A 115,343-nucleotide genomic window follows, 5' to 3' on the forward strand; every position below is an offset into this window, starting at 1 on the left:
GGGTTCTTAGCTCAGTTGGTTCAGAGCATCTGGTTTACACCCAGAGGGTCGGGGGTTCGAATCCCTCAGGACCCACAAAAATCTCTCTTTTTCAAGGGAGATTTTTTTATTTTATATCAAAGTCCCATAAGTACTTTCCTTTATATTTATTTACCTTTGCGTTCATTTCATTAACCATTTATTGAAGGAACTCCATCTCATATCATTCAACTATCCTTATCCGCCATCTTATGGTGGAATCATTGATGTATACTATAAAATTAAGGCGTTGTCTGATCTGGGAATAAAAATCCATCTTCACTGTTTTACAGATCAGATTCCTGAGATGATTGACAAGGAAATCAAAGAGATTACGGAAAATGTGTTTTTTTACCAAAAGAAAAAGAATCCGCTACTTTATCTTTCAGGAACCCCTTTCGCCGCAGGTATAAGAAATTCTGAACAGCTTCTTAAAAATCTGGAAAAAATTTCTGCTCCCATATTATTTGAAGGATTACAGACAACAGCAGTTATTAAACATCTGGAAAGTTTTCAACAGCCTTTATACCTCCGTTATCACAATAATGAAACTGAATATTACAAAGGACTTTCTTTATCGGAGAAAAATATATTCAAAAAGATCATCTACAGGATTGAGTCTTTAAAATATACCGGATATCAGAAAAAACTTTTAAAACGTTTTAAGTCCGTATTCTGCCTATCCGAAAAGGAATATAATGAAGTACAAACCTACTCGGGAAATGCAAAGCTTATCCATATTTTCCATGGAAATCAAGAGGTAAAACAGTTAAATAAAAAAGGAAAATATTTTCTTTTTCACGGAGACCTCACTACTGCTGATAACAAAAAAGCACTGGATGAGACTATTGAACTTTTTAAAAGTCTTCCGCAATATAAGCTGATTGTTGCTTCCGACCGGGCCAGCGAAGAGATTAAAAGAAAAATAGATGCTGTAGGAAATATCAGTCTCTCTCCTATTCAAACCACAGAAAACCTTCATCGTCTATTGGAGGGCGCTCATGCCAACATTCTGCTTTCTTATCAGAATTCCGGAACCAAGGTGAAGCTATTCAATACGCTTTATAACAGCCGTTTCGTTATTATTAATGAAAACATCACCGATGATCCTGCGCTGATCAGTTTATGTCTGTATGGATCTGATAAGAATCAAATTCGTCAACAGATCATTGCTGCTGCGGAAAAAGACTATGATGCTGCCGAAATCAGAAAAAAAATTTTAGAAGAAAGGCACTCTGATCAGGCCAAAGCTGAAGAAATCGTTTCGGTTATTTTTAACTATTAACCCTATCTACCACTTTCTGGATATCAAATTCTTCAAGGCATGCCCAATCGCCCCTGTAGCATTCTTTATCTCCAAAAACAGAACAGGGTCTGCAGGAAAGATCTTTTACCTGCACCACATCATCTTCACTTTGCCCAAATCCTAAAAATCCGGCATAAGGATGTGTAGCTCCCCATATGGAAATACATCGTGTTCCCATAAGACTGGCCAGGTGCATATTGGCAGAATCCATTGATATCATGAGTTCCAGCTCTGCAATTGTATTGAGCTCTTCGGTAAGATTCAGTTTTCCGGAAAGATTTTTTGTATTGGGTATCTGCTGTTCCCATTGTGCAAGGGTTTCAGTTTCTTTTTTTCCGCCTCCAAAAAAGTATACGGTATGTTTTTTGGCCAGAATTCTTGCCAGTTCATAGGATTTTTCCAGCGGGAGCATTTTACCTTTGTGCTGGGCAAAAGGAGCAAAACCAATCCCGGATTTTTGTTCTGAAACCGGTCTGAGCTTGTTAGAAAGCTCTATTTTGAATCCCATATTCCTGAAAACGTCAGCATAGCGTTCCACTGTTTTTTTCAGCTGCACTTTCTCCAGGTTCCATACATCGGTCAGATGTTCTTTTTCCTCTTTTCCTTTGTCTATTTTAAAAACCTTGAGACCCTTCCTTACATAGATCTTGTCTAATATCTTGGTCCGGATCACATCATGAAGATTAGCAATACAATCCGGATTAAATTCTTTAATCAGCTCATTACTCAGCCTTCTCAGTCCGAAGAATCCTTTATAATCATCCAGGTCAATCCCCTTGAATTTTACATTAGGAATTCCTGCAAACAGGGCTTCAAAGTTTTTCCTGGAAACCATAATGATCTCCACGCCGGGATTCTGCTCCAGAAATTCTCTGAAAACAGGTACTGTCATCGCCACATCTCCGAATGCGGAAAAACGATATGCTAAAATTCTGGTCACTATTATGATTTCAGTTGGTAGGCAACTGCATAAAACTTGATCTGCTTCGTCATTGCCATCAATCCGTTGGCTCTGGACGGCGAAAGAAACTCCTGTAAACCGATTTCTGCAATAAAATCGAAATCAGAATCCAGAATTTCCTGAGTGGAATGTCCACTGTAAATACTTACCAGAAGGGAAACAATTCCTTTTGGTAAAATCCCGTCTGAATCTGCATTAAAGAAAAGCCTGCCATCTTTAAACTCAGCATCGATCCAAACTTTACTCTGACAGCCTTTAATAAGATTTTCATCTGTTTTCCTGTCTTCCGGTAAGCCTTTCAGTTCTTTTCCAAGATCAATGATGTACTCATACTTTTGCTCCCAATCTTCAAGAAATGCAAATTCATCGATTATTTCCTGCTGTTTTTCTTTAATGGTCATTTTTAATCAAATTTCTTTATGCAAAGATAACCAATTTTGTAAAAATTATTTGTGGGATGCTTTTTCAAAAAGTTGCAGGATATTCCTTTCCTCATTTTCCCAGCAGAAGACATCTGCTGCTTTATCCAGTTCGCTGCGATAATATGGCCTTCCTCTTTCCAGAATTAAATTAATTGCTTTTTCAATCGTTTCAGGCTTATGATCGGTCACCATTTCTCCTACATTAAACTGATTTCTGATCCGCTGCATTTCAGGAAAATTAATCATCACAAGCGGTACCCTGGACTGGATATAATCACAAACTTTATTAGGAAGAGAATAATAATAGCTTACCCCGTTGTTCTCCTCAAGACTGAATCCCGCATCCGCTGTTCTGGTAACTTCCCGGAGGTTTTCCGGCTTCAGCTTTCCAAGGAAAATAACCTTATTCTGCAGGTTTTCTTTTATAACAAGCTCTTCATAATCTTTTTTCTTCGGCCCGTCACCTGCAATTTTCAGGACAGCATTGTTAATGTGATGCATGGCCACAATCATTTTTTCAATTCCTCTGGATTGATTAATGGCGCCCTGATACAAAATAATTTTAGGATGATTGTCCGGAAATTCCGGTACATTCAGGATTTTTCTCGGAATATTTCTTACGACAACAGGATTTACCTTATATTTTTCATGAAACCATTCTGCATAGCTTACACTTTCCGTCATCATAAATTCTATCCTGGGCACCAGACTTCCTTCCACCACTCTCCAGAATTTCTGTGAAAACCGGTTTTGTATGGCGGGCATTTCTGTAAAAATTTCATGGCTGTCAAAGACCAACGGAATATTCAGTTTTCTGGAAATGAGATAATTTGGCAGAAGTGCGTCAATATCATTGGCCAAAAGAATGGTGTCTTTGTCTGCTTTTTTCTTCAGAAGCTTATAAAGCTTCCAGTTGAATTCAAAATAAGCTGTTTTTAAACTTTTGGACTTCAGCTCTATTCTTGAGAATGGGTACGGACGTTCCATTTTTTCGTTCCCTCCCCAGTCATTTCCTATCAGATCGATAGAATATCCGTTATCAAACAGGGTCTTGCATACTTTTTCTATTCTCTGATCTGTATACAGGCTGCTAAAGGCTGAAACCAGTACTTTTTTCTTCATGAATCTTTCTTTCCTGCAATTAAATGATACATCTGGATGAAACAAATCAATCCGTTAGGTATGATTACCGGCCACAAAGGTTCACTAAAAAAGAAGCCATAGATGACAAAACAGATACAACCTATCATATTGACTATTCTGATTTTTCTTACATCTTTCAGTATGAAACTCAGTACGATAAAAACTGAGGCAGAATATCCGATATAAGTAGTAATTTCAGGATTCATGAGGAATTTTTAAGGATAACAAACTTAATCATTTTCAATAATATAATAAAATTTTTTGTGACATAAAGTCATTAATTGATTTTTGGTAAAATATTTGTAATTTAGATAATGAATAAAAGGTAATGTTGCCTTTGTTCTAATGAGATATATTATGGATTATAAGTTTTCACAAGGTTTGAGCCAGGTGTTCAAACAAAGCAAAAGCGAAGCTAAGAGGCTGAAAAGTGAATTTCTTAATACAGAACATCTACTTTTAGGTATTATAAAAACGGAAAACTCTGCTAAAGAAATCCTTCAAAACCTCAATGCGGATTTAACACAAATCAGAAGAAAAATTGAAACTTTAAATACAGCAAGTCTAAATCCTATTTCTGAGGAGGTTACCAATATTTCTTTCACGAAGATGGCAGATCATGCCATTAAGCGTGCAGAGTTAGAATGCCGTCAATATAAAAGCAATGAGATTAATACCGTTCACCTGCTTTTAGGTATTCTATATAAATATGAGGACCCTACTTCAAATATTCTGGGAGCTTACGATATCGACTACGAAGGAGTTTCAAGAGAGTACCAGACTATGCTTAAAAATTCCGGTCAGTCACCACAGATGAGTGCTTATGACGATGATGATGAAAGAGAGGAATTTGAGCAAATGAGAAAGCCTACAGGAAATTTAGGCTCTGCAAAAAGTAAAACGCCAACTCTGGACAACTTCGGACGGGACCTTACTTCTTTGGCAAGAGACGGAAAACTGGACCCGGTGATCGGTCGTGAAAAAGAAATTGAGAGAGTTTCTCAGATCTTATCCCGAAGAAAGAAAAACAACCCGCTTCTTATCGGGGAGCCGGGAGTTGGTAAATCTGCGATTGCAGAAGGGCTGGCTTTAAGAATTCAACAGAAAAAAGTGTCCAGGGTTCTTTACGGAAAACGTGTGATCACTTTAGACCTGGCCAGTTTAGTGGCCGGAACTAAGTATCGTGGTCAGTTTGAGGAAAGAATGAAGGCCATCATGACCGAGCTGGAGAAAAACAGGGATGTGATCTTATTTATTGATGAGCTTCACACCATCGTGGGTGCAGGAAGTTCTACAGGAAGTTTAGATGCCTCCAATATGTTTAAACCTGCTTTGGCAAGAGGGGAAATTCAATGCATCGGGGCTACCACACTGGATGAATACCGTCAGTATATTGAGAAAGACGGTGCTTTGGAAAGAAGATTCCAGAAAGTAATGGTAGAACCTACTTCTATTGATGAAACCATTCAGATCCTGAACCAGATCAAAGATAAGTATGAAGAACACCACAATGTAATTTATACTCCGGAAGCCATTGCAGCGTGTGTCAATCTGACATCGAGATATATTACGGACCGTTTCCTACCGGACAAAGCGATTGATGCGATGGACGAGGCTGGTTCAAGGGTATACATCAAGAACATGAAAGTTCCTACCGAGATCATTGATTTTGAAAAGAAAATCGAAGAGATCAAAGAATTGAAGCAAAAAGCAGTAAAGGCTCAGGATTATCTTGAGGCAAGAAAGCTTAAGGATGAAGAGGAACGTCTTCAGATGGAACTGAATGCCGCCCAGGAAAAATGGGATAAGGATGTAAAGGAGAAAAAAGAAACCGTAAGTGAAGAAAATGTAGCGGAAGTGGTTTCTATGATGAGTGGTGTTCCTGTAACGAAAGTTGGTAAGAACGAGCTTGACAAATTAGCTCAGATGGATGAAAAGCTAAACGGAAAAGTTATTGGTCAGGAAGATGCTGTGAAGAAAGTCGTTAAAGCTATTCAGAGAAACAGAGCAGGTCTTAAAGATCCTAACCGCCCTATCGGTACATTTATCTTCCTTGGTACAACAGGGGTTGGTAAAACTGAGCTGGCTAAGGTAATGGCGAGAGAACTTTTTGAATCCGATGAATCTCTTATCCGAATTGATATGAGTGAATACATGGAGAAATTCGCCGTATCAAGGCTGGTAGGTGCGCCTCCGGGATACGTTGGATACGAAGAAGGTGGACAATTGACAGAAGCGGTAAGAAGAAAACCTTATGCTGTAGTTCTTTTGGATGAGATTGAAAAAGCTCACCCGGATGTATTCAATATCCTGTTACAGATTTTGGATGAAGGACACGTTACAGACAGCCTGGGTAGAAAAATCGACTTCAGAAACACGATCATTATTCTTACTTCAAACATCGGAACCAGAGATCTTAAAGACTTTGGAGACGGTGTAGGATTTGGAACCTCAGCTAAAAAAACAACCTCAGATTCCAGAGCAAGAAGCACTATTGAAAATGCACTTAAAAAAGCATTTGCTCCTGAATTCTTAAACAGAATTGATGACATTGTGATCTTCAACTCTCTTGTACAGGATGATATCAAGAAAATCATTGATATTGAACTGAACAAACTGTATGGCAGACTTGAAAAATTAGGCTATAAAGTGGAATTAACCGAAGATGCGAAAAACTTTATTTCAGAAAAAGGATGGGATAAAGACTTTGGTGCAAGACCACTGAAGAGAGCGATACAGAAGTATATTGAGGATTTATTGGCAGAAATGCTGGTAAACAAACAACTGAACGAAGGGGAAACTGTAGTTCTTGACCTTAATGAAGCGAAAGACGGATTGGTTGGAAAAACGCAGAAAGCGAAAAAAACAACTGAAAAGTCACAATCGTAATACAATAATATAATAATAAAAAAAGCATCGGGAGTTTTTCTTCCGGTGCTTTTGTTATTCCGCTTAAAAAGTACTGTAACCCTTATAATTCGGAATCAAATATTCCCGTTCAGATCAGTGGTATACCATGAAAAGTTTATATATTGAGAGGATATTAGCTGTCAGTAAGTAAAGCAGACAAGACTCCTGTAAAGAATTTTAAACTTATCATCAGGAAATAATGAATGCCCCGGAAATTTCCGGGGCATTTTCTATATTGCCAGATTTTTAATGTATTTGTTAACGGCCGGGATTCTTTAAAGCCCAACCACAAACCCTATATTAGGTACTAATCCGCTTGAGAATACACTTGATCTTTCTTTCCAGAGAACATTGTACATCAGCCCCAGCTGTAGAAAAGAATTGTTTCCTATCCTCTGCATATAACCTCCTCCAAGATATAATGCGTTTTCTTCTCTGCTGTCTTTATAATCGTAAAATTTATCTTTATAATTGATAAAATAATGCTGGAAGTTGGCACTTAAAAAAAACGACCTTGCAAAGTAATAGTTGGCAAAAGGGCCTACCCCGAACATGGTGGATGAATGATAGTCAGACGTTTGCCACGTGATACTACCGGCTGCCCCTCCTTCAAGATCATCGGTAATTCTGTAACCCACTCTTGGGGAAGCCTGCAGGCTAAATGAGCTGTTGCTTCCAAATCCGACACCAATTCCGCCACCGAAGGTCCATCGGTTGTTTCCCTGTGAGGGCACCCCTACTGAAACCTGGGAAAATACTGACCCTGAAGCGATCAGCATCATAGAAATAATAAACTTTTTCATATATACTATTTTATTTTGTCTGGCTATATTTTAAAAATCACCTCTATTTTACCTGTTTATTAAATTTTTAAAACATAATTTACAGTGATTGTACAATTAAAATCGTTTTTATCAATGTTTAAAAATATGGTTTTTTTACGAATTTTTTAATTGTATTTTTGCCGCATCAAACTAAGAACTCCCGTTAAGAGTTTCGTAAAATTGAAATACAATGAAAATAGTAGTAGGCCTCTCCGGAGGTGTAGACTCCAGTGTTACAGCATATTTGCTACAACAACAGGGCCATGAAGTGGTGGCTTTGTTTATGAGAAACTGGAATGATGCTTCGGTAACATTAGAAGATGAATGTCCGTGGATTGAGGATAGTAATGATGCCCTTATGGTAGCTCAGAAGCTTGGAATTCCTTTCCAGGTGATTGATATGAGTGACCTTTATAAGGAACGTATCGTTGATTATATGTTTGCCGAGTATGAAAAAGGAAGAACCCCGAATCCGGATGTTTTGTGTAACAGAGAAGTAAAATTTGATGTTTTCATGAAGACAGCTATGTCTTTGGGAGCCGATAAGGTAGCCACAGGGCATTATGCAAGGGTAAACTCAACTTTTGATGAAAACGGTAAAGAAATTTTTCACCTGCTTGCCGGAAAGGATAACAATAAAGACCAGTCTTATTTCCTTTGCCAGCTTAGCCAGGATCAGCTGTCTAAGGCGTTGTTTCCTATCGGAGAGCTTACCAAGCCTCAGGTAAGGGAAATTGCAAAAGAAATCGGTCTGGTAACAGCTGATAAAAAAGATTCTCAGGGATTGTGCTTTATCGGAAAGGTAAGTCTTCCTCAGTTCTTACAGCAGCAATTGAAACCTAATGAGGGGGAAATTGTAGAAATTTTCAAAGATTCGCCTTTGTTTGCCGAAGAACAGCCTGCATTTTCATCCAAAGAAGAAGAACTTGAATTCCTATCAAGGAAAATCAATTATAAAAAAGCCGATGGAAAAGTGATTGGAAAGCATCAGGGCGCCCAGTTTTTCACGATTGGACAAAGTAAAGGTCTTGGAATCGGTGGACACAAAGAAAGCTGTTTTATCATATCCAGAGATATGGAAAACAATATTCTTTTTGTAGGTGAAGGAAACCATTTCCCGGGACTTTTCAAAAAAGCTTTGAAGATTGACAATTCTGAGCTGCACTGGGTACGTGAAGATATGAGACTTCAAAACGGAGAGTCTATGGAAGTAATGGCCAGATTCAGATACAGGCAGCCATTGCAGAAAGCAACCCTTTATCAGTTTGAGAATGCTTTTTATATAGAATTTGATGAACCTCAGTCTGCGATTGCTGAAGGACAGTTTGCATCATGGTATATTGATGAGGAGCTTATCGGAAGCGGCGTAATTTCATAGGATTAAAAGCAGGATATAGGATCTGAAGACCAGCTTAAAAATATTTTTTAAATTTTTCTGTAACGTATTGTAAGTTGTCATACTTACTGAGTAAAGAACAATAAAAATATCATTATGAAAAATTCTGTATCCTCCAGCCGGTATGTTTATATCTACAATCTCCTGATCACTGTAACAGCTGCTCTTTTTGGCTATTATTTTTATCATGTCATTGTACATCCGGATCTTTCCAATATTGCGTTAAGTCTTATTCTGGTTGTTCTGACCTCTGTAATGGTCCGGAAATTCAGTTCTGATAAGATCAAGACCCAACAAAATAATAATCAATTGCAATAGAAAATATAAAGCCCGAAGCAACTTTGTTTCGGGTTTGTTTCTGATATCAATGCTTTATGTTATCCTTTACATCAGATAACTTAAACATCAGCATCACAATACATTCTCCTATGAGGATCATAACTAAAAACCCGACCGGTTTTTCTAACAGTATTCCTCTGATCAGTTTTATGATTCCGAGTAAGAAAATGAACAATGCAAAATAGAAGGTTGTTGTTGAAATACTTTCTTTCAATGATTTTAAAATAAATCCCGAGAGATAAAAGCCAAGTATAAGAATGAGATAAAACTTCAGAAACCCGGGCCCTGTCAGGATGACCGGATTAAAGGTGTGGAATTCTATGAAAAGCCAGATAAAGCTTATTACCACCGGAATAGAATGAATGATTAGTTTTTTCATGATGATTATTTTTAATATTTCGCTTTTTATCCGCCACAGCCGCCGCAACCACCACAGCCACCGCAGCCGCCGCCACAACTACCTCCGCCACTACAACTCGAGCCACCACTACAACTGCTCCCTCCATCATTGTTTTGTTTATCTTTTTTATGCATATCCGAAACCTCATTGTCTCCTAGTATTACTGATATTCCCGTCAGAATAAAAATAGTTGCGAATACAACTGCCGTAGTCAGCAACCCTGTAAAACCCGCTCCTTCCGTACAAGAATGTAGCAGCAGTAAAATAAGAACCGGCAAGACAACAGCTATTCTTTTCAACCAGGATCTTAATTTGTTTTTTTTCGTAAGCTCTTCCCAGATTTCTTCAGGAGCTTTCTGCTGAAACACTTCCCGGTAACTTTCCAATGTATTTTTAAACCAGTTCTGATGTTTATCCTTCTCCATTGTTCCTCCTTTTGAAGGATGGTGATGCAGGGGTCTTTTTAAAATATTAGGGCAGAACTCCTCCCAGTAGCTCTGGGTATAGATCAGGTGCATATGCCATACTTTATCTACTATCTTGCTTGGCGAGGCTCCGTTGGGAAGAATACAGCAGAGGTAAACAAACTTTTTATATTCTTCGATGGCTTTCCGGGTAAAATCAAGGCTCCAGTTTTCTTCTTTTGCCAGCTTTTTCGAAAAAGGAAAATCAGCATCCGGAGCGTCCAGTGAAAATCCCTGAATTCTGTTCCAAAGGGACTCATCTTTTAATAACATTTTTGTTTCCATTGTTCTAACTTTTTTCTACTCAAATATCTATGGATTCTTTAATATAAAAGTCTCTCAAAAATCTTTTTTGGTTTGATAAAAATCTTAAATTAGTCTTACAAAACAGAATCAATGAAAAAAGAAGATATCCTGCATCTTGAGAAGCTGATGAACTTCTTAAGCAGGCAGTTTTTAAAGAAAAACCATTGGGAAGATGTTACCAAAACCGAATGGTCTTATATCTGTGCAGAGCTTAATGAACTTATTATCAATGATCATTCGGATAAAGAAATAAAGAAAGAGCCTGATCTTCTGGGTAACAATTACCTGTATGAACATTTGATTATCAACAAATTAAAAAAGTTTAAGCAAAATGAAAATGCTGTTTTAAGCAGACCTAATCTTGCTAAATTAAGCCTGATTGTCAAAGTGTTGGGATATTCAAATTATATTGATTTCATCAATTCCAATACGGAAGCTTTTAATTTCAATGATCTCAGGATTGATATGAATAATGTAAGCATGAATACTGCCCTTTTGGACCGTTTGATAGGCTGCTGGTATTCTTATAACAGGAATCTCCCGGAAAACCCGACACAGGCCAAAGAAGACCGGATATGGCGCTCTGCGATGGAAATTTATAAGTCTGAAACCACAGGAGAATATTTCATTGAAAGAAGTGGCGGTGATCATCATAAGTATTTCGGGAAAGTAACGGCTTATTCGGATTATGTTTTTATTATCATGAACAGCAATACATTCATCCGCCAAAGACATTTTATATCAAGAATAAAAGATATTAAGGAAAAGCTCAAAAATCCGGATTATAAACTTCACGAGCTTCACTTCATCAGTACGTGCATCAGCTTCAATCAGGAACCTATTGCTTTATTTGAGATCTTCAGAAAAGCAGACCGGAAAACTTTTATTTCCGATTCCATAAGCCTTCCCATAGACAGTGATGAGATTCCTGAATCTATTTTAAAACAACTTGAAGACACTGAATCTAACAGGATTGATTACAGGTAGTTGGCCACAGTTTCATGCACATTTTAATTTATCTTATGCCTGGAATATCTTTAAGCTTTTAAAATCAACACTTTAGTATAATAATTCCCTAACTTGATAGTTCTAATTATGAACCTCAATCATCTTGCTATGGAATATTATGAATTGTATGAAGTTTTGAAGCACCATTTTGATTCCGGAAAAGAGATTGAGGAAATCAAGGATTTGAATGTAACGATTGAGGCCATTCCATTTACCTCTAAGGTTTCAGATTTACTTCAGGGGTCAGAAAATCAGAGTTGCCCCCAACATCATCAGCCCCTGAAAAGCAATGAAAACTCATATCTGCTGTATCATCAGCCTTCTGTAGACATTAAAGATTCTGATATCGCATGCAACAAAAATTTCGAGTATTATATCCTTAAAAGGGCTGACGTAGAAACCGCCAAAGGGTGCATTATCTTTTTCCATGGTTTGAATGAAAAAAAATGGGATAAATATCTTCCTTGGGCTTATGAACTGGCACAGAAGACTCATAAAGCGGTTATCCTGTTTCCCATTGCCTTTCATATGGACCGTGCGGAAGCCATCTGGAGTGACCGTCACCACATGATGGAAATTGTAAAATTCAGAAAAGGAAAATACCCGGAAAATACACATTTTTCTTATGTAAATGCTGCTATAAGCTCCAGACTGGAAGCACATCCACAGAGAATTTTCTGGTCAGGATTTCAAACCTATTCGGATATTATTGAAGTGGTAAAAGAAATTAAAAGCAATGCCATTAAAAGTATTTCTCCGGATGCAAAGCTGGATCTGTTTGGATATTCTATTGGCTCGTTTCTGTCTCTGATTATCAAAATGGCAGATCCTCATCATTTTTTTACTGAATCGAAAGTTTTCTGTTTTTGCGGTGGAATGACGATTGACCGGATGTTTCCCATCTCCAAATACATTATGGATTCTCAGGCCACCATCAAAATGCAGTCTGTTTTCACAGAGTTATTGAGTTCGGATTTTAAATTTGATCAACGACTGAAACATTATCAGGATGATATACTCCATCCGCAGGAAAGCTGGTTCAAAAAGATGCTCCGGTACAATTATTTTCAAAGTGAAAGGGAGGAAAGAATTCAGGAAATCCGGTATCAGATCAAAGCTTATGTATTGGAAAGAGACGAGGTAGCTCCTCCTATAGAAGCTTTAAATACGCTGCAGGGCGGCTACAGGAAGATTGACGTAGAAGTTGAAGTACAGGATTTTCCTTATGACTATTCTCACATGGTTCCCTTTCCCCTGACTCATAAACACAAAACTGCGGTAACACAAGCCTTCCAACAGTTTATAAAATCTGCCTGTGATTTTTACAGCAGCTGATGATCAGGGTTGAAAAATGGAGAGAAAAAGCCTGAGAAGTAATAATAAGAGTTCCATGGTTGTTTTTTGGTAATGTATTTAACTCACGAGCCAGTCTTTAAAATCTTTGACACGGTCTCTGCTTACCGTAATTTCTTCCTGAGGCTGAAAATCAAGTTCTACCTTATAATACGGTGAGGTGTGAATGTTTTTGATATGGTCTGAACTGATGATAAACTGTCTGTTGACTCTGAAAAACTTTTTATCATCCAGCACCTCTTCCAGCTCATCCAGTGTAAAATCTGACGGATAAGCACGATCTTCTGTCTGAAGATAGACAATCTTGTTTTCACTGAAAAAACAGCTTATTTCCGGCGTCTGAATAATTTTCAGATTATATCCTATTTTCACCAGAACTCTGGAAAGAATGGATTTTTCTTTTCTGATCAGCTGTTTGATATCCTGCGATCCAATGTCATGGCCGGAAGGAATAAAAGATTTGAACTTCTCTACTGCTGCTGTCAGATCCTCTTCAAGAATGGGTTTAAGAAGATAATCGATGCTGTTGAGTTTAAAAGCTTTTAAGGTATACTGATCAAATGCAGTCGTATAGATGATAAAGCCTTTGGTAGGGACTTTTTCAAAGATATCGAAAGACAGGCCATCCCCCAGAACAATGTCTGAAAAGATGAGCTGGGGGTGATCGTTTTCAGAAAACCAGGCCACTCCTTCTTCTACTGATTCTATTTTACCAACTACCTCAATATCAGAAAAATTACTCAGCATTCGCTCTAATTTCCTTGAAGCAGGTTTTTCATCTTCAATAATGACAGTTTTGATCATTGAGTCTACAGTTTTAGTTTTAAAATTCCGGAAATAAAATTAGATAAAAACAGGCAGATTTTTAAAAGTCTGTAGTTTTTTTATTGTTTTGAGTTTCATTCTCTATTATTTTTCTTTCCCACTCATTATCAAAGACAAAAAGGGAAAATGCTTTTATCGTAAGAATAATGGCCCAAATACTTAGAAAAAGATGTCCGCCAAACATTTTGTAATGGGTTTCATTATTCAGCCAGTCATTTCCTAAAACAATTGCTGTAATAATTCCGAACCATATCAGATTTTTATAGAATTTCTTAAGTTGCTGAACTCTGTTGTATGCGCTATTATAATCCATGATCTATTGTTTTTTTAAAGTGATTAAAGGGTTTTAGTCTGTTTTCTGTTTTCCTGTTCCATCAGTTCTCTGATCTTCTTCTCTTCCCAGCTTTTTCCAATTCCGAATGTATTGACTGCATGAAAGGCAATTCCTATTCCCCACCCCAACATTGGCCATAAAAACCACCAGTATCCGGGAGCTGTCAATAGATTTAATGCTGCCAGAAAAGGGATAACAAGACAGAAAGAAGTAAGATTTCCGTAGAATTCTTTAAGTTCTTTTACTCTTTTTGCTGCTCTTTGGTAAGAAACACTCTCTTTGTTTGATAAAATTTCCATACTATTTGTTTTAAAGGTTAATTGTTATTTTTCTTGAGTCAAAGGTAGGAAGGATGAGGGCCTTCAATCAACTTTATGTCACCGAACGGTAGATTATGCTTTCTGAATGGTAAAATAGGCAGATACATGGTTTAAAGAACCTGAGGATGGATAAGAGATTAAATAGATTAGAAGCTGGAAGAATGGAGCAGAAGCACCCAATATATTTTTTATGACAAAAGATTGAAAAATTCTCCAATACTATTTTGGTGCTTACCCTTTCTTTGCTGAACGAAGTGCCCTTGCAAACGGAAAATAAACGCAGCACAAATAACCTTGCAAACGTTGCGTTTTATACTATTTGTAAATGTCTTCAGATTTTAAAAGAATCACTCTTATATTTCTCACAGAACACGCAGATTTCGCAGATTTTTTATGGGTATGGCCGTTTTTTAACCCTCCAATATGCGAATGATTTTATATGGCATTGGTGGCTAACATTGTCTATTAATGGTAAACTTTATGCGGAGAGAATTAATAGATAAACGGGATAAGTTTTTTGGTTGTTTTTCTGTAGTCAAGATACTCTTCTCCAAACTGTTCTACCAAAGCCTGCTCCTCAATTTTGATCCTGTAAGCAAAGGCCAGGAATGGCGGAATGAAAGCAAAAGCTAAGGACAGCCAGTTATTCAGATAGAAACCAAGCCCCAATGATGTCAGTAAAGAAAAGGCATACGACGGATGTCTCAGGTATTTGTAAAATCCTTCTTTTTTTATTTTATGATCCTGTTTAATGGTAACATCCACCGTAAAATATTTCCCAAGAGATCTGATAATGATGAACCTGAAGATAATCCCGATAAGAATAAGTGCTTCTCCTGCGTAGAAAATCCAGCTTTTATCCGTGATCGGTAATGTAGAAAGATTAGAAACCGTTACAGCCGCCGCTATGGAAAAAGGAATAGCCAGCCACAGAATATTAAGCGTAGATTTATCCTTATCTTTTTTATCTTCCTTACCGGATTTCAGCATGTTTTTATAAAGAAATTCACTGAGAAACCAGGCAGCCATAGAGATGTAGAACAGAATTTGTAAAATATTCATAATCATAGATTTTGAGTTATCACAGATCAAGCGGTAGTTTAAGAATGTTTTTTATAATTCTTTTCCTTTTCCATCAGTTCCCGGATCTTTTTCTCTTCCCAATTCCTCAGATAATTTGATCTGGATAAAAAAACAGCCGCAGCATGAGCTACAATTCCGATTCCCCAGAATGTGGCGGTAAAGAAATTTTTAAACTGAAAGTAACTTTCTCCTGGTTTCAGGTGACTATAATTATAATAAACAATCATCAGATTCACCAAAATATAGATGAAAAGATGTACATAAAAGCCCCTCAGTCTTTCAACCTGCCTTTTAGCTCTCTGATACCGGATATCGTCTTCGTCAAATGTTTCCATTGTCTTTATTTTTTTCTTTATTCATGATTTCACGGATCTTTTTTTCCTGCCATGATTCCCCGATCCCAAACACCTGAAAAGCGTGTGAAGCCAGCCCGATTCCCCAGCCCAAAGCCGGAAACCAGAACCAATGGCTCCTGCTACCCGTATAGAGATTAATGAAAATTAAAAACGGGATTACAATACAGTAGGAGATCAGGTTTGTGTAAAAATCCTTGATTTCTTTTACTCTTTTCTGCGCTTTTTTATACGTTTTATCATCATCAGGTTTTACACTGACAATATTAGGTTTATTGGCAAGCATCGGAAGTTTTACTTTAAAATAATCTTCAGATTTTTCAATGAAAACATTCCGTTTGGTAAGGAGTGAATACCGCTGTACAATGTTGGCCAGACCTATTCCTGAACTCTCCTTGATCTGCTCTCTTACCTGAAGGTTATTCTCAATACATAGGATATCCCCTTCTGAAAATATTCTGATGACCAAAGGCCTTGATGAAGTGGCAAAATTATGTTTGATACAGTTTTCCAGCAGCAGCTGTAATGATAACGGCACCACATATTTCCGGTAGTCTTCTTTCTGAACATCGAAAACAAAATCTACACTGTCTTCAAATCTCGTTTTTAAAAGGTCACAGTATGTTTTTGCGAATTCTATTTCGTCTTCCACGGTTACCAGTTCCTTATCTTTTTGTTCAAGTACATACCGGTAAATCTTTGACATTGAAGCGGTAAACTTTTGGGCCTGCTGAGGATTTTCATCAATCAGGGAACTCAAAACGTTTAATGAATTGAACAGGAAATGAGGGTCCAGCTGATTTTTTAAACTCTCAAACTGTGCATTCGCTGACTTGGCAATAAGCTTCTGCTCTACCACTTCTTTTCTGGAAACTTTCTTCAGTTCTTCCATGAAGCCTTTTGCATGAAGGAATGCAGAAATAAGCAATGCGACATTGATGGTAAACCAATTCATGTAATTGTATTTTCCGGAAAAAAACTCTTCTGTGGTTGCCCCTTTCTGGATGAGTACAAAATTGATATAATTACAGAAATACACCAGTATAAAATTGACAACAACAATAGAAACAATACTTATAACAGCCCGTTTGGTAGTTGCTTCTGACCATGGAATTTTTTTGTTCAGGAAATTATTGAGCAATCCGTTTCCCCCACCCAATACAAAAGAATAGGTCATGGAGATCAGAATGGTATATAAAAAGTTTTCCAGATTCTTGTCTTTCGTAAAAACAAAAAAGAAAAACATAGAAACGGCCATAGAGACCCAAAACAGTGTTATAATTTCCTTACGTTTCATGATCATTTTATTAAGCTCAAAATTAGCCTTTATTAAAGGTATCAAAAATTATTTCTTACCGAAGGGTTGATTTTTATTTCCGAAGGGTATGGCTACGTATTCAAAGATAATCACCAAACACCCGGATATTAGAAAACCTCCACAATGTGAAGGTTTCTTTTTTAGAAAATGATTATTTCTTTTCTGCCGGCAGGCTCAGGAAATATTCTGCTTCCCCTTTCCCCCAGTTTGGGTCCAGGGCTGTCTTGGGCTTATATGCATTGAATTTGGCAGCAGCATCTTTAAACATCTCCAATCCTTTGGTTTTACTTCCTCCGTATTGTTCAGGAGTAAAATAAATATCTTCTGCCTTGATCAGGGCAATTCTTGGATTGGCTGGATCCAGTTTTTCCGCAATATTAATTTCTTCTGCGGCTCTTACCCCATCCGTCATATAACGTTGCTGAGGATTGACCATCATTCTAAGGGAATATGCCATTTTTTTCAGCAGCCGGATTTCTGCATTATCAGCTCCTGCAAGACTTTGTGCCGTGCCCAGGTATTTTTCAGCCTGTGCAGCAACGCCATCCAGATCCTGCATATTGCCGTTTCTCATCATCACTCTTCCTTTTTGGATCTGAGCCAATGCTGCATAGTACGGAGGAAGCCATTGTGAGCTTTCTTTGCTCCCTATTCTCTGAAAGTCGTTAGATAAAGTCTGAAAATCTTCCGGGGTTTTGCAGGTTTCTATTCTTGCAATTTTATCCGTCATTATTTTTTCATAATCAGTCTGTGCAAAAGCCGTTAAACTCACAAGAGCTAAAGCAAAACTTAAAAGGTATTTTTTCATGATATCAAATTTTAAAAGTTAGTTATATTATGATCCGAAGTAATGTTTTTATAAATTATTATTGATTGCATCTTCCGTTTTATCTACTCCGAAGCTGAAAAAGGCTCCTATAAATACGAAGGTATTAACCGGAGGAACCACTGCAGAGCTTCTGGAACCGTCCACTGAAAAATTATAGCCATATATGTTTTTAGATCCAAAAACATTGGAAATACTCAAAACAAATACAGTAAATGCCTTTGCATCTTTTTTACCGACACTCGGAACATAATTGAAACTGAGATTAAGAGCATTATAATCCTTCAGTCTTCCTTCATTCCGGGTATAATTTATTGCTTTTCCATCCTTAAATTCAGAGGCAATATCATAGTAAGGACGTCCTTTAGCATAGGTATAAGACAGATTGACTCCCAGTTTCCATTCCGGAATAAACCTCTTTACCACTGCGGAAAGTGTATGTTCTGCAGCAAAACCAGGTTTTAAACTTACCGGATAGTTAAGGAAATCTCTTTTTGAATCCAGAAAAGAATACGTCAGCCAGTAATCAATATTTTTAAATGTCTTTTTATTGTCTCTCCAGAATACCTCCAGCCCTTTTGCATAACCATAGCCTTCATTGTTGAAAGCAGACTGTACCTGTTGGCTTTGCTGTTTTCCGGGGAAGATATTATAGGTTTTAACAAGCTGGTCATATTTTTTATAAAAAGCTTCAAACCGCAGGCTTCTTCCTTCTGAACTTCTCATGATCTGGAGTATATAATGCTGTGATTTCTGAAAATCCAGATTGGCCGGCCCATTGATGTATTTACTTTCCGGATTCTGATAAAAAAGACCATAGGCAATATTGGCGGTCCAACGATCAGCCAGGCGATAAGCTAGTGCCAGGCGGGGTGCTATATTGCTTTTTCCCAGATAAGAAGAGTTTTCAGCTCTGATCCCGACTTTCGCAGACAGGGCATTGCTAAAACCCAGGTCTGTTTCTACGAAAGCTGAAGAAATCAAATCTTTATAATTTTTCTGAACCTCTCCGAAATCCAAATTTTCATCGGTATTGTTTAGTTCAAAACCTCCCCGTACAGCACTGATTCTATTGATTTTCCTTTCAAGAACTGCTTTGAAATTGATATAATTCCCGTCTGTAAGCAATCTTGACCGGTTGCTTTCCACTTCCTGGCTCTCTGTAGAAAACTTAAGATCAGACCTGTTGTATGAATAAGAACCTCCCACATTCAAAAGGTATTTCCCAAATTTTTGTCTGTAAGAAAGATTGTGATAAGTACTTTTCCCTTTCAGTTTTACCAATGCGAAATCATATTCAGGTTCCAGGCTTTCTGTTCTTACACCCATTTTATTGGTATTGTACATTCCATAATATTTAAAAAAGCCTCCTGATTTGGTTTTGAATCTAAAATTAAGGTCTCCGTTCAATCCCTGCGGCGCATCAGTAAAATCGGTATTGAAATTGAAAACTTTCTGCATCAGGCTTAAAAGTGAATATCCTGCTGAAGCTCCGTATGAATAGTTTTTCTGCTTGCCCAGTTTTTGAAATCCGCCACTCAGAAAAATAGGTGAAACCCCGAAGTTATAAGAGCTCTGATCCGGCAAATCAACACTTTCCAGCATCAAAGCCCCTGAAAGAGCCTGCCCGTATAATGCAGAATACCCGCCACTTGAAAAGATATTTCCTTTAAAAAGTGAAGTATTGAACTGGTCTCTTCCTGCAATTCCCGGCACGGAATTGGAAAAATAATTGTTGATTAGACTTCCGTCCATAAAAATCTTAGATTCAGAAGCTGTTCCTCCTCTGATGAAAAGCCCTTCAGATTCCCCTACTTTCTGTACACCGGGAAGGTAGTTCAAAGCTGAAGAAATCTGGCCATCTGCCCCGGCAGTGGTATAAATGTCAAGCGGTGTCAGCAGTGCTGTTGCTCTTTTCCGGTCACTGGCTTCAATAGAGCCGGCAGAAACCACTACTGCATCAATCTCGCTGATCTGTTCTTTCAGATCTGTATTAAGCGTAATCTCCTGATTCTCGATATTGACTGCTTTTTCAATTTCCTCGTATTTAGGATGAGTAAAGGTTATGACATGACTTCCTTTTTCTGAAGTTTCAAAAGTGAAATTTCCCTGGGCGTCAGTAGTAGCACCATCATAAGTATTTTTCAGGGTAACGTTCACTTCACTGATTCCTTTATTTTTAAAGGTTACCTTTCCCGAAATCTTTATCTGAGAATAGCCCATCATATAAGTAAGAAAAGCGATCAGAAAAAATATTTTATATCCTTGAGTTTTCATAGCTGTTGTTTTCCGGATCAAAAGTAGTACAGGAAATTCCCTTTTGTAAAAAAATAATTACTGAAAGGTATTCTTTTGCTACCGAATGGTAAATGAGTTGATTTTATAGTTAAAATAAATGGTCTGAAGCTGGAAGAAAGAGGTGGGAAGTTATTTTCGGTATAAATATCAATGTGATCTTTTGTCTGTACTGAACTACAGAACCGGGATACAGAAATCGACGGTCATTTTTCCTTCAGGGTGTTCTTTAAAATTGGTATGATAGATTTCATAGGGAAAAGTTCTCCTAACGGTGTAATTATGCTCATTCATCCATAAAAATAAAGAGACCCAGCATTGCTCAAAATCGTCCAGGGCAACTTCGCCCCTTCCTACAATATATTTTCCGGCTTCCAGAGTTTCAGAAAATACCTCCCCTTCCTGCTGCTGCAATTTTTCGTCCAGAAGCATACAGGCGTGTATCCTGACTTTATCAAGAGGCGTTATCTTGCAGCTGTCATGATATACAGAAATCATTTTCACATTCTCTTTAGGAAAAAGATTCTTTTTTACTGCCCAGTCAATTAATACATTGAAAGAAAATTCTACATTGGCAATTCCAAGGCTCATTACGGATGCCAGATTCATTTCCGGCATTTCTTTTACTTCGATTTTTAAATTCATTTTCGTCCAGTTTAACAGGTTTTCGATATTGCAAATGTATTGGCTGAAAAACTGTATTCGCTTGTCCGTTCTTGCTCTGTTTGTGCAATATTCTGTGAAATTTTTCCGGGGCTGATCTACGGAATTCTGTAGGTGCCAGACCGTAATATTTTTTGAATGTCTTACAAAAAACAGAGTGACTGGAAAATCCGAGGTCCCAATAGATATCTCTGAGCTCCATATTTTTATGTAAAGCCAGATGGAGGGCGCTCTTTTCTATTCTTTTCCTGATAATATAGTTCTGAAGCGTTTCTCCTGTAACAAGCTTAAATATCCTGTGAAAATGAAACGGCGAATAGGCACTGACTTCTGCAATTTTTTCCAGTGAAAGAACCTCATCAATATGACTATCAATGTATTGAATTGTTTTTACGATCCGTTTTTTATATGCTTCCAAAGTAAAAGATATATACTCACAAAGGTATTGATCCTAAGTTTAATCCATTTGTCATTTATTGCTTTTTTACACTAAAGTCTTATTTTGAAATGTTTATTTTCAGGGGTAAGAATAGAATCAACTTTATTGATTAATGAGGCAGATGAATAGTTATTTTAATCATTCCAGATCTTAACATATTCAATAAAAGGCACCACATTATTGATGCTGATATCATTTGAAGCAATACAGCTGTGATAATTTTTATCAATGACAATGTCTTTTGTAAAAAATTTTTCCCCCTTAATCAGGCATTCATTTTTAAGAATTTCAAAAGAATCCAGGGGAAGCATCATTCCATCCCCGTGGGCTTTTATAACGGCTTCTTTTCTGGTCCAATAAGTAAAGAAACTTTTCATTTTATCTTCAGCATTAAGGATCTCTTCAGTTTCATAAGAAGTCATATGAAGTTCAAAGTCAGAATAATTGATGGATGCATCGGAAAATTCAACATCCAGTCCTACAGGAAATTCTGCAATGGCACAGGCAGCCAGGTCTTTAGAATGAGATATGTTAAAATGGACGGGATGATCTTTTAAATAAGGCTTCTTGTTGGAACTAACCAGGATTTCGGTTTCATAGATATCATAATAGGTTCTCAGGCCATGCAGTAACAATGCTTTCCCCAGCAATGAAAGCTGGGCATCCTGCCATTTTCTGTACTTCAGGATATCTTTCTGCCAGTCTTCAGAGAACACTGGTAAATACTGATCCAAAAGACACTGATGCTTTTCCTCTTGTATGAATGTATATAAAATGATCATTCTTCCTATCTTGTTATTGATTACGCCTACCCGTACATCATGTTAAAAATAAGTATTTTCCTTCTTTTCTCAAAGGCCTGACTGCGTGTCTTTAATCCCGGTATCCGGAAATCTTTTGCAAATTACTTCTGAAAAAAGACTGGAATCATAAAGTGTTTTGGAAAATCTTTTTTAATTTTATGGTATAATCACTATAAATCATTTAGAAATGAAAGTACAAACAATAGCATTACTGGCAGGATGTGCACTTTTTGCTGTTTCATGCGGAACCACAAAAATGTACAGCGTAAATGCCAAAAGCGGAACCCAGACGGGCGGAACGGCAAAGTTTACCCAACAGGGAAATGAAGTTATCATGAAACTGGATATCACAAACCTTACCCCTGGAATCCATGCTGTACACATTCATGAAAAAGGAGACTGCTCTGCAGAAGACGGAACCTCTACAGGCGGACACTGGAACCCATCCAAAAACGACCATGGTAAATGGGGCGCTGAGCATTTCCATATGGGAGATATAGGAAATTTAGTAGCTGATCAGAGCGGAACGGCAACCCTTACTTTCAAAACGGACAAATGGTGCCTTGGCTGTACAGACGAGTCTAAAAACATCATTGGAAAAGGTCTTATTGTGCACGCAGCAGCTGATGACTTCCACACCCAGCCTACCGGAAACGCCGGAGGAAGAGTGGGATGTGTAGAAATAAAGTAATCATTCTATTTCATAAAAAAACCGATAATTTTCATTATCGGTTTTTTTGTATTTATGATTTTGCTCCCATATCTGATACAATATTCATTGCTTCCTGCAGGTAAAGATCTTTTTTCAGATTCTTGATCCACATTTCAGATTTTTTCTTGAAAGCTTCGTCTTTCTTCTCTCTTTCAATCTCGCTCGGATACATAATAAACTGTAATCCGTTCTCGAATTTCGTCAGAACCTTGAACTTTTCAATCTGGGATTTTCTGTGCTTCATCAGTTCATTAAACTTATCGATATTAAGCGTAATCGTCTCCTCTTTATCCAGTTTTTCTCTCCATTGAGCAGATTCTAGCAACAGCTGATAATTACTGTTTTTAGCCATTCTGTCTGCGCTTGCTTTTTCAAGAGCCTGGATATTGAAATAATTCAGTTTCTGGAATTTTGTAGAAGGAATTTTATCCCATGCCAGGGCAAAGTCATCATAACGCTCTCCTACCTCAGCATAGGTAAAGAAATCTTTCATCTGAATATCTGAAACAATTCCTTTTCTCTGTGTAGATTCTCCCGTCACTCTGTAGAATTTCTGGATGGTAAGCTTTAAAGATCCAAAATCATCTTCAGTATTCAGGAATCTGTTCAGGTCTACAAACGTCTGAACCGTTCCTTTTCCGAATGACTGCGGAGATCCGATGATCATAGCTCTTCCGTAATCCTGCATTACCCCTGCAAGGATTTCAGATGCTGAAGCAGAAAGTTCGTTCTGCATGATCACTAGAGGTCCGGTCCAGATCGGAGTCTCATATTTGTTCTTTAGAGTCTGTATTTTCCCGTTTCCGTCTTTTACCTGTACATAAGGTCCGGCATCCATGAAAAGCCCCATGATATCGCCTACTTCCGTTAATGAACCACCGCCGTTATTTCTAAGGTCAAGAATGATTCCTTCGATGTTTTGAGCTTTAAGCTTGATAATTTCATTTTTGATGTCATCAGAAGCATTTCTTCCTTTGGCATTTTCAAAATCTGCATTAAAGCTCGGCAGGTTGATAAAACCGTATTTCTTGCCATTCGGTGTATTGATGACGATACTTCTTGCAAAAGTGTCTTCTATAGCCACTTCTTCACGGATCATCGTTACGTCTTTGATGGTACCGTCTTTTTTCTGAACGGTCAGGGTAACCGGAGTTCCTTTTTCCCCTCTGATCAATCTTACCGCCTCATCAGAAAGCATTCCTACCACATTCACGGCATCATCTTTCGGCTTGGATTTTACTTTTAAGATCTTGTCTCCTTCCGAAAGCTGCTTAGACTTCCATGCCGGTGCTCCGATTGTAAGTGCACCCAGGAAAAGATTTCCTTTTTTCTCCTGGATCAGTGCTCCGATACCGATTACTTTTCCGGTAAACTGGGTATCAAAGTCTTCTTTATCCTTCGGAGAATAATAATTGGTATGCGGATCGAATACTTCAGTATAAGCATTCATATAGACGGTAAACCAATCCATTTTCTTTCTCTTCTTGAATCTGGTAAAAGTATCTTTTACAAGGTCTTTTACTTCATCCGTAGCCTTTTTGATCTTTTCGTCCTGTGTAAGAGGTTTGAACTTGATCGTATCTTTCAGTTTGTACTTCTGTACAGAATCTTTCTTCTCTTTCTGGGCTTCTTCTTTGCTGTTCATCGATTCAACTTCCTGCAGAATGTTGTATTTGATGAATTTTTTCCACTCATTATACTGCTCCTGCTTATTGGCAGGTACTTTTTTAAGTTTTGGCTCAAGAGTAAGGTTTTCATCTTCCTTCAGATTGATAGGTTTGCTGAAAATATCCTGAGTGATTTTATCGATCTCATCCACTCTCTGATATAGCCTGTCGATGGTAAGCTTATAGAAAGTAAGATCTCCCTGGCTGATATAGTCATCAAGCTTTGTTTCATGCTTGCTGAATTCATCCATATCAGATTGCAGAAAATATCTTTTGGCAGGGTCTACTAACTCGAAATAATGCTTATAAACGTCCTTCGAATAAGCATCATTGATAGACTTGGGACTATAATGCAGATAAGAAAGTGTGTTTTTTACGCTCACCATTATCGTCTGCATCTTTTCATCATCGTTCTGTGGCGAGTTGAAACAAAACATTAGACTGGTTAATGGAATAAGGAGTAAAAATTTATTCAGTTTGAAATTTTTCCACATAAACTGTCTTTATTTATTAATTTTTTAAAAATAGGTATTGTAATAAGTAGCAATAATTTGCGTACCGTTACAAATGATCAAATTTAAGACCTTATTTATAAATATCGCAAAGTTTTAAAGATTTTTATTCAAGAAAGGCCTAAGTATTATTCTTTTCATTATTTCTCACATCAGGAATATGCAGCTGAAAAAATAGTCCCACATTCCCGTCATCATTCTGCTTATATTTGATATTGTTCATGATTTATGAAGACCAACAGAAAAGTCTTCTCTTCCTGAAAAAATAAGCGTGGCTTCAATAACCTGTAACAGAATAACGCATAAATAACTGAATTACAAAGAATAAAAGCATACATCATTGATGACGAAATAAAAACATTTCATTAAACACCTGTAAAAAGATACCACAAAAATCACTTTCAGAACATAAAGGCATAAAATATGCTGATAATTAACTGTATAACTTTAAAATGTAATATTATGAGAAGCTTATTATGGTTAATCGCAGTCATTTGTATCGTTGTATGGCTTTTAGGAATGCTGGGAATCGTACCCGGAATCAGTACAGGTTATTTAATACACATCTTGCTTGTTATCGCTATTGTTGTAGTACTTTATAACATCATTACAGGCAGAAAACCTCTGGACTGATTATCAAATCTTTCGTTTGTAGATCTTTATCAGGAAGATGATAAAAATTTTATCGGACTGCCATTCTAATTTTAAACCGGGAAATTTTTCTTTTCCTACGTCAGGTTTACTTTCTTTACTCAAATACAGAATGTTTATTCCTGAATTTAAATCGGTAAAGGGTAAACCTGCTGTTTTATTGCGTCTTATTTTTAACTACATTTGATGTGTTGAAAAATCTTTTTGTCCTATTCTCAAAATGAACAGACTGTACTGTATTTGTATAAAAAATTAAGATAATATATGGAAAGACCGCTTATTCTGGTTACTAATGATGATGGAATTACAGCTCCTGGAATCAGAAATCTGATCAGTTTTATGAACGAAATCGGGGAAGTAGTGGTAGTAGCCCCTAACTCTCCCCAAAGTGGTAAAGGCCACGCTATTACTATCAATTCTACGCTAAGCTACGAGGAAGTGACCCTTGATGGACCACAAACAGATTTTTCCTGCAGTGGAACTCCTGTAGACTGCGTAAAAATGGCTCTTGATAAAATCCTGAAAAGAAGACCTGATATTGTGGTTTCAGGGATTAATCATGGTGCCAATTCATCAATCAATGTCATTTATTCAGGAACCATGTCTGCAGCTGTAGAAGCTGGTGTAGAAGGTATTCCTGCAATTGGATTTTCATTGCTGGATTTCAGCTGGGAAGCAGATTTTACCCAGGCTAAAGATTATATTCAGAATATCGTAAGAAGAACTCTTGAAAACCCGATGCCGAAAGGAATCGTTTTAAATGTGAACATCCCAAAACTTCCTGCATCGGAAATAAAAGGGGTAAAAGTCTGCAAGCAGGCTCATGCCAAATGGGAAGAAAGCTTCGATGAGAGAGTAAATCCCCACGGGAAAAAATACTACTGGCTCACCGGGTATTTCAACAATATGGATGATTCTGAAGATGCAGATGAAACGGCATTGGCAAACGGATATATCTCTATTGTTCCTGTGAAGTTTGACCTTACAGCATATGAGTATATGAAAACGTTGGAAGAAGTAATGTCTTTTGACACGGTAAAGGAAGCCAAATAGAACTATTTATTCATTGGAAAAATAATAAAGCGTGGAATTAATTTTCACGCTTTTGTTTTTTTAATTCCCCCTGATTGAGCAGATAACTCAGATCTTTGTGCTTTTAAAGGGTGTAGAGTTAACTTCCGGGTTAAAACAACACCTTATCTTCTTTTCTCAGTTCTTCCAGATAGCTTTTCTTATCATCTCTGTAAAAAAGGTTCATCGTTTCAAATGGAATTAATTTAAGATCCTTATTGACGATATGAACACAGGATTTCTTCACGGCCCGTACATCAAAATCATGAGCATCCATAAAGTTCATAATGATAATTCTGAACAGGTTGTCATAATCCAGATCAGGTGCACAGACTTCAGGTAAACAGCATAATAACTGGTTCACCTTAGGTTTTACTTTATCTACAGAAATACCGGTGCTGAAAATGTCCAGCAGCTGCATATGCAAGCCCTGGTCCTGTTCGTACACAATGGTATTTCTTGATTCATTATTCAGAAGGTCTGCCGGATTGATATACCGGGTCAGGGGAATGGTTTCCCCCTGAAGTTTTAAAATATAGCCCATCGCCAAAGCATCCGGGTTACACGGAACAGGAATAATGTCGTCAGAATTCAGTAGAGGAAACTGATTGAGAATTTCCTGTCTCACCTCCGTCAATGTAATTTTCTCGTGAGCGGAATCTTCCCTGTTTCGCCCGGCAATTTCTACAGGCTGGAAGGTAATTCCTCTCACACACTTCTGCTTTAAGGCAAATTCAATGATCTTTCCTATTTCATCAATGTTTTTTCCTTTCTGAAGAACAATCACGAGTGTTGTGGATAGATTAAGTTCATTGAGTTTTTCAAGTGCTTTCATTCTTACCGAAGTGAGATCTTTCCCTCTGAAATCTTCCAGAACGTCCGGTTTAAAAGAATCAAACTGAAGGTATACCTCAAACTCAGGGGCATAAGTGGCCAGTTTTTCAGCAAAGCCAGGATCATTGGCGATCCTTATCCCATTGGTATTCAGCATGAGGTGTTTAATGGGTTTTGACTTGGCAATATCCATAATCTTGAAGAACTCAGGATGTATCGTAGGCTCTCCTCCACTAATCTGCACTACATCAGGCTCACCTTCGTTCTTTACAATGGTATCAAACATCGCCTCTATTTCTTCCAGGCTTCTGTGGCTTCCATAATGTGGTGATGACATGGCATAACAGGTAGGACAGGTCAGGTTACAGCGATCTGTCACTTCTACTATCGAAAGACAGCTATGCTGTTCATGATCTACACAGAGCCCGCAGTCATAGGGGCATCCGTATTCCACATCAGTACCGAAATGATAAGGCATTTCAGAAGCTTTGTTATAGTTTCTGATATTTTTGTAATACTGTACATCAGAGGCAATTTTTGTTTTGAAGAAGCCATGATCAGGACATCTTTTTGTCATAAAAACAGCTTCATCTTCTATAATGATCTTTGCTCCCACTCTTTTCAGACATTCGGGGCAAAGGCTTATCGTATAGTCGTAATAGGTATAATTTCTTACCGGCATAATGTAATTTTAAATCCTTATCCACAAATATATCCGCTGATCAGACCACAGATCAGAAGGCAGATCACAAAGGTCTGTATAAATTGTTTTCTGCTGAATTTTTTGTCTCCTTTTCTTTCGTAAATCAGTTTTACAACAAAAGAAACAATAATGGAAACAAATAATGCCCCAAGGACCATTATTCCAACAAAGAAAATGACTATTCCTACCAGGCCTCCGGCTTCTAAAATGGTTAAAAATTTCATCCTGAATATTTTAAATCTTGTGACTGGATATTTTTAATAGTATAAATGTAATAAATAATTATACAAATACATACAATCTGAATAGTTCCGAGATTTCCTGCAATCTCTACCCTCGGTTTGATAAAATCAAGAAGGAATCTGAATGTAAAATAGCTCAGCATAAATACCTGAAAAAGAAAACCTGAATGGTATTTTTTCCGGTACTGAATGTATTTCAGGCAGCCCCATAGAACTATTAAAAAACCTATTTCATACAATGCAACCGGATGGCGCAGATATTGATCACCCAAATGCATCCCGAAAACCGAATCTGTAGGCAAACCATAAGTTTCTTCATAAATCCCTGTAAGAAAGCAACCGATTCTTCCGATAATGATAGCAAGCATCAGAGGAAAAACAATAAGGTCACCCGTGCTTTCCTTATGATGAACTATTTTTTTGGCAAATTCCACACCAAGCAGCCCGAAAGCCAATCCGCCCACAATTGTATTGCTGGACCAGAATTTCTGAAAGCTGAAATCTTCAAACATCATATACGGATTTTCCAGATTTCCGATCAGTTTGGAGCCCAGCAAAGCTCCGGCCGTAGCTCCTATCAGAACAGCAGCAGAAGTATTGAAAGACAGCTTTTCTTTTGATTTTCGTTTAAGATAAAAATAATACCGCATACCTATAAACATTCCAACCGCCTCAAAAATAGGATGGGCAAGAATTGTTTTACCGAAAATATGAAAGGTAACAGGAAAATCCATGGGTTCAAAAATAATCCATTTGAGATTATTTACTACCTTTATTCTGATAAATAATTACAAAATGCGTATAGAATATGACATAAAACTGGGGTTCAAGGATGTAATGTTCCGCCCTAAACGTTCAACATTAAAGTCCCGTTCAGAAGTAGATCTGGAAAGGGAGTTTATTTTCAAGCATACCCGGAAGAAATGGAAAGGAGTTCCTGTGATCGCTGCTAATATGGATACTGTAGGAACTTTTGAAATGGCAGTAGAGCTGGCAAAAGACAAGATCATCACAGCAATTCATAAACATTATACTCCTGAAGAATGGAGCCGTTTTCTGGACAGCCAGCCGGAAAATATTCATCAGTATATTGCCTTAAGTACGGGAACCGGAAAGGCAGATGAAGAAAAAATCCGGACAATCCTCGAAAAGCACCCGAAAATTGAGTTTCTCTGTATAGATGTAGCCAATGGCTATTCTGAGCATTTCGTTGAATTTGTGAAGAAAGCAAGGGCGAATTTTCCTGACAAAGTTATTATTGCAGGAAATGTAGTTACGGGGGAAATGGTAGAAGAACTGCTTTTAGTAGGTGCCGATATCATTAAAGTTGGAATCGGCCCAGGGTCAGTATGTACAACCCGTGTAAAAACCGGAGTAGGTTATCCGCAATTGTCTGCTATTATTGAATGTTCGGATGCTGCTCATGGTCTGGGAGGCCATATCATTGCTGACGGAGGATGTAAGGTACCGGGAGATGTGGCAAAAGCTTTCGGAGGGGGTGCTGATTTTGTGATGCTGGGCGGTATGTTTGCCGGCCATGATGAAAGCGGAGGCGAAATGATTGAAGAAAACGGAAAGAAATACCGTCTTTTCTATGGGATGAGTTCGAAAACAGCCATGGATAAACATTCCGGAGGTGTGGCAGAATACCGGGCTTCTGAAGGAAAAACGGTAAAGGTAGCTTATAAAGGGCCGGTATCAGAAACGGTAAAAGACATTCTGGGAGGTGTACGTTCTACCTGTACCTACGTAGGAGCTTCCAAGCTTAAAGAGCTTTCTAAAAGAACAACATTTATAAGGGTTCAGGAACAGGAAAATCAGGTATTCAAAGATTAAAATAACAATAAAAAGCCTTTTGACATTTTTCAAAAGGCTTTTTATTTTGTTCTGATATATTTCTTTTTAAAGTATTTTTGAAGCTGATCATTTACAAAAGTCGGCCCCTCCTTTTCAGAAGCCATTTCACTAAAATACAGCACTCCCGGGATAGTTTTTACTTTATCAACGACAACAGAGTCTCCGGATGAACTTTTAATGATATTTATCCTTTCGTCCACCTCTCTTTCATATTCTTTCAGATCTGTAGTAAATAGTTCTGCAGCAATATTGGCCATGTTAAAATCAATATTAAAATATGCATATCTTTCCGGAAAAATTTTCATTTCGGGAAGAAAAATAATGATAAGTGAAACCCACCAAAATTGTTTAATCTTCTCAAATTTAAATATGACTAATAATGAAAAAGTGATAAGAAAATAAAACAGTATGCTTTCAAACTGCCTTGCAATAGAATTGAGTATATACCCTGTAAAAAGCAAAGGGATTAAGGAAACAGCCCAGGCTAAAGCCGCTTTTTCAAAAGTTATTTTCTGAGCAATACTTTTTAGCTCTTTTTCAAAAACCTTGATAAATAATGGAATAACAATAAGAGCCTTAAAAGCAATATATAGAGTATTGACTCCAAAAAGTGCCATTCTCTTCAGCCATTTTGCCAATCCGCTTTCTGCTTCTCCCATCCTGTTAAAATTTCCCGGAGCAAGAAAACTTACAAGCAAAAAGAAGGTTCCGAAGAGTAGAAAAATAAGATTCTGCTTATTCCGGTTCCGGTAATAGAAGACCATCAGTACCCCCTGAAGAATCAGTGCTAAAATCTCATTAGATCCCATTAGAAGTACAATCAGGAATAACGAGAGGAAAAGCCATATTTTCTTCCCTGAATCTTTATTTTTTTTAACGAAATAAAGCAACAAGCCTGATAAAATAGCAGGCATAAAATAGATATTGGCCCCTGCAACCCAGTAATAATGTTCCGGAATACTGATCAGAAGCAACGTATAGAAGAAAAAAAGCATAAAACTTTTCTTTAATGCTTCTCCTGATGAATTTCTGAAATAGGCTTTAAAATTAAGTGCAGAGACTCCAATAAACGAAAGCACTAAAAAGACGGGATAAACTTTTGGAAGGATGCCACTCCTGTCATAAGAAACAGGATTAAGCATATTCATGGTGTATCCGAAATATCTCCCTCCCCATGTCATGTAGGTATTGATAAAATTTCCCCACAGGCCATATTCACGGGTTCCGTAGGAGGCCATATAATCATCGGTCTGGTATACATTAAACAAGCTAATATAAACCAGACCGATGAATAGTATAACTGATAAGAATAATACTATATTCTGTACTTTTTTCATTTTCTAAGTTAACATTCCACCGTCAACGTTTAACGTCTGCCCGGTAATGTATGCTGACATTTCGCTTCCTAAGAATACACACGCATTGGCGATATCTGCAGGCTGCCCTCCTCTTTTCATCGGAATTTCTTCTCTCCATCCCTGAACTGTTTTTTCATCCAGAACAGCAGTCATTTCAGTTTCAATAAATCCTGGTGCAATCGCATTACATCTGATATTTCTTGATCCCAGTTCTAATGCAACAGATTTTGTAAATCCTATTACACCTGCTTTAGATGCTGCATAGTTTGCCTGTCCTGCATTTCCTTTTACCCCTACTACAGAAGTCATATTGATGATTGATCCTGATCTTGCCTTCATCATCGGCTTGATCACTGCTTTTGTAAGGTTGAAAACAGAGTCCAGGTTTACTTTGATCACTTTATCCCAGTCTTCTTTAGACATTCTCAAGAGCAGGTTATCTTTCGTAATCCCCGCATTATTTACCAAAATATCGATCTGCCCAAACTCAGCCATTACTTCATCCACCAACTTCTGGGCTGCATCATAATCTGATGCGTCAGACTGATATCCTTTGATCTGGGTTACAGAACTTAAAGCTGCTTCTAATTCTTTAGCTTTGTCTACAGAGCCGGCATAGGTAAATGCTACTTTTGCTCCCTGCTGGGCAAACATTTCAGCGATCCCTTTTCCGATTCCTCTTGTAGCTCCGGTAATTAGTGCTACTTTTCCTTCTAATATTCTCATATCTATTGATAATTATTTCTTTATAACTCATTCAGCTTGTGACAGCTGACTCATTCAATATTTATAATTCCTATCCGGAATTAAACGGTTTGCAAAGATATTATAAATTGTTATTCAACCCATTTAAATCGTTAAAATACTAAAATTTTTTGATGAATTTATTCCATTTTAGTGAAGCCGGGCCGTGTTATTTTTAAATCTTGTGAAATAAATAAAGTCTGATTTTTTATTTTTATCCAGTTTCAATACTTCTTTCTGCCACAAAAACTCATCATAAACAATCTCCTTCAATGGTTCATGCTGAAAGTTAGAAACCCCATATTTTCCTCCTTTTTTTACCACAATTTCATTTTCAAAATTGCCAAACGTAATGATATCTTCGTAGATGAACGGTACAATTACCGTTCCTTTTCCATTAAGAATACCATAAAAATTATCTGAATTTCTGCAGACAAGAGGTTTTGAATATTCATTGAGAAAATTGAAATAATCAGTTTCTTCATCTTTGATCAAGCTTATATTTTTAAGCTCTGTCATCGATTGATTGGCTGCTGAAAATCTGTAATAGGTATTCCCTTTAAGCATAATAAGACCTTCAGGATAAAAGCCAAGGATATTCACCTCTTCGTCTATGATATTTTTTAAATCCTTATCCAGAAATTTTTCTTCATTTCCTTTTTTGAGATAAATAAAATCTTTTCCCGAAACGGTAAAGTTTCTGATAAAGTCATATTCCTGAGGAAAAATCATATTTCCCTGCAAATCAATAATTCCGGATTTGTGTGATTTTTCGTTGTATACACTGAAAAGATTATTGAAAAGAGGATTCAGGTATTTAAAATGATTGGGATAAAGCTTTCCGTCTTTCTTATGAAAAACCGTTGTTGTATTGTTTTTAACAAGATAAATATATTCTTTCTTTCCAAAATATTCCGGTGTGATCTCTTTGTAAATTTCGTCAGCAATTGTATTTTCTTCCGTGTCAATGAGACCATATTTTCCGGTGCCCTTATTTTTCGTAATCAGATATGGATATGCATTAATATCTACCACCTGCTTTGAAAATTTATGCAGGGTCTGTCCGTTTATTCCTATAATTTCATATTGCCCGTCTTCATTTAAAATAAGGGCTCTATCCTCTTCAAAACTGTAATCTTTTTTAAATTCCCGGTCGCTAATTTGCTTCCCGTTAAAGTCGTAGAGGAACCATTTTTTGTTTTTCAAAACAAAAAATCTGTTCTTTCCGGAGAAGCGGATTTTATCGGAATCCGGAATGATTTCTTTTCCATTATAGTCATATAGAATTTCTTTTCCTGATCTTGAAGCAATGATCCGTTCCTTACTCCACCATGGTGTATCGAATTCCTGAACATCCAGCGGAATGAGCTCATTCCCTTTCTCATCAATCACAGCAGATTGTCTCTTATTCCCTGTTTCTGAGTAAAGAATAAACCTGTTTTTAAAAGCGTGTAAAATACTGGTTTTGTAGACAGCCTCAAAGGTAACAGTACCCAATGAATCTACAATTCCCTGTTTTTTTAAAGCCGGGTCATAAGCTACTCCGTATCCGTCTGAATAGGAACTGACCTCTTTTCCTGTTTTTTTAGACAGGATAACTTTCATATATTGGTTAGTCTGCCCTGCACAGACTGCAGAACACAATACAAAAATTAGTTTTTTCAATGAAAATCAAATAGAATTATTGACAATAAGAACGATCTCTCCTTTTAAAGTTTTGGTTTTGGAAAATTCAATTAACTCATTGATTGTTCCCCGTTTGGTTTCTTCAAATTTTTTAGAAATCTCACGGCTTAAGCTCGCTTTGGTTTCTTCACCAAAGAATTCCTTGATCTGTTCCAGTGTTGTATTGATCTTATGGGGACTTTCGTAAAGGACGATTGTTTTCTTTTCTTCTGCAAGCTGCTTCAGTTTTGTCTGTCTTCCTTTCTTCTGCGGCAAAAATCCGGCAAACAGGAATTCATTATTCGGAAGTCCTGATACTACCAGGGCAGGAATCAGAGCGGTTGCTCCGGGCAGGCATATCATTTCGATAGCATTATCGGCTCCGGCTTTTGCGAGTAAATAACCGGGATCGGAAATTCCGGGAGTTCCGGCATCGGTAATAATAGCGATATTCTGGCCGTTTTTAAGGTCTGTGATCACTTTCTCGGTTGCCTGATGCTCATTATGCAGATGATAAGATTTCAGAGGCTTGGAGATTTCAAAATGTTTTAGAAGTATTCCAGAAGTTCTGGTATCTTCACATAAAATATAATCTACTTCTTTCAGGACGTTTACAGCCCTGAACGTCATATCTTCCAGGTTCCCGACAGGTGTGGGAACAAAATATAGGATTCCGCTCAAAATTATAAGAATTTATTTTCCACCAATATCCAAAGTCGCTGGGCATATTCATCCACCTTATTCCATTTTCTGTCGTAATAGAGATCACTCAGATATTCTTTGGCTTCCTCAAGTGTTTTGAATTGGTTCAGCTGGGCCACTGTATCATTAAGATCTGTCTGGCTTCCTTCAAACAGCATTTTGGAGAAGGCAATTCTGTCATTCAGATCCAGTTTAAACTCCGGTTTCTGTTTTTCAGCCTCCATAAACTGGGTTGGAATATTTGATTTTAGGATACTTCCGGTATCTTCCTTTACAACGGCCGGCTGGCTCTCCTGAGAAGGGATTTCTCTTTCTAGAGGATCATCATCAAAAAGTGACTGAACTGCTTTCAATCCTTTGATATTGGCTAATTTTATTTTTTTCTCCTGCTGATAAGCTTCTAAATTTTCAAAGCTTTCGTCAGAAGGATGTTTTTCTGTTTCTTCAGGAACAGGTTTATCAATTTCAACAATTTTTCTCCTGTCATAGACTTCAGCGAGAACATTTTCTTCTTTCTTCCCGTCTTCTGAATGGTCATTTTTGATATCATTCAGAATATGTTCTACATTGGAAGTATCCGTAGCCATTTCCCCCTGCTCTATTGAGATGTTTGAAATAAACTGCTCTTCATCTTCCTCAATCAGCATTTCATCATCCAGCATTTCTGTATCAAAAATACTCGGAATGGTTTCTTTAACTGTATTTTCTTTTACCTTATTTACGACTGCAAAATCGGCTTCATTTTCTTTTGCTTCAGCATTTTCTTCATCATCACGGTCTATTTCATTCAGCTGATTGGTGAAAATCACTTCCTCTTCCGTCACATCATTACTGAACATATCTTCATTGATATCTTCATCAGAATCAGGTGCAGAATCCGCAAGAATTTTCTCTTCATCCACAAAGTTGAGAAGAGCTCCGTCAAGGTTTTCTACAACTTCTTTTTCTTCAATTTCGTTCAACTGGTTATTAAACACAGCTTCTTCTTCCGTAATTTCATTGGGATTGGTTTGTTCCTGAGTATTTTCCACCGTTTCTTTCACGGAGTTTTCTTCCACAAAATTTATGATATTCTCATGGAATTCATTTTCAACAATTTCATTCAGCTGGTTATTAAAAATGGCTTCTTCTTCAGATCTGTCTTCAAAAATCTCATTTTCATCAATCTCATTCAGTTCATTATTGAAGATAGCTTCTTCCTCTGTAACCTCATTGCCGGAATCATGATATTCTCCTTCTCCCGAAGCAAAAGAAATATGCTGATGTTCCGAATACTGTGCCGCATCTTCTGCCACAAAGTACTCCATATTTTTTTCCAGAAGTTTCAAAAAAGAAATCCTGTTAGCAAGCTCATCTACAAGATCCTGCTTGGAAAGTAATTCGTCTACGTTATTTATTTTGTCCAGATTATCAATGATATTCATGGATTCAAAAAAAATCTTTTCCTTTAAATCTTGGATATTCTGCATAATAAGATTCTTATTAAAATTGCTTACTTTTGATGTTAAAAATATACGGCTAATTTAACAAATGTTTTTAGAAAATACAATTAATCATTCCAAACAAAGTGGTTGGATGGAAGTGATTTGTGGCTCTATGTTTTCCGGTAAAACAGAGGAATTGATCCGCAGATTGCGAAGGGCAGAAATGGCAGGACAGAATGTAGAAATTTTTAAACCGAAACTGGATATCCGGTATTCTGAAGAGGACGTGGTTTCTCATAATCAGAACAAAATACGCAGTACCGCAGTAGATAATCCGAATGAAATTCTTCTGCTGGCCTCCAATTGTGATGTGGTAGGAATAGATGAAGCCCAGTTTTTTGATGAAAGCATTGTTGATATTGCCAACCAGCTTGCCAACAGCGGAATAAGAGTTGTGATTGCAGGATTGGATATGGACTTTTTGGGCCGTCCTTTCGGACCAATGCCGAATTTGATGGCTACTGCCGAATATGTTACAAAAGTGCATGCTATTTGTAAGAGAACAGGTAATCTTGCCAATTATTCTATGAGAACTTCCCAGGGAAATGATCTTGTTGAGCTGGGAGAAACTGAAAGCTATGAAGCAGTAAGCCGCAGGGTATTTATTGATGAAGTGCTTTCAAAAAGAAAGTAATTGATAAGAAAAAAGCTGAATACAGCAATTATAAAATAGATTTACATTAGATAAAATGAAAGGCGGAAAAGCACTGTTGAAGCATTTCAAAAAAGAGTAAATTGGCTTAATATTATTGAGTCTGTATGATCTTTTTTGGAATTTGCCTGTTGCTGTTTCGCCTAAAAATAAAGCAGAAAGGGTACCAATGAATTATACAGTACAGCACATTGCAGAGATCACCAATGCACAGGTTATTGGAGACGGGAATTTAGTGATCAGAAATATAGCCTATGACAGCAGGATTATTTATTCTACCAAGAATACGGCCTTTATAGCAATCAATACCCATAAGAATTCCGGTGAAAAATTTATTGAATCTGCAATCGACAGAGGTATCAGTGTTATTATTTCCGAACATCATAATCCGGAATATGAAAATATAACCTGGATTATTGTTGAGAATTCTGTGGATTTTCTTCAAAAATTAGCCAAGTATCATTTCGAAAACTCTCATCTACAATCTATCGGAATCACAGGGAGTAACGGAAAAACTATTTTAAAGGAATGGCTGTACCAATGCCTGTGGAATGAATTTCCTACTGTAAAAAGCCCGAAAAGCTTCAATTCACAGATCGGTCTGCCCCTTTCTCTTCTTCAGATTAACAACACTCATAAGCTTGGAATTTTTGAAGTGGGAATTTCAAAACCGGATGAAATGGAAAAACTTGAAAATATTTTCCATCCCCAGATCGGATTGCTTACCCATATCGGAACCGCCCATGCCGCCAACTTTTCTTCCGAAGAAGAACTGATTGATGAAAAGATCAGACTTTTCAAAGATTCCGAAGTCATCATCTATAACGGAGACAATTCCTCGGTAGATCAAAAAATAAAAAAATCCTATTCCGGACGAAAATTGATTTCTTACGGATTTAGAAAGGAAAATAATGTCTTCATCAAAAATAATATTTCCAAAGATGAAAACATCATCGTTGAATATTTTGGTGAAGAAATCAGTTTTCCGGCTCATCAGAGAGACGAAGCGACGTTAACCAATGCTATGGCGCTTATCACCGTCCTTAAGGAGCTGAACATCGAAAATAAAAAGATCGTCGAAAAAATCAACCTTTTAAAAGCCGTCGAAATGAGGCTTGAATCCATCGAAGGAATAAAAGGCAATATTATCATCAACGATTCTTTCAATCTTGACCTTGATTCTCTGAAGACTGCCCTGCAGTTTCTGAAAGAATACAACAAATCTAAAAAGTCTTTGGTATTAACCAATATTGTTGGAGTGAATGTCAATTCACAGGAATTGTATGAAGAAGTTTCCGAACTCGTGAATGAGCAGCATTTTGATTCTGTATTCCTGATCGGTGATGAAATTTCAAAATTTAGTGAATTATTTAAAACTAAAACATATACTTTCATTGACACCAAAGAGCTTATTGAAAGTAAACACCTTACTGAAATTGAAAATCAGATTATTCTTCTGAAAGGAGCCAGAAAATTCGAAATTGAAAAACTTAAAGATATTCTTGAGCTCAGAAAGCATGATACCGTGCTGGAAGTTAATCTGAATGCGATTCTTCATAACATCAATTATCATAAATCATTGCTTAAACCCGGAACCAAAATGATGGCTATGGTCAAAGCCAATGCCTATGGTCTTGGTAGTTTTGAAGTATCGGAATTCTTACAGCATCACCATATCGATTATCTGGGAGTTGCCTATGCAGATGAAGGTGTAGAACTTCGTAAAAAAGGAATCACCACTCCTATTATTGTAATGAATCCTGAACAACACAGCTATCAGACCATTATTGAATATGATCTTGAGCCTGAAATCTACAGTTTCAGAGTTCTGGAACTTTTTTATGAAGCCGTACAAAAATCAGGGTATGATAAAAAATATCCGATTCACATCAAACTGGAAACAGGAATGCACCGTCTTGGTTTTAAAGATTTTGAACTGGATCAGCTAAGTGAAACTTTAAGCGAAAAAAATCTGAAGGTTCAGAGTATGTTCAGTCACCTATCTTCATCCGATATGCCTGAAGAGCGGGCATTCACTTTAAAACAGTTTGAAGTATTTGAAAAAAATTCCAGCTATCTGATAGAAAAACTAGGCTATACTCCTATCCGCCATATTTTGAATTCTTCGGGAATTACAAGCTATAGCGAATATCAGTATGATATGGTAAGAATCGGTATCGGAATGCTGGGGGAATCTTCTGACCATGACATTCAGAAACAACTACAGTCTGTGGTAAGTTTTAAAACCGTAATTTCACAGATATCAATGGTTGAAGGCGGTGAATCCGTAGGATACAGCAGAAGATATAAAGCTGATCATCTTACAAGGATCGCTACAGTTCCTGTAGGATATGCTGATGGAATCCCAAGATTAATCGGAAACCAGGTGGGAAGTCTGGGAGTCAGCAAGACCCTGGCACCTATCGTCGGTAATATCTGTATGGATATGATGATGATCAATGTAGACAATATCCCAAATGTAAAGGAAGGTGATACCGTTACGGTATTCAACGCCAAACCAAGTTTAAAAGAATTCGCAGGCTACTGCAAAACGATAACCTATGAAGTATTAACCTCCATTTCGCCCCGTGTGAAACGGATTTATATAAAAGATTAACTATGAGAAAACTCCTGATCCTACTTTTCGTATTCCAATTATTGCTGATCCATTCTCAGGTAAAAAAAGATCTGGTAATTCCGAAAAATCCCAAAATAGGACTGTCGCTTGCAGGTGGTGGTGCCAAAGGTTTTTCACATGTCGGAGTACTCAAAGTTCTGGATTCTTTGGGAGTGAAAGTAGATTATATTGCCGGAACGAGTATGGGGGCTATTGTGGGTGGCCTGTACGCTTCAGGCTATTCCGGAAAAGAGATAGAAAAGATCGTTATGGATACGGATTTCTATTCTCTTATTATGGATCCGAAATCACGGCAGGAAGCAAGTTTTTTTAATAAATCCGTAGATAAATACCTGTTATCTATTCCACTGAAAAACGGAAAAATTACACTTCCCTCTTCCATCAGCACAGGACAAAGAAATGTGTATCTTCTGAAAGAGCTTTTCAAGAATGTTTCGAATATCGAAGATTTTTCAAAAATGCCGATTCCTTTTTTATGTGTTGCCACCAACCTGGAAAGCGGAAATATGCAGATATTTGAAAAAGGCGATCTTGTTCAGTCAATCATGGCCAGTTCAGCCTTCCCTTCATTGATGGATCCTGTAAAAATCGGCGACAGTATTTATATTGACGGAGCAATGACGGTAAATTATCCTTCAAAGCCTTTAAAGGACAAAGGAATCGATATCGTAATCGGTGTGGATCTGAACCAGGATTTGTCCAAAAGAGAGGATTTAAACAATATTATTGCCATTCTGAACCAGGTAATTGATTTCGGAATAAAAAGGGATACCCGCAAACAATATAAATATACGGATATCAACATCAAACCTAACCTGAAAGGAATGTCTGCAACAAGCTATGATGACAAGAAAAAGATCCTTGACAGCGGTTATGTGGAAGGCCTTAAATATTCCCAGGTTCTGGATCAGTTGCCTAAACGTCCTTTTGAACGCCTCAGACAAGCTGTAAATCCCATTTATTCCAATGTATATAAGATCGACAGCATTTCGATTGAAGGAAGCAAAATCTACGGAAAAAACTATACTCTGGGGAAAATGGGACTTCGTCTCCCCTCTTTACAGACCTATGGAAGCATCAATAAGATGATTGATAAACTGGTTGCCACCAACAATTATCGTTTTATCAATTACGATATCGTTCAGGAAAACGATGCCAATTATCTGAAGCTTTATGTGACCGAAGATGATACCCGGCATTTTTTAAAATTCGGATTACATTATGACGAAGTTTTCAAAACAGGACTTCTGTTGAATTACTCCGCCAAAAGGCTTTTATTTAAAAACTCAAACCTTTCCCTGGATGTGATTGTAGGCGACCGGTTAAGATATTATCTGAACTATTTTATTGATAACGGATACATTCCCGGCTTCGGACTTTATTCATCAGGAATGAGTTTTGATATAAAGAATGTGGATAATTATGTTGTAGACCGGTGGGAATGGATCAGAAATGAGGCTTATATACAGTCTATTTGGAAAGATAAATTTGCCATTGGCGGTGGAATCAGCCATGATTATTTCAAGGCGGAAAACAGCAATGGGGACAACAGACGTTACAGCCGTTTTTTGAATCCTTATGTATTTATCAAGACCGATACTCAGGATGACAAGGAGTTCCCTACCAAAGGCGTTTATTTTGCTGCAGAAGGGAAAGTGGTGGATCTGCTAAAATCTGAAGTTGATAAAAGAATAATCCAGATCAAAGCGGATCTTAAGGTCAATATTCCTCTTGGCAAACAGTTTACTTACCGTCTTAATTTATTTGGAGGTGTTACTATTGGTGAAAATCTTCCAGCCTATTACCAATACAGATTAGGTGGGATTTTTGAACAGAATCTTATTAATTTTAAAAGCTTCGGAGGATTTTATTTCGCCCAGCTTTATACAAATAATGTGATATTGGCATCTAATGATATCCAGTTTAAATTCAATAAAAACTATTTTATCAGCGGAAACTTTACCTTTGCAAACTTATCAAACGATATAAAGTTTGAAGATGCAGTTAAAGTAAATTATAGTTCATTGGGACTTACGGCAGGTTATAAATCTCCTTTCGGGCAGATTAAAGTCAACTTTAGCCACTCACTTAAAAACAATCAAAAAGGTATATTCAGTGTTATTTTAGGACACTGGTTTTAAAAAAATGATACAGTTCTTTTACGAAAATTTACCGGAGTCGGTAAATACAGATTACAAAAAATGGCTGGAAGATCTTATTCTTTCAGAAGGAAAAAAAACAGGCGAAATCAATTATATTTTCTGTGATGATGAATATCTACTGAAGATCAATCAGGATTATTTGCAGCATGATTATTATACCGATATCATCACTTTTGATTATGTAAAAGGGAAGACAATTAGCGCTGAGATTTTCGTATCTTTGCAGCGCATTTCTGACAACGCCTCTACCCTTTCCCGAGATTATGAAGATGAATTAAGAAGAGTTTTAGCCCATGGGATTTTACATCTTGCAGGCTATAAAGACAAGACGGAAGAAGAGGAAAAAGAGATGCGTAGAATGGAAGATTTGTACTTAGCCAAATACAAGGATTTAAAGTTTTGATATTTAACAATCACTTAAAGTCCGATATCTAAAGTACTCAATTCTAGTAATAATATAGGTTTACTTAGAGTCCATTCTTCAAAAATGTTTCACGTGAAACATTGGTTATAAAGATAAGGTTTAAAGCTTAAAACAAGCGAGATAAAAATGATTTCAGAAATATATGATGTGATCGTAGTAGGTGCCGGACACGCAGGTTGTGAAGCTGCAGCTGCAGCAGCCAACCTGGGTTCAAAAACACTACTCATCACAATGAATATGCAGACCATCGGACAGATGAGTTGCAACCCCGCAATGGGTGGAATCGCAAAAGGACAGATCGTAAGAGAGATTGATGCAATGGGAGGATATTCCGGAATTGTAGCAGACAAATCTGCTATCCAATTCAAGATGCTGAATCTTTCAAAAGGTCCCGCCATGTGGTCCCCTAGAACCCAAAATGACAGAATGCTTTTCGCCGAAGAATGGAGATTAGCATTAGAAAATACTCCCAATCTTGATTTCTTTCAGGATATGGTAAAACAACTGATTGTTGAAAATAATAAAGTAGCCGGAGTGGTTACTTCTTTAGGAATTGAGATTAAAGCAAAATCTGTAGTTCTTACAAACGGAACTTTCCTTAACGGATTAATTCACGTTGGAGACAAACAATTAGGTGGTGGAAGAATGGGTGAACCAAGAGCATTTGGTATCACAGAACAATTGGTAAGTTTAGGCTTTGAAGCCGGAAGAATGAAAACCGGTACTCCACCGAGAGTGGACGGAAGAAGTCTTGATTATTCAAAAATGGAAGAACAAAAAGGAGATGAAAATCCTCAAAAGTTCAGCTATCTTGATACTCCGAAATTAACTAAACAATTAAGCTGTCATATTGTTTATACCAACGAAACAGTACATGATATTTTAAGAGAAGGTTTTGACAGAAGTCCAATGTTCAATGGAACTATTCAAAGTTTAGGCCCAAGATACTGCCCAAGTATTGAAGATAAGATCAACCGTTTTGCAGAAAGAAACAGACATCAGCTTTTCGTAGAACCGGAAGGATGGAAAACTGTGGAGATCTATGTCAACGGATTCAGTTCTTCTCTTCCGGAAGATGTACAGATCAAAGCAATGAAACATATTCCAGGATTTGAAAATGTAAAAGTTTTCAGACCAGGATATGCTATTGAATATGATTACTTCCCTCCTACCCAATTGAAGCATACCTTAGAAACCAAGTTAATTGATAATTTATATTTCGCAGGACAGATCAACGGAACTACAGGATATGAAGAAGCTGCAGGCCAGGGTCTGATTGCCGGGATTAATGCTCACAACAAAGTTCACGAAAAAGGCGATTTCATCCTTAACAGAGATGAAGCATATATCGGGGTTTTGATTGATGATCTTATCACAAAAGGAACAGAAGAACCTTATAGAATGTTTACTTCACGTGCAGAATACAGACTTCTTCTAAGACAGGACAATGCTGATATCAGGTTGACTGAAAAAGCATATCAGTTAGGACTTGCAAAAGAAGACAGATTAAGAAGAGTTGAAGCAAAAGTATCTGAAAGTCAAACACTTGAAGACTTCCTTCGTGAAACTTCTTTAAAACCGGGTGTTATCAATCCTATTCTTAAAACTATTGAAAGCAGTCCGGTAGATCAGGCATACAGAGCTGCACAAATTCTTACCAGACCTAATATGACACTGGAAAAGCTTGATGAAATAGACTTCATTAAAGAAGTTTCTTCTCAATACAATGATGAAGTAAGAGAGCAGGCCGAGATCAATATTAAATACAAAGGATATATAGAGAAGGAAAAAGAAAACGTAGCCAAACTCAACCGTCTGGAAAATATTAAAATTCCGGAAGATTTTGATTACACAAAGCTTTCAAGCCTTTCCGCAGAAGCAAAACAGAAAATGTCTAATGTACGTCCGAAGACTATAGCACAGGCAGGAAGGATAAGCGGAGTTTCCCCGGCTGATATAAACGTTTTACTAGTCTATTTAGGCCGTTAAAAGAAAAATGTTTCACGTGAAACATTTTAAATAATAAAGCGAAAATTAAGGTATTTATGAGCTTCTCAAAACTTATAGATATCTTAATTTTTTAAATATAACAGATTTCGACTTCATGAAAATAAAAGATCATTTTCTTTCACAGGAAATATTTGAAATTAAAGAAACAGAAACCAAGGGAGTATACAAAACCTCCCCTATCCCATCCAATATTTCCAGATACTATGAAAGTGAAGATTATATTTCCCACCACCAGGATTCCGGAAGCCTGAAAGAAAAGTTATACAAATTTCTTCAGTCCTTTAATCTGCAGTACAAAAAAAATATTCTGGTAGACAGAATCAAAAAAGGATCCAGAGTATTAGATTACGGATGCGGTGCCGGAGAATTTGTAAAGTTTATAGAGAACGATTTTGAAACTTTCGGTTTTGAACCTGATGCCGACGCAAGAAAAGCAGCTCAGGGTAAAATTACAAAAGCAGAGATTTTGGACGATATACAAAAAATTGAAGACAGAAGTTTAGATGCAATTACTTTGTGGCATGTATTTGAACATGTAGAGAATCAGGATGAAATGCTGAATATCTTTCATACAAAATTAAAAGATAAAGCTCTTCTTATCATTGCGGTTCCCAACCCTACTTCATATGATGCGAAACATTATAAAGAATATTGGGCAGCCTATGATGTACCCAGACACATCTACCATTTTTCAAAAAATGGAATGGAAAATCTGATTTCTAAAAAACCAGACTGGAAGATGAGAAAAATCAAACCGCTGGTCCTTGACTCTTACTACATCTCAATGCTGAGCGAAAAATATAAAAAATCGCCACTATTTTGGTTAAAAGCGACCATCTACGGAACAATTTCGAACATAAAAGCCCTTTTTTCGAACGAATTCTCAAGTTTGATATATATTATCGAGAAAAGATAGAAAATCGATTTTTAACGTGTTTCTGAAGGCCGTTTTCTGACATTTCAGAGCAAAATTTCTAAAACTCAGGAAAATTCTTCTGAGTTTTTGTTTTTGGTATACGTTTGCAATTATCAAAAATTATCTGTCCTAAAAAATTTTAAAACAAAAACAAAAATTCTAAAATTTAGAATTAGACCAACTCCCCTACTCCATCTTCACATGACACTCTAAAAAATTGAATTCTGATCAATAGCCAGTACAGAATTTAAAATTGGGATGACTTTATTGATAGGAGGAATTTTTATAAAATTCGGTAAAAAATACAAAAAAGTGTAAGCTTAACTCTAAATAACCTCAGAAACACATCATTTCAGGTCTTATTTTTGTTTTACATATAAACATTCATAAATTTTAAGAAAATGAATTTTTAGTCTATTTATAAAGGCATATTTTTAGTGATCTTTACTTAAATTCTAAAATATACTCAGGATTTAGGCAATTGGAATTATTAAATAATTTTTCAATACTAATACAAAATCTCCCCTACTCTATTCACTGAAAAAAAATTTCAGAAAAGAATTTCAGACTTACATTAAAAATTAGAATGGCTACAAATAAAATTTAAGCCCAACTTAAATCCAGGAGAAAAATTTAAAAAACGGAAAAATAAAATTTCAAAATCAATCATAAGGATTTCGATCATAAAGAGGATAAAAAATTAAAATTTGATTTTTTCTTTTAAACATCGGTTGTGAAAAATTAAAATAAATGGTCTCCGGAGAAATTTAAGTAAACATTTTCAAAAGAAATTCACAGGAAGAATTATAAATTTTAACTTCAATAAATAGTTAAAAATTTAAATATCAATAATTTACAAAGACAATGTAACACTATAAAACAAAAAAATAATAAGTTGTTGAGAACATACAATTATAAACTAAAATTGATTAAAAAAAATCCAATAATATAATAGCTTATTAGCTCAAAATAAGATCTTTACAAGGCTAATTTATACATAAGAAAATTGAAACTAACATTCTAAAAGAAGAACCAAAATTACAGCAAACAAATCTTAGCAGTTCACAATTTCTATATTGATATAAGAATTATATCATCAATAAAACAAGACTAAAATAAAACTCAATCCAAATATCAAGGTTACCTTAAACATATTCTAAAAATTAACACCTGTTTCTGTTTTTCTTTTTTTGAAAAAGTAACCCATAAAAAATTTATTCTTATTCAATATTTCTAATTTTCGCAAATATGAGACTTTATCATTTAAAGATAACAAGCCAAAAAATACAACTGTAAATTCTTTAAAAAAGCCTCTCCTCCTTCCAAAAAAACATAATTTCCAAGCAAATTTTAATAGCTCATAATTATAAAAATTCGATAGAAAAACAATTCAATTCTGAAGAAAAATATTGAAAAATAATCGGAACTTAACATTGTAGAATCTTAAAAAAATATAAGCTTCACAAAATGAACAGACTAATTAAACCTATAACCTCAGGTTATATCTAAATAATTAGAAAAACACGATCAATACTGGATTTTCTGAATAAAATCAAAGCATAAAAAAGCCTGCTAATAATATTAGCAGGCCCATAAATATCGAATTAAATTCTTTTTTAATTGTTGATAGCAGCTACACCAGGAAGTTCAAGTCCTTCTAAACTTTCAAGCATTGCTCCTCCACCTGTAGATACATAACTTACTTTATCGGCATATCCGAATTGCTTAACGAATGCAACACTGTCACCACCTCCTACTAAAGAGAAAGCACCTAATCTTGTTGCTTCAGCAATACTTTCACCAAGAGCTACGGTTCCACCAGCAAAATGCGACATTTCAAAAACACCAATCGGGCCGTTCCAAAGAATAGTTCTTGAGTTAAGCAATACATCATTGAACTGGTCTCTTGATTTATGCCCGGCATCCAATCCCATCCATCCTTCAGGAATAGCATAGATATCTGCTTCTTTTCTTTCTACATCATTACTGAAACTTTCAGCAATGATAGCATCAGACGGTAAATATACTTTTACTTTATGTTCTTTTGCTTTTCCTAAGATCTCAAGCGCAAGAGGAAGTTTATCTTCTTCTACCAAAGAATTTCCAACTTTACCACCAAGAGCCTTAATAAATGTAAATGCCATACCTCCACCGATGATCAGATTGTCTACTGCCGGAAGAATATTTTCTATAATCGTAATTTTAGTTGAAACTTTAGATCCTCCAAGAATTGCAGTAACCGGTCTTTCTCCACTTTTCAATACCTTATCAATCGCCTGAAGTTCTTTAGCCATCAGTAAACCGAAGTATTTAGTTGACGGAAAATATTTAGCGATAACAGCTGTTGAAGCGTGAGCTCTGTGTGCAGTTCCGAAAGCATCATTTACATAAGCATCCCCTAATTTCGAAAGCTGCTCAGCGAATCCTTCATCCCCTTTTTCTTCTTCATTATGGAAACGCACATTCTCTAATAATAAAATTTCTCCAGGCTTAAGATCAGCGGCAGCTTGTTCTGCTTTTGCACCAATACACTCGTCTACAAATTTTACTTCCTGGCCAAGAACGCTGGAAACCTCTTCTACAATATGCTTAAGAGAAAACTCATCCTTAACTTCTCCCTTTGGTCTTCCAAGATGGGTCATTAAAATAACAGATCCGCCATCCTTAAGGATTTTTTCAACGGTTGGTTTCACCGCAACGATTCTGGTATTATCACTCACTTTCAGCTGGTCATCCTGTGGAACATTGAAGTCAACTCTTACAAGAGCTTTCTTATCTTTAAAATTGAAGTCGTTAATTGTTTTCATTTTATATTTAGATTATTTTTTTTGAGATCTCAGGCAACCCTCCATTAGTCCCGTTATGCTTTTCAGCAAATTCCGGCAGAGGGAATTCCATAAATTTCATCGAATTTCTGTTTCACAAATGTAAGGTTTTAAACTTTTTCAACAGTTTGATTGAAATAAAAGTTTTCAAAAACTTTCCCCGAACCCAATCACCCATTAATCAACAATTCTTTTCTCTTCTTAAAAAAAAATAATGTAGTTGTTGTTATGTATTGTTAGTAACGGGGATAAGTTTTTAGCGTAAAGTTGATCATACTCAACTGGTAGCGAATTCATATTTAACTCACAATATAAATCTCTGTAAACCTGCTATTTCACACACTTATTCACAATTGTTGATAACTTTGAAGGAAAACCATTATTAGTTATTTTTCTATGGAAAATTCTGGGGATAGCGGATGAAAACATCTGGAAAGTTGTGGTGAAAACTTTCAGAAAGATTTTCTATTACGAAATAAATTGATCTTTAAAAATAGAAAGTTGGTAAAAGTTTTCCACACTTATTAACATACCTTTTCACAATTAACTCCCGGTTTACTAACACGAATTGTTATTATTCTTACCTTTGTAAGGAAATAAAATCTAAAAAAGCTTAATAAGAGTATTATGAAAAGAAAAATTGCTATCGCAGCGGACCATGCAGGCTATGAATATAAGGAGATTGTTAAAAACTACCTTTCAGAACAGTTTGAAGTTCAGGATTTTGGCACGTTTTCCACAAACAGTGTGGATTATCCGGATTTTGTACACCCTGCTGCTACCTCTGTGGAAAACGGAGAAAATGAGCTTGGAATTTTGATCTGCGGAAGCGGAAACGGAGTCCAGATCACAGCAAACAAACATCAGAAAATCAGATGTGCACTTTGCTGGATGCCCGAGATTGCAACATTGGCAAGACAGCATAATGATGCGAATATGATTTCCATGCCGGCAAGGTTTATCTCAAAGGAACTGGCAATAGAAATTGTTGACAAATTTCTTTCAACAGAATTCGAAGGAGGAAGACATCAAAACCGGGTTGATAAAATCGCAGTTTGCTAAATATACTGAGGTCTGTAATTTTAAATTGCAGACCTTATTTATTTTTTATTCGTACATTTGCATCACCAGAGATAGAATTTACCACTCTATTATTTCCATACTGAGCCTTCATTCTTTTTTAAAGATAACATAGCAAAGGTTTCCCATAATTTTCCTCATACTTATATTACCCTTTAAAACTAAAATTATAGTTTTGTGTTAAACTAAAAATAAAAACTAAAAATTAAAATTAAACTGCTGTCAAAAAAATATTAAAACTAAAAGCTTCCAGATATTGAAAATATAAAGTTGAATTAACTATTATACAATACAATTTCTGCTTCCGGAAAAACTATATTATTTTATATAGTGGTGAGTTTGAAAATATGGAGTATTTTTACTTTTTCACCCAATGAAAAATGAGTTGATGATGTGGTATTATGAAAGTATATAAGATCCGTTTTTATAAAGAATAATATATTAAAACAGAAAGCTGCTTTCAAAAAAATTATAAAAAGATTGGAAAGAAAATTGATAGATTTAAAAAAACAAGATCATATTTATATATTAGATATGACACTGATAAAAAGAGGTGCTTCTGAATTTGGAAAGAAGCTAAAACGAATTTAAAAGAAAATTAAAATGCCAAAAAAAAGAAAATATATAAGTCATAAAAATGATTTGAAACTGATGGAGATCGGCAGACTGATCCTACGTTTCATGAATGCCAATGCATCAAAGATCTATAATTATAAACAGATCGCCGATGGAATAGATTATAAAAATCCGAGACAGAGAGAACTTGTGATTCAGGCACTGCACAAACTTCAGGGATCAGAAAAGATCAAGGAAGTGGAAAGAGGAAAATATATAGTGAATCTGAAAATTGCAGGAACACTGACCGGAATTATAGATTTCAATCAAAGCGGAAATGCTTACGTTAATGTTGAAGGAATGGAAGATGATATCTTCATTCACTCCAAAAATGTGAAGGATGCTTTGCAGGGAGATAAGGTTCTTATTATAACTTATCATTATAAAGGAAAGAAACTTGAAGGCTCCGTTTTAGAAGTTTTAGAAAGAACAAGAACCGAGTTTGTAGGAACTTTTCAGAAGGTTGCCCACAAAGATTTCGGGTTTGTAGTCTGTGATAAAAAATCAATCAATACTGATATTTTTATTCCAAAGAATAAATTCAATAACGCCGAAGATGGAGATAAGGTTATTGTAAAAATGACCGAATGGAAACCGGGTGACAAAAATCCTGAAGGAGAAATTACTCAGGTGTTGGGTGCACCGGGAGAACATGAGACTGAGATCCACTCTATCCTGGCAGAATATGGTCTTCCTTATGAGTTTCCACAGGAAGTGGAACTGGATGCAGACAAAATAGACAGAAGCATTACAGATGAAGAAGTGGCAAAACGTTGGGATATGCGTAATATCTGCACATTTACCATTGACCCTAAAGACGCAAAAGATTTCGATGATGCCCTATCTATTAGAAAATTAGAGAATGGACACTGGGAAATCGGAGTTCATATTGCCGATGTATCTCATTATGTAGTTCCGGGAACGATTCTGGATGATGAAGCATATCAGAGAGCAACTTCAGTGTACCTGGTAGACAGAGTAGTTCCGATGCTGCCTGAAGTATTGAGTAACGATGTGTGTTCCCTTCGCCCAAATGAGGATAAATATACATTTTCAGCGGTTTTTGAACTGAATGATCAGTCCGAAATTCAGAAACAGTGGTTCGGAAGAACGGTGATTCATTCAGACAGAAGATTTACCTATGAAGAAGCTCAGGAGCGTATTGAAACAGGTAAAGGAGATCTGGCTGAAGAAATCAATGTTCTTGACAGGCTGGCGAAGATCATGCGTAATGATCGTATCAGAAAAGGAGCGATCACCTTTGACAGAAGTGAAGTAAGGTTCAATCTTGATGAAAATAATGAACCGATCGGAGTTTACTTTAAAATAAGTAAAGATTCCAATCACCTGATCGAAGAATTCATGCTTCTAGCCAATAAGAAAGTTTCCGAATATGTATCCTTATCCAGAAAAGGTGAGATTACCAATAATACTTTTATCTACAGGGTTCACGACGATCCGGATCCTGCAAAGCTTGAATCGCTGAGAGATTTTGTGGCCACTTTCGGATACAAAATGAACCTGGCGAATACCAAAAAAGTAGCAGAGTCTCTGAATAAACTTCTTCATGATGTGAAAGGAAAAGGAGAAGAAAATATGATTGAAACACTGGCGATGAGAAGTATGAGCAAAGCTGTATATTCTACAGAGCCGATTGGTCACTACGGTTTAGGATTTGAGTATTACAGTCACTTTACCTCTCCTATCCGTCGTTACCCGGATCTACTTGCACACCGTCTTCTGCAGCATTATCTGGATGGCGGGAAATCTCCAAGCAAGCAGGAATTGGAAGAAAAAGCGAAACACTGCAGTGCCATGGAAAGGCTGGCTGCTGATGCAGAAAGAGACTCTATCAAATATATGCAGGTGAAATTTATGGAAAAACACCTTGGTGAGACTTTCACCGGAGTAATTTCCGGAGTTGCCGAATTCGGGTTCTGGGTAGAAATTCCTGAAAACGGAGCTGAAGGACTGATCAAATTGAGAGATCTTGTAGACGATTCATACATGTTTGATGCAAAAACACATGCTGTATATGGAATCAGACACGGAAACAAATATCAGCTGGGGGATCAGGTTCAGATTAAGGTGGTGAAAGCCAATCTGATTCAGAAACAATTGGACTTCAAGATAGTTGAATAATAGCAGCGATCAAAATATAACAATGTGAAGAGGTTGTTCCAAAACGGAACAATCTCTTTTGTTTTTTATTCCTTTCATATTTTCAGCCACTTCCCTCTTCCTTTCTTCGGGCTTCCTTTCTAAAAATTCATCCCCAACAGAAAGTAAAATAAACTTGATATATCACATCTTTATTGAATAATTAAATCATAAAGTATAACTTTGTATGAAACGGAATGGAATTTTTTTCCATTTTAAAATACCACTTAATGCTTGAACTAGTACTATCTGCCATCATTTTAGGATTCATGTTGAGTCTGGTTTTTATAGGACCTATATTTTTCCTGTTGATTGAAACCAGTTTTTCCAGAGGGCCAAGGCATGCCTTATCATTGGATCTGGGAGTTATTACTGCGGATTTGCTGTGTATTGTGGCAGCTTATTATGCCAGTGCAGATATTGTTACTTTGATAGATAAGCACCCGGGATTCTACAGGATCACCTCAATCCTTATTTTTATTTACGGAATTGTAATGCTGGTCACCAAGACCAAAATGCATATGCCCGGTGAAGAAAAGATCATAAGCCAAAATTATATTAAAACCTTTTTTAATGGTTTTTTCTTTAATCTTTTAAATGTAGGAGTTATCCTTTTCTGGCTGGTAACGGTAATTTCCGTAAGGAATCAATATCCGGACACCAGCAGTTTTATTTTATACATAAGCATTGTGATCGGTACTTACCTTTGTATTGATCTTGCCAAAATTTTCCTTGCCAAACAATTCCACGATAAACTTACCCAGAAGCTGGCCAACCAGATCAGAAGAGTGGTAGGGGTGATACTTATTATTTTCAGTTTCTTCATCTTCCTTCAGAGCTTTAAGAAGTTCAATCAATTTGAAAAACAATTGGAGGAAGCCGAGAAAAAAGAAGTTAAATACCAAAAAACAAAATGAAAAAAATGATCTTTCCGAAGCCTCTGAAAAAAGGGGCGAAAATAGCTGTTATTTCTCCTGCAGGAGCTGTAGATACCGCTCAACTTGAAAAGGGAATAGCATTAATTAAAAGTAAAGGATTTAAACCTGTTTTAGGAGAGCACCTTTACACTAAATTTTCAAACGGGTATAATTATGCCGGAACAGAAAAGGAAAGAATAAAAGATATCAACTGGGCTTTAAATGATAAAGAAATCGGAGCCATATGGGCTTCCAGAGGTGGCTATGGATGCCAGCATCTGATTCAGCATCTGAAACTGAAAGGGTTTACAGAAAACCCGAAGTGGTATATAGGATATTCCGATAATACCGTGATACAAAGTTATCTGTTGAAAAAAGGCTTTGCTTCCATTCATGGTCAGACCATCAAAACATCCAGCTTTGGGGTTACAGATGAAAGCTATGACCTGATCTTTGATATTTTGAAAGGAAAAACTCCCCAATACAGCTTAAAATCTCATGAATTAAATAAAAAAGGGAATATTGAAGGAGAACTTGTAGGAGGTAATTTAGCCCTTATTTATGCCCTTCTGGGAACCAGGTATTCTTTTGATTTTAAAGATAAAATTTTATTCATCGAAGATATCGGAGAAAACTTCTATGCGCTGGACCGTATGATCATGAGCCTTGAACTTGCAGGCGTTTTCAATAAGATCAAAGGACTTATTGTAGGAGGAATGACCAATATGGGCGATGAAAAAGACAATAAAGACTATGAAGCCAGCTTTGACGAATTTGCCTATAAACTGATTTCAGAAAGAATTTCAAAATATAAATTTCCTGTAGTATTCGGTTTTCCGAATGGACATATAAAAGACAACAGGCCCCTTATCATTGGTGGAAAAATTAAGCTAAAGTCAGAATCTAAAGTAAAGATAGAGTTCTAAAACAATCTCATTAAACAGATATGGCTGATCACAACGATTTTGGAAAAATAGCAGAAGATCTGGCCGCTGATCATCTTCAGAGGAACGGCTATAAAATTTTGATAAGGAACTTCCGTTTTCAGAAGGCGGAAATTGATATCATAGCAGAGAAAGAGAATCTGATAGTCATTGTTGAAGTAAAGGCAAGATCTACGGACGCTTTTATGCTGCCTCAGGAAGCCGTTACCAAAACTAAAATCAGATCTCTTGTATCAGCAGCCAATCATTATATGGAAGAATTTAATAAAGAAAATGAAGTAAGATTTGACATCATTACCGTTCTTTCTGATGAAAAAAGAAAACTGATTATTGAGCACATACCCGATGCTTTTCAGGCATGGGATGCCAACTGATCCTGCAATAAAAAAAAATTTATGAAGACAATATTGATCACCGGAGCAACGTCCGGAATTGGAAAATCCACTGCAGAACTTCTGGCTAAACAAGGGAACAGAATCATCATCTGCGGAAGAAGAAATGAAGTACTTGAAGCTGTAAAATCTGAACTTTCAGAATACACCGAAATATTTAGTTTGAAATTTGATGTAAGAAATCTTGATGAAGTGGAAACTGCTATCAGATCTCTGCCTGAAGACTGGAAAGATATTGACGTTCTGATCAATAATGCCGGGAATGCTCATGGGCTGGATCCTCTTTCTGAGGGTAAAACCAATGACTGGGATTCTATGATAGACGGTAATGTAAAAGGACTTCTTTATGTTTCTAAAGAAATTATTCCGGGCATGAAAACTAAAAATTCAGGTCATATAATCAATATCAGTTCTGTGGCAGCAAGACAGACCTATGCTAATGGGGTGGTATATTGTGCCACTAAAAAAGCAGTAGACGTGATTTCGGAGGGAATGCGGCTGGAGCTTACCGAATTCGGAATCAAAGTGACCAACATCCAGCCGGGAGCTGTAGAGACTGATTTTTCTATGGTAAGGTTCAAAGGAGACACTGAAAGAGCATCAAATGTATATGCCGGGTATGAACCGTTGAAAGCGGAAGACATTGCAGATGCGATCGTCTATTGCATCAATGCCCCGAAACATGTTACGGTTTCTGATATGACCATTTATCCAAGCGCCCAGTCGGAACCGAGAACAATTCATAAAAAATAGTCTCAAAATAAAGGTTTAAATTTGTAGTAAATTTTAGTGATTTTGCGTTTTCGTAATCTCACAGTTTAGCTAAAATAAAAAAATGAAAATTCTATATCTTGAAACCTCTTCCAAAAACTGCTCGGTAGCAGTGTCAGACAATGAAAAACTGCTGTGCCTTTGTGAAGAAGTTTCTGAAAATTATAAGCAGTCTGAAAGTCTTCATACCTATGTAGAATGGGCATTGGAAGGAGCGGGAATATCACTTAAGGATATTGAAGCTGTTTCTTTGGGAAAAGGACCTGGATCCTACACGGGTTTAAGAATCGGTGCAGCCTCTGCAAAAGGGTTCTGCTATGGGCTTAACGTTCCGTTCATTGCTGTCAATTCTCTTGAAAGCATGATAGAGCCTTTTTTAGGCAGCAACTATGATTTGATAGTACCTTTGATCGATGCAAGGAGAATGGAGGTTTATACGGCCGTTTATGACGGTAATACGGGCGAAGAACTATCCGGAACTGAGGCCAAGATTTTAGATGAGGCTTCTTTTGAAGAATTCAGGGATAAAAAAATCATTTTTGTGGGAGACGGGGCTAAGAAAGCAAAAGATATTTTACAGCTTCCGGATGCCGTTTTTAAAGATGATGTCTACCCTTCGGCACAATATCTGATCAAAAAGACATTGGAAAAAATAGAAAAGAAAGAATTTGAAGATACGGCTTATTTTGAACCTTTTTATCTCAAAGATTTCCATGGGGTAAAGAAAAATAAATCATAGGATTCTGATATGATCCGTATAAGCATAAAAAAGCGAAGACTCAGTCTTCGCTTTTTTTATCTTTTTATTGAGCATTTTGCACTGACTTTTTATCGACAGCATTTTTTTTCATTTTTTGCTGCTGTTGCTGAGTGTTTTGCTCAGGTATAGCAGTCTCCAACTGTTTGTTCGGTGTCGCTGCATTTCTCTTCATAGAACCTATGCCTATATTTCCTTCGTCTTGAGAATTGGCAGGCTGTGCGGGTGCTGAAGGTTGTTGGGGAACAACATTTCCTTTGTTATCCGTAGCCTGGAAGCTGAGATCACTTTTCAGATAGTTCAGCATTTCCTTTGCTTTTACTCCTTCCGGAGTCTTAGAATAATTCAGGGCGATCTGTTCAAGCTGCAATATCATTACTTCTTTCCCACTCGATTTTCCGGAATTAAAAGCATTTAAAAGATACAGCTTGGGAACCAGAGCATCTTTCGGGAATTTCTGAATCGTCTGATCAATGACATTCTTACTTTCCATAAACTTCTCAGATTCAAATAAAGCATATGCTCTTTTGTATTCGTTTTCAACCTCTTCTGTTGATTTTACAAACGATTTATTTTTAGGGTTTCTGGCAAATTCAGCATAAGAAGTATAAGGATAATCTGTCAGAAGTATTTGTTTGGCTCTTTCGGAGGCTTGCGGATTTTTCTCATAATTCATGGCAAAGATCTCATATAAAGCCTGAAGCATTACTTTTTCTTCCGGTTTCACGTCGATGAGGTCATACAAAGTTTTTGTAGCCAACGGTGTATTCGTAAAGTAATTCTGATACATGATTCCAAGTCCTAACGAAGCCGTATCCCTGTCCTTCTTCAACTGACTCAGTTTTCCCTGATCTGTCGGGATCTGTTCTATGTAATAAGTAGGCTCAAAGCGTCTCGGATTAGGTGCAGAAGTCACCCCTAAAGCTTCATTCTTCATATCTTCTATCGTTGCCATTTTTTTTGAATAACGCCAGTTGTCGGCAAGTGCCCTGTCACCCCAGATCTGCTTAAATGAAGAGGTTCCTTTGCTTACCGTTCCGGTATTGCTGAAATAAAAACCTTTTGTAGTTACCCCAAAATCTTCAAATGAATTGGAATTATTGGCAAAAATGGAATTGGCACTGTAGTCGCCGGTATCAAAGCCTTTACTTCTTTCTGCACGTCTTCTCTCCTGTTCTTCTTTCTCTTCTTTTGCTTTTAGTTTCGCAATATATTTCGAGAAAAACTCTGTTCTCTGGTTGGTATCCATCTTTGCCAGTGAAAGAATACTGTCATTCTTTTTGATCAGATAGTAATTTTTAGAGATCTTTTTGATGTATGCGGACTGATCTTTCAGCAAAATCTTTGAAGGTTCATAGGTCATTACTGCAAGAGCGGAATCATAATAACTTCCTGCCCCGATGTAGTCATTCCTTTCAAGATAACTCTTTCCTATTTCGTAGTAGGCAAGGCCACGGATCTGCGGGTCAGAAACCTTTTCAAACAGGGATTTTCTGAAGAACTGCTGTGCTTCGTCTTTTTTTCCTGCCTTATTGGCCATTAAGCCAAGGGCATAATAAAATTCATTCTTTCTTGAGCCGTATGTACCTTTCTTGCTGATACCTTCCAGATAGTTTTTGGCCCCGTTATAATCTCCTTTACCATTGAATGTCTTGGCAATGGCGATCTGGGATTTTACTTCAAACTCAAAATCGTTGGAATATTTGTATGCTGCCGTATAGCTTTCCCTTGCTTTATCATTCTGGCCCAGATTTTCCAGCACCTGTCCCCTCAGGTAAGCAATTCTGCTCTTCAGTTTTCTGTTGCTGTTCAGGTCATAAGCGATATCAAGTTCTTTAGCGGCATCTTCCTTTTTTCCTGCATCCAAAAGAGATTCGGCATAATAAATACTCAGCAGTTTAGCGTAGGTTTTATCAATCTTCTCCCCTTTCAGTTTGGCAAATGTTTCGTGTGCTCTGTGATAATCTTTCACTTTGTCATAAGCCAGTCCCTGGTATATTCTTGCCAGAGCGATCCTTTTATCATCTTTCATGTGGGTGAAAACATAATTGAGTGCATCCAGTGCTTCCAAAGGTTTTCCACGGTAAATTCTTGATTGAACAAGGATCATATAGGCATCAAAAATCTGTTTGTTCTTTTCTTCACCGTTTCTGGTTACAGAATATTTATTAATTGCTTTCAGAGCTTTTGCTTCTGCAATTTCCAGGGTTGTGGCTCCTTTAGACTGTCCGTTCGGATTTTCCGGATTATTGCCCGGACCGCCCTGCATATTGGGGATCCCGGAATTACCTCTTCCGGCAGGTTGGTTGGCCACTTCTGCCATTTTCATAGAATTTTCGGCAAAAGCTTCGGTCTGCCCCAGGTCACTTCCTAATGGCTGCTCTTCATACGTAAGAATAGGAATATAAGGAGCATAAAAATTGTCTTTATGTCCTTTATCCCGGGCCGTAAACTCACTGTTTAATGCATCTTTGGCATTAAAAAGCGTATTATAATATGTGGAAAATCCTTTCAATAGCTTTGATCGCTGCTCCGGCTTTTTGGTTTTGGTAGCACAGGAAGCAACAAGGCATATTACTAAAAGGAATAATATATTCTTTTTCATTATTCAATATAACTCGCTAATCTGCTTTTTATTATCAGCAGTTTGATCATTTTGTAAAAATAATAAAATTTTATAATGAATAATATTTATTTCTTCTTTATAAACATCAGGAAGCTCTATCATTTTTTAAATCACAGAGATTTCCTTCAGAATTTTATAAACAAGATGGGTAGGAAGGCCCATGATGGTATAGTAACTTCCCTTCATATCCGTAATTTTGGCCATTCCCAGCCATTCCTGGATACCGTAACTTCCTGCTTTATCGTAAGGCTTAAAGTTTTGAATATAATACTGTATTTCCTCATCGGAGAGAGGAGCGAGGGTCACATCTGCCACATCTGTTTCTGTAAAGATTTTATCAGCAGTCTTGATGGTAATTCCTGTATAAACCTGATGCGTTCTTCCCGAGAGGCTCTGAAGCATGCTGAAGGCATCTTCTTTATCTCTCGGCTTTCCAAGGATCTGATGATCAACGGCAACCACTGTATCAGCCGTCAGTAAAACTTCATCTGAAACAAGGCTTCTGAAGGCATCAGCTTTCAGTTCAGATAAATAAGCTGCTGCCTCTTCTATTTTGATATGTTCCGGAAGAATCTCCTCACAGTCTATTTTTACCACTTCAAAGTCAAAACCAAGGTTAGTAAGCAGTTCTTTTCTTCTCGGAGATTGTGATGCTAAAAGTAATTTCATAGTAAATTATACAGATTGGGTATTATCATCATGCCAGTTCCCCTGCACTTTCATCACTTGTTCAATAACGTCACGTACAGCACCGCTTCCCCCTTTTTTAGGAGAAATATAATGGGAAATCCCTTTTACTTCAGGAACAGCATTTTCAGGGCACGCAGCAATCGCTGAACGTTCCAGGATATGAATATCCGGAAGATCATCACCCATCGTCAGAATTTCTTCATTTTTAAGATTGTGCTTCTTTTTAAAATCCTCAAAATCCTCAATTTTATTATGAGATTTCGGGTAATAATCCTGAATACCAAGGTAGTTGATTCTGTGTTTTACCATCTCATCATTTCCACCGGTGATTACTCCTATTAAATAATTGTTTTTTAAAGCTTTAACTACTGCATAGCCGTCAAGCACATTCATAACCCTGCACATATTTCCGCCCGGAAGAAGATAAACACTTCCGTCTGTAAAAACACCATCTACATCAAATACAAATGCCTTAATATCTTTTAATTTCTCTTTATAGCTCATACATTTTCTGAATAGAATGATTCATTGTTTTATAAATTTCAAGACTTTCTTCGTCTTTTATTAACTGCTCATGCAATTCCAGTACCCTCAGGTCATTTCTTACAGCAGGTCCGGTCTGGGCTTTCTTAGGTTCAATTTCATGAATTTTCTGAACGGTCTCATCAATCAGCGGCAAAAAATAGTGAAACGGGATCTCCTGGGAATCTGAAATTTCTTTAGCCCTTGAGAAAAGATGATTCACAAAATTACAAGCGAAAACTGCCGTCAGATGAATATATTTTCTCTTTTCATGATTGCTTTCCATGACATTTTGAGATACCTGGGAAGCAAGACCAAAAAGTATTTCTTTGTCAGCCTCATTTTCAGCTTCAATGAAAAACGGAATCTTTTCATACTCAAGTTCTTTGGATCTTGAAAAGGTCTGCAAAGGGTAGAAGCTCGCTTTCCTGTATGAACCTGATAAAATTTCTTTTGGCAGAGAGCCTGAAGTATGAGCAACAAGGCAATCTTTCTCTGTGATGATTTTCGAAACATCTTCCACGGCATTATCACTTACACAGATGAGATATAGGTCTGCATCTTTCAGCGATCCGGTGGAGTAAGCTATATTTAATTCTTCTGAAATTTTACTCAGTTCTTTTTTGTTCCTGCCAAAAATCTGGGCAATGGAAATGCCTTTCTGTGTGAAAGCTTTTGCCATATGATAGGCAACATTTCCGGAACCGATGATTACAATTTGCATCTAACAAATATAAGATTTTTAAGCCGATCCGGGAAGGGAATAACGGGACAACAGCCTGCAACTCCAATCCAGGCACGTTTATTGCGTAACTGTCTCATATTATTTTGAATATTTAGATTGAAAATTGGAAAATTAATTTAACTTTCAGCTATTTTTGTAATCCAAAACAATGAAAGGCATCTTATGAAGATTAAGGACGCGGAAATTATTTCGTTGATGCAGAATCCACGGACCCAGGATAAAGGTGTCCGGGCCTTGATGGATGCCTATCAGAGCAGATTGTACTGGCATATAAGAAGAATTATTGTAGACGGAGATCTTGCCCAGGATACTTTGCAGGAAACTTTTATTAAAGCTTATCAGAATTTTCATCAGTTCAAAAATGATAGCCAGCTGTATACCTGGCTGTACAGAATTGCTACTAACGAAGCTTTACAGCAGGTCAACAAATTGAAGAAAATGCAGAAGACTGATGAAGATCCTGAGTATCATATGCAGAATCTTGTGGCTGATAATACGGAAGGAGATGCGGAAGAAATTCAGATTCTGCTGCAGAACGCCATACAAAGCCTGCCAGAAAAGCAGAAACTGGTATTTATGATGCGGTATTATGATGATTTACCTTACGAAGAGATATCCAAAATCGTAGATATGTCCGTAGGAACGTTAAAGACCAATTATCATTATGCCAAACAAAAAATTGAAGATTATATTAAAGAAAATTACGAAAGATAATTTTTGATAAAACAAAGATGAAAGAGTTCGACATAGAAAAACTAGAGCGTAAAAACATTTACACAGTACCTGACCGTTTGTTTGAAAATATTCAGGAGAACGTTATGAATGATATAAAGACAAGTAAAAAAGCACCTGTCTTTAAGCTGAACTGGATGTATGCAGCGGCAGCATCAGTGGCGTTGATCTTTGGAGCAACTTACGTTTTCAATTCCGGTAGTGATTCTATTGACGAAACAATGAATCCAAAAGGAGTGTATGCCAAAGGAGAACCAAAAACAGAAAGTGAACTCGCCTATGAAACTTTACAATCTGATTTAACTTCTGTTGAAAATAATAATCAAACAATTGAAAATCAGAAAAATAATACAACCTACGCCTATAAAAGCGAAAATGTAAATGAAAAAACAGCAGAAACACCCCAACCGGTGAAAGCTGCTTCAAAAAAAGAAGAAACCCGGATGAATGAATATTTGGATTCATTTTCTAATTCTGAAATCGCAGAATTAGCAAGTAACTCAACTCAGGACGTTTATTTGGATTTATACAACTAAGTAAGAAGATGAAAAAGATATTATTAGCATTTTTGATTATTTATGGTTTTGGCTTAAATGCCCAAAGGACTGATTATGACTGGAAAAAGATGGATCCTAAACAAAGAAAGGAAGTCATCAATAATCTTTCTCCCGAAGAAAGAAAAGAGCTGCTGAAAAAATTCAGGAACAATATGATTATGGATAACCTGAATGTAGATCCGGGTGATAAAGCTGAGTTTACGCAACTCTATAACGAATATCTGGACAGCCAGAAGCAGATCAAAAGTCAGTTTGATCCAAGCTTTGATCCTGAAACCCTTTCTGATGATGAAGCAAAAGCCAAGTTGCAACAGAGTTTTGAAGTAGGGCAGAAGCTATTGGATAACAGAAAAAAATATGCAGATAAAATGCAACAGGTGATTCCCTGCCAGAAAGTTCTGAAGCTGTTTCAGTCTGAAGGAATGATGAGAGATAAAATGAATGAAAGAAAACCTCACGGAAATCATAATAATGCTCAGGGACCTAAACAAAACCCATAATAGTTTATTTTTTTAATGTTGGACGGCTCTCACAGATCTTTTTGTGAGAGCCGTTTGATTTTATGCTAAATTCATACTTTTGCGAAAAATTAATTCATGAAAAAATTATTTTTCTGTTTTTTGCTTTCTTCCTTACTGGCTGCTCAAAAGACTGAAATAATCAAACTTAAAGAGAACCTCAGAGACAAAAAAGGACTCACAAGATCGCTTACCTTTATTGATAACAGACCTGATAAAAATATAGGGGTCATCTCTGATAACCACGAAACCATTGAACTGAAATTTGCTGATGATAATCTTAAAGGACTTATAGAAACCCGGTTTTTAGAAGATCATAAAGGAGGTGGAGCTAATGATATTGTGATGATGTTGGAAGAGCTTAAGGTCTATGATGAACAGGATGATAACCGTAGTTTTCCTTATGCAAAAGCCAAAATTAAGCTTTCAGGTTTTATTAATCGTAATGACAGGTATTATCTGATTGGAAGATATGATAATGTGATTGTTTGTAATCCGAAAACTACAGCCCATCCTTCAACCTTTCTGGCAGAAAAAATTTCTGACCTCTTGACGCAGTTTATAAAAGCCTCTTATTACCCTTATATCGCATCGAATTATTTTATTCCTGAAAGTGAAATTAACAGATATAATGAGTATCTGAACAAAGAAGGGTATAAAGCATTTAATAATCAGGTTCTTAAAGACGGAGTGTATACTGATTTTCAAAGTTTTCGGAACCAGCAACCAAGCTTTGATTATTTTATTAAAAAGAATAAAAAAGGAAAAGTGACCCAGCTGATCCATCAGGGCCAGCAAGTTTCCCTTTCTAAAATGTACTGTTATGTAGAAAACGGAAAAGCTTATAAACTGACCCCTGTTGGCTTTGATGAAATACAGAAAGATAACCGGGGATTTTTTATCTATTCCTCCAGAACGAATCTTTTTGCTGAGGCAAAAACCGGTGGAGTATTGATAGGAGCGGCAGCCGGAGGATTGGTTGGAGCTTTGATAGGAGCAGCTATTGATTCTTCATCAAACAACAATGCCGGAGCGATAAACGGTATAGGATTCAGATCTACGATGGAATCTAATGTTTATTTAGATTCTCTTACCGGAGCTTATATTTTTGAGAAATAGTATTAAAGCTCAACTATAAAATGATCATGAATGAGTAGATGCTGTAGCAACAGAAGTTTTCAGTAATGGTACGGTAAAAGAAATCTACATTCATCCACTTACTGAAGAATATGACCTCTCTGATGAAAATTTAAATAAATTGATACAATAAGATAATGAAAGACAATAATCTCTCTCTTTTTTTTATCTTTGCAAATTACAAGATTCTTAAATGAAAAACATACGAAATTTTTGCATAATCGCTCATATCGACCATGGTAAAAGTACCCTAGCAGACCGTCTTCTGGAGTATACCAATACCGTTACCCAAAGAGAATTACAGTCTCAGACGCTTGATGATATGGATTTGGAGAAAGAACGCGGGATTACTATTAAATCTCACGCTATCCAGATGGATTATGAGTATAAAGGCGAAAAATATATTTTAAACCTGATCGATACACCGGGACACGTAGACTTTTCTTATGAAGTATCACGTTCCATTGCAGCCTGTGAAGGAGCCCTACTTATTGTAGATGCAGCTCAGAGTATTCAGGCACAGACTATCAGTAACCTGTATCTGGCATTGGAAAATGATTTGACGATCATTCCGATTCTGAATAAAATTGACCTTCCGTCTGCCAACCCTGAAGAAGTAACCGATGAGATCATGAACCTTATCGGATGCGAATATGAAGATGTATTAAGAGTTTCAGGTAAAACAGGAGAGGGAGTTCATAACCTGCTGGAGCAGATCGTAGAAAGAATTCCTGCACCGGTAGGAGATCCTGAAGGGCCACTTCAGGCATTGATCTTCGATTCTGTTTACAACCCTTTCAGAGGTATTGAAGCTTACTTTAAAGTAGTAAACGGAAGCATTACAAAGAATGAAAAGATTAAATTCTTTGCAACAGGAAAAGAATATGGTGCTGATGAAGTAGGTACGCTGAAACTTAAGCAGGTACCGAAAAAAACCATTCATTGTGGAGATGTAGGATATCTGGTTTCGGGGATTAAAGATGCCCGTGAAGTAAAAGTAGGAGATACAATTACTTCTTTTGATAAACCGGCTGCAGCACCAATTGATGGTTTTGAAGAAGTAAAACCAATGGTATTTGCAGGGATTTATCCAATTGATTCTGAGGATTTTGAAGAACTTAGATTCTCGCTTGAAAAATTAAGACTGAACGATGCTTCCCTGGTTTTTGAACCGGAAAGTTCAGCAGCTCTTGGTTTCGGGTTCCGTTGCGGATTCCTGGGAATGCTTCACATGGAAATCGTTCAGGAACGTCTTGACAGAGAATTCAATATGAATGTGATCACCACGGTACCGAACGTATCTTACTTTGGTTATTCCAAAAAAGAACCGGAAGTTCCGATCCTGATCAATAACCCTTCTGAAATGATGGACCCGTCTATTATGGACAGAGTGGAAGAACCATTCATCAAAGCTTCTATCATTACAAAATCTGATTTCGTAGGACCGGTAATGACGCTGTGTATCGAAAAGAGAGGAGAGATTGTTAATCAGAGTTATTTAACTTCAGAAAGAGTTGAACTGGTGTTCAATATGCCATTGGCAGAAGTTGTTTTTGACTTCTATGACAGACTGAAATCTATTTCTAAAGGATATGCATCATTTGACTATCATCCGATCGGATTCAGAGCTTCCAAGCTTGTGAAAATGGACATCCTGATCAATGGGGATATGGTAGATGCCCTTTCATCCCTGATTCACGACAGTAATGCTTACCATATCGGTAAAAAAATGTGTGAGAAGCTTCGTGAGCTGATCCCGAGACAGCAGTTTGATATTGCCGTTCAGGCAGCTTTGGGAACGAAAGTTATCGCAAGGGAAACAATCAAGGCCCTTAGAAAAGACGTTACCGCAAAATGTTATGGGGGGGATATTTCCAGAAAACGTAAGCTATTGGAAAAACAGAAAGAAGGTAAGAAGAAAATGAAGCAGATCGGAAGGGTAGAAGTACCGCAGTCTGCATTCATGGCTGTACTAAAGCTTAATGATTAAAAATAAAACAGAAACCGCTTCAATCGAAGCGGTTTTTTAAGATTTATTTTTTACGGGTAAAATTTATTTCCATTGTTTTATATTCTTTTCCTGTCTTGGAATCAGCCCCGTACATTTCCATTTTTTGAGTATTATCATCAATAAATGTGAAAACCTCTCTGAAATCACAATCCTTTCCCGGTCTTGAAGGATCAGTCATTTTTCCTTTAAATTCAACCGACTTTGTTGAAGGATTCCAATCTCCTTCTCCATGCATTATTCCAGTTCCCATATTGTCTATCCAGGTACTGACAAATTTCTTTTTTGAATTGTCATATCCTACAATGCTCATCCCTTCAAAGGGCATTCCCATAAAGCTTCCTTTATGATTACTGATCTGATAACGTCCGCCATACATCATTTTATTGATAGCCTCAGATTTGCTCATCATTGGCTTGCCCCCATCCTCCATCCACATGGTGGTTTCTCCTGTCCAGATTCCATCAGATTTTGCCAACATTTTTTGCATTTCTCCAGGAGTTGAGTATTCCATCCAGGCTTTCATGGCCGTTGCTGAGTCTACAGGTTTCCATTCGCTATTTGCTGCAGCAGAATCCTTTTTATCAGAAGAGTTGGCAGCAGTTGTTTTTCCTTTCTCACACGCTATAAATATAAAAGGGAGAGAAATAATTACTAGTAGTTTTTTCATAATTATTTAATTTTAAGTTGGTTATATTAATAAACATAAAGATATAAACTTTTATTATGTTTAAAATTTTTTTTATTGTGAGGATAAATTGTAACTTTGCGTATTCGTAACGCAAATCAATTTATGGAGTCTCCAAAAAAATTACAGGATATCAAAGTAGCGGTAGATGCAGTCATTTTCGGGTACTTTGACAAAAAAGACCTGCAGATTCTTTTAATTAAAAGAAACATCGAACCCTTTAAAGGCGGTTGGGCACTCCCCGGAGGCCTCGTCCTGGACGATGAAAATCTTGATGATGCTGTAAAAAGAGAACTGCATGAAGAGGCAGGCATAAAGCCTGATTTTCTGGAACAACTCTATACATTTGGTAACGTAGGCCGTGATCCTAGAAACAGAGTGGTTTCTGTGGCTTATCTGGGCCTTGTAAACCCATCTTACCATGAGCTGTTTGCAGATTCAGATGCTGATGATGCCCAGTGGTTCAGTGTCAACAGGCTTCCTGCCGTAGCCTTCGATCACAAAAACATTATAGATATTGCGTTAAAAAGGCTTCGTACCAAAATTCAATACCAGCCGATCGGCTTCAACCTTCTCAATGAGGAATTCCCCTTTTCTGATCTTGAAAACCTTTATAAAACCATTGTAGGCCAGGAAATAGACCGCAGAAATTTCCGCAAAAAGATCATGAGTTACGGATTGCTGAATGAAACCAATAACGTTAAAAAAGAAGGCAGCGGCAGGCCCGGAAAACTCTTTACTTTCAACCAGGAAAAATACAAAGAACTGGAAGAACAGGGATTTTATTTTGAAATCAAATAGTGTTTAGGCAAAAACAGTATAAACTTTTTTGGTGAATTTATAATGTAAAGAATTACAGTAAAAAATAGCACAGAACATATTCAATAGAAACGGACTTTAGTCCGTTTTTTTATACCCCAACATTCCGACGGCTTTAGCCAAAGCATAATAAACATTGTCATGTGTAATATTTCAAATGAAATTTTAATTCTGATAATCAGTTTGTTATGTTTATTAGCGTAAAATTAACACAAATAAATTTGGAGGATAAAATTGAATTCCTTTAAATTTGTGTAAAAATAACACATAATGAAATACACCTTACAAAATATCACAGAACGTTTTCAGAAGAGAGAAAAACTAAAATTTCTTTTTTTCTGGGGACATACTGTAAAGGATGAGATAACCAAGGCTTGTTTCAGTCAGTGGTATCCGTCAAAATTTGAAGAAAACGGAATTGTGTATAAAACGGCAGAACATTATATGATGGCAGGAAAAGCAAGATTATTTAATGATTGCGAAATAGCAGAGGAAATTCTGCAGTCAAAAACACCCAATCAGGCAAAAAGTCTGGGAAGGAAAGTGAAAAATTTTGATGCTCAGATTTGGGATGAACATAAATATGAGATTGTAAAACAAGGAAATATTTTAAAATTCTCTCAAAATCAAAAGATCAGGAAATTCCTTTTATCTACAGGAAAAAAGATTTTGGTGGAAACCAGCCCTTATGATAAAATATGGGGAATTGGAATGCTGGAAACCGACAACAGAGCAGAAAACCCGTTATTATGGAATGGAGAAAATCTTTTAGGATTTGCTTTGATGGAAGTTCGGGATGAATTGGAAGGGTAAAAACACAATAATCAGACACAAAATAGAAATCATGGAAAAGAAAGAATTACACCCACAGATATTTCTGATCAAAGATTTCCTGAGCCAGGACGAATGTGATCAGTACATAAACCGGTCGGAGGAACAGCAGTTCGAAGAAGCAAAGATCAGCGTTTATGGAAGACAGCTGATGAACAAAGGAATCAGAAATAATGACAGACTGATGATGTTTGATGAAAGCATTGCTGAAGGTCTTTTTAAAAGAGCTGCAGAATTTTTACCTCAGGAACAGGAAGGCTATAATCTTCTGAATTTTAATGAAATGCTCCGGGTTTATAAATATGCTCCGGGACAGCAGTTTAAAATGCACAGAGACGGAAGCTATATCCGGAATGAAAAGGAAAAAAGCTTTTACACCTTTATGATCTATCTGAATGATGATTTTGAGGGAGGAGAAACAGAATTTGAAAACCTGTTCACCGTAAGGCCAGAAAAAAGAACGGCACTGATCTTTTACCATCCTTTAAGACACGAAGGAAAAGCCCTTGTTAGCGGATTGAAGTATGTATTGAGAACAGATGTAATGTACTTAAAGGATTGATTATGAAAAGAATATAATCATGCTCTGTTGTTTTTGCGTAGTTATAACACAAAATAAAAACTTATGGAAGATGAATTAAAACCAAGATTTATTGAATCATTACAAAGAAATAATGATCAGATCAGAGAAGACCGTGCCAGAACGATCGGAGCAGATTCAGAATTGATCTACAGGCGCAGGGTTGAAGATATTGAACTGAAAATCAAAAGGCTGGAACGGGAGCAGGAAGGTCTTATCGATATCAGTCCGTTAGACAGGAACAGCTTAACCTTTGCGGATTTCAATCCCGAAGAATTTGTTCAGAAAGACATGGAATTATCATTAATCATCAGAAATCTGAATATTCAGCTTGAGGTAACCAGAAAACGATTTGAATATTTATTTGGAAAAAAACTTTAATTATGGGAAGCACAAGATACGATATAGACGCTCGTTACAGCAGAGCAAGTAAAGCAGGTTACGGAACAAAATCCGCAGGTGAAATTTTCACCCAGAATGCAAAAAGGATGGCCCACGAATCAATGAATCCGAATGGTATTGCTTTCAGGGAATCAAGAGACTCCGAAGTGCATCCTTATTCAGTTCCCATTATTCTGGGACTGGATGTGACGGGAAGCATGGGACATATTCCCCATGAACTGATCAGAGAAGGTCTACCTAAACTTATGGGAGGGATCATCCAGGGAGGAGTTCCGGATCCGGCCCTTCTGTTCCTGGGAATTGGAGATCATGAATGCGACGGGTATCCGTTACAGGTAGGGCAGTTCGAATCCGGTGATGAAGAACTGGATATGTGGCTTACCCGGACGTATATAGAATCCGGAGGAGGTGGAAATGCCGGAGAAAGCTATCTTTTAGCCTGGTATTTTGCCGCTTTTCATACAAGAACCGATGCTTTTGAAAAAAGAAAACAAAAAGGATTATTGTTTACCGTAGGCGACGAGCCCTGCCTGAAAACTCTTCCTGCTTCAGCCATCAGAGAAATTATGGGAACCGGACAGCAAACCTATACTCATTATGAACTGCTGGAGGAAGCAAAGAAAAAATACGAAATATACCACATCAGTGTCTTACATTCAGATCAGGCAATTAGAGCAGATAAAGGCTGGAAAGAATTATTAGGCCAGAATTGTATATCCATAGAAGACCACAGGGAAATTCCTGATGTGATTAAAAATATTATCTGTGATACGTTCAAAAACAAAACTTCTGGAATATCAGAAAACAGAGGATTGGATAATGTTCAGATGCTATAGGATCAGATAGCAGCAAAAAACAATATTCCTTTGAAAAACAAAAGGTGAATAGAAGATAAAAGTTAAACAAATAAAAAAGAAAAGATGAAAAAGGCCCAAATTGTTATAGGACTTGGTTTTGGTGATGAAGGAAAAGGAATCACTACTGATTTTCTGGCCCGGCAAAATCCTCAGTCTGTTGTGATCCGGTTTTCAGGAGGTCAGCAGGCAGCGCATACCGTGATGATTGAGGATAGGAAACATGTTCATTCCAGCTTTGCAAGCGGCGCACTTCGGGGCCTACCTTCTTATTTTACCGAGCATTGCACTATTCACCCTGTTTTTCTTTTGAATGAACAGAAGGAATTAAAAGAAAAAAAAGGAAATATTGAGCTGCATATTCATCCGCTGGCCAAAGTAACAACTCCTTTTGATGTCTGGCAAAACAGAACAAACACCAGAAATCTGGAACACGGGACATGTGGGAAAGGGATAGGAGCTACGATGAAAAGGCATGAAAGCCCTTATAAACTATTCGCTGCAGATCTGATCGCTCCCAGAGAAATGCTGATCGAAAAACTGAAAGGAATTGCTTATTATTATGGTTTTGCAGATGAAAATGAGATCAGAGAACTATTGCAGGATTTTTTTAATGCGATTGATAAAATAGAATGGAATATAGATGATTACGCCTTCCTGAATTCATTTGATCACCTCATTTTTGAAGGCAGTCAGGGAATTTTACTGGATATGGATCATGGAATTTTTCCCAACGTAACCTATGCGCACACAACATCGAAAAATGCCTGTGAAGTATGCAGATTTTTAAAAATTGAAGATATTGAAATCTATTATGTGACCAGAAGCTATGCAACCCGCCATGGAAACGGATGGATGAGTAATGAAAAGGAAATAGACCTTAAAAATAATGAAGAGGAAACCTGTACCTTTAATGAATATCAGAAAGAGCTCAGGTTGGGAACACTGGATTATGACCTCCTGAATTATGCCTTGAAACTTGATGCAGCTTATAGTTATCCCGCAAAAAAAAACCTGGTGATAACCTGTCTGGATCAGACCGATGAAAAATTTGATCCCGGAAAACTGAACACAGAATTTGATACCGTTTACGGATCTTTTTCTCCCCGGTCAGAAGATTTTAAAAAGCTTTTTAATAGCCACAGATAAAGGGATTAATTTTATATTTAGAGTGGGAATGAGAATGCTGATATTGATAATGAAATAAAAAGATACACAATGACAACGATACAATATTTAAAAGGAGATGCCACATCCCCACAGGCAAAAGGAACAAAAATAATAGCCCATATCTGTAATGACATTGGAGGTTGGGGAAAAGGCTTTGTACTGGCAGTTTCCAAAAGATGGGAAACCCCGGAAAAAGAATACAGGAAATGGCACCGTTTCAGAAGTGAAAATAATTTTGCTTTGGGCGAAGTTCAGACAGTACAGGTAGAAAAATACACTTATGTTGCCAATATGATTGGGCAAAAGGGAATAAAAACCGGAAGCAACGGAGTTCCTGTACGATATGAAGCAATCGAAAAATGCCTGGAAACATTAGCTAAAGAGGCTTCGGAACTTAATGCCAGTGTTCATATGCCAAGAATCGGATGCGGATTGGCAGGAGGAAAATGGGAGAAAATAGAACCCATCATAGAAAAAACATTGCTGAAAAATAACGTTGAGGTATATGTATATGATTTTGATTAAACTATAAAACAATGAAAACAACAAGACTTTACAGACCGGTAGGCGAAAAAGAAATGCTTCTGATCATAGAAAACGGATTTAAGAAATTTCCACCAAGATTAGAGTGGCAGCCGATTTTTTATCCTGTTCTCAATGAAGAGTATGCCTCTGAGATCGCAGAAAAGTGGAATACCCGGGATGAATTCGGGAACTATCTCGGTTTTGTAACGCAGTTTGACGTTTTGGAAGAGGTGGCCAACCAATATCCTGCTCAGAATGTAGGAGCAAGAAATCATAACGAATTGTGGGTTCCTTCCGAAGAGCTGGAAACATTTAATGCTGCTATTGTAGGGAAAGTTGAGGTGATCAAAGTATTTATCGGAAAAGAATTTAAAAAGCCGGCAAATGATGAGGTTGAAAAACTATTATTAAAATATAAAAAAACTAACAATGACCAATAAAGGAATGGCGAAAGATACATTGGATATCCTGGCCAGAGAATATTATATCAACGAACAGAACGAAACAATATATATAGAAAACGAACTGGAAGCCTGTAAAAAAGGAACCGTTCTGTATTCACCGGAGCAGCTTTCTGAAATGACTGAAGCCACAATGCCGGAAACTGATTTTGAAACACAGTTTGAAACCTGGAAATGCAGCTCACTGAAAGCCATTTTAGAATTGACAGAAGAAGAAAACCAGGAAAAACTCATGTGCCTGAATTTTGCTTCGGCAAAAAATCCGGGCGGGGGATTCATCAACGGAGCAGAAGCGCAGGAAGAAAGTCTGGCCAGAACTTCCGGACTGCATGAAAGCTTGCTTCAGGCCTGGGATTACTATACCATTCACCGGAATATGGAGTCATGTTTTTATACGGATAACATGATTTACAGCCCTAAAGTTCCTGTGTTCAGGAAAGATAAAGGAGAATTGCTTAGCAAACCCGTTTTATGTAATTTCATCACTTCTCCGGCAGTAAACGCAGGAGTTGTAAAGAAGCAGGAACCGGAAAGAGCCGGTGAAATACTGAATGCAATGGATATAAGGACAGATAAGATGCTTTCTTTGGCTTTACATCAGGGAAATGAGGTGCTGATTTTAGGAGCCTGGGGCTGCGGAGTCTTCAGAAATGATCCCAAAGAGATTGCAGGACTGTTTAAAAAATACCTTCAGGGGAAATATAAGAACAAATTTAAAAGAGTGGTTTTCGCTGTTCTTACCAAAAAAGAAGAGATGCTGAAGCCGTTCGAAGAAATACAATGAAAATTAATTTAAAAAAATATAAAGAACAGTTGGAGAGTTGGCCTGAAAAAGGATATCATATCATGGCACAATATGATGATGAGAAGATCATTGTTTATCAGTCCTATAAAAAAAGAATAGGAGAGTTTGCTGTTAAAAACCAATATTTTGGCGGGGATTTCAGCCTGGAAAGAATGACATGGATAAAGCCCAACTTTCTTTGGATGATGTACCGGAACGGATGGGGAAAAAAAGAAGGGCAGGAATGCGTACTGGCAATACATATAAAGCTTGATGCTTTCAAAAAATATCTGGAAAGTAGTGTTTATTCCTCTTACAATGAAAAACTGGGAATTTCCAGAAAAGAATGGCAGGATCAGGTCAAAGAATCGTCTGTCAGACTTCAGTGGGATCCGGATCATGATCCCTTTGGAAATAAATTGGAGCGAAGAGCTATACAGATCGGTTTACGGGGTGATTTTATCAGATCTTTTGCTAAAGATGATCTGATATTAATTGAAAACATTTCAGATTTTGTGAGAGAACAATACCAGTTTGTACTGAATAATGATCTGGATAATCTGATGATTCCGGCAGAAAAGCCGTTGTTATTTGATAATGTAAATCTCAATAAAAAACTGAGAATACAATGAAAAATGATAAACGTTTTTGGAAAAACAGTCAGTTTTATGGAAATTGAATTAATACAGGGCGATATTACAAAAATTCATGTGGACGCTGTTGTCAATGCTGCCAATTCTTCCTTATTAGGTGGAGGTGGTGTAGACGGAGCAATTCATAGAGCAGGAGGAATGAAAATCCTGGAAGAATGCAGAGCCATCAGAAACAGACAGGGTAAATGCAATACTGGAGAAGCTGTAGTAACCACAGCAGGAAACCTTCCGGCAAAATATGTAATTCATACCGTAGGACCTGTCTGGAATGGTGATGAAGAAAGAGGTTCAAAACTCTTATCTGACTGTTATGTCAATTCATTAGCACTGGCAGATGGTCTGGGAATAAGAACAATAGCTTTTCCAAACATCAGTACGGGAATCTATAAATTTCCCAAAGAAATAGCCGGAAGAATTGCTGTGGATGAAGTCAGAAAATTTCAGGCAGTTAGCATAGAGAAAGTTATTTTTGTATGTTTTGATGATGAAAATGTAGAAATTTATAAAAAGCTTTTAAAGCATCCTTTTAAGGAGTAAAACCTCGTGCATTATAAAGCTAAGCGTACAAAACAAAATTTAAACCAATGAAAAAACTAACCATATTAAGCGGCGCAGGAATCAGCGCAGAAAGCGGAATCCAAACCTTCAGAGACGGAGACGGTCTTTGGGAAAATCATAATGTGACAGATGTGGCAAGTCCGGAAGGATGGAGAAAAGACAGAGCCCTGGTCCTTGAATTTTACAACCAGAGAAGACGCCAGCTTCACGAGGTAGAACCCAACGATGCCCACAGATTATTGGCAGAACTGGAAAAACATTTTGACGTACAGATCATTACCCAAAATATCGACGACCTTCATGAGAGAGCCGGTTCTACAAACATTCTTCACATCCACGGTGAATTGTTCAAGTCATGCTCATGCAACAATAAAAGTCTGATTTATGATCAGAAAGGCGATATTAAAATTGGAGATAAAGCTGAAGATGGAGCCCAGCTAAGACCATTCATCGTTTGGTTCGGCGAAGACGTTCCTTTATATCAGACTGCAAGAGAAATCGTAAAAGATTCGGATATCCTTTTGGTAATCGGGACTTCCCTGCAGGTATATCCAGCTGCCGGACTCATCCATGATATCAAAGACGATTGTCTTTTGATTGTGATCAATCCTAACGAAACAGGATTTGGCTATGGACAGCGGGCAGTAGTGATGAAAGAAACCGCTACGGAGGGAATGAAATTATTATTCGATAAACTGGTCAATCTTGCCTGATGGAAAATAAAGTAAAAGCAGGAATCATGGGAGTGTGCATAGGAGACGCCCTTGGTGTTCCGGTAGAGTTCAAAAAAAGAGAAGATTTAAAACGTTTTCCGGTAACAAAAATGCTGGAATACATGTCCTGGAATCAGCCCAAAGGAACCTGGAGTGACGACAGTTCGCTTACTCTTTGCCTGGCTGAAGAACTTTCCAAAGAATATGATCTGGAAAAAATCGGACAAAGCTTTGTAAAATGGGTAAAAGATGGGCATTGGACAGCTCATGGAAGGCTTTTCGATATTGGAGGAACAACAAGACATTCCATTGCAAGACTGATTAAAGGGGAGAGCGCCAGATTTTCAGGAAATATTTTTGAAGAAGACAATGGGAACGGTTCTCTCATGAGGATTCTTCCCCTTGCTTTTTATCTAGAAAATGAAAATGATATTCAGAAACTCTATCTTACGGTGAAGGAAGTTTCATCAATTACACACGGTCATTTCAGGTCTGTTTTTGCCTGTTTTATCTATGTGGTTTTTGCCATTCAGCTGATCAAAGGAAAAAGTAAAAAAGAGGCTTATTTGTATATGCAAAAGACAGTTTTGGAATATGCAGAAATTCAGAGTTTTAACTCAAAAGAAGTTGAGCTTTTCAACAGGATTTTAAAGAATGATATTTCCGGATATCCTGAAGATGAAATCAAAAGTGGGGGTTATGTCCTTCACAGTTTAGAAGCTTCCTCATGGTGTTTTCTCAACTCGGAAAGCTACTCAGAAGCCGTTTTGAAAGCCGTAAACCTCGGAGAAGATACAGATACAACAGCAGCCATTACGGGAGGAATTGCCGGAATATATTACGGCTATGAAAATATTCCCCGGGAATGGGTAAATGTGCTGGTGAGAAAAAATGATATTGAAACATTATGCGAAAAACTGAACAATAGCTATAACAGAGACGGATGGGATTTTTAATAAAAGCAATAGCAAGTCTATTTTCAGGAAAAGCCAATTCAGATCTGACTACAAAAATTCCTGAAGATAACTTACCCATATATAACGGTAAAATTGAAGTTGACAAGTATGTGATGATTGAAGAAAACAGAGTAAAAAGGTCAGAAGAATATTTGTTCAAAACACCGGATGAAATATTGAAAATTTTAAATCATGGCACTCTACTGTGGGTAGATGAAAAAAATGATTTGCTGGGTTACTCATGTATGGAAAGAAGCAAGTTATTTGTGTTAAGTGAGATCAAGGGTTTTGAAATTCAGAATGTGCTGCCTGCAAAAGGAGCGGGATATTCCTGGATGTCATTATGCTTATTAAATGGAACATCCTATGAGATATCTGACTTTACTTTTGAGAAATATGCCGATGAGATAAGGCAGACAACCGGAGTATCAGTAACCGTTCTTCCGGAATATTATAATTGTTAATTAAAAAATAATATCAGCTGGAAGACGTCATGCTAATGCTTATCATCTTGATGATGAGGTTATCAGAGAGTACTTAGATCCGGCAGATAAAAAAGAGAGCAAAGAAGAAAAATTTTTAGCTTTATTATGAACAGAAAAGAATTCTGGCAGGAATATCCAACGGTGAAAGATCGGTTTATGATCAGTTAAGCCGGGATTATTTCACAGTCAGACATCTTATTGAAAAATTAAAACACAAACTATGAACGAAATAGAAAAGAAAAAAATAAGCAAATTTTTAAGCCTTATTTTGCGGCATCAACCGGAAACTATCGGCTTAAAACTGGATGAAAACGGTTGGGCTGATGTAGAAGATCTCAGAGCAAGATCAGCCACAAGAAGAGTATATTTTACTTCAGCAGAATTGGATGAGGTGGTAGAAACCAATAATAAGAAAAGATTTGCCTTCAATGAAGACAAAACCATGATCAGAGCCAGCCAGGGGCATTCTATTGCTATAGACCTTGCCCTGGAAACACTGCAGCCGCCAGACTTTCTGTACCATGGAACAGCAGAAACCAATATCGCTTCCATACTGGAAAATGGAATTGAAAAAAGAACCCGTCAGCATGTGCACTTAAGTGCTGATAAAGAAACTGCTACGAAGGTAGGCATGAGACACGGTAAGCCTGTGATTCTGACCATCAGAACCGGTAAAATGCATGAAGACGGAATTGAATTCTACCAATCTGCAAACGGAGTATGGCTGACGGATTTTGTAGATGCAAAATATATTTCGAAATAGTCTGGAAAGAATTTCTTAAACTTACCATCTAATGAGCAGGACATTAGTAATAGGAGACATTCACGGAGGGCTAAAGGCCTTACAGCAGGTTTTTGAAAGAGCAGAAGTAACTCATGAAGATAAGCTGATCTTCCTCGGAGATTTTGTTGACGGCTGGAGTGAATCCTCACAGGTCATCAGATTTCTGATAGAAGTTTCCGGAAATCAGGAATGCATATTCATTAAAGGAAATCATGATGCCTGGACCGAAGATTGGCTGGGCTTCGGAAATAGCCCGGATGTATGGCTTTTCAATGGTGGAAAAAGTACTGTAGAAAGCTATGATGATTATTCCCTGGAAGAACTTGAGATTCATCTTGAGTTTTTTCAAAGAATGAAAAATTATTATGTGGATGAAGAAAACCGCCTGTTTATTCATGCAGGATACTCTTCCATGCACGGGCCTGAAAAAGAGGTCTATTCCAGCAATTATCACTGGGACAGGACCCTTTGGGAAACTGCTGTGGCAATGGACCCAAAACTGAAGAAAAATTCAGAATTATATCCCAAAAGATTATTGCTGTATAACGAAATATTCATCGGGCATACCCCAACTTTATATCTTGGGATCAAAACACCCGTCAATAAAGCTAATATCTGGAATATGGATACGGGTGCTGCTTTTACCGGCTCACTTTCCATAATGGATGTCAGTACCAAAGAATACTGGCAAAGCGATCCGCTTCCTCTCTTATATCCTGATGAAAAAGGAAGAAATAATGATCTGGTAAAACCTAAAAACAGATTATAGAATATACAAGGCCTAATAAGATTTTGTGATTTATGAGGCTTTTATTTTTTGTGACCATTTTTTGATCAAAACATTCTATATTTGCCAAAAGCTATTACCGTAATGAAGAAAAATATCTACCAGGAACTAACCAACGAAGACCTGATCAAGAAGAAGAATACATTCAAAGGAGTCTTAATAGGCTTCGGGATAGTCTTTTTACTAGGAATCGTAACATTTATTGTTTTGATTGCTATGAAAGGGGCTAAAGATATTCCCTTTGCTGCATTTATTCCGTTTATTGCAATGCCGGCTACATTTGTGCCTTTAATGATCAATTTAGGGTTAATTAATAAGGAAATTAAGGAAAGAAATCTTTAATGAAACCGGAATAATCTGAGATAAATCCGCAAGTATTTTTTACGTTTTCCTTTTTTGACAGGATCATATTGACTAATTTTAAATCCCGAAAATTATGTCAGCAATGAAATTGAAATATCTCCTGTTTGTTCTAAGTTCATCATTATTATGGGCCCAGAAATCATTTCAGACTCCTTTTGAAAAAGGAAACGGTAATCAGACGGTTACCTATAACGAAATGAATACCTATTATCAGGATCTTGCCAAAAAATTTCCATCAGTTCAATACCTTAAAAAGGGAGAGGATGACAACGGCAAACCTATTTATGTAGTCGTTTACAATCCGTTTCCTGAAAAAGACCTGGAAAAACTTAGAAAAAGTAAGGCCATTCTTTTTGTCAATAACGGAATTCATCCCGGAGAACCGGATGGAATTGATGCAACCATGATGCTGATTCGTGATCTGGCAACCCAAAAGATCAAAACCCCACAGAATTTTATCATCGCTGCCATTTCTGCTTATAATGTCAGCGGAATGCTGAACAGAGGAGCACATTCCAGAGCCAACCAGAACGGACCTGAGCAATACGGCTTCAGAGGAAATGCCCGAAATTATGATCTGAACAGAGATTTTATAAAAGCAGATTCTAAAAACGCCAGAAGCTTTCAGGAAATTTACCAATGGCTGAAACCGGATGTTTTCATTGATAACCATGTCAGTAACGGAGCAGATTATCAATATACATTTACCTATATTTCTACCTTTAAAGAACGTCTGGGAAATACTTTAGGCACTTATTTTTATAACGATTATCAGGCTAAAAACCTTAAAGATATGGAGAAACTGGGGTATGAAAGTACTCCTTACGTAAACATTCACGGAGACGTTCCTGAGGTTGGTTTTGCTGCATTTGAAGATTCCCCGAGATATTCCACAGGATATGCTTCTCTTTTCAATTCTTTAGGAACCGTTCCGGAAACCCATATGCTGAAACCTTATGATAAAAGAGTAGATGCCACTTACAAATACATGCTGGTAAACCTTCAGAATTTAGATAAGGATTATAATAAAATAAAACAGCTCCGTCTTGAGAACCTAAAGCAATATCAGGCAGGGAAGCAGTACGGAATTCGCTGGAAGATAGACTCTACAAAGTATTCAATCATGGATTTTAAGGGCTATGAAGGCAAATACAAACCGAGTGAGGTTTCCGGAAAACCAAGGCTCTATTACGACAGAAACAAACCTTTCACGAAAAATATAAAACTCTTTACTACAGCAGTTCCTACGGGATACATTACCATTCCGAAATATTATGTCATTCCTCAGTCACAATACCGTGTCATTGAAGAGTTCAGACGGAACAAAATCCTGATGAAGCCCATTCAGAAAGACAGTACGCTGGCTGTAGAGTCTTATAAGATCAAAGATTTTAAAACGGTAAAAAATCCCTATGAAGGCCATTATCTGCATTATGAAACTACAGTGGACGCTTCCAGCAGAAATCAAACTTTTTCAGCAGGGGATTATCTGGTTTCTACTGATCAGCCTGGTGTGAAGTATATTATTGAAACCCTTGAACCTGAAGCATTAGACTCTTTCTTTAACTGGAATTTTTTTGATGGAATTCTGGCACAGAAAGAATATTATTCAGCTTATATATTTGAAGATACAGCGGCAGAACTGCTGAAAAATGATAAAAAACTGAAAGATGCCTTTGAAGCGGTAAAAAAATCAGATAGAAAACTGTCCGATAGCGGAGAAGCCCAGTTAGACTGGATCTACAGGCATTCCCCCTATTTTGAAGAAAAAACATTCAGGCAGTATCCTGTATACAGGGTCTTGTAATGTTTTGAAAATGAGTATTTAAACTAAAAAAGACGTTTCGGAGGAAACGTCTTTTTTATATTATTTTGGTAAACCTCTTTTCAAGGCAATTTCTGCTCTTTTAATGGCTACTTTCTCTTTCCAGTCCATATATTTCTTTCTGAAATTAGACTTCATAATGTCATCAAACTTACGCTGTACGGTCAGGTTCCATAAAGAGTGCGCTTTTACCGCCCAAGATTTGTCCCATGCTCTCAGAGAGATGGAGAAGCTTCCGTCCAGATATTTCATCCAGTGCCACCATCCGGTTGGCATAAACAGAGTATCCCCGTGTTCCAGGTAACATTCAATTCCTTCCACCCCATCCAGAGCCGGGAATTTTGTGAAATCCGGGTTTTCAATATCATAGTCTTCCAGTGCATACGTTGCATAAGGAATCTGGTATAATCTTTCTCTCCATTTATAGTCAAAAAGAAGAATATGCTTTCTTCCGTTGAAATGAGTATGGAAAATATGAGCCATATCAATATCAAAATGAAGGAACGTTACCGAACCTTTTCCTCCGAAGAACATATTAGGGTATTTGTCAAGAAAACCTCCCATCAGTTCTTTAGGTGAAATATAATCTTCCAGAAGTTTTGGCGCATATTTTATAGGATCGAAAAGGAATATTCTAAGATCAGTAGGCTCCCGCTGTATAAGATCTATATAATCTCCAAACTTCATTTTGGCTGCAGAAGCATTGATGGGAGCAGATGGATCTGCTTTTGAGCTGTCATATAACGGGACCTCCACATCTCCTACAACCTCCTTCATGTATTCCATCGTCCATTTTTGGTAAGCAGGCCATTTTTTTGCCATATTTTTGATGACAACGGGCCTTCTTGGCTTCAGATATTTTTCGTAGAATTCTTCTTTAGAGATTTCATCTACAACATCTATAGGCTTTAAAATAATTCCCATTTTAATAAATTTATGTTACAAAATTATTAAATAAATATTTACAAACCCGCTGTTTAATTTTTTTTTAATCTATGATTCAAATCAGATTTTATTACTTAGTCTAAATAAAAATATAGATATTGCTATTTATGGAATAAAGATGGGCTTTTATTATACAGATAAAAACAAAATACCCTGTAATAGACTTACAGGGCAAAAACACAAATTAGATGAATGATAATCCATTCTGATACGAATATATTATTTTTATTTAATAGATAAAATCAATATATAGTTGATAAAATTAATAATATGTAGTGAATATCTTATTTTATTTCGAAGCATAGAGATATAATTCAAATTTTAATTTTAAAAATTGACTGTCTTTAGAAAAATTTTTCATAAATAAAAATAATTTCATTTTTCTTCAATGAAATTAAATTACTGATATTTTAAATTTTTATTAAAGCTGTTGTTATAATGGCGTAATCCCTTTTTCACGATAATATTTCCTCCAATGAGTGCTTCTGATAGCTTTCTTAATAGCACAGTTTCGAAAACTTATAACGATTATTTTAGTGATAAGATTTAACCTTCGCCTGCAAAACATATCTTTTTAAAAAACTGTAACGAAAAACCATAATGATTAACTAATTGAACAAATAATAAGTATGAAAAAGAAGATTTCCTTATTTCTGATGCTTTTTTTCACCGTGCTCACTTTTGCACAGAAAACCGTTTCGGGAAAAATCACTGATGATGACGGGATCGCAATACCCAGTGCCAGTGTTACGATTGAAGAGCCGGGTAAAGACGCTATCCTTGCCTATGGAATTACCAATTCAAAAGGTGAATATAAAGTAACCTTTACCTCCGGAGAAGCCAATGTAGACCTTAAGGTAAAAGCATTCAATCAGAAACCCCTTACCAAACAAATCAGCAACAGCGATCAGACCCTGAATTTTAAAATGCAGTCTGAAGCTACAGAAATAAAGGAAGTACAGCTGAAAACCAAAATGATCACAGCGAGAGGAGATACAATTTCCTATGATCTGAAAGCATTCAACAACAAAAATGACAGAACTCTGGCGGATGTCATGAAAAAAATTCCGGGAATTGAAGTTAATAAAGACGGAAGTATTCTTTATCAGGGAAATGCGATCAATAAATTCTATGTTAATGGAAAAGACCTGATGGAAGGAGGCTATGGAACCATTAACAATTCCCTTCCAAAAGATGCCGTACAGAAAGTAGAAGTCCTGGAGAACCACCAGCCTGTGAAAATCCTTCAGGATAAAGTGCCATCAGATCAGGCAGCCATCAATATTAAGCTGAAAAACTCCGTAACCATGACGGGTAGAGGAGAAGTGGGAACAGGTTTCGGGGATCCATGGCTTTGGAATGTAAAATTGACCCCTATGTTTTTCGGACAGAAAAGCCAATGGGTAGTCAATTATAAAACCAATAACATGGGTGAGCAGGTGGAAAATGAAGGGAACATTCTTGCTTTTGGAAGCTCATGGGAAGGAAGAAGAAGCAATATATCACAAAATAACTGGTTGAATGTAGAGAATGCAAGCACACCGGACCTTCCTGTAAAAAGATACCTGATGAACAGCGTACATTATCTGTCTGCCAATTATCTTACCAATATTGATAAGAAAAAAGAATGGGAGCTTAAGGCCAATGCCAACTACACCAATAATGCGGTAGAAAGAGAATCAAACAGCATAACAAGAGATATCCAGCAAGGAACACAATACAGTACAAGATTCCTGAACAATTTTTATACAGATAAGCTGAAAGGAGAATTAATATTTACTAAAAATGCCAAAAAGGGGTTTTTCAAAAATACTACTACTTTTTCTCAATTTTGGAATGCAGACCGGGCTTTTGCAGAAAGAAACGATAAAACGGGATACAGATTGGGAAAAGAAGCATTAGAATCTCCTACTTCCTCTTTCCAGAACTCTTTAAGCACGATTATTCCATGGAAAGAAAAAATGGTTAACTTTAAATCTTATGTCAGCTATCAGGATGACAGACAGACATTAGAAATTACCCCGGCAAACTATCTGCAGTTTCCTTACAGGGATTCGCTTAAAGGTCCTATTAAAACAATAGATTTTACACCGGGAAGTACTGCTTACCAATATTTCAGAATTAAATCTTTAGATACATCACATTCTGCCAACATCAGTTTTTCTTCAAAAGGATGGACATTTACACCGCAGGTAGGATTTGATTTCTCATCAGACCAACTGAATACCAATTTTGACGGAACTACAGTAACTAATTCCCCAGATTTTACAAGCTTAGCTTACGAAAATGATTTGAAGTTTACGAGAATTAATCCAAATGCTTCAGTGGGTATTAATTATAAATCTGAATCATGGAGCCTCTATTCAAGCTTTCCAGTGAACTTCAACAGTATCAAAGCTGAAGATGCCTTCAGAAATGTTTCAAAATCTCTGAATAAAGTAACATTTACTCCTAATATTTTTGTGCAGTATTCATTCGCTTCATTTTTTAAAGCAAGTATGAGTGGTGGAATCAGCAATAACTTCGGAGACATTCAGACGGCTTATGCAGGATATATTCTGACAAGCCCCGGAGGATTTAATGTGATGAATCCTAGCAATCCGATTCCTGAAACCAATACAAAGAACGGAGGAGTAAGATTAGAATACAGAAACCCGTTAAATAATCTGTTTTTCAATTTAGGATATAGACTGAGCGATGCAAAAAATAATTTATTAGCCTCAAGTGCAGTCAATGAATTAGGCTTCAGTGTTATTGAATACATCGAAAGTGAAAATAAAAGAACCAGCAACAGTTTTTATGCAGAGATCGGAAAGTATTTCCCGAAATTCAAAACGAATGCTTCATTAACGTTTAATGATACAGGTTCAAAATCACAATCAAGAAGAAATGATCAGGATATTAATACAAAAACAACAGGAAATACTTTAGGATTTAAATTCAATAATACCTATTTCTCATGGATGAGTATTGATTTCAATATGACAAAATCCTGGAACAAACAAAGTAACGGAATCATTCAGAATGATCTTGGAAAAACGGAAAGTTATACCCATAATCTGAATGTATTTTTCTATCCTTTAGAAAATCACACTTTTGGTTTTTATTGGGATCAGATTAACTCAAAACTAGGACAGACAAAATTAAACAATGGCTTTTTTGATGTTTCCTATCAATTCAGTTGGGCCAAGAAAAAAGTGGATTTTGAATTGAAATGGATGAATATTGCAGACAGAAAAGTATTTGAAAGAATAAATGTAGGCGATGCAACAATTACACAAACAACAATGCAGCTTCGCCCTAGCCAGGTTATGTTTACCGTAAAATTCAACTTTAAATAATATAAAAACCAATCCCGACGGATTGGTTTTTTGTTGAGATATAATATTGATATAGATTTAAACCGGGATTAAAAACTTCTAGCTCATGCTTGCAGCTTCCATCCTTTTAAGTACGTTAAAAACCCTGATAATCAGCAGACGGCCCATAACTTCCCGGCAAAGGAATGTCATTCAAACGGTAGTATACTCCTAATTGCGCCCTGTGATGGGTAATCTGGTTCAGCGCATGCCGTATAGATTCATATTTGGTCCATTTGGCCAGTTCATGGCCATTATGTTTTAAGGCCCAGGTATTATTCAGATCATTCTCCTGAGCATTTTCCAATGCTTCTTTTCCGGCTTTGAAGTTCTGGTCAAGGGCCTGCAGAAGATCTTCTCTTGTAGATAATTGTTTACGCTGGTTATCATTGTTGGCAAAATCAAGTTCAGAAGTGCTGAGCATGGTGTTGGGCCATTCAAAGATCTCCGCAATATGAGTTGAAAGCGGCAGCATTTTCATGCTTTTCTCATGGGGGGCATACTCATTCTTCCCTTCCGGATAAGCTTCAAAAAACTTTCTGGTAGTCTGATACTCGGCTTCAAGTTCATTTTTAAATTGGGATAAGGTGTCCATATTAATTTGTTTTTTTAGAAACTTAAAGGTAAGGTTTTACAAATCGAAAATGTTTTAACGGAATCATAATTTTTGATGCCTGTAAAACTGACAAAAAATAAAATTGAAAAAAACTGTAACAAAAGAACAGATATGATTACTAATTATATAAACTTGCAAAATGAAAAAGCTTTTTTCAGTATTTCTTATCGCACTTTTTGCTTTCGCCGGAGCTCAGGAGCCAAAGGAAACCGCAAACCGTTTCTTTTATGAGCTGACTTTTAAACCTAAGAAAGATTCGGCAAAACTGGATAAGTTAATTACCATTTTGGATATTACTCCTAAAAAATCAATTTATCAGGATTATACAATGCCCGCTCAGGATTCTATTATTAAGGTCCAGATAGACGAAATGGAGAAGACCAAATCCTTTAAGGATATGACCAAACTGATCAAATGGCCAAAATTTTCATATAAGATTATTAAGAATTATCCGGATATGAAAGTGCAGTATGTAGACAGGATCAGCAGAAATCTATTCTCATATGAAGATGATCCAAAATTAGAATGGAATATTTTACCAGAAAAGCAGAAAATTGGAGAATACAATGCTCAAAAGGCCACGACAGAATTTGGCGGAAGAAAATGGACTGCCTGGTTCAGTACAGATATTCCTTTTCAGGATGGACCTTATAAATTTAAAGGACTTCCTGGCTTAATCGTAAAAATCGAAGATGCTGATAAAAACTACTCATGGCAGCTTAGCGGAAATAAAAAAATAGAAAATTATGATGAGTTATCCTATGCCGATAAAATCAATGCTAAGATGGGAATGATGAGCAACACAATAACACCTACAACAAAGGAAAAGTTCCTAAAATCCTATGAAGGATATAAAGCCGATCCTTTCGCTGAATCCAGACCGTTCATGACAGCTGAGAACATGAGCAAACCTATGCCTGGAACTGATGGAACTGTTGGTGATTTTATGAAAAGACTTGAAAAACAGGTAAAAGATTTCTTTGGTTCTAATGACAATCCAATAGAAAAAGAGCAAACTTCCGACAAGAAGAAAAAATAAGCATTCATATCAACTAAATTATATTTCAAATCAACCCGGATACAGCAATGTGTTTGGGTTGATTTCTTTTATACCGAAACGTTATTTAGATTAAATTTAAATAGCGTATATTTGCATCACTAAAAATTAGGCTTTGAAAGAGAAAGGATTACATAAATTAAGTGGATTTCCCAAAAACAAAACGGGGAAGATATTGGGATATGATAATGACCATCTGAAAATGCCCAATAAAATCATTGAAATGGGGCTTCTTCCGGAGACCGTTTTCAGGATTTTGTACCAGGCCCCGTTCAATGGGCCTATGTATGTAGAGTTTGGGGCGGAGAAAAGCCGGATTGCTCTTCGTGAGGAAGAAGGAGATTATATCATTGTTGAAGAATTGAATTAATGCAGGAAAACAAGAAAAAACAGATACTTTTAGTCGGAAATCCCAATGTAGGAAAGTCTACCGTTTTCAATTCGCTTTGTAACAAAAAGCAAAAGACCGGAAACTATGCCGGGGTTACCGTAGCAAGCCATTCAGGGAACTATGTATATAAAAATGAGGAAATTGAAGTTATCGATCTTCCCGGTTCTTACAGTGTATATCCAAGTTCGGAAGATGAAGCTATTTTTTCCAAATATCTGATCGATGAGCAGAAAAACTATGCGGGAGTTGTATATATTCTTGAAGCATTAAGCTTAAAAAGAGGCCTTCTTCTGTTCCAGCAGATTCAGGATCTGGGAATCCCGATGATTCTGGTTGTCAATCAGATCGATCAGGCTGAGAGAAGGGGAATTACTATTGATATTCAGAAATTTTCCGAATCATTAGGCATCAGGATCATTCAGACCAATGCCAAAGAGCAGATAGGAATTGACGAAATAAGAAATGCCGTCCACAACAATGAATTTGTAAAAACAGATAAAATTTCATTTGAAACCCCGAATGAACACAGGGATTTTATCCATAAACTGGCCTCACACAAAGGTTTTGATAATGAATATAAAGCCTGGATGAGCGTTTCATTGGGTACTGATCTCGGAAGACTGGAAACCGTTATGGAACAGATCCATGATGCTGAAGCTAAAAGTTTGGTACCTAAAAGGCTACAGGTTCAGGAAACCGTGAGGAGATATCAGAATGTTGATAAAATATTGAATAATGTTATTTCCAAAAAACCACAGTTTAAAGAACTCCTGACCGAAAAGCTGGACAGGGTTTTAGTACATAAATTCTGGGGGTATGTGGTCTTCATGGCAATCCTTCTCATTATTTTCCAGAGTGTATTCTTCCTGGCAGAATATCCGATGAGCTGGATTGAAGATACATTCTCATGGCTCGCTGCTTTTACTAGTGAACATCTTCCGGAAGGGCCTGTCAATTCGTTGATTTCCAATGGGATCGTTCCGGGAATCGGAGGTATTGTTGTATTCGCCCCTCAGATCGGAATTTTACTTTACTTCCTTTACTTGTTGGAAGATTCAGGATATATGGCAAGAGTAGTCTTCCTGATGGACAGATTGCTCCGCCCGTTCGGACTTAACGGAAAAAGTATTGTTCCGCTTGTTTCAGGAACAGCCTGTGCAATTCCTGCCGTAATTTCAACAAGGAATATTGAAAACGTCAGAGAAAGATTGCTGACTATACTGGTCACACCGTTTATGACCTGTTCCGCCAGACTTCCGGTATACAGTATCATCATCGGTCTGATCATTTCAGAAGGAACATTCCTGGGAATCAAATACAAAGCTTTGGTTTTAATGGGAATGTATCTGCTTGGTTTCCTGGTCGCATTATTTTCAGCAGCCATCCTTAAAAGATTTATCAGAAATAAAGGAAAAACCTATCTGGTAATGGACCTTCCAGCCTATAAAAAACCACTTTTCGGATACGATTTTAAAATGGTTTTAGGGAAAGTATGGGACTTCATCACCGGAGCAGGGAAAATCATTTTCATTGTAAGTATCATTATCTGGTTCCTGAGTTATTTCGGACCGAAACAGAAAGCAGATGAGTTTGTAGCTTCCAATGTTGAGCTGGATCATTCTTATCTGGCAAAAATGGGGAAAGGAATAGAGCCTGTTATCGCTCCGCTTGGTTACGACTGGAAAATGGGGGTGGGAATTCTTACCAGTTTTGTAGCAAGAGAAGTTTTTGTAGGAACCATGTCTACCCTATACAGTCTGGAAGATGATGCTCCGGAAGTAAAAGTAATTGATAAAATGAGAAGAGATGTAAAGCCGAACGGTGAAAAAGTCTTCAGCTTTGCAACAGGAATTTCCGTACTTCTGTTTTATGCATTCGCAATGCAGTGTGTTTCCACGCTTGCAGTAGTCTACAGAGAAACCAAAAGCTGGAAATGGACCGGCTTTCAGGTGGTCATGATGACAGGTTTGGCATATTTTGTGTCGATGATAGTATATCAGATTTTAAAGTAATGGACTCATCATTAATCTTTCAATACGTCATTATCTTATTGGTAGTAGCATTCGCTTGTTACTCACTGTTTAAGGTATTAAAAAAGAACTTTGCTCCAAAGAAATTCAGTTCTAAAAGAAGCAGCTGCGATAAAGACTGCGGCTGTTCTTAACATACTTGTCAGCAGATAATTGAAAAAAATGTAGTATTTTCATTTTTTTAATTTAAATTATTCGTTTTGAATTTCTTTAAAGCAGGATCTGTTGTATTATTTTCTTTATTTACGATTCTGGGAAAAGCTCAGACTGATACCTTAAATACCAGGTCTTATGCAGACCAGGTCATGATCCGTGTCAATCTGGATACCAACATCGAAAGCTATACCTTTACACAGGGAGAAGATGAAAATGCGGAACAGACCACTCTTTCCATTAATAACAAAACAAAAACCTCCCTTTCACTCGACTACAGGATAATAAGTGCTACGTTATCATTTGCCCCAAAAATTTTCAACAGAGATGATGGGCTTAAAGGGAGCAGCTCTTATACCGATTTCAGTTTCAGGTTTTTCCCGGGAAGATTCATTCAGAATGTTTATTATAAAAATGTAAGAGGCTTTTATATTGAAAATATGAAGGATCTTTTTCCCAATTGGCAGGAAGGAAGAGACCCTTATATCCAGTTTCCGGATTTGAGGGTTCAAAGCTTTGGAGGAACCACCTCCTATATTCTCAAAAAAAACTTTTCAGCAAGAAGTATCTATACCCAGGGTGAATGGCAGAAGAAGAGCAGTGGAAGCTGGGTTCCGTTTCTGGATTATGACCTTACGATTTTCAGAAATAAGATCGATGACGTAAAAACCAAAGAATTCCAGTACAAAATCGGAGGGAATATAGGATATTTCTATAATTGGGTTATTGGGAAAAATGTAAATATTGCCCCTTATCTGACTTTGGGCCTTGGAGGGAAATTTTCCAGCTATCGTAATGCCCAGAACGAAAACGCCAGAGAAACAGCTCAGTACATCACGGTCAGAATGGAAGGAGGTCTGCATATAGGCTATAATACCGATCGTTTTCTGTTTGGCGGAAGAATGAATTTCAATGCGTACGCTTATGAGCAGAAAGATAACCGCACGGTGGAAAACAACAACGTATATGGCTTACTGTATATCGGTTATCGGTTTGCCCCTCCGAAAGTCGTAAAAAACACTTATGATAAAGTTCAAAAAAAGATCCCTGTCCTGTAAGTTGAAGTCTTTTTAAGTATCTTTGTTTCGGACAAATTATTATAGTAACAACAAAGCAATATAAAAACATAATGTCGTTAATAAAATCTATTTCAGGAATTCGCGGAACTATTGGCGGAAAAGTAAATGATAACTTAACTCCACTTGATGTGGTAAAATTTGCTTCCGCATTCGGAACCTGGCTTCAGAATAATAAAAATAAAAAAGACCTCACACTTGTTATCGGAAGAGATGCAAGAATATCCGGTCAGATGGTTTCCTCATTAGTTACTGCCACACTGCAGGGATTGGGAATCAACGTTGTGGATCTCGGATTGTCTACTACGCCAACCGTTGAAGTAATGGTACCAGAACTTAATGCAGACGGAGGAATCATTCTTACCGCTTCTCACAATCCAAAACAATGGAATGCCCTTAAACTTTTAAATGAAAAGGGAGAGTTCATCAGCGGTGAAAACGGAGCTGAAGTACTGGCTTTGGCAGAAAGCGAAGATTTTAATTATGCAGAAGTAGATGATCTTGGAAAGTATGAAACAAGGGATGATGCTTTTGATATCCATATTCAGCAGATCCTTGACCTGCCAATGGTAGATGTAGAAGCGATCAAAGCTAAAAATTTCAAAGTGGTGCTGGATGCCGTGAATTCTACAGGAGGAATTGCGATTCCGATGCTGTTAGATAAACTAGGGTGTGAAACCATTAAATTATATTGTGAGCCAACAGGGCATTTCCCACATAACCCTGAGCCTTTGAAGGAACATTTGGGCGATATCTGTGAATTGGTAAAAAAAGAAAATGCAGATTTTGGAATCGTAGTAGATCCGGATGTAGACAGATTAGCCTTAATTGATGAAAAAGGAGAAATGTTCGGAGAAGAATATACATTGGTAGCTGTTGCAGATTACCTTTTGAAACATAAAAAAGGAGCTGCAATCTCTAACCTTTCTTCAAGCCGTGCTTTGAGAGATGTAGCCCATACTCACAATTCAGAATATTTTGCCAGTGCTGTAGGAGAGGTTAACGTAGTTAATTTGATGAAAGAAAAAAATGCAGTGATCGGAGGAGAAGGAAACGGCGGAATCATCTATCCTGATCTGCACTACGGAAGAGATTCTTTAGTAGGAGTGGCTTTATTTCTAACGCATTTAGCCAAAGAAAATAAAACAGTTTCTGAGCTTAGAGCAGGATATCCAAGCTACTTCATGGGTAAAAAGAAAATAGAACTTACTCCTGAGATTGATGTGGATGCTATTTTAAACAAAATGGAACAGGAATACCAGAATGAAGAAGTTTCTACCGTAGACGGTGTTAAAATAGACTTCGAAAACAACTGGGTTCACCTTAGAAAATCCAATACAGAACCAATTATCAGAATCTATACAGAAGCAAAATCTCAGGAAGAAGCTGATAAACTTGGAGATGATATTATTGCTAAAATCAAGAGTTTAATTTAAATAAATCAAAAAGAACGGAACCGGTAAAGCTCCGTTCTTTTTTTATACCAAATGTTTGAACACATCAAAAACAGGTTCCCTTTTCCCAAAGAAAAATGGCGGAAATTTCTTGCCGGTTTCGAGCGTATGGAAATTCCTGCCAAAACTTTGCTGCTAAAAGAAGGAGAAGTTTCGTACAATGCTTTTTATATTGAAAAAGGAATTGTAAGAGCATGGTATAATAACGATGGTAAAGATGTTACCTTCCAGTTTTTTCTGGAAAATACAATGTTTTCTTCCCTTGAGAGTTTTAAAAAAGGCCTGCCGAGCATGGTTTCATTTGAGACCATAGAACCCTGTATCCTCTACAAAATCAATAAACCTGATGTAGATGCTTTCCTGGAAGAGGTCTACGAAAATCCTGAGCTCAGAAACCTCTTTATGGATGCCCTTTTTGAAAGAGTATTCGACTACATGAAACACTTCTTTTCATTCATTAAAGACACTCCACAGCAGCGATATCTGAATCTGGTTAAACATAAGCCCGAAATTATTAAAAGAGTTCCCCAGCGCTATATTGCTTCCTATCTCGGGATTACGACCGTACATCTCAGCAGGATCAAAAGCAAGATATTGAAAGAGAGGCTGGAGTAGGCTGGAAGGAAGAAATTTAAAAAGAAACTGCATAAATTCTGACTCATCTTAAACGCAACGTTCGCAAATATAATATGTACTGTTGAGAATGTTCGCAAAGGCGTTCCACTCAGAAGGGATCGTTATTCCTTGCTGAACGAAGTGCCCTTACGATCGAAAAATAAAGCGTCCGTTTGTAAAATTCCCTTGCGGGTTTTGCGTTTTTCCTATTGCTTAATATAAGATAGATTTCAATAACGCTGGCTCTTTTTCCAGCTTTCCCCTTCAATACAAACTGATAACAAATGTTATCGTTCGCCCGGCTCTTCTCATGCTAATTTTGTATAAAAATTTACAAAAATGAAAGCAGCAGTAGTATTTGAAAAAGGAAGCATTCCAAAATATACAGACATTGCAGAACCTGAAATTACCAAAGAAAATGACGTGTTGGTTACTGTAAAAGCAGCATCCATCAAGAATCTTGACAGAGCAAGAGCAAGTGGCAGCCACTATTCAACGGAAAACGAAGCCCATCAGCCTAAAATTATAGGATCAGACGGAGCCGGTTACCTGGAAGACGGAAGCAAAGTGTATTTTTTCAGTAAAAAAGGAACTGTTGCAGAAAAAGCTGTAACAGATAAGACCATGATGGTCCCAATTCCTGAGGCTCTTGATTTTTCTATAGCAGCGGCATTACCCAATGCGGTTATGGGATCTGCGATGGCATTGAAATATAAAGCTGGATTACAGCCGGGAAATACTGTTCTGATCAATGGGGCAACAGGTATTACGGGAAGAATAGCTGTTCAGATTGCTCAATTGTATGGAGCTCAGAGAATCATCGTTACAGGAAGAAATGAAGAATCCCTGAGGGTTCTCCTTACACTGGGAGCAGATGAAGCGGTTTCATTGCAGCTCAATGACGAAGAATTCAGACAGAAAATTAAAGATATCCATACTGAAACGCCCATTGATATTATTCTGGATTATATCTGGGGACCTTCTGTGGAAATGATCCTGTCCGCTTTCAAAGGTGACGGAACCTTTTCTCATAAAACCAGGCTGGTCACCGTAGGAGGGATGAGTAGTGATACTATTCAGTTATCGTCACAAATTCTCAGAGCAACAGATATACAGATTTCAGGATCAGGATTGGGAAGCTGGACAAAAGAAGAATTAGCCCTTCTTTTTAAGGAAATAATTCCGGAAATGTTTCAGGCAGCAATAGAAGGAAAAATAAAAATTGAAACACAGGACATTGATCTTAGCAATATCGAAGCTGGCTGGAATGCTGAAGTAGAAAATGGGAAACGGCTTGTAGTAAGAGTTTAACCGCAACTTTTCATTTTTTATCCACAATCCTTTTATCGGTTTTCTTTTTTTACTATTTTTATAATAGAAATTTATGAAATGGAAAATTCAAAAAAAAGTTGCAACTTTGCATAAATATTTGAATATCAGTTTCAGATGTATTATTAATTAATAAGTTTGCCGAGGTCTGTAAGCACATTCAGACATCTGGCCGACAAAGAGGACACTATTGGAAGAGTATTTTGGAAATGAACTTGTAAAGAAGTTCGAGGAAATGATGGAAAACAATGACGAATTCTACTTCGATACCGAGGAGTTGGAAGATATTATTGTTTATTATTTGGAGCTTGGTGATTTTAATTACGCTGATATGGCTGTTAATTACGGACTGAAGCTTCACCCCAATTCATTGGATATCAAGATCAAAAAACTTGAAATTCTTCTGGAATGGGAAGAATATAATACAGCGAAGGAGCTTATCAATGAGCTGAAGGGTTCTTCTATGGAAAACACAGACTTTTTGGTTTGCTACGCCAAGTATTATTCAAGCCTGGGAAATCCCAGAAAATCCATTGAAATCTGTAAAAAAGCTTTGACATTAGAGGAAGAAGAAAACTTTCTCCACAACTTTATTGCGGATGAATATGTGAATCTAGGAGATCCCTTTAACGCTCTTAAACATTACAGAAAAGCACTGAAAGAAGATCCAACGGATGAATATTCCCTGGAAAACTGTATGGTGTGCTTCAGTGACCTGAATAAGAGTGAGGAGGCAATTGCCTTTCTTAATGAATATTTAGATGAATTCCCTTATTCTGAAACCGCATGGTTTGAATACGGACAGTTTTATTTCAACAGAAAGAATTATGATGAAGCCATAAAAGGATACGACTATCTATTGGCGATCAATTCAAATTCTGTAGGGGTATATGCTAATAAAGCGGCTTGTTATGAAGCGCAGGGACAATACCAGAAAGCCATCGAAACTTATGAGGAGATGCTTGAACTGGAATATACCAAAGCATTTACTTTTTATAAGATAGGACTGTGCAACAAAGCTTTAAAACAGCCAATTCTGGCTTTAAATGCATTTCAGAAATCATTGAGAGAAGACCCGCAGTTTTATCTTGCCATGATGGAACAGTCTTATCTGTATGAAGAAATGGGAGGAATGTCTGAAGCTCTGCATTTTGCCAAAGAAGCAACCCAGCTGAATGAGAACAATCTTGATTATCAGAAAAGACTGGCCTTCTTATTCATAGATTCAGGAAAGTTCGAAGAAAGTCTTACCTGTCTTAAAAAGCTTGTAGATGTTGAGCCTACGAGATTTTATAACTGGTATGCGTATTCAGAAGTTCTGATGCTGGTAGGCGAGTATGAAGATGCGGTAACTATTCTGAACAGGGCGATAAAGAGCCATCACAGAGCTGAATTGTATTACCAGCTGAGCAACTGTTTCTTCAACCTGAAAGAACAGGATAAAGGTCTGGAAGCACTTCAGAAAGCCCTGGAACTTGATCCTTCCCTGGTAAAGGATATGCAGAAAAAATATCCGTTCATCAAAGATGAGGTGAAAAAGGTGAAAGCTTCTAAAGTGAAGAAAAAGAACTAAATCAATCTGAAATAATGAAAGCCTGCAGAAATGCGGGCTTTTTTTTATTGATATTGATAGAAAATTATTTTTTAGGATTGGTTCTTAAAAAGATAAGACCGCCAATGATAACTCCAGCCCCAACAAACTGTAAATAGGTCAGCTTTTCACCATCTATAATTCCCCAGATAATGGCAACAATAGGCATTACCAAAGTAACGGTTGAAGCAAAAAGGGGCGTTGAAACTTTCAGTAAACGGTAATTCATCATCATGGCCAGACCGGTTCCGAAAATAGATAACAGACTTACAAATAGTAATCCGAGCATATTGTCTTTCGAGAAACTAAATTCTGAGAAAAATCCGGTACTTGTAAGGGCAATAACAGACGGAAAGAATAAAACAAATGAAAATACAAAGGCAGAAAGCACCGTAGAAGAAACTTCCATAAGCTTTGATTTGACGGTTGTGGTACTCAATGCATAGCAGAGTGTGGCCAGTAACAGGAGAAGGATCGGGATCAGTTTAAGTTCTCCGCTGTCTCCACCTCCGAAAGCCAGAATACAAACCCCGGTGAAACTAATAAAGGTTCCTATGATCTGCTTTTTCGTTGTTTCAAACTTCCAGACCAGAGCTCCTACAATAATGACAAAAATCGGCATCATTGAATTGATAATCCCGGCAATACTGCTGCTGATCTCTGTTTCTGCAATCGGAAACAGGAACATCGGGATGAAATTTCCTGTAAAAGCTGCAAGAATTAACCATTTCAGATGCTTTTTAGGGAAAAGCTTATAATTGGAAATCGCAACAGGAAGTAAAATAATACCGGCTATAAGAACCCTCAAAGAGCCTACCTGAAACGGATTGAAATGCTCCAGCGATTTTTTGATTAAAATAAATGAGGATCCCCAAATAATGCTCAGGATCACCATGAGAATCCATTTTTCTTTATCTGCGTTCATTATTTTCGTGTAAGATTTTTAAAAACTCTTTCTTTGGAATCATTCTGGCTCCTAAACTCTCTAGATGCTCAGTATGAGACTGACAGTCAATTAATTCGAGCTGCTCCTTATTGTTCTCAACAAAATGGATAAAACCTGCCTTTGAGGCATTACTTACCTTGGCAAACATGCTTTCACCACAGAAAACATTTCCGATCTGCAGCCCATAAAAGCCACCGACAAGCTCATCATTCTGCCATACTTCAATGCTTCTGGCCAGCCCATATTCGTGAAGCCGGATAAAAGTATTCATCAGTTCATCGGAAAGCCAGGTTCCCGTCTGCCCTTTTCGGTTGGTCTGCTGGCAGCTTCTGATAACTTCTCTGAAATTCCGGTTCTCGGAAAAAGTGAAAATGTTCCTGTTCAATATTTTCCGCATTGATTTTGAAACCTTTATTTCTTCAGGATACAGAACGAATCTTGGGTCCGGGCACCACCATAGGATTTCCTCTCCGGGATTATACCAGGGAAAAATACCCAGCTGGTAGGCAAACCAGATGCGCTCTATAGACAGGTCTCCACCAAAAGCTATCAGCCCCTCATGACCGTCATACACCTCCGGATCAGGAAATGAAATCTCGTTTTCGTCTAATCGGACCATTTTTTTAGAAAAAAAATCCCACTTCAAAAAGCAGGATTTATAGTTGATCTTTATTCTTTAATTAGAAAGGTAAATCGTCATCGTCATCTCCGGCAAACGGATTCTCGTTGGAAACTGGAGAAGCTGACTGCTGAGGTGTAGCCTGAGTAGGTTCTGAAGCATTGTCAAAAACTTTTTCTACTCTCCATCCCGTAATAGAGTTGAAGTATTTTGTTTCACCCTGAGGAGAAACCCATTCTCTACCTCTGATGTTGATTCCTACCTTTACGTTTTCACCTTCTTTAAGGTTATCTAGCAAACTGATCTTGTCAGATAAAAATTCTATGTTTATCGGCTGTGGATACTGTTCTTGAGTCAATATAACCATTTCTCTTTTTTGAAATCCACTCGCAAATGTTTGAGTATCAAAAACTTTCTTTACCGTTCCTTGTAATTCCATATCGTAAGTATTAACGATGTAAAAGTAAGAAAATGAATCGTAATAATAGGGGTGGCGGTAAAAAAAAGTAGAAAATTTAATTTTTTTCTCTGAAAAGTTTGGAGGTAAAGGAAAATGTCCTATATTTGCACTCACAAAAACGAAGCAAGCTCTTTAAAACTTACAATATAAAAAAAACCAGCGGATGTGGTGTAATTGGTAGCCACGCCAGACTTAGGATCTGGTGCCGTGAGGCGTGGGGGTTCGAGTCCCTTCATCCGCACTATGCGAAAAGGCTCTTATAGAGTCATCTAAGAAGGTTGGAACCCAGGTTCGAATCTTTTTTTTTTCGCCCCACCATGCCCTGGTGGTGGAACTGGTAGACACGCAGGACTTAAAATCCTGTGTCCGCAAGGACGTACGGGTTCAAGTCCCGTCTGGGGTACAAGACCCTCTGTAATATCTTACGGAGGGTTTTTTGTTTTTATAGAGACTGTGATCTTTAAATAAAAAATCTTATATTTGTAAGAAATACAGCTGAATTTGGTGAAACAAATCAGCAAAAACCAGCGGATGTGGTGTAATTGGTAGCCACGCCAGACTTAGGATCTGGTGCCGTGAGGCGTGGGGGTTCGAGTCCCTTCATCCGCACTATGCGAAAAGGCTCTTATAGAGTCATCTAAGAAGGTTGGAACCCAGGTTCGAATCTTTTTTTTTTCGCCCCACCATGCCCTGGTGGTGGAACTGGTAGACACGCAGGACTTAAAATCCTGTGTCCGCAAGGACGTACGGGTTCAAGTCCCGTCTGGGGTACAAAGCCTTCTGTAATCTATTACGGAAGGTTTTTTTATTTTCAGTTTCGGATATTATCCATTCTTTTAGTATTCGCTCTCAGGATGGTGTCCTTAAAATTTGTTCAGATCATTTTCATTATCGGCTACAGATTTTTTTTCAAGAGAACTTTATATTTGCATTATTTGGCTTTTCTTTCAAGCTTTTCAAGTCTTTCAAAAATACCACTGAAAATATTCTTCTCTGCTGTGGAAACATAGCCTACTATTTTATAAACCTGTTTGTTTTTTGTTTCTTGATAATCAGTTAGATATTGTATTGTTCCATCCGTGTAAAACAGTAATGTATTGTGATTTTCTATTGTTAAATCTGTCTTGTTCAGAAATAAAATATCTCCGTATTGGTATTGTGGTAAAAGAGGTTTATCGGGGGTAAATTCATAAACGAGATCTACCGATGCTAATATTTTTTGCAAAATTACAGAGTCAGGTGTTTGTTTCTCCTGATCTGCTTTCGCTTCTTTGGTATTCTGGATGGCCAATTCAGGGAAAAGCATCAGCTGGTCAATATCAGAGACGCTTACTAACTGATTCACCTGTAGGGTTTCTGTCAGTAATTTGTCAAGATTAAGATTAAAATGGTGAGCAACCTTTAATATTGTTTCTATTTTCGGTTCTGCACGCCCTTCCTCGTAAGAACTTATTACCCCTCTGTTCAGATCAAACAGATCTGCAAAAGCTTTCTGGCTCAGTCCTTTTACCTGTCTTATTTTCTTAATATTAGTTCCAAAGAAGCTCATTTTGTCTAATCTTTTTTGCAAATATAGAGAATCTGAAATAAATGATTGCTAAAAATATTTGCAATTTGAAAATTTTATGTTATATTTGTGTAGAAGAAATTTGAACACAAAACAAGCCATCATGAAAAATCAAATATTTAGAACAGTCAAAGAGTGGTTGCAGGATTATGAGTTTACCATTACTCTTGAAGATGAGGCTCAGAGAATCCTGATCATTGAAAAAGAATCCAACGGGATAAAAAATATGATCCTTATTATATCAGACTCTATTCTGATTATGGAACAGTTTCTTTTCGAAATCAAAAATCCTTCCGAACAAATCTTCCGAAAGCTGCTTCAGAAAAACAGAGATATTGTTCACGGTGCTTTTGCTCTGGATGGTACAGGACGCAGGGTTATTTTCAGAGATACGCTTCCCACAGATAATATGGCCCAGAATGAAGTGATGGCATCTATCAATTCACTGGGAATCCTGGTAGGAGAATTTACCAACGAAATGCTTGAAATGAGTAAGTAATTCACAAAAGATATTTAAAATGAACATTTTTAAAAGATTATTAACAATTGGAAAAGCGGAGATCCATTCTGTGATCGACAGCTTTGAAGACCCGATCAATACAACGGAACAGGGAATCCGTGAAATGAAAGAACAGCTGGGAAAAAGCATTGAAGCACTGGCACAGTTGAAAGCTCTTGATATCCGTAAAAAAAATGAAGCCGAAGCTGAAGAGCAGATTGCCAAAGACTATTATAATAAGGCTATCGTCATCGTACAGAAAGCGGAAAAAGGAGAAATGGAAACTGCAGAAGCAGACCGCCTTGCCAAAGAAGCCCTGAAAAGACAGACTTCCTCACAGGAAAAAGCTCTCGAATTACAGAAAGAACATGAAAAAATTCATGCCGAATGTGAAAAAATGCAGGCAAATATCAGTCACCTGAAATCAAGTATCGCCAAATGGGAAAACGAACTGATAACCCTGAAAGCAAGAGTACAGGTGAGCGAAGCAACCAAAGACATCAATCAGAAAATGACCCAGATGGATAGCGGAAGTACCGTAAGCATGCTCGAAAAGCTTAAGGACAGAGTAGTGCAGCAGGAAGCTCTTTCAGATGCCTATGCAGATCTTTCAAAATCGGGAAAAACAATTGATGAAGAGATTGATGCAATGGTAAGTAACAAAGACACGGAAGCTGAAGAGGCTTTAAACAGATTAAAAGAAACACTTAAAAAAGGCTAATCTATGACCTTTCAGGAATTTTTAAATATTGCGTTTTCCCCAGTCAATACCGTCTTAAGCGTATTGCTCGGTCTCTCGGTGATCTATTGGCTGTTTACCATACTTACCGGTCTGGATATTGATGTGGGAATCCATTCTGACCTGGATGCCGGAGCTGATGTTCACGCTCCTGACGGTCAATTTCATGCGCCGGATCATGATCCTTCCGCATGGATGCATTTCCTGAAATTTCTTAATCTGGATATTGTTCCGGTAACCTATTTTCTTACTTTATCGCTGCTGGTCACCTGGTTGGGATCATTTTATCTGAATTATTTTTTCCCATTGCCTGTATGGGCCGGGATATTAGCCATATTTCCTTTAATGATCGGAGGAATGCTGCTTACCAAAATAGTTTTAAAACCCCTGAACCCTTTCTTTAAAGAAATCAATCATAAAGGTGAAGCGTCTTATGCTTTCCTGGGAAGAGAAGGACGCCTGAAATCAAACATTCAGGACGATAAAATAGGAATGATGGAAGTCTTTATCGGAAGCGATCCAATGACGCTGATGGTGAGAAGTAAAGACGGGAGCAGGCTGGAACACGGAACCCATGTCATGATTGTAGATGAAGAACCGGATAAAAAGATTTATTACGTACAAAGATCAATGAGATATTAAAAAACAAGACTAATAACCATGTTAACTCTTTTTTTGATCATGCTGAATTATATCGTGGAGATTATTTTCCGGTATTTTTAAAACAAAAAACACATTCACATATAAACTATAAACTTATAAAACTATGAACTTACCTTTAATTGCTGGAATTATTATTGTTGCAGTAGCAACAGTCGGATTGATTTTCTGGATTTTATCGATGTATAAAAAAACCGTTCAGGGAATCGTTATTTTAAGAACTGGTTATGGAGGTACAAAAGTCTTCTTCAATGCCGGAATTGTCATTCCTATCATCCACCGTATGGAATCTATGGATATTTCTGTGAAAAAACTCGAAATTTCAAGAGAAGGAAGGGCCGGACTAATATGTAAAGACAATATGAGGGCAGATATTCAGGTCGCATTTTTTATCCGTGTCAACAAATCGGTAGATGATATTGTCAATGTAGGACAGACGATCGGATGCCAGAGAGCTTCAGATGCCCAGACTTTAAGAGAACTTTTTGAAGCTAAATTCTCGGAAGCCCTTAAAACCGTAGGAAAGAAATTTGATTTTACAGAATTATACGAAGCAAGAAGCGAATTCCGTCAGGAAATCCTTGATATCATCGGAACAGACCTGAACGGATATGTTCTGGATGATTGTGCCATCGACTATCTTGAGCAGACTTCAATTGACAAACTGGATAAAGATAATATTCTTGACTCTGAAGGAATTAAAAAGATTACAGAACTTACGGCTACACAAAATATTAAAGCAAACCAGGTGCGTCGTGACGAAGAAAAAACAATTACGAAACAGAACGTAGAAGCCCGTGAAGCCATCCTGGAGCTTGAAAAACAATTGGCTGAAAAAGAAGAATCCCAGAAAAGGGAAGTGGCCAATATCAAAGCCCGTGAAAATGCAGAAATCTTAAAGGTAGAAGAAGAAGAAAGGCTGAGGTATGAAACTGTACGCATTGCTACAGAAGAAAAATTACAGATCGCAGAAGAAAATAAACTCCGTCAGGTGGTTATTGCAGCTAAAAATAAAGAGCGTGCAGATCTTGTGGAAACAGAAAGAGTATTGAAAGATAAAGCTCTTGAAGCTACAGAAAGAGAAAGAATTGTTTCTCTTGCTCAGATTGAAAAGGAGAAGGCAATAGAACTTGAGAAGAAAAGCATTCAGGATGCGATCCGTGAGCGCTTGACGATGGAGAAAACCGTAGTGGAAGAGCAGCAGGGGATCAAAGATCTTGAAGCATTCAAAACAGCAGAAAGAAACAAGCAGGTAGAAATCACGGTAGCCACTCAGGAAGCAGAGAAAAAGCTGATCGAAGAAACCAGAGCAGCAGAATCCCGCAGATTGGCAGCCGAAAAAGATGCACAGAAATATGTGATCGAAGCACAGGCGAAAAGAGATGCTGCAGAAAAAGAAGCAGAAGCACGCAAGATCATTGCTGATGCCAAAGCGAAAGAAGAAGCAACGGTAGGATTATCTGAAGCACAGGTATTACATGCTAAAGCTGATGCTGCAGAAAGACAGGGGATTGTAGAAGCGATTGTTATTGAGAAAAAAGCAGATGCGTCCAAAAAAGAAGGAATTGCACAGGCTGAGGTGATCAAAGAAAAAGCACTGGCAGAAGCAGCCGGAATTACAGAGAAAGCGGAAGCAATGAAGAAACTGAACGATGCCGGAAAAGACCACGAAGAATTCCGTCTTCAGCTGGCCAAAGAAAAAGATGTGGAACTGGCTCAGATCGCTATTCAGAAAGACATTGCAGAAGCACAGTCAATGGTATTGGCAGAGGCCTTCAAAACAGCAAAAATTGATATTGTAGGCGGTGATAATACTTTCTTCGACAATGTGATCCGTCAGGTGTCTGCAGGAAAAGGTCTGGATAAATTCGTAAGCCACAGTGAAAATGCACAGATTGTAAGAGAAAATCTTTTAGGGGACGGAGAAAATATCATTGGCAAGGTGATGGGAATGGTAGATAAATACAAAATCTCTTCTGATGACATCAAAAATATGAGCATCGCTTCCCTGATCTTCAAACTGAACGGCCTTGCCAACCAGCAGGAAAAAGGAATTCTGGAAAGAGCCCTTGATATGGCGAGACATCTTGGTGTAGAAAATAAACCGGTGAATAATAACCACGTTTAAATCATTCATCAAGCACTTGATTGGGATTCCGTTGAGTGGTTTAAAAGATGATACTTGAACAATAACAGGCGTTGACAACGCGCCGACAAACCTTATAGATTTCAAAAACCTATAAGGTTTAAATTCAACACAAAAAAATACAATTCTTTAACAAAGTATCACAAGTTGTTACACCAGGACCTGCTGTCACCAGCAGTAATGAAATCTAAACCGAAACTATGTCAGAACAACTTAATTCCGGAACTTACGAAATTATTCAGAACCGCCTGAACGAGCAGAAAAATGATCTTATTCAAAGGCTTCAAAAGTTGAATGAGAGCCGTAAAAATATATTTGGAGGCGTAGATTTTTCTCTTATTGCGAACGAAAGAATTTCAACAGAACACAGCTGTATTGCCAAAGATATCTATTCGTTGGGAGATCATCTGGTCTTTGGTTCCAATGCCCATTTAGGCTTACAGACTGAAATCAACATTTCAGATGTATTTTCAATATATAAAATTAATCAGAACCGGTTTGAACCTCAGGATTATACTCTGATCAATGATGAGGTTTTCATCGATGAGTTTAAAAACCTTTACAAATACTACAGAAATACCTTTTTTGCCAGGTTTACCTTTACGGAAAACTATCTTTATATGGTTTTCCAGCTTTCTGAAAGTACAACAGACATCAAGGCTTTCAAATGGCTTATAAAAGAAAATAAGCTGATCTATGTAGATTCAAGAAGTGCCTCAGAAACATCATATCCTCAGCAGCATGGCTTTGTCTGGACAAAAGCAACCAGGGATATGCAGCGCTCCGGGAAGCATCCCCATATTTCATTAGCAGATAAAGTTTTCGTAGAAAGTATTGGGGGTGATATTACCATCAAGATAGAAGACAATACCGATACGGGAAAAGGAATCTATTCCGAAGATGTGATTCATAAAGATCAGAATCTGGATGATGCGGAGATCCATTTCTGCGATCTTGATAACCTTGTTTTGTTTAAAATAAAACCCTACCAGGAAACAGAACGTTATTTCATCTATAATCATAAAGAAAAAACGGTTTCCAGGGCAGATGCTCTTAAATATTCGGGATTATTGCTTCCTGAAAATCAAGGCGTTTTGTTTTCCAATGGCTATGCACTTCAGACCGGAGGCTTGAAAGTTATTTCTCAGGATCAGAACAGATTATATTATCTTAGAACAGTCATAGAACCGAACGGGGAGAATTTTTTATATGTCTTTTACGATGATAAAACAAACAACTACCAGCTGATCTCGTACAATATCATTACCCAGACGATAGAAACACCGATCCGTTGTAGCGGGTTCACCTTCTTAAGTGACGGAAAGCTGATTTATCTTCGTGAAAGCATAGAAACTACAAAAAACCATCTTGCCCAAATCTGGCAAACCCCTTTTTCCAAAGAAATATTACCGAACGCCGAAAAAGCAGACCGTTTGATTTATAAAATAGGGAATAAGGATATTGTAAGAGTAATGGCAGAAAGCCAGGAGCTGATCACACTTCTTAATAAAAAGGACTCTTACAGCGGGCTTTATAATGATATTGTAAAACTGGCTACATTCATTCTGGATACCTATTATTTTCTGGGTGAAGAAGAAATTCAGAAGCTGGATCAGCCTTTGAAGGAAATCAGAGCCATCGCACACTCCGCAATCAATGAATATGAAAAGGTTGTAGAGCAGAGAAAGAATACAGAGGAAGCTTTAGAAAAGATAAAGCATTCCTGTGATAAAATTCTTGATGAAACCAAAAGGCTGCACTACTCCCAGCTTACGGAATATATCGATGCGCTTTCGCAGATCAGGGCCTTAAGAGGTGAAGTTACGGGTGCCCGGGAACTTAAATATGCCGATCCGGCCCTATTGGATGCACTGGAAAAATCTTTGGCAGACCGCTATACCGAACTTTCAAATGCCTGTGTTGATTTTCTTCTTCAGGAAGGAGCATTGTTGCCTTATGAAGAAAGAGCCCAGAAAATATCAGAAAACATTATTGCCCTGCAAAAAGCGATAGATGCAAAAACTATAGATGAAAGCATCAATACCTTATCCGGTCAGCTGGAATTATTGGTGGATATTGTCAACAATTTAAAAATAGAAGACACTTCCCAGTCTACCCAGATCATTGAAAACATCTCGCTGATCTTTGCCCGCCTGAATCAGGAAAGGCTCGAGCTCAGCAAAAGGAAAAGAGAAATTTCCGGGAAAGAGCTTGCGTCGGATTTTCAGGCACAGATCACTTTATTTGATCAGTCTGTTATTAATTTTCTGGAACTTTCCCAGACGCCGGAGAAATGTGATGAATACCTCACCAAACTTTCCATTCAACTGGAAGAGATGGAGACAAAGTTTATCGATTTTGAAGAATTTATCCAGCAGATAGGAACCAAAAGAGAAGAAGTTTACGCACATTTTCAGAATAAAAGAGTACAGCTTACCGAATCAAGAAATAAAAGAACACAAAATCTTTTCGATGCAGCTCAGAGAATTCTGAAATCCGTACAGACCAAAGCAGAATCATTTGACTCTGAAAATGAGATCAATGGCTATTTTGCAGCAGACCTGATGGTGGAAAAGGTAAGAGATCTTGCCAGACAACTCGCAGAACTAGAAGATTCTGCAAAGTCGGAAGAAATTCAAACCCTGTTAAAAACATCCCAGCAGGAAGCGGTAAGAAAGCTGAAAGATAAAAAAGAGATCTATGCAGATGGTGAAAGCATTATTGCGTTGGGAGATTATAAGTTTGCGGTCAATCAGCAGAAACTGGATCTTACTCTGGTCCTGAGAAACGCCCAGTATTATTATCACCTTACCGGAACAAGCTTTTATGAACCGTTGAACTTCAATACGGCAGATGAATTCAGAGAAGTATGGAATCAGGAATTTATTTCGGAAAACAGCAATGTAAAAAGATTCGAATATTTAGCCTGGAATGTATTCTCTTCCCATACGGACATCGCAACTGATCAGCAGAATGAAAATGCCGTACAGCAGTTTCTTGCAGAACATTTCGGAGAAGGACTGGTAAAAGGTATTCATGATAAAGATGCTCAGAATATTGTGACCCGGCTGCAGCAAATACATAACGAGCTCGGGCTGATGAGGTTTACCGCACAGGAGAGAGCTCTGGCTCAGCTGTTCTGGTTTTTCCTTGAAAAAGAAAGAAAAGATTACTACACCAAACAGTTTGAGGCAGCTGCCATCATCACTCAGTCGTTTACGGCAAAACAGGGATTTGAGTATTTAAGCAGGGAACTGTCAGAAGAAATGAATGCTTTTGCATCAGCCCATAACGTTCTTAAAGAAACAGATTGTATCAACGCTGCGCTGTATCTGAAACAGGAAGACAAAGAAAACTTCCTGATCTCAGAAAAAGCAGGTGCTTTGTATGAATTATTTATGAAGGAGCTGAAAGAAAAAGGCAAAGATCTGGAGTTTCTGGATCAGATACGGGCAATGTATCAGTATCCTTCAGCATGTTATTATATTGCAGAAGGAGCATTGCAGGCTTTTGATCCGCAGGCTGAGAAGGATATTATAAAGGAAACGGCCGGGTTCATCATCACTCAGAAGCTTGATCCGAAAAATATCAGACGTATTTCTTATGAAGTTACTATTAAAGAACTGAAATCACTTGAAAAGGATACGGAGTACCATCTTAATTATTTTGAATTTGTACCCCGTCTAAGCCATTTCAATATAGTGACTGTACCCAAATATAAACGCCTTCAGGAATTGAAATTCAGTTGGGTGGATGAAAAGAAAAAAGCATTAAAACTGGATACCTTTAAGCCACAGATACTGAGCTCTTTCGTCAGAAATAAACTGATCAATGATGTTTATTTTCCTCTGATCGGGGCTAATCTGGCCAAACAGCTGGGAACAGTAGGCTCAGACAAGAGAACAGACAGAATGGGAATGCTTCTTCTGGTATCGCCACCAGGATACGGAAAGACCACCCTGATGGAATATATGGCAGAACGTATGGGCTTGGTTTTCATGAAGATCAACGGTCCGTCTTTAGGCTATGATATTGTGTCCACAGATCCGGCAGAAGCAAAGAATGCCGGAGCAAGACAGGAACTTGAAAAGCTGAATCTTGCCCTGGAAATGGGCGATAATGTGATGCTGTATCTGGATGATATTCAACATTGTAATCCTGAATTTTTACAGAAATTCATTTCTTTGGCTGACGGGCAGAGAAAAATAGAAGGAATTTACAATGGAGAAAGTAAAACCTATGACCTTCGTTCCAAAAGATTCTGTCTGGTAATGGCAGGGAATCCATATACCGAAAGCGGAGAAAAATTTAAAATTCCTGATATGCTGGCCAACCGTTCAGATACCTATAACCTGGGAGAAATATCAGGATCAAAAACCGATCTTTTTGACCTCAGTCTTATCGAAAATGCGCTGATGTCTAATGAATATCTGACCAGGCTGACACAACCGGGAATGGAAAACCTTTACGAGCTTTATGACTGTGTAATAACGGATAACCCTGCCGATAATCTGAAAGGGAATTTCAGTTCCAATGAAATATCAGACTTCAGAGCTGTATTGAAAAATACTATTATGGTGAGAAATACGGTTCTTAAAGTAAATAAAGAATATATTTCCTCTGCTGCGATGTCTGATGACTACAGAAATGAACCGCCGTTCAAACTACAGGGGTCTTACCGTAATATGAATAAGCTTATAGCACAGATCCAGCCTATTCTGAAAACCGATGAAGTAACCCAGATCATACTGAATCATTACCAGAATGAATCTCAGACTTTAACAACAGGAGCAGAGGCGAATATGCTGAAACTGAAAGAACTGATGGGCACCATTTCAGAGCAGGAAACGGAGCGTTGGGATGAAATCAAAAAAACGTTTGTAAAAAATAAAACAATAAAAGGATTAGGAGAGACCGACAGGATGTCCCAGATCGTGGCACTGCTTGCCCAATTCGGAGACGGGCTGGAAGGCATTAAAGAAGCTTTGAAAAAAGTGGAGTAATGCTCACAGACCTTTTAAAACCATTAACCGGGCTGTTTCTCTGAAACAGCCCGGTTTTATATAGCTTAAAATGCAAAAAAAGTATATAATTCTGAATATGATAATCTCTCGCAGATATGGCAGATTACGCAGATTTTTATTTCAACGCAAGGATCTGCGCAATCTGTGTGATCTCGAGAAAAAATTATGTATCATGTTATTCTGGTTTTTAGCATGTAACCACAAGATTATGTACATCCTTGCTGAAAATCTTTAATTTTCTTGCGCCTTAAAAACAAGATAAAATAAAAACCTTTGCGCCCTTGCGTTTTTCCAACAGATCCATAACAATCGGAATTCAAGATTAAAAAATGAAAATCTGTACCCATTATATTCTATTCTTCTGTATCTGTATCCAAAGCCTGGGACTCCATAATTTTGTTAAGCAAGAAAAACACTTATGGAAACAATAGTTCAACATCATGAACAGATTCAATATGCTGAAGTCTATATTTCAGACCTGCTGATACTGAAAAATATTTTTCTACAGGCACAGGATGATAAGACAGTCAATCAAAGTTTCGGACTTCCTTTCCTTTTGGCAAAAAAGAAAAACGAAATCATAGCATTTGCGAGTCTTATCATTAATGAAAAAGACGGTATCACTTTTAAAATGTTTAATAAAAAAAGAATGCCGGAAACAGAAAAAGAAAACTTTGCTTTAAAGGCTGAACGCTATTTTAAAAAGAATAATACCCCTAATTTCCGCAATGCTGATCAACTGAAAAGCAGCATCAGCAATATGGTAGATTGGCTGAATTTTTAATAAAAACTCAGAGAAAATTGTACATTTACTTAAAACAGGAATTCAATGTCTAAAGATGTTCTGTACCTTAAAATAGCCAATTCCGTCACGGAGCAGATCAAAAGTGAAACACTGCAGTTCGGTGAGAAGCTTCCTTCTCTGAGAAGTGCCCAAAAACTCTATAATGTGAGCCTGAATACCGTAAAGCAGGCTTATATGGAGCTGGAAAGCCGTTCTCTGGTAGAGTCCCGCCCCAAATACGGATATTATGTAAGCCAGACTTCCCAACGGAAACTGGCGCTGCCCTCTGTGGCTCAAATGAAACTGTCGGAAAAGAAAAATACCCCGCAGGATCTTATTGATAAAGTCTTCGGAACGATCGAAGGAACGGATATTACACAATTTGCCTTGGGAATCCCGGGGAAAAGTCTTCTTCCCGTAGCCAAGATGAAGAAATGTATGATTGATGTAATGAAGCGGAAAAGTGACAGCGGTACCAATTACGAGCCGGTGCAGGGAAGCGAGGTTCTCCGTCGTGAAATTGCCAAATGGTCTATAGTGATGGAGGGCAAGATAACTGAAGATGATATCGTGATTACTTCCGGTGCTATGAATGCTGTTTACAATTGCTTAATGGCAGTTACCCAACCCGGTGATTCTGTAGCCGTGGAAAGTCCTGTCTATTTTGGAATGCTTCAGGCCATTCAGCTGCTGGGATTGAAAGCAGTGGAAATTCCTACCCATCCTATTTATGGAGTAGATCTGGATGCCTTAAAAAAGGTATTACCAAAGCTTTCCGCATGTTGTTTTGTGACCAACTTTAACAATCCGCTGGGTTTCCAGATGCCGGATGAGAATAAAAAAGAACTGGTAAGGCTGATTACAGAATATAATGTTCCCCTCATTGAAGATGATGTGTACGGGAATATCTATTTCGGAGCAGAAAGACCAAAGCCCTGTAAGTATTATGATGAAGCAGATCTTGTGATGTGGGCGGGCTCCGTTTCAAAAACACTGGCTCCTGGATTCAGGGTGGGCTGGGTAGCTCCCGGGAAATTTAAAGATAAAATCATCCGTCAGAAATTGGTTCAGACAGTAAGCGGACCATCATTATTTTCTGATGTGATTGCAGATTTTCTTGCATACGGGCGCTATGACCATCATCTGAGAATGTTCAGGAAGAAACTGTATGCCAATTATCTACAGATCCAGAAGGCAGTGAATCAATATTTCCCGGATAATACCAAAGTTTCGGAGCCCAAAGGCGGTTTTATGCTCTGGCTGGAACTGGATAAAAGAATCTGTACAGAAGACCTCTATGATGCAGCGCTGGACCAGAAAGTAAATTTTGCCCCAGGGAGAATGTTTTCACAATATAACCAGTACCAGAACTGTATGCGGCTGAACTATGCACTGGAATGGACAGACCGTGTTGAAAGCGATCTTGAAAAACTGGGGAAACTGATTAAAAACAGAATTTAAACTAAAATTTATAGCGATGAATGATACTAAAGATGAAGTAAAAATAGTGACTTATGAACCTCAATATAAAGATGCCTTTAAAACTTTAAATGAAGAATGGATCAAAACATTCTTTGTGATGGAAGCCAGTGATTATAAAATTCTGGACCATCCCGAAGAAGAGATCTTAGCGAAAGGCGGACATATTGTTTTTGCTTTACTGAATGGGGAAGCTGTAGGAACATGTGCCTTAATGAAATCGGAACATGAGCCTTCTGTATTTGAACTGGCAAAAATGGCAGTCAGTCCTAAGGCGCAGGGAAAGAAAATCGGATATCTGCTTGGTAAAACATTGGTGGATCTGGCCAAAGATCTGAAAGCTGAGAAAGTACTTCTGGAAACCAATTCAGCCTTGGTTCCGGCAATAAAGTTATATGAAAAGCTGGGTTTCAGGCACATTCCTATTACAGATGCCGGCTATGACCGTGTAGATGTACAGATGCAACTGGATATCAATGTATAGGAATAAAAAAAGATATTAGAACTCGGATAGAAAATCCTTGTTCTAATATCAAAAATTTAAATCTAATTGCTTTACTGTTTTATCTTTTAATAAAAGTTTTCGTCAGAGATTTTTTGATTCCGTTGATTTTAAGGAAATACATTCCGGCTGCGAGGTTTTCAATATTCAGTTTTTCATCATAATATCCGTTTGCAGATTTCAGATGATGTGTTGAAATAAGAGCTCCTTTTGCATCAATAATATCAGCTTTAATTACTTTATCTTCAGACTTGTACTGAAAGCCAATGCTTGTAGAAGCAGGATTAGGGAATATTTTTAAACCATCAGCGGCTGTCTTTATTTCTCTTGCGGCCAATATTTCATTGGAACATGCCGGAATTCTGTTGGTACCGTCTATTCCCCATGAAGACTGTACCGGAATACAAAGCCAGTTCAATACTGTAGGAAAGTGGTCTGTTTCCCTTGTGGTTGAGGTATAGTCATAAATTTTGAAATTATTGGTTGTATTGGCATTATAAACAGGAGACCCGGTAATAATCATATTGTTGGCATTAGGACTTGAATCTGCCAGTGTATTTCCGGAAGTTTCATTACATTTCCAGTTAGCAAGGAGCTGGGCGTAATAAGGATGTGACGGTGTAATGTCCTGGTTGGCCCAGTTCACGATCACATCATTGGGAAGAGCTGATTTCCAGATTCTGACATCTTTGTAAGACGCTGCCAGGTTGAGACTGTATGTATTCGTTCCGTCCTGGTTTAAGGTCAAAGGAAGCCCTGAATCAATATTTCCGATACTGCTCATTTTGGCAAAAGTTACCGGAACACCATCTTCATAAAGCGTAACAAGCCCGTCCCTGTCAAAGCTGGCGGCAATATGTTTCCATTTGTTGGTTTCTGCCTTTCCGCCTGTCAGATCAATTCTGTTGGTTCCGTCACCGATATTCATTTTGAAGGTCTGTCCGGAATATCCTGAGAAAATAATTCCTTTATTTTTTCCGCTTGCCCAGTTTTTATTTCCAAGCATTACAGGATCACTGCTATAGGAAGCATTCGGCTTTACCCAAAATTCAATCGTAAAATCCTGACTGGTTCCAAAGTTAAAAGGGATCTGATTAGTTGGTTTTGCATACGTTCCTGCAGGAAAGTTCAGTTGATTAAATGTTTTATCAGATTCCAGAACCGTTTTGCTGATCTGCTGAGGAGTAAATCCAGGATTGGAATACACGGTAAAAATATTTCTTTCAGATAGAGCACCTCCTCCATGAGAAGTTTCTACCGCTCCGTGATCTGTTGTTAATACTACCAGCCAGTCTTCATTAGCATAGGTAGATCTGTTTTTCATTGCAGCAACAATTTCCCCGATAAAAGAATCTGTGGTCTGGATCGAAGAAACATATTGTGGAACCGTTGAAGAGAAACCGTAAGAATGACCTGCATGATCCACATCATCGAAGTCTACAAAAAGAATATCAGGATTGTCGTTCTGTAAAGCATTTACTGCAGCATTTTTCACAGCAAGATCTGTTGCAAGATTGGTTTTTACATCGGCATTCTGCACAATTTTATCATTGATCGGAGACCAGTGAGCCAGTGAAATGGTTCTTAAGCCGGGGTTGAAAGTTTCAGCCCTTGTGAGAAAATCCGGATAATTGACATAGTTCGGGATGGTGAAATTGTTGTCCTGAACATTATGCTTCGTGTGCCATACCCCGGTAAGCATGGTGCTCCAGCCGTTTCCGCTCCAGGTAGTGGCAGCACAAAGCCCGTCGAGAGAGTAAATAGACTGGTTGATGAGGTTCTGGATGTTTGGAGTGGGAGTAGACATCATTACATCTGCACGACATCCGTCAATACCGATAAATAAAACTTTTTTGGTCTGAGCTCCAAGGAAACAGCTCATTACAACCGCCATTGAGAATAGTTTTGTTTTCATGGGAAAAGGGTTTTGAAAAAGAAAAGTTTACAAATAGTAATTTATTTTTAATAATTGTAAAATTAGTTTACTATTTGTAAACATATGTGAACGGAAAATTAATTAATTGATAATTAAAAAGTTCCTAAAAAAGTTGAACCGTAAAACCATAAAAGTCACAAATGATTAAAAAAATATCGGTTATTTAAGTGACAATCTTGTATTAGTAAATAGTTTTAAGTCTACCGAAACTTCATGTTTTGTGAAAATATCAACCGAAGGTGCTACATTCCCCTCCTGCGGAGGGGTGGCAAATCTTTGATTTGACGGGGTGGTCAAAAAAACACAAACATTTTCAAAGTATATCATGAAAACATTTGTGCATCAGTATGTAAAAAAATGAGGCTGAATTAATAATAAAGTGTGAAAAGAAGTTGTTAAAGAATATCTTCAGCCTCAGAGATCGTATTCAAAATATAATCAGGTTTCGCCCGCTCAAGCTCCTGCCTGTTCTGGGCGCCGGAAAGTACGGCAATCGTTAGCCCGCAGCCTGCATTTTTTCCTTCTTCAATATCAATCACGGAGTCCCCGGCTTTTAAAACCTTATCGGCTTCAATGATATTGAATTTTTTCATTGCAAGATGTATCATCTCAGGACTTGGACGGCTTTCTGAAACATCATCCGCTGTAATTAAAGCATCGAAATGAATGTTTTCTTTCCAGTTCAGTTTACTTAAAAGCTGATGAGCAATTTCGGAGGTGTAACCTGTATTTAAAACTATTTTTTTATGTTGAGCCTTCATTTTCAGAAGAAAATCTTCCGTTCCGTTGATGGGCCTTACTTCTAGATTTTGGTACGACTCTTTTAGCTGTTCCGAAAAATTTTCAAAAATAGCAGGAGCATCTTCCTCGTTACCGTTAATTTCTTTCAGCAAGCTTGTGATCGCTTCCAGTTTTTCCATTCCGGCACAGGTAGATAATACTTTATCAAGGCTTACTTCATAGCCATAATCATTCACAGCATCCGTAAGGGTTTTATACACTACATTATCCTCGTCAATTGTTGTTCCGGCCATATCCAGAACCAGTAATTCTATATTTTTCATTTAAATTCTATGCGTAAATTTTTTCAATATTAAACTTAGAGAAACCACCGCTTCCCGTCATTCCTTTTCCTCCGATTCCCGTTACAATGTGAATATTGGCAGATGGGCTGTACTCAAAAATGTCTTTTGTTTTGCACTGCGAATAAATCCCGAACCATCTTCTCTGGATTTCATACGTAGGAAGATCAATAATTTTCTTCGCTTCATGAATCATGAATTCATCAATCTCCATATTAAGGTCATAGCCCAGATCATCAGCATTTCTGGCATCGGCATATTCATGAGAATCACCCAGGATTACCGAACCATCCAGAGCCTGTTTGAATAAAATATGAACTCCATATTTCTTCTCAAATGAATTGGAATCTTCTAAAGCCTTGATTTTCTGGAAAGAAGGGCATTCGCTGAACGACTCATATCTTCTGATCGAAAGACCGGTAAGAATATTCCCCTGAAGCGAATAAATCCCCTGTGGTTTGGTCTGTAACATCTGAAGTTTACTTACTTCCAGATCACTTTCATTGAATACGGTGGGGTATAAAGTTTTGAATTCATGTCCACCACAAATAATCATTTTGGAAGTGTAGAATTCAGCTCCGTCTGCCGTTACTGCAGTACATTTCTGATCATCTTCATGGGTTTCCAGAACCGTTGTGTTGTAGAAAATCTGAAGCCCCATTTTTTCCTGAAGCAGCTTATGAAGCTTTACAATCATATCTGCAGAATCTACGGAAAGTTCCTGTGGAAAAAATAAACCTCCTTTGCAATAGTCTGAACGAAGACCGTCAAACTTCTTGATGCAGTCGTTTTTTGATAATAAAACAGATTCATAATCATTATTTCTGTTGATTTCATAAAGCTCTTCAATCAGTTGAAGCTCTTCATCATTGGAAGCAATGTATACAGAGCCGTTTTGTCTGATGGTAAGATCAGCCTGAGTATGAAGTTCATTATATATTGCAAGGCTTTCTCTTCCGAAATTCTGCCATTTAAGATCCATTCCGGAGGGAACCACCTGTCCGAAATTTCTTACCGTAGCGCCCTGAGGTATGGAATTTCTTTCCAGTAAAGCTACCTTTAGGTTTCTCTTCAGTGCATGATAGGCATGGAACGTTCCTAAAATACCACCTCCTACAACGAGTAAATCAAATTTTGTTGTCATTGTACTATAATTTATAAAATTTTCGACGTATCGAAATTGATGAATTGATTAGAGTTTGATTTCGGCTTTGATTTTTTCCTGAAAGCCAGAAAAGCAATCACCGAAAGAATAAATACAGAGGCTGTAATAATATAATTTAATCCGATATAAAAATTAAGCCACGAAGTTTTTGCCGAGCCGAAGTTCTTGTACAGCAGGATCAGGACACTTCCCAGATAGCCGAATGAATCTACGATATAGATCAGAAAGCCTACATTTCCTTTGATTTCAAATGCGGCAATCATCCTGTCAAAATAAATTCCGTTGAAAGGAATATAGCAGATGTACATTCCAAAGCCTGAAACCGTCATCCATAAAAACGGTGATAATAAACCCTGCTGGAATAGATAAGTTGAAAGCCCCACGGTAAGAATGCCAGCAAAAAGAATGTAATGATAAAAAGCAAAAGCTTTCTTATTGTTTTTCACCTTCACCATAAAGCTCAGGATCACAAGAACCATTACTGCAATGGGAATTTCTGTTAATGTGAAAACTGAGCTGTCAAAAGTAAAATGCAGTCCGTCCCAGATCTCACGGTTGAAATTATCCCTGAAATCTCTCAGAACCGTCAGGCAGATATACAGAAAGATAATGCATACAATCGGGATAAAAAACTGCTGAACCAATGCTTTTCTTTCTGTACCGTTCAATGGCTGGCGCTTGTTTTTGAGCAAAATATCTTCTTCAGTAGGCTTCGGAATTCTTTCCAGCAGGATCCCGAAAAGGATCAGTGGAACTATGAAGACAAGCCCGGCTGAAAAAGGCATCCAGAATTCTGAGATATGGAAAGTATCCATCAGGAATTTGCCTACGGACTTTGTAAATCCTGAAGAAACCACAAAGCTCGAACATAGGAAAAGCCCTATAATCTCCGTTGTCTTACGCCCCTCGATGTATGAAAAAACAATACCCCAGATCATTCCCAATGGTATTCCGTTGATAAACATAAACAGGATATTATAAGGAGCAGGAACCGCTGCAAATCCTAACAGAGAAAGTTCAGCAATTGCAATGAAAGCGAATAGATAAGTAACTCTTTTTTTAGGTTTCAGCTCGGAAATAAATTTGATTCCGATGAATTTTGAAATAAAATATCCGATAGCCTGTGCGATGATAATCAATATCTTATAATCTACTCCGAAATACGAAAGCCCTTCAAAAGAAGCTACAGTGAAAGGTTTTCTGAAACCGTACATGCAGAAGTAAACACCGAAAGCGGCAAAAGCTGCCTTCAGTGTTACTAATGTTTTTTTATTGATGGTTCTGGCCATGGTAATGGTTTAGAAATTCAGTTTTATTCCAAGATTGAATCTTACTCCGTAGTATTCCACCTGCTCAGGCCGGTCTTCGTTTTTACCAAAGTGATAGATCAGCGGTTTATTCAGGATATTGTTTACATCTGCATATAAAGTCAGATATTTTGTAAACTGGTAAGATCCTCCGAAGTCAAGGTTGCTGTATTTGCCGTAATAAGAATCATTGATGTCATCTTCAGCATATTCCACCGCATATTTTCCTTTGTAATTGTAAGCCAGTCTTGCATTGAAACCTTTTTTCTCAAAGAAAAGCTGGGCATTATAAAGTTCTTTAGCCTGATAGGGTAGGGCAACCTTTCTTCCGCTTGGTTTTTCCATTTCAGAAGTCATGAAAGTCGCATTAAGCTGTACCCCGAAATACTGAAGGAAACCTGGCAGAAAATCAAACCTTTTATTGATTCCCAATTCGACACCGCCTAGCCATGCTGCATTCCCGTT

The 115,343-nt window shown here is 37.4% G+C and carries 107 protein-coding genes and 5 tRNA genes (1 of these 112 running past the window's edge); 68 read left to right on the top strand and 44 right to left on the bottom strand.

Annotated elements, in window-relative coordinates:
- Together ACTJJF_RS13460 and ACTJJF_RS13465 are read left to right on the top strand one after the other, a co-directional pair.
- Positions 1 to 75: transfer RNA gene (locus tag ACTJJF_RS13460), tRNA-Val, on the top strand.
- A gap of 106 nt (positions 76 to 181) precedes the next feature.
- Positions 182 to 1,303: a hypothetical protein gene (locus ACTJJF_RS13465; protein ID WP_440699973.1), complete on the top strand. Its 1,122-nt coding sequence runs from the start codon at positions 182 to 184 to the stop codon at positions 1,301 to 1,303.
- Here ACTJJF_RS13465 and ACTJJF_RS13470 read toward each other — a convergent pair.
- From ACTJJF_RS13470 to ACTJJF_RS13485, 4 genes are read right to left on the bottom strand one after another with little or no spacing between them, the layout of a single operon-like run.
- Positions 1,293 to 2,264, bottom strand: a complete 972-nt coding sequence (locus tag ACTJJF_RS13470) for a glycosyltransferase family 9 protein (protein WP_312297454.1) — start codon at positions 2,262 to 2,264, stop codon at positions 1,293 to 1,295. The two genes, ACTJJF_RS13465 and ACTJJF_RS13470, sit on opposite strands and share 11 nt — an antisense overlap.
- Positions 2,265 to 2,266: 2 nt before the next feature.
- Positions 2,267 to 2,686: a SufE family protein gene (locus ACTJJF_RS13475; protein ID WP_312297455.1), complete on the bottom strand. Its 420-nt coding sequence runs from the start codon at positions 2,684 to 2,686 to the stop codon at positions 2,267 to 2,269.
- Between the two features lie 45 nt (positions 2,687 to 2,731).
- Positions 2,732 to 3,829 carry a glycosyltransferase gene (locus ACTJJF_RS13480; protein WP_440699974.1) on the bottom strand — a complete coding sequence of 366 codons (1,098 nt, stop codon included), beginning with the start codon at positions 3,827 to 3,829 and terminating at the stop codon, positions 2,732 to 2,734.
- On the bottom strand, positions 3,826 to 4,056 hold the full coding sequence (locus ACTJJF_RS13485; RefSeq protein WP_440699975.1) for a uroporphyrinogen decarboxylase: 231 nt from the start codon (positions 4,054 to 4,056) through the stop codon (positions 3,826 to 3,828). The genes ACTJJF_RS13480 and ACTJJF_RS13485 overlap by 4 nt, the downstream gene beginning before the upstream one ends.
- A gap of 151 nt (positions 4,057 to 4,207) precedes the next feature.
- Here ACTJJF_RS13485 and ACTJJF_RS13490 point away from each other — a divergent pair, with 151 nt between their 5' ends.
- Entirely contained in the window at positions 4,208 to 6,739 is a 2,532-nt protein-coding gene (locus ACTJJF_RS13490; RefSeq protein ID WP_065400403.1) for an ATP-dependent Clp protease ATP-binding subunit, read from the top strand.
- Positions 6,740 to 7,035: 296 nt separating this feature from the next.
- Here ACTJJF_RS13490 and ACTJJF_RS13495 read toward each other — a convergent pair whose 3' ends face one another.
- Positions 7,036 to 7,563 carry a hypothetical protein gene (locus ACTJJF_RS13495; protein WP_440699976.1) on the bottom strand — a complete coding sequence of 176 codons (528 nt, stop codon included), beginning with the start codon at positions 7,561 to 7,563 and terminating at the stop codon, positions 7,036 to 7,038.
- A gap of 211 nt (positions 7,564 to 7,774) precedes the next feature.
- On the opposite strand from ACTJJF_RS13495, the gene mnmA reads away from it, so the two are divergent.
- Both mnmA and ACTJJF_RS13505 read left to right on the top strand, forming a co-directional pair.
- Positions 7,775 to 8,962: a tRNA 2-thiouridine(34) synthase MnmA gene (gene mnmA / locus ACTJJF_RS13500; protein ID WP_440699977.1), complete on the top strand. Its 1,188-nt coding sequence runs from the start codon at positions 7,775 to 7,777 to the stop codon at positions 8,960 to 8,962.
- 114 nt (positions 8,963 to 9,076) lie between these two features.
- A complete protein-coding gene (locus tag ACTJJF_RS13505; RefSeq protein WP_440699978.1) occupies positions 9,077 to 9,298 on the top strand; it encodes a hypothetical protein in 222 nt (73 codons plus the stop codon).
- Between the two features lie 46 nt (positions 9,299 to 9,344).
- On the opposite strand, the gene ACTJJF_RS13510 is transcribed toward ACTJJF_RS13505, so the two are convergent.
- Together ACTJJF_RS13510 and ACTJJF_RS13515 are read right to left on the bottom strand one after the other, a co-directional pair.
- Complete coding sequence (locus tag ACTJJF_RS13510) at positions 9,345 to 9,698, bottom strand: hypothetical protein (protein ID WP_440699979.1); 354 nt, start codon at positions 9,696 to 9,698, stop codon at positions 9,345 to 9,347.
- A gap of 26 nt (positions 9,699 to 9,724) precedes the next feature.
- Positions 9,725 to 10,468 carry a glycine-rich domain-containing protein gene (locus ACTJJF_RS13515; protein ID WP_440699980.1) on the bottom strand — a complete coding sequence of 248 codons (744 nt, stop codon included), beginning with the start codon at positions 10,466 to 10,468 and terminating at the stop codon, positions 9,725 to 9,727.
- Between the two features lie 111 nt (positions 10,469 to 10,579).
- Here ACTJJF_RS13515 and ACTJJF_RS13520 point away from each other — a divergent pair, with 111 nt between their 5' ends.
- Together ACTJJF_RS13520 and ACTJJF_RS13525 are read left to right on the top strand one after the other, a co-directional pair.
- Positions 10,580 to 11,476 (top strand): hypothetical protein, encoded by an 897-nt coding sequence (locus tag ACTJJF_RS13520; RefSeq protein ID WP_312297466.1) that lies wholly within the window; start codon positions 10,580 to 10,582, stop codon positions 11,474 to 11,476.
- Between the two features lie 129 nt (positions 11,477 to 11,605).
- On the top strand, positions 11,606 to 12,832 hold the full coding sequence (locus tag ACTJJF_RS13525; protein WP_440700075.1) for a DUF6051 family protein: 1,227 nt from the start codon (positions 11,606 to 11,608) through the stop codon (positions 12,830 to 12,832).
- Positions 12,833 to 12,910: 78 nt separating this feature from the next.
- On the opposite strand, the gene ACTJJF_RS13530 is transcribed toward ACTJJF_RS13525, so the two are convergent.
- The 11 genes from ACTJJF_RS13530 to ACTJJF_RS13580 all read right to left on the bottom strand — a co-directional run bounded on the left by ACTJJF_RS13530 (position 12,911) and on the right by ACTJJF_RS13580 (position 22,088).
- The gene (locus tag ACTJJF_RS13530) at positions 12,911 to 13,654 is read right to left on the bottom strand and encodes a LytR/AlgR family response regulator transcription factor (protein WP_440699981.1); all 744 of its coding nucleotides are present in this window, start codon (positions 13,652 to 13,654) and stop codon (positions 12,911 to 12,913) included.
- A 61-nt stretch (positions 13,655 to 13,715) separates the two neighbouring features.
- Positions 13,716 to 13,988 carry a 2TM domain-containing protein gene (locus tag ACTJJF_RS13535; protein ID WP_440699982.1) on the bottom strand — a complete coding sequence of 91 codons (273 nt, stop codon included), beginning with the start codon at positions 13,986 to 13,988 and terminating at the stop codon, positions 13,716 to 13,718.
- 23 nt (positions 13,989 to 14,011) lie between these two features.
- The gene (locus ACTJJF_RS13540; protein WP_312297471.1) at positions 14,012 to 14,308 is read right to left on the bottom strand and encodes a 2TM domain-containing protein; all 297 of its coding nucleotides are present in this window, start codon (positions 14,306 to 14,308) and stop codon (positions 14,012 to 14,014) included.
- Positions 14,309 to 14,821: 513 nt separating this feature from the next.
- Positions 14,822 to 15,391 (bottom strand): methyltransferase family protein, encoded by a 570-nt coding sequence (locus ACTJJF_RS13545; protein WP_440699983.1) that lies wholly within the window; start codon positions 15,389 to 15,391, stop codon positions 14,822 to 14,824.
- Between the two features lie 38 nt (positions 15,392 to 15,429).
- Positions 15,430 to 15,747, bottom strand: a complete 318-nt coding sequence (locus ACTJJF_RS13550; RefSeq protein WP_312297475.1) for a 2TM domain-containing protein — start codon at positions 15,745 to 15,747, stop codon at positions 15,430 to 15,432.
- The gene (locus ACTJJF_RS13555) at positions 15,734 to 17,062 is read right to left on the bottom strand and encodes a 2TM domain-containing protein (protein ID WP_312297477.1); all 1,329 of its coding nucleotides are present in this window, start codon (positions 17,060 to 17,062) and stop codon (positions 15,734 to 15,736) included. The genes ACTJJF_RS13550 and ACTJJF_RS13555 overlap by 14 nt, the downstream gene beginning before the upstream one ends.
- A 172-nt stretch (positions 17,063 to 17,234) precedes the next feature.
- Positions 17,235 to 17,891 (bottom strand): hypothetical protein, encoded by a 657-nt coding sequence (locus ACTJJF_RS13560; RefSeq protein ID WP_312297479.1) that lies wholly within the window; start codon positions 17,889 to 17,891, stop codon positions 17,235 to 17,237.
- A 48-nt stretch (positions 17,892 to 17,939) separates the two neighbouring features.
- Positions 17,940 to 20,186: a TonB-dependent receptor gene (locus ACTJJF_RS13565; protein WP_440699984.1), complete on the bottom strand. Its 2,247-nt coding sequence runs from the start codon at positions 20,184 to 20,186 to the stop codon at positions 17,940 to 17,942.
- A 195-nt stretch (positions 20,187 to 20,381) separates the two neighbouring features.
- A complete protein-coding gene (locus ACTJJF_RS13570) occupies positions 20,382 to 20,849 on the bottom strand; it encodes an AraC family transcriptional regulator (protein WP_440699985.1) in 468 nt (155 codons plus the stop codon).
- The gene (locus ACTJJF_RS13575; RefSeq protein WP_440699986.1) at positions 20,746 to 21,285 is read right to left on the bottom strand and encodes a helix-turn-helix domain-containing protein; all 540 of its coding nucleotides are present in this window, start codon (positions 21,283 to 21,285) and stop codon (positions 20,746 to 20,748) included. Before ACTJJF_RS13575 ends, ACTJJF_RS13570 begins: the two co-directional genes overlap by 104 nt.
- A gap of 155 nt (positions 21,286 to 21,440) precedes the next feature.
- Positions 21,441 to 22,088, bottom strand: a complete 648-nt coding sequence (locus ACTJJF_RS13580; RefSeq protein WP_440699987.1) for a 4'-phosphopantetheinyl transferase family protein — start codon at positions 22,086 to 22,088, stop codon at positions 21,441 to 21,443.
- Between the two features lie 208 nt (positions 22,089 to 22,296).
- Between ACTJJF_RS13580 and ACTJJF_RS13585 the strand changes: the two genes are divergently transcribed.
- Positions 22,297 to 22,800: a superoxide dismutase family protein gene (locus ACTJJF_RS13585; RefSeq protein WP_312297485.1), complete on the top strand. Its 504-nt coding sequence runs from the start codon at positions 22,297 to 22,299 to the stop codon at positions 22,798 to 22,800.
- A gap of 52 nt (positions 22,801 to 22,852) precedes the next feature.
- Here ACTJJF_RS13585 and ACTJJF_RS13590 read toward each other — a convergent pair whose 3' ends face one another.
- On the bottom strand, positions 22,853 to 24,982 hold the full coding sequence (locus ACTJJF_RS13590; RefSeq protein ID WP_440699988.1) for a carboxy terminal-processing peptidase: 2,130 nt from the start codon (positions 24,980 to 24,982) through the stop codon (positions 22,853 to 22,855).
- Positions 24,983 to 25,462: 480 nt separating this feature from the next.
- Here ACTJJF_RS13590 and ACTJJF_RS13595 point away from each other — a divergent pair, with 480 nt between their 5' ends.
- Both ACTJJF_RS13595 and surE read left to right on the top strand, forming a co-directional pair.
- Positions 25,463 to 25,633: a lmo0937 family membrane protein gene (locus ACTJJF_RS13595; protein ID WP_115929525.1), complete on the top strand. Its 171-nt coding sequence runs from the start codon at positions 25,463 to 25,465 to the stop codon at positions 25,631 to 25,633.
- A gap of 282 nt (positions 25,634 to 25,915) precedes the next feature.
- Positions 25,916 to 26,704 carry a 5'/3'-nucleotidase SurE gene (gene surE, locus ACTJJF_RS13600; RefSeq protein ID WP_241309133.1) on the top strand — a complete coding sequence of 263 codons (789 nt, stop codon included), beginning with the start codon at positions 25,916 to 25,918 and terminating at the stop codon, positions 26,702 to 26,704.
- A 130-nt stretch (positions 26,705 to 26,834) separates the two neighbouring features.
- Here surE and ACTJJF_RS13605 read toward each other — a convergent pair whose 3' ends face one another.
- From ACTJJF_RS13605 to ACTJJF_RS13615, 3 genes are read right to left on the bottom strand one after another with little or no spacing between them, the layout of a single operon-like run.
- Positions 26,835 to 28,238, bottom strand: a complete 1,404-nt coding sequence (locus ACTJJF_RS13605) for a radical SAM protein (protein ID WP_440699989.1) — start codon at positions 28,236 to 28,238, stop codon at positions 26,835 to 26,837.
- Positions 28,239 to 28,255: 17 nt separating this feature from the next.
- Positions 28,256 to 28,483: a hypothetical protein gene (locus ACTJJF_RS13610; protein ID WP_312297493.1), complete on the bottom strand. Its 228-nt coding sequence runs from the start codon at positions 28,481 to 28,483 to the stop codon at positions 28,256 to 28,258.
- A complete protein-coding gene (locus ACTJJF_RS13615) occupies positions 28,480 to 29,235 on the bottom strand; it encodes a prolipoprotein diacylglyceryl transferase (RefSeq protein ID WP_440699990.1) in 756 nt (251 codons plus the stop codon). Before ACTJJF_RS13615 ends, ACTJJF_RS13610 begins: the two co-directional genes overlap by 4 nt.
- Before the next feature lie 61 nt (positions 29,236 to 29,296).
- Here ACTJJF_RS13615 and ACTJJF_RS13620 point away from each other — a divergent pair, with 61 nt between their 5' ends.
- Entirely contained in the window at positions 29,297 to 30,337 is a 1,041-nt protein-coding gene (locus ACTJJF_RS13620) for a GMP reductase (RefSeq protein WP_312297498.1), read from the top strand.
- Between the two features lie 41 nt (positions 30,338 to 30,378).
- Here ACTJJF_RS13620 and ACTJJF_RS13625 read toward each other — a convergent pair whose 3' ends face one another.
- The 5 genes from ACTJJF_RS13625 to ACTJJF_RS13645 form a co-directional block, all read right to left on the bottom strand.
- Positions 30,379 to 31,695: a hypothetical protein gene (locus tag ACTJJF_RS13625; RefSeq protein ID WP_440699991.1), complete on the bottom strand. Its 1,317-nt coding sequence runs from the start codon at positions 31,693 to 31,695 to the stop codon at positions 30,379 to 30,381.
- A 3-nt stretch (positions 31,696 to 31,698) separates the two neighbouring features.
- Positions 31,699 to 32,442, bottom strand: coding sequence for a 3-oxoacyl-[acyl-carrier-protein] reductase (gene fabG / locus ACTJJF_RS13630; protein WP_065399901.1), 744 nt, complete (start codon positions 32,440 to 32,442; stop codon positions 31,699 to 31,701).
- A 168-nt stretch (positions 32,443 to 32,610) separates the two neighbouring features.
- Entirely contained in the window at positions 32,611 to 34,125 is a 1,515-nt protein-coding gene (locus ACTJJF_RS13635) for a WG repeat-containing protein (protein ID WP_440699992.1), read from the bottom strand.
- A 6-nt stretch (positions 34,126 to 34,131) separates the two neighbouring features.
- On the bottom strand, positions 34,132 to 34,806 hold the full coding sequence (gene rsmI, locus ACTJJF_RS13640; protein ID WP_440699993.1) for a 16S rRNA (cytidine(1402)-2'-O)-methyltransferase: 675 nt from the start codon (positions 34,804 to 34,806) through the stop codon (positions 34,132 to 34,134).
- Between the two features lie 2 nt (positions 34,807 to 34,808).
- Positions 34,809 to 36,296 (bottom strand): hypothetical protein, encoded by a 1,488-nt coding sequence (locus ACTJJF_RS13645; protein WP_440699994.1) that lies wholly within the window; start codon positions 36,294 to 36,296, stop codon positions 34,809 to 34,811.
- Positions 36,297 to 36,357: 61 nt separating this feature from the next.
- Between ACTJJF_RS13645 and ACTJJF_RS13650 the strand changes: the two genes are divergently transcribed.
- The 6 genes from ACTJJF_RS13650 (at position 36,358) to ACTJJF_RS13675 (ending at position 45,113) form a co-directional block, all read left to right on the top strand.
- Entirely contained in the window at positions 36,358 to 36,945 is a 588-nt protein-coding gene (locus ACTJJF_RS13650) for a thymidine kinase (protein ID WP_065399897.1), read from the top strand.
- 187 nt (positions 36,946 to 37,132) lie between these two features.
- A complete protein-coding gene (locus ACTJJF_RS13655) occupies positions 37,133 to 39,580 on the top strand; it encodes a bifunctional UDP-N-acetylmuramoyl-tripeptide:D-alanyl-D-alanine ligase/alanine racemase (protein WP_440699995.1) in 2,448 nt (815 codons plus the stop codon).
- 2 nt (positions 39,581 to 39,582) lie between these two features.
- Positions 39,583 to 41,742 (top strand): patatin-like phospholipase family protein, encoded by a 2,160-nt coding sequence (locus tag ACTJJF_RS13660; protein WP_440699996.1) that lies wholly within the window; start codon positions 39,583 to 39,585, stop codon positions 41,740 to 41,742.
- A gap of 4 nt (positions 41,743 to 41,746) precedes the next feature.
- Positions 41,747 to 42,166, top strand: coding sequence for an rRNA maturation RNase YbeY (gene ybeY / locus ACTJJF_RS13665; protein WP_312297513.1), 420 nt, complete (start codon positions 41,747 to 41,749; stop codon positions 42,164 to 42,166).
- Between the two features lie 147 nt (positions 42,167 to 42,313).
- Positions 42,314 to 44,176 (top strand): tRNA uridine-5-carboxymethylaminomethyl(34) synthesis enzyme MnmG, encoded by a 1,863-nt coding sequence (gene mnmG, locus ACTJJF_RS13670; protein ID WP_440699997.1) that lies wholly within the window; start codon positions 42,314 to 42,316, stop codon positions 44,174 to 44,176.
- Between the two features lie 115 nt (positions 44,177 to 44,291).
- Positions 44,292 to 45,113 (top strand): class I SAM-dependent methyltransferase, encoded by an 822-nt coding sequence (locus tag ACTJJF_RS13675; protein WP_440699998.1) that lies wholly within the window; start codon positions 44,292 to 44,294, stop codon positions 45,111 to 45,113.
- Between the two features lie 1,616 nt (positions 45,114 to 46,729).
- On the opposite strand, the gene ACTJJF_RS13680 is transcribed toward ACTJJF_RS13675, so the two are convergent.
- Positions 46,730 to 47,920, bottom strand: a complete 1,191-nt coding sequence (locus tag ACTJJF_RS13680) for a phosphoglycerate kinase (protein ID WP_440699999.1) — start codon at positions 47,918 to 47,920, stop codon at positions 46,730 to 46,732.
- Positions 47,921 to 48,565: 645 nt separating this feature from the next.
- Between ACTJJF_RS13680 and rpiB the strand changes: the two genes are divergently transcribed.
- The 7 genes from rpiB to tsaB all read left to right on the top strand — a co-directional run bounded on the left by rpiB (position 48,566) and on the right by tsaB (position 55,556).
- Positions 48,566 to 49,000, top strand: a complete 435-nt coding sequence (rpiB, locus tag ACTJJF_RS13685) for a ribose 5-phosphate isomerase B (RefSeq protein WP_167027954.1) — start codon at positions 48,566 to 48,568, stop codon at positions 48,998 to 49,000.
- 621 nt (positions 49,001 to 49,621) lie between these two features.
- Positions 49,622 to 51,775, top strand: a complete 2,154-nt coding sequence (gene rnr, locus ACTJJF_RS13690; RefSeq protein WP_440700000.1) for a ribonuclease R — start codon at positions 49,622 to 49,624, stop codon at positions 51,773 to 51,775.
- Positions 51,776 to 52,023: 248 nt separating this feature from the next.
- Positions 52,024 to 52,710, top strand: a complete 687-nt coding sequence (locus tag ACTJJF_RS13695) for a LysE family translocator (protein ID WP_312297523.1) — start codon at positions 52,024 to 52,026, stop codon at positions 52,708 to 52,710.
- Positions 52,707 to 53,636 carry a S66 peptidase family protein gene (locus tag ACTJJF_RS13700; RefSeq protein WP_440700001.1) on the top strand — a complete coding sequence of 310 codons (930 nt, stop codon included), beginning with the start codon at positions 52,707 to 52,709 and terminating at the stop codon, positions 53,634 to 53,636. The genes ACTJJF_RS13695 and ACTJJF_RS13700 overlap by 4 nt, the downstream gene beginning before the upstream one ends.
- Positions 53,637 to 53,656: 20 nt before the next feature.
- Entirely contained in the window at positions 53,657 to 54,028 is a 372-nt protein-coding gene (locus ACTJJF_RS13705; protein WP_440700002.1) for a YraN family protein, read from the top strand.
- Positions 54,029 to 54,049: 21 nt separating this feature from the next.
- Positions 54,050 to 54,799: an SDR family NAD(P)-dependent oxidoreductase gene (locus ACTJJF_RS13710; RefSeq protein WP_440700003.1), complete on the top strand. Its 750-nt coding sequence runs from the start codon at positions 54,050 to 54,052 to the stop codon at positions 54,797 to 54,799.
- A gap of 82 nt (positions 54,800 to 54,881) precedes the next feature.
- Positions 54,882 to 55,556 (top strand): tRNA (adenosine(37)-N6)-threonylcarbamoyltransferase complex dimerization subunit type 1 TsaB, encoded by a 675-nt coding sequence (tsaB, locus tag ACTJJF_RS13715; RefSeq protein WP_440700004.1) that lies wholly within the window; start codon positions 54,882 to 54,884, stop codon positions 55,554 to 55,556.
- Between the two features lie 64 nt (positions 55,557 to 55,620).
- Here the strand turns inward: tsaB and ACTJJF_RS13720 are convergent, their stop codons facing one another.
- The 4 genes from ACTJJF_RS13720 to ACTJJF_RS13735 form a co-directional block, all read right to left on the bottom strand.
- On the bottom strand, positions 55,621 to 58,179 hold the full coding sequence (locus tag ACTJJF_RS13720) for a tetratricopeptide repeat protein (RefSeq protein ID WP_440700005.1): 2,559 nt from the start codon (positions 58,177 to 58,179) through the stop codon (positions 55,621 to 55,623).
- A gap of 126 nt (positions 58,180 to 58,305) precedes the next feature.
- Positions 58,306 to 58,869, bottom strand: coding sequence for a Maf family protein (locus ACTJJF_RS13725; RefSeq protein ID WP_440700006.1), 564 nt, complete (start codon positions 58,867 to 58,869; stop codon positions 58,306 to 58,308).
- 6 nt (positions 58,870 to 58,875) lie between these two features.
- Positions 58,876 to 59,394, bottom strand: coding sequence for a KdsC family phosphatase (locus ACTJJF_RS13730; protein ID WP_312297531.1), 519 nt, complete (start codon positions 59,392 to 59,394; stop codon positions 58,876 to 58,878).
- Positions 59,384 to 60,136: a Rossmann-like and DUF2520 domain-containing protein gene (locus ACTJJF_RS13735; RefSeq protein ID WP_440700007.1), complete on the bottom strand. Its 753-nt coding sequence runs from the start codon at positions 60,134 to 60,136 to the stop codon at positions 59,384 to 59,386. Before ACTJJF_RS13735 ends, ACTJJF_RS13730 begins: the two co-directional genes overlap by 11 nt.
- A gap of 183 nt (positions 60,137 to 60,319) precedes the next feature.
- On the opposite strand from ACTJJF_RS13735, the gene ACTJJF_RS13740 reads away from it, so the two are divergent.
- From ACTJJF_RS13740 to lepA, 5 genes are all read left to right on the top strand, one after another.
- Positions 60,320 to 60,871 (top strand): RNA polymerase sigma factor, encoded by a 552-nt coding sequence (locus ACTJJF_RS13740; RefSeq protein WP_312297535.1) that lies wholly within the window; start codon positions 60,320 to 60,322, stop codon positions 60,869 to 60,871.
- Between the two features lie 17 nt (positions 60,872 to 60,888).
- The gene (locus ACTJJF_RS13745) at positions 60,889 to 61,425 is read left to right on the top strand and encodes a hypothetical protein (protein WP_440700008.1); all 537 of its coding nucleotides are present in this window, start codon (positions 60,889 to 60,891) and stop codon (positions 61,423 to 61,425) included.
- 8 nt (positions 61,426 to 61,433) lie between these two features.
- Positions 61,434 to 61,946 (top strand): hypothetical protein, encoded by a 513-nt coding sequence (locus tag ACTJJF_RS13750; RefSeq protein ID WP_312297537.1) that lies wholly within the window; start codon positions 61,434 to 61,436, stop codon positions 61,944 to 61,946.
- Between the two features lie 96 nt (positions 61,947 to 62,042).
- A complete protein-coding gene (locus ACTJJF_RS13755) occupies positions 62,043 to 63,083 on the top strand; it encodes a hypothetical protein (protein WP_440700009.1) in 1,041 nt (346 codons plus the stop codon).
- Positions 63,084 to 63,294: 211 nt separating this feature from the next.
- Positions 63,295 to 65,091 carry a translation elongation factor 4 gene (lepA, locus tag ACTJJF_RS13760; RefSeq protein ID WP_312297539.1) on the top strand — a complete coding sequence of 599 codons (1,797 nt, stop codon included), beginning with the start codon at positions 63,295 to 63,297 and terminating at the stop codon, positions 65,089 to 65,091.
- A 43-nt stretch (positions 65,092 to 65,134) separates the two neighbouring features.
- Here lepA and ACTJJF_RS13765 read toward each other — a convergent pair whose 3' ends face one another.
- The gene (locus ACTJJF_RS13765; RefSeq protein WP_440700010.1) at positions 65,135 to 65,779 is read right to left on the bottom strand and encodes a DUF1579 domain-containing protein; all 645 of its coding nucleotides are present in this window, start codon (positions 65,777 to 65,779) and stop codon (positions 65,135 to 65,137) included.
- A gap of 123 nt (positions 65,780 to 65,902) precedes the next feature.
- Here ACTJJF_RS13765 and ACTJJF_RS13770 point away from each other — a divergent pair, with 123 nt between their 5' ends.
- The 18 genes from ACTJJF_RS13770 (at position 65,903) to ACTJJF_RS13855 (ending at position 79,329) form a co-directional block, all read left to right on the top strand.
- Entirely contained in the window at positions 65,903 to 66,598 is a 696-nt protein-coding gene (locus ACTJJF_RS13770; RefSeq protein WP_312297542.1) for an NUDIX hydrolase, read from the top strand.
- A 288-nt stretch (positions 66,599 to 66,886) separates the two neighbouring features.
- Positions 66,887 to 67,429: an NADAR family protein gene (locus tag ACTJJF_RS13775; protein ID WP_440700011.1), complete on the top strand. Its 543-nt coding sequence runs from the start codon at positions 66,887 to 66,889 to the stop codon at positions 67,427 to 67,429.
- A gap of 31 nt (positions 67,430 to 67,460) precedes the next feature.
- On the top strand, positions 67,461 to 68,009 hold the full coding sequence (locus tag ACTJJF_RS13780; RefSeq protein ID WP_440700012.1) for a 2OG-Fe(II) oxygenase: 549 nt from the start codon (positions 67,461 to 67,463) through the stop codon (positions 68,007 to 68,009).
- A gap of 63 nt (positions 68,010 to 68,072) precedes the next feature.
- The gene (locus ACTJJF_RS13785) at positions 68,073 to 68,408 is read left to right on the top strand and encodes a hypothetical protein (RefSeq protein ID WP_312297545.1); all 336 of its coding nucleotides are present in this window, start codon (positions 68,073 to 68,075) and stop codon (positions 68,406 to 68,408) included.
- A 2-nt stretch (positions 68,409 to 68,410) separates the two neighbouring features.
- Positions 68,411 to 69,265 (top strand): hypothetical protein, encoded by an 855-nt coding sequence (locus tag ACTJJF_RS13790; protein WP_440700013.1) that lies wholly within the window; start codon positions 68,411 to 68,413, stop codon positions 69,263 to 69,265.
- Between the two features lie 84 nt (positions 69,266 to 69,349).
- Complete coding sequence (locus tag ACTJJF_RS13795; protein ID WP_440700014.1) at positions 69,350 to 70,432, top strand: adenylosuccinate synthetase; 1,083 nt, start codon at positions 69,350 to 69,352, stop codon at positions 70,430 to 70,432.
- Between the two features lie 69 nt (positions 70,433 to 70,501).
- Entirely contained in the window at positions 70,502 to 70,978 is a 477-nt protein-coding gene (locus ACTJJF_RS13800) for a macro domain-containing protein (protein WP_440700015.1), read from the top strand.
- 11 nt (positions 70,979 to 70,989) lie between these two features.
- Positions 70,990 to 71,418 (top strand): ADP-ribosylation/crystallin J1, encoded by a 429-nt coding sequence (locus tag ACTJJF_RS13805; protein WP_312297551.1) that lies wholly within the window; start codon positions 70,990 to 70,992, stop codon positions 71,416 to 71,418.
- Positions 71,408 to 72,223 (top strand): TIGR02452 family protein, encoded by an 816-nt coding sequence (locus ACTJJF_RS13810; RefSeq protein WP_440700016.1) that lies wholly within the window; start codon positions 71,408 to 71,410, stop codon positions 72,221 to 72,223. Before ACTJJF_RS13805 ends, ACTJJF_RS13810 begins: the two co-directional genes overlap by 11 nt.
- The gene (locus ACTJJF_RS13815; RefSeq protein WP_440700017.1) at positions 72,220 to 72,855 is read left to right on the top strand and encodes a DUF4291 domain-containing protein; all 636 of its coding nucleotides are present in this window, start codon (positions 72,220 to 72,222) and stop codon (positions 72,853 to 72,855) included. Before ACTJJF_RS13810 ends, ACTJJF_RS13815 begins: the two co-directional genes overlap by 4 nt.
- 36 nt (positions 72,856 to 72,891) lie before the next feature.
- The gene (locus ACTJJF_RS13820) at positions 72,892 to 73,413 is read left to right on the top strand and encodes an O-acetyl-ADP-ribose deacetylase (protein WP_440700018.1); all 522 of its coding nucleotides are present in this window, start codon (positions 72,892 to 72,894) and stop codon (positions 73,411 to 73,413) included.
- Positions 73,414 to 73,460: 47 nt separating this feature from the next.
- Positions 73,461 to 74,147 carry an SIR2 family NAD-dependent protein deacylase gene (locus tag ACTJJF_RS13825; protein ID WP_440700019.1) on the top strand — a complete coding sequence of 229 codons (687 nt, stop codon included), beginning with the start codon at positions 73,461 to 73,463 and terminating at the stop codon, positions 74,145 to 74,147.
- Positions 74,147 to 75,103, top strand: a complete 957-nt coding sequence (locus ACTJJF_RS13830) for an ADP-ribosylglycohydrolase family protein (protein ID WP_440700020.1) — start codon at positions 74,147 to 74,149, stop codon at positions 75,101 to 75,103. The genes ACTJJF_RS13825 and ACTJJF_RS13830 overlap by 1 nt, the downstream gene beginning before the upstream one ends.
- Positions 75,091 to 75,567, top strand: coding sequence for a hypothetical protein (locus ACTJJF_RS13835; RefSeq protein ID WP_440700021.1), 477 nt, complete (start codon positions 75,091 to 75,093; stop codon positions 75,565 to 75,567). The genes ACTJJF_RS13830 and ACTJJF_RS13835 overlap by 13 nt, the downstream gene beginning before the upstream one ends.
- A gap of 241 nt (positions 75,568 to 75,808) precedes the next feature.
- Positions 75,809 to 76,351: an RNA 2'-phosphotransferase gene (locus ACTJJF_RS13840; protein WP_440700022.1), complete on the top strand. Its 543-nt coding sequence runs from the start codon at positions 75,809 to 75,811 to the stop codon at positions 76,349 to 76,351.
- A gap of 31 nt (positions 76,352 to 76,382) precedes the next feature.
- Positions 76,383 to 77,141 (top strand): metallophosphoesterase, encoded by a 759-nt coding sequence (locus tag ACTJJF_RS13845; RefSeq protein WP_440700023.1) that lies wholly within the window; start codon positions 76,383 to 76,385, stop codon positions 77,139 to 77,141.
- Between the two features lie 102 nt (positions 77,142 to 77,243).
- Complete coding sequence (locus ACTJJF_RS13850) at positions 77,244 to 77,501, top strand: hypothetical protein (RefSeq protein WP_440700024.1); 258 nt, start codon at positions 77,244 to 77,246, stop codon at positions 77,499 to 77,501.
- Positions 77,502 to 77,604: 103 nt separating this feature from the next.
- Positions 77,605 to 79,329: a hypothetical protein gene (locus ACTJJF_RS13855; protein WP_440700076.1), complete on the top strand. Its 1,725-nt coding sequence runs from the start codon at positions 77,605 to 77,607 to the stop codon at positions 79,327 to 79,329.
- A 60-nt stretch (positions 79,330 to 79,389) separates the two neighbouring features.
- Here the strand turns inward: ACTJJF_RS13855 and ACTJJF_RS13860 are convergent, their stop codons facing one another.
- Positions 79,390 to 80,271, bottom strand: a complete 882-nt coding sequence (locus ACTJJF_RS13860) for a cupin-like domain-containing protein (RefSeq protein ID WP_312297566.1) — start codon at positions 80,269 to 80,271, stop codon at positions 79,390 to 79,392.
- A gap of 650 nt (positions 80,272 to 80,921) precedes the next feature.
- On the opposite strand from ACTJJF_RS13860, the gene ACTJJF_RS13865 reads away from it, so the two are divergent.
- A complete protein-coding gene (locus ACTJJF_RS13865) occupies positions 80,922 to 83,633 on the top strand; it encodes a hypothetical protein (RefSeq protein ID WP_440700025.1) in 2,712 nt (903 codons plus the stop codon).
- Positions 83,634 to 83,748: 115 nt separating this feature from the next.
- On the opposite strand, the gene ACTJJF_RS13870 is transcribed toward ACTJJF_RS13865, so the two are convergent.
- Entirely contained in the window at positions 83,749 to 84,246 is a 498-nt protein-coding gene (locus ACTJJF_RS13870; RefSeq protein WP_312297569.1) for a DinB family protein, read from the bottom strand.
- Between the two features lie 160 nt (positions 84,247 to 84,406).
- Between ACTJJF_RS13870 and ACTJJF_RS13875 the strand changes: the two genes are divergently transcribed.
- From ACTJJF_RS13875 to ACTJJF_RS13910, 8 genes are all read left to right on the top strand, one after another.
- The gene (locus tag ACTJJF_RS13875) at positions 84,407 to 85,306 is read left to right on the top strand and encodes a GLPGLI family protein (RefSeq protein ID WP_440700026.1); all 900 of its coding nucleotides are present in this window, start codon (positions 84,407 to 84,409) and stop codon (positions 85,304 to 85,306) included.
- A gap of 133 nt (positions 85,307 to 85,439) precedes the next feature.
- A complete protein-coding gene (locus ACTJJF_RS13880; RefSeq protein WP_312297573.1) occupies positions 85,440 to 85,694 on the top strand; it encodes a FeoA family protein in 255 nt (84 codons plus the stop codon).
- Complete coding sequence (feoB, locus tag ACTJJF_RS13885) at positions 85,694 to 87,727, top strand: ferrous iron transport protein B (RefSeq protein WP_312297575.1); 2,034 nt, start codon at positions 85,694 to 85,696, stop codon at positions 87,725 to 87,727. Before ACTJJF_RS13880 ends, feoB begins: the two co-directional genes overlap by 1 nt.
- 218 nt (positions 87,728 to 87,945) lie before the next feature.
- The gene (locus tag ACTJJF_RS13890) at positions 87,946 to 88,956 is read left to right on the top strand and encodes a DUF4421 family protein (protein WP_312297576.1); all 1,011 of its coding nucleotides are present in this window, start codon (positions 87,946 to 87,948) and stop codon (positions 88,954 to 88,956) included.
- Positions 88,957 to 89,027: 71 nt separating this feature from the next.
- Complete coding sequence (glmM, locus tag ACTJJF_RS13895; RefSeq protein WP_312297578.1) at positions 89,028 to 90,410, top strand: phosphoglucosamine mutase; 1,383 nt, start codon at positions 89,028 to 89,030, stop codon at positions 90,408 to 90,410.
- 51 nt (positions 90,411 to 90,461) lie between these two features.
- Entirely contained in the window at positions 90,462 to 91,043 is a 582-nt protein-coding gene (locus tag ACTJJF_RS13900; protein WP_440700027.1) for a Crp/Fnr family transcriptional regulator, read from the top strand.
- A 339-nt stretch (positions 91,044 to 91,382) separates the two neighbouring features.
- Positions 91,383 to 92,354 (top strand): quinone oxidoreductase family protein, encoded by a 972-nt coding sequence (locus ACTJJF_RS13905; protein WP_440700028.1) that lies wholly within the window; start codon positions 91,383 to 91,385, stop codon positions 92,352 to 92,354.
- Positions 92,355 to 92,562: 208 nt separating this feature from the next.
- Complete coding sequence (locus ACTJJF_RS13910) at positions 92,563 to 93,945, top strand: tetratricopeptide repeat protein (protein WP_312297584.1); 1,383 nt, start codon at positions 92,563 to 92,565, stop codon at positions 93,943 to 93,945.
- Positions 93,946 to 94,009: 64 nt separating this feature from the next.
- On the opposite strand, the gene ACTJJF_RS13915 is transcribed toward ACTJJF_RS13910, so the two are convergent.
- The 3 genes from ACTJJF_RS13915 to ACTJJF_RS13925 all read right to left on the bottom strand — a co-directional run bounded on the left by ACTJJF_RS13915 (position 94,010) and on the right by ACTJJF_RS13925 (position 95,967).
- Positions 94,010 to 94,888, bottom strand: a complete 879-nt coding sequence (locus tag ACTJJF_RS13915) for a DMT family transporter (RefSeq protein WP_440700029.1) — start codon at positions 94,886 to 94,888, stop codon at positions 94,010 to 94,012.
- Entirely contained in the window at positions 94,875 to 95,528 is a 654-nt protein-coding gene (gene aat / locus ACTJJF_RS13920) for a leucyl/phenylalanyl-tRNA--protein transferase (RefSeq protein WP_440700030.1), read from the bottom strand. Before aat ends, ACTJJF_RS13915 begins: the two co-directional genes overlap by 14 nt.
- Before the next feature lie 61 nt (positions 95,529 to 95,589).
- The gene (locus tag ACTJJF_RS13925; RefSeq protein ID WP_065399845.1) at positions 95,590 to 95,967 is read right to left on the bottom strand and encodes a DUF3127 domain-containing protein; all 378 of its coding nucleotides are present in this window, start codon (positions 95,965 to 95,967) and stop codon (positions 95,590 to 95,592) included.
- Positions 95,968 to 96,147: 180 nt separating this feature from the next.
- On the opposite strand from ACTJJF_RS13925, the gene ACTJJF_RS13930 reads away from it, so the two are divergent.
- From ACTJJF_RS13930 to ACTJJF_RS13945, 4 genes are all read left to right on the top strand, one after another.
- Positions 96,148 to 96,229 (top strand) — tRNA-Leu (locus tag ACTJJF_RS13930).
- Positions 96,230 to 96,307: 78 nt separating this feature from the next.
- Positions 96,308 to 96,391 (top strand) — tRNA-Leu (locus tag ACTJJF_RS13935).
- A gap of 124 nt (positions 96,392 to 96,515) precedes the next feature.
- A tRNA-Leu gene (locus tag ACTJJF_RS13940) sits at positions 96,516 to 96,597 on the top strand.
- A gap of 78 nt (positions 96,598 to 96,675) precedes the next feature.
- A tRNA-Leu gene (locus tag ACTJJF_RS13945) sits at positions 96,676 to 96,759 on the top strand.
- Between the two features lie 160 nt (positions 96,760 to 96,919).
- Here the strand turns inward: ACTJJF_RS13945 and ACTJJF_RS13950 are convergent.
- On the bottom strand, positions 96,920 to 97,537 hold the full coding sequence (locus ACTJJF_RS13950) for a helix-turn-helix domain-containing protein (RefSeq protein ID WP_440700031.1): 618 nt from the start codon (positions 97,535 to 97,537) through the stop codon (positions 96,920 to 96,922).
- A 121-nt stretch (positions 97,538 to 97,658) separates the two neighbouring features.
- Between ACTJJF_RS13950 and ACTJJF_RS13955 the strand changes: the two genes are divergently transcribed.
- From ACTJJF_RS13955 to ACTJJF_RS13990, 8 genes are all read left to right on the top strand, one after another.
- Positions 97,659 to 98,054 (top strand): YbjN domain-containing protein, encoded by a 396-nt coding sequence (locus ACTJJF_RS13955; protein WP_440700032.1) that lies wholly within the window; start codon positions 97,659 to 97,661, stop codon positions 98,052 to 98,054.
- A gap of 19 nt (positions 98,055 to 98,073) precedes the next feature.
- Positions 98,074 to 98,775, top strand: coding sequence for a PspA/IM30 family protein (locus ACTJJF_RS13960; RefSeq protein WP_440700033.1), 702 nt, complete (start codon positions 98,074 to 98,076; stop codon positions 98,773 to 98,775).
- Between the two features lie 3 nt (positions 98,776 to 98,778).
- Entirely contained in the window at positions 98,779 to 99,435 is a 657-nt protein-coding gene (locus ACTJJF_RS13965) for a hypothetical protein (protein WP_440700034.1), read from the top strand.
- Between the two features lie 124 nt (positions 99,436 to 99,559).
- Complete coding sequence (locus tag ACTJJF_RS13970) at positions 99,560 to 101,581, top strand: flotillin family protein (RefSeq protein WP_440700035.1); 2,022 nt, start codon at positions 99,560 to 99,562, stop codon at positions 101,579 to 101,581.
- Between the two features lie 218 nt (positions 101,582 to 101,799).
- The gene (locus ACTJJF_RS13975; protein WP_440700036.1) at positions 101,800 to 106,602 is read left to right on the top strand and encodes a DNA repair ATPase; all 4,803 of its coding nucleotides are present in this window, start codon (positions 101,800 to 101,802) and stop codon (positions 106,600 to 106,602) included.
- 439 nt (positions 106,603 to 107,041) lie between these two features.
- Positions 107,042 to 107,407, top strand: coding sequence for a hypothetical protein (locus ACTJJF_RS13980; protein ID WP_440700037.1), 366 nt, complete (start codon positions 107,042 to 107,044; stop codon positions 107,405 to 107,407).
- 45 nt (positions 107,408 to 107,452) lie between these two features.
- Complete coding sequence (locus ACTJJF_RS13985; RefSeq protein ID WP_440700038.1) at positions 107,453 to 108,868, top strand: PLP-dependent aminotransferase family protein; 1,416 nt, start codon at positions 107,453 to 107,455, stop codon at positions 108,866 to 108,868.
- Between the two features lie 16 nt (positions 108,869 to 108,884).
- Entirely contained in the window at positions 108,885 to 109,370 is a 486-nt protein-coding gene (locus tag ACTJJF_RS13990; RefSeq protein ID WP_440700039.1) for a GNAT family N-acetyltransferase, read from the top strand.
- 79 nt (positions 109,371 to 109,449) lie between these two features.
- Here the strand turns inward: ACTJJF_RS13990 and ACTJJF_RS13995 are convergent, their stop codons facing one another.
- The 5 genes from ACTJJF_RS13995 to ACTJJF_RS14015 form a co-directional block, all read right to left on the bottom strand.
- Positions 109,450 to 111,303 carry an alkaline phosphatase family protein gene (locus ACTJJF_RS13995; RefSeq protein WP_440700040.1) on the bottom strand — a complete coding sequence of 618 codons (1,854 nt, stop codon included), beginning with the start codon at positions 111,301 to 111,303 and terminating at the stop codon, positions 109,450 to 109,452.
- 416 nt (positions 111,304 to 111,719) lie between these two features.
- The gene (locus tag ACTJJF_RS14000; protein ID WP_440700041.1) at positions 111,720 to 112,388 is read right to left on the bottom strand and encodes an HAD-IA family hydrolase; all 669 of its coding nucleotides are present in this window, start codon (positions 112,386 to 112,388) and stop codon (positions 111,720 to 111,722) included.
- A gap of 7 nt (positions 112,389 to 112,395) precedes the next feature.
- A complete protein-coding gene (locus tag ACTJJF_RS14005) occupies positions 112,396 to 113,550 on the bottom strand; it encodes a TIGR03364 family FAD-dependent oxidoreductase (protein WP_440700042.1) in 1,155 nt (384 codons plus the stop codon).
- Positions 113,551 to 113,561: 11 nt separating this feature from the next.
- A complete protein-coding gene (locus tag ACTJJF_RS14010) occupies positions 113,562 to 114,860 on the bottom strand; it encodes a DUF5690 family protein (protein ID WP_440700043.1) in 1,299 nt (432 codons plus the stop codon).
- A 9-nt stretch (positions 114,861 to 114,869) separates the two neighbouring features.
- Positions 114,870 to 115,343 carry the 3' portion of a TonB-dependent receptor gene (locus ACTJJF_RS14015; protein WP_440700044.1) on the bottom strand. The gene runs 2,352 nt beyond the window's last position, so 474 of the gene's 2,826 nt are visible here — the last part of the coding sequence; its start codon lies beyond the right edge, outside the window; it ends in the stop codon at positions 114,870 to 114,872.

It is taken from the genome of Chryseobacterium sp. 22458 (assembly GCF_052044975.1).
In the GTDB taxonomy this organism is placed as follows: Bacteria; Bacteroidota; Bacteroidia; order Flavobacteriales; family Weeksellaceae; genus Chryseobacterium.

Bases quoted from the DNA above. Each gene is read 5' to 3' on its own strand.
- ACTJJF_RS13655 (WP_440699995.1), top strand. From the start codon at position 37,133: ATGAATTATACAGTACAGCACATTGCAGAGATCACCAATGCACAGGTT.
- ACTJJF_RS13820 (WP_440700018.1), top strand. From the start codon at position 72,892: ATGGAAATTGAATTAATACAGGGCGATATTACAAAAATTCATGTGGAC.
- ACTJJF_RS13620 (WP_312297498.1), top strand. From the start codon at position 29,297: ATGCGTATAGAATATGACATAAAACTGGGGTTCAAGGATGTAATGTTC.
- ACTJJF_RS13975 (WP_440700036.1), top strand. From the start codon at position 101,800: ATGTCAGAACAACTTAATTCCGGAACTTACGAAATTATTCAGAACCGC.
- ACTJJF_RS13585 (WP_312297485.1), top strand. From the start codon at position 22,297: ATGAAAGTACAAACAATAGCATTACTGGCAGGATGTGCACTTTTTGCT.
- ACTJJF_RS13700 (WP_440700001.1), top strand. From the start codon at position 52,707: ATGAAAAAAATGATCTTTCCGAAGCCTCTGAAAAAAGGGGCGAAAATA.
- ACTJJF_RS13515 (WP_440699980.1), bottom strand. From the start codon at position 10,468: ATGGAAACAAAAATGTTATTAAAAGATGAGTCCCTTTGGAACAGAATT.
- ACTJJF_RS13740 (WP_312297535.1), top strand. From the start codon at position 60,320: ATGAAGATTAAGGACGCGGAAATTATTTCGTTGATGCAGAATCCACGG.
- ACTJJF_RS13565 (WP_440699984.1), bottom strand. From the start codon at position 20,186: ATGAAAACTCAAGGATATAAAATATTTTTTCTGATCGCTTTTCTTACT.
- ACTJJF_RS13525 (WP_440700075.1), top strand. From the start codon at position 11,606: ATGGAATATTATGAATTGTATGAAGTTTTGAAGCACCATTTTGATTCC.
- rnr (WP_440700000.1), top strand. From the start codon at position 49,622: ATGCCAAAAAAAAGAAAATATATAAGTCATAAAAATGATTTGAAACTG.
- ACTJJF_RS13990 (WP_440700039.1), top strand. From the start codon at position 108,885: ATGAATGATACTAAAGATGAAGTAAAAATAGTGACTTATGAACCTCAA.
- ACTJJF_RS14010 (WP_440700043.1), bottom strand. From the start codon at position 114,860: ATGGCCAGAACCATCAATAAAAAAACATTAGTAACACTGAAGGCAGCT.
- ACTJJF_RS13735 (WP_440700007.1), bottom strand. From the start codon at position 60,136: ATGCAAATTGTAATCATCGGTTCCGGAAATGTTGCCTATCATATGGCA.
- ACTJJF_RS13705 (WP_440700002.1), top strand. From the start codon at position 53,657: ATGGCTGATCACAACGATTTTGGAAAAATAGCAGAAGATCTGGCCGCT.
- ACTJJF_RS13645 (WP_440699994.1), bottom strand. From the start codon at position 36,296: ATGCAGAATATCCAAGATTTAAAGGAAAAGATTTTTTTTGAATCCATG.
- ACTJJF_RS13795 (WP_440700014.1), top strand. From the start codon at position 69,350: ATGAAAAAGGCCCAAATTGTTATAGGACTTGGTTTTGGTGATGAAGGA.
- ACTJJF_RS13905 (WP_440700028.1), top strand. From the start codon at position 91,383: ATGAAAGCAGCAGTAGTATTTGAAAAAGGAAGCATTCCAAAATATACA.
- ACTJJF_RS13745 (WP_440700008.1), top strand. From the start codon at position 60,889: ATGAAAGAGTTCGACATAGAAAAACTAGAGCGTAAAAACATTTACACA.
- ACTJJF_RS13970 (WP_440700035.1), top strand. From the start codon at position 99,560: ATGAACTTACCTTTAATTGCTGGAATTATTATTGTTGCAGTAGCAACA.
- ACTJJF_RS13900 (WP_440700027.1), top strand. From the start codon at position 90,462: ATGTTTGAACACATCAAAAACAGGTTCCCTTTTCCCAAAGAAAAATGG.
- mnmA (WP_440699977.1), top strand. From the start codon at position 7,775: ATGAAAATAGTAGTAGGCCTCTCCGGAGGTGTAGACTCCAGTGTTACA.
- ACTJJF_RS13545 (WP_440699983.1), bottom strand. From the start codon at position 15,391: ATGAATATTTTACAAATTCTGTTCTACATCTCTATGGCTGCCTGGTTT.
- ACTJJF_RS13865 (WP_440700025.1), top strand. From the start codon at position 80,922: ATGAAAAAGAAGATTTCCTTATTTCTGATGCTTTTTTTCACCGTGCTC.
- ACTJJF_RS13790 (WP_440700013.1), top strand. From the start codon at position 68,411: ATGGGAAGCACAAGATACGATATAGACGCTCGTTACAGCAGAGCAAGT.
- ACTJJF_RS13710 (WP_440700003.1), top strand. From the start codon at position 54,050: ATGAAGACAATATTGATCACCGGAGCAACGTCCGGAATTGGAAAATCC.
- ACTJJF_RS13605 (WP_440699989.1), bottom strand. From the start codon at position 28,238: ATGCCGGTAAGAAATTATACCTATTACGACTATACGATAAGCCTTTGC.
- ACTJJF_RS13875 (WP_440700026.1), top strand. From the start codon at position 84,407: ATGAAAAAGCTTTTTTCAGTATTTCTTATCGCACTTTTTGCTTTCGCC.
- ACTJJF_RS13660 (WP_440699996.1), top strand. From the start codon at position 39,583: ATGAGAAAACTCCTGATCCTACTTTTCGTATTCCAATTATTGCTGATC.
- ACTJJF_RS13510 (WP_440699979.1), bottom strand. From the start codon at position 9,698: ATGAAAAAACTAATCATTCATTCTATTCCGGTGGTAATAAGCTTTATC.
- ACTJJF_RS13540 (WP_312297471.1), bottom strand. From the start codon at position 14,308: ATGGAAATTTTATCAAACAAAGAGAGTGTTTCTTACCAAAGAGCAGCA.
- ACTJJF_RS13825 (WP_440700019.1), top strand. From the start codon at position 73,461: ATGAAAAAACTAACCATATTAAGCGGCGCAGGAATCAGCGCAGAAAGC.
- ACTJJF_RS13925 (WP_065399845.1), bottom strand. From the start codon at position 95,967: ATGGAATTACAAGGAACGGTAAAGAAAGTTTTTGATACTCAAACATTT.
- ACTJJF_RS13810 (WP_440700016.1), top strand. From the start codon at position 71,408: ATGACCAATAAAGGAATGGCGAAAGATACATTGGATATCCTGGCCAGA.
- ACTJJF_RS13555 (WP_312297477.1), bottom strand. From the start codon at position 17,062: ATGAAACGTAAGGAAATTATAACACTGTTTTGGGTCTCTATGGCCGTT.
- ACTJJF_RS13855 (WP_440700076.1), top strand. From the start codon at position 77,605: ATGAAATTGAAATATCTCCTGTTTGTTCTAAGTTCATCATTATTATGG.
- ACTJJF_RS13610 (WP_312297493.1), bottom strand. From the start codon at position 28,483: ATGAAATTTTTAACCATTTTAGAAGCCGGAGGCCTGGTAGGAATAGTC.
- ACTJJF_RS13845 (WP_440700023.1), top strand. From the start codon at position 76,383: ATGAGCAGGACATTAGTAATAGGAGACATTCACGGAGGGCTAAAGGCC.
- ACTJJF_RS13955 (WP_440700032.1), top strand. From the start codon at position 97,659: ATGAAAAATCAAATATTTAGAACAGTCAAAGAGTGGTTGCAGGATTAT.
- ACTJJF_RS13550 (WP_312297475.1), bottom strand. From the start codon at position 15,747: ATGGAAACATTTGACGAAGACGATATCCGGTATCAGAGAGCTAAAAGG.
- ACTJJF_RS13560 (WP_312297479.1), bottom strand. From the start codon at position 17,891: ATGAAAAAATACCTTTTAAGTTTTGCTTTAGCTCTTGTGAGTTTAACG.
- ACTJJF_RS13535 (WP_440699982.1), bottom strand. From the start codon at position 13,988: ATGGATTATAATAGCGCATACAACAGAGTTCAGCAACTTAAGAAATTC.
- ACTJJF_RS13725 (WP_440700006.1), bottom strand. From the start codon at position 58,869: ATGAAATTACTTTTAGCATCACAATCTCCGAGAAGAAAAGAACTGCTT.
- ybeY (WP_312297513.1), top strand. From the start codon at position 41,747: ATGATACAGTTCTTTTACGAAAATTTACCGGAGTCGGTAAATACAGAT.
- glmM (WP_312297578.1), top strand. From the start codon at position 89,028: ATGTCGTTAATAAAATCTATTTCAGGAATTCGCGGAACTATTGGCGGA.
- ACTJJF_RS13755 (WP_440700009.1), top strand. From the start codon at position 62,043: ATGAAAAAATTATTTTTCTGTTTTTTGCTTTCTTCCTTACTGGCTGCT.
- ACTJJF_RS13570 (WP_440699985.1), bottom strand. From the start codon at position 20,849: ATGAATTTAAAAATCGAAGTAAAAGAAATGCCGGAAATGAATCTGGCA.
- ACTJJF_RS13730 (WP_312297531.1), bottom strand. From the start codon at position 59,394: ATGAGCTATAAAGAGAAATTAAAAGATATTAAGGCATTTGTATTTGAT.
- feoB (WP_312297575.1), top strand. From the start codon at position 85,694: ATGCAGGAAAACAAGAAAAAACAGATACTTTTAGTCGGAAATCCCAAT.
- ACTJJF_RS13625 (WP_440699991.1), bottom strand. From the start codon at position 31,695: ATGAAAAAAGTACAGAATATAGTATTATTCTTATCAGTTATACTATTC.
- ACTJJF_RS13805 (WP_312297551.1), top strand. From the start codon at position 70,990: ATGAAAACAACAAGACTTTACAGACCGGTAGGCGAAAAAGAAATGCTT.
- ACTJJF_RS13590 (WP_440699988.1), bottom strand. From the start codon at position 24,982: ATGTGGAAAAATTTCAAACTGAATAAATTTTTACTCCTTATTCCATTA.
- ACTJJF_RS13480 (WP_440699974.1), bottom strand. From the start codon at position 3,829: ATGAAGAAAAAAGTACTGGTTTCAGCCTTTAGCAGCCTGTATACAGAT.
- ACTJJF_RS13860 (WP_312297566.1), bottom strand. From the start codon at position 80,271: ATGGGAATTATTTTAAAGCCTATAGATGTTGTAGATGAAATCTCTAAA.
- ACTJJF_RS13750 (WP_312297537.1), top strand. From the start codon at position 61,434: ATGAAAAAGATATTATTAGCATTTTTGATTATTTATGGTTTTGGCTTA.
- ACTJJF_RS14000 (WP_440700041.1), bottom strand. From the start codon at position 112,388: ATGAAAAATATAGAATTACTGGTTCTGGATATGGCCGGAACAACAATT.
- ACTJJF_RS13520 (WP_312297466.1), top strand. From the start codon at position 10,580: ATGAAAAAAGAAGATATCCTGCATCTTGAGAAGCTGATGAACTTCTTA.
- ACTJJF_RS13830 (WP_440700020.1), top strand. From the start codon at position 74,147: ATGGAAAATAAAGTAAAAGCAGGAATCATGGGAGTGTGCATAGGAGAC.
- ACTJJF_RS13490 (WP_065400403.1), top strand. From the start codon at position 4,208: ATGGATTATAAGTTTTCACAAGGTTTGAGCCAGGTGTTCAAACAAAGC.
- ACTJJF_RS13595 (WP_115929525.1), top strand. From the start codon at position 25,463: ATGAGAAGCTTATTATGGTTAATCGCAGTCATTTGTATCGTTGTATGG.
- ACTJJF_RS13650 (WP_065399897.1), top strand. From the start codon at position 36,358: ATGTTTTTAGAAAATACAATTAATCATTCCAAACAAAGTGGTTGGATG.
- ACTJJF_RS13485 (WP_440699975.1), bottom strand. From the start codon at position 4,056: ATGAATCCTGAAATTACTACTTATATCGGATATTCTGCCTCAGTTTTT.
- ACTJJF_RS13985 (WP_440700038.1), top strand. From the start codon at position 107,453: ATGTCTAAAGATGTTCTGTACCTTAAAATAGCCAATTCCGTCACGGAG.
- ACTJJF_RS13720 (WP_440700005.1), bottom strand. From the start codon at position 58,179: ATGAAAAAGAATATATTATTCCTTTTAGTAATATGCCTTGTTGCTTCC.
- ACTJJF_RS13950 (WP_440700031.1), bottom strand. From the start codon at position 97,537: ATGAGCTTCTTTGGAACTAATATTAAGAAAATAAGACAGGTAAAAGGA.
- ACTJJF_RS13915 (WP_440700029.1), bottom strand. From the start codon at position 94,888: ATGAACGCAGATAAAGAAAAATGGATTCTCATGGTGATCCTGAGCATT.
- lepA (WP_312297539.1), top strand. From the start codon at position 63,295: ATGAAAAACATACGAAATTTTTGCATAATCGCTCATATCGACCATGGT.
- ACTJJF_RS13775 (WP_440700011.1), top strand. From the start codon at position 66,887: ATGAAATACACCTTACAAAATATCACAGAACGTTTTCAGAAGAGAGAA.
- surE (WP_241309133.1), top strand. From the start codon at position 25,916: ATGGAAAGACCGCTTATTCTGGTTACTAATGATGATGGAATTACAGCT.
- tsaB (WP_440700004.1), top strand. From the start codon at position 54,882: ATGAAAATTCTATATCTTGAAACCTCTTCCAAAAACTGCTCGGTAGCA.
- ACTJJF_RS13800 (WP_440700015.1), top strand. From the start codon at position 70,502: ATGACAACGATACAATATTTAAAAGGAGATGCCACATCCCCACAGGCA.
- ACTJJF_RS13840 (WP_440700022.1), top strand. From the start codon at position 75,809: ATGAACGAAATAGAAAAGAAAAAAATAAGCAAATTTTTAAGCCTTATT.
- ACTJJF_RS13780 (WP_440700012.1), top strand. From the start codon at position 67,461: ATGGAAAAGAAAGAATTACACCCACAGATATTTCTGATCAAAGATTTC.
- ACTJJF_RS13960 (WP_440700033.1), top strand. From the start codon at position 98,074: ATGAACATTTTTAAAAGATTATTAACAATTGGAAAAGCGGAGATCCAT.
- ACTJJF_RS13675 (WP_440699998.1), top strand. From the start codon at position 44,292: ATGAAAATAAAAGATCATTTTCTTTCACAGGAAATATTTGAAATTAAA.
- ACTJJF_RS13850 (WP_440700024.1), top strand. From the start codon at position 77,244: ATGAAGAAAAATATCTACCAGGAACTAACCAACGAAGACCTGATCAAG.
- mnmG (WP_440699997.1), top strand. From the start codon at position 42,314: ATGATTTCAGAAATATATGATGTGATCGTAGTAGGTGCCGGACACGCA.
- aat (WP_440700030.1), bottom strand. From the start codon at position 95,528: ATGGTCCGATTAGACGAAAACGAGATTTCATTTCCTGATCCGGAGGTG.
- ACTJJF_RS13785 (WP_312297545.1), top strand. From the start codon at position 68,073: ATGGAAGATGAATTAAAACCAAGATTTATTGAATCATTACAAAGAAAT.
- ACTJJF_RS13495 (WP_440699976.1), bottom strand. From the start codon at position 7,563: ATGAAAAAGTTTATTATTTCTATGATGCTGATCGCTTCAGGGTCAGTA.
- ACTJJF_RS13835 (WP_440700021.1), top strand. From the start codon at position 75,091: ATGGGATTTTTAATAAAAGCAATAGCAAGTCTATTTTCAGGAAAAGCC.
- ACTJJF_RS13615 (WP_440699990.1), bottom strand. From the start codon at position 29,235: ATGGATTTTCCTGTTACCTTTCATATTTTCGGTAAAACAATTCTTGCC.
- ACTJJF_RS13770 (WP_312297542.1), top strand. From the start codon at position 65,903: ATGGAGTCTCCAAAAAAATTACAGGATATCAAAGTAGCGGTAGATGCA.
- ACTJJF_RS13530 (WP_440699981.1), bottom strand. From the start codon at position 13,654: ATGATCAAAACTGTCATTATTGAAGATGAAAAACCTGCTTCAAGGAAA.
- ACTJJF_RS13765 (WP_440700010.1), bottom strand. From the start codon at position 65,779: ATGAAAAAACTACTAGTAATTATTTCTCTCCCTTTTATATTTATAGCG.
- ACTJJF_RS13680 (WP_440699999.1), bottom strand. From the start codon at position 47,920: ATGAAAACAATTAACGACTTCAATTTTAAAGATAAGAAAGCTCTTGTA.
- ACTJJF_RS13815 (WP_440700017.1), top strand. From the start codon at position 72,220: ATGAAAATTAATTTAAAAAAATATAAAGAACAGTTGGAGAGTTGGCCT.
- ACTJJF_RS13695 (WP_312297523.1), top strand. From the start codon at position 52,024: ATGCTTGAACTAGTACTATCTGCCATCATTTTAGGATTCATGTTGAGT.
- ACTJJF_RS13965 (WP_440700034.1), top strand. From the start codon at position 98,779: ATGACCTTTCAGGAATTTTTAAATATTGCGTTTTCCCCAGTCAATACC.
- rpiB (WP_167027954.1), top strand. From the start codon at position 48,566: ATGAAAAGAAAAATTGCTATCGCAGCGGACCATGCAGGCTATGAATAT.
- ACTJJF_RS13580 (WP_440699987.1), bottom strand. From the start codon at position 22,088: ATGATCATTTTATATACATTCATACAAGAGGAAAAGCATCAGTGTCTT.
- fabG (WP_065399901.1), bottom strand. From the start codon at position 32,442: ATGAGAATATTAGAAGGAAAAGTAGCACTAATTACCGGAGCTACAAGA.
- ACTJJF_RS14005 (WP_440700042.1), bottom strand. From the start codon at position 113,550: ATGACAACAAAATTTGATTTACTCGTTGTAGGAGGTGGTATTTTAGGA.
- ACTJJF_RS13995 (WP_440700040.1), bottom strand. From the start codon at position 111,303: ATGAAAACAAAACTATTCTCAATGGCGGTTGTAATGAGCTGTTTCCTT.
- ACTJJF_RS13870 (WP_312297569.1), bottom strand. From the start codon at position 84,246: ATGGACACCTTATCCCAATTTAAAAATGAACTTGAAGCCGAGTATCAG.
- ACTJJF_RS13505 (WP_440699978.1), top strand. From the start codon at position 9,077: ATGAAAAATTCTGTATCCTCCAGCCGGTATGTTTATATCTACAATCTC.
- ACTJJF_RS13475 (WP_312297455.1), bottom strand. From the start codon at position 2,686: ATGACCATTAAAGAAAAACAGCAGGAAATAATCGATGAATTTGCATTT.
- ACTJJF_RS13980 (WP_440700037.1), top strand. From the start codon at position 107,042: ATGGAAACAATAGTTCAACATCATGAACAGATTCAATATGCTGAAGTC.